At 58.2% G+C, this 113,963-nt stretch carries 107 protein-coding genes, 1 tRNA gene and 5 pseudogenes (2 of these 113 only partly in view); 42 read left to right on the top strand and 71 right to left on the bottom strand.

The features are described 5' to 3' along the window. The 30 genes and pseudogenes from RGU44_RS24905 to RGU44_RS03995 form a co-directional block, all read right to left on the bottom strand. Positions 1–353, bottom strand: the beginning of a protein-coding gene (locus RGU44_RS24905) for a methyl-accepting chemotaxis protein (RefSeq protein ID WP_407074629.1). 412 nt of this gene lie to the left of the window's left edge; only the first 353 of its 765 coding nucleotides appear in the window; it begins with the start codon at positions 351–353; the stop codon falls past the left edge of the window. Between the two features lie 93 nt (positions 354–446). Beyond that, positions 447–1,478, bottom strand: a pseudogene (locus RGU44_RS24900) (cache domain-containing protein); the annotation flags it as partial. 501 nt (positions 1,479–1,979) lie between these two features. Beyond that, positions 1,980–2,055: transfer RNA gene (locus RGU44_RS04125), tRNA-Asn, on the bottom strand. Positions 2,056–2,130: 75 nt separating this feature from the next. Continuing rightward, a complete protein-coding gene (gene sodC, locus RGU44_RS04120; RefSeq protein WP_322179621.1) occupies positions 2,131–2,652 on the bottom strand; it encodes a superoxide dismutase [Cu-Zn] SodC in 522 nt (173 codons plus the stop codon). An 89-nt stretch (positions 2,653–2,741) separates the two neighbouring features. Continuing rightward, on the bottom strand, positions 2,742–3,158 hold the full coding sequence (locus RGU44_RS04115; RefSeq protein ID WP_322215769.1) for an SRPBCC family protein: 417 nt from the start codon (positions 3,156–3,158) through the stop codon (positions 2,742–2,744). Positions 3,159–3,289: 131 nt separating this feature from the next. Next, positions 3,290–4,039 (bottom strand): phosphonate metabolism protein PhnP, encoded by a 750-nt coding sequence (gene phnP / locus RGU44_RS04110; protein ID WP_322179623.1) that lies wholly within the window; start codon positions 4,037–4,039, stop codon positions 3,290–3,292. Continuing rightward, positions 4,030–4,599 carry a phosphonate metabolism protein/1,5-bisphosphokinase (PRPP-forming) PhnN gene (phnN, locus tag RGU44_RS04105; RefSeq protein ID WP_322179624.1) on the bottom strand — a complete coding sequence of 190 codons (570 nt, stop codon included), beginning with the start codon at positions 4,597–4,599 and terminating at the stop codon, positions 4,030–4,032. Before phnN ends, phnP begins: the two co-directional genes overlap by 10 nt. Then, the gene (locus RGU44_RS04100; RefSeq protein ID WP_322215767.1) at positions 4,599–5,759 is read right to left on the bottom strand and encodes an alpha-D-ribose 1-methylphosphonate 5-triphosphate diphosphatase; all 1,161 of its coding nucleotides are present in this window, start codon (positions 5,757–5,759) and stop codon (positions 4,599–4,601) included. The genes phnN and RGU44_RS04100 overlap by 1 nt, the downstream gene beginning before the upstream one ends. After that, positions 5,753–6,469 carry a phosphonate C-P lyase system protein PhnL gene (gene phnL, locus RGU44_RS04095; RefSeq protein WP_322179626.1) on the bottom strand — a complete coding sequence of 239 codons (717 nt, stop codon included), beginning with the start codon at positions 6,467–6,469 and terminating at the stop codon, positions 5,753–5,755. The genes RGU44_RS04100 and phnL overlap by 7 nt, the downstream gene beginning before the upstream one ends. A 55-nt stretch (positions 6,470–6,524) precedes the next feature. Then, on the bottom strand, positions 6,525–7,349 hold the full coding sequence (gene phnK, locus RGU44_RS04090; RefSeq protein ID WP_322179627.1) for a phosphonate C-P lyase system protein PhnK: 825 nt from the start codon (positions 7,347–7,349) through the stop codon (positions 6,525–6,527). Next, positions 7,346–8,221 carry an alpha-D-ribose 1-methylphosphonate 5-phosphate C-P-lyase PhnJ gene (locus RGU44_RS04085; RefSeq protein ID WP_322215764.1) on the bottom strand — a complete coding sequence of 292 codons (876 nt, stop codon included), beginning with the start codon at positions 8,219–8,221 and terminating at the stop codon, positions 7,346–7,348. Before RGU44_RS04085 ends, phnK begins: the two co-directional genes overlap by 4 nt. Then, positions 8,218–9,309: a carbon-phosphorus lyase complex subunit PhnI gene (locus RGU44_RS04080; protein WP_322179629.1), complete on the bottom strand. Its 1,092-nt coding sequence runs from the start codon at positions 9,307–9,309 to the stop codon at positions 8,218–8,220. The genes RGU44_RS04085 and RGU44_RS04080 overlap by 4 nt, the downstream gene beginning before the upstream one ends. Further along, on the bottom strand, positions 9,309–9,923 hold the full coding sequence (gene phnH, locus RGU44_RS04075) for a phosphonate C-P lyase system protein PhnH (protein WP_322215762.1): 615 nt from the start codon (positions 9,921–9,923) through the stop codon (positions 9,309–9,311). Before phnH ends, RGU44_RS04080 begins: the two co-directional genes overlap by 1 nt. Continuing rightward, positions 9,923–10,378, bottom strand: a complete 456-nt coding sequence (gene phnG / locus RGU44_RS04070) for a phosphonate C-P lyase system protein PhnG (protein WP_322215760.1) — start codon at positions 10,376–10,378, stop codon at positions 9,923–9,925. The genes phnH and phnG overlap by 1 nt, the downstream gene beginning before the upstream one ends. A 14-nt stretch (positions 10,379–10,392) precedes the next feature. After that, entirely contained in the window at positions 10,393–11,097 is a 705-nt protein-coding gene (phnF, locus tag RGU44_RS04065) for a phosphonate metabolism transcriptional regulator PhnF (RefSeq protein WP_219060709.1), read from the bottom strand. A gap of 34 nt (positions 11,098–11,131) precedes the next feature. Beyond that, positions 11,132–11,920, bottom strand: a complete 789-nt coding sequence (gene phnE, locus RGU44_RS04060) for a phosphonate ABC transporter, permease protein PhnE (protein ID WP_322179633.1) — start codon at positions 11,918–11,920, stop codon at positions 11,132–11,134. Between the two features lie 73 nt (positions 11,921–11,993). Continuing rightward, positions 11,994–13,004, bottom strand: coding sequence for a phosphonate ABC transporter substrate-binding protein (phnD, locus tag RGU44_RS04055; protein ID WP_322179634.1), 1,011 nt, complete (start codon positions 13,002–13,004; stop codon positions 11,994–11,996). 57 nt (positions 13,005–13,061) lie between these two features. Then, positions 13,062–13,895 carry a phosphonate ABC transporter ATP-binding protein gene (gene phnC, locus RGU44_RS04050; protein WP_322215758.1) on the bottom strand — a complete coding sequence of 278 codons (834 nt, stop codon included), beginning with the start codon at positions 13,893–13,895 and terminating at the stop codon, positions 13,062–13,064. 173 nt (positions 13,896–14,068) lie between these two features. Beyond that, positions 14,069–14,833 (bottom strand): methyl-accepting chemotaxis protein, encoded by a 765-nt coding sequence (locus RGU44_RS24895; protein WP_407074630.1) that lies wholly within the window; start codon positions 14,831–14,833, stop codon positions 14,069–14,071. A 90-nt stretch (positions 14,834–14,923) separates the two neighbouring features. Further along, positions 14,924–15,961: pseudogene (locus RGU44_RS24890) on the bottom strand (cache domain-containing protein); the annotation flags it as partial. A 171-nt stretch (positions 15,962–16,132) separates the two neighbouring features. Next, positions 16,133–17,125, bottom strand: a complete 993-nt coding sequence (locus RGU44_RS04040; protein WP_322179637.1) for an oligopeptide/dipeptide ABC transporter ATP-binding protein — start codon at positions 17,123–17,125, stop codon at positions 16,133–16,135. Continuing rightward, positions 17,122–18,147: an ABC transporter ATP-binding protein gene (locus tag RGU44_RS04035; RefSeq protein ID WP_322179638.1), complete on the bottom strand. Its 1,026-nt coding sequence runs from the start codon at positions 18,145–18,147 to the stop codon at positions 17,122–17,124. The genes RGU44_RS04040 and RGU44_RS04035 overlap by 4 nt, the downstream gene beginning before the upstream one ends. Positions 18,148–18,149: 2 nt before the next feature. Then, positions 18,150–19,049 carry a D,D-dipeptide ABC transporter permease gene (gene ddpC / locus RGU44_RS04030; protein ID WP_322179639.1) on the bottom strand — a complete coding sequence of 300 codons (900 nt, stop codon included), beginning with the start codon at positions 19,047–19,049 and terminating at the stop codon, positions 18,150–18,152. Position 19,050: 1 nt separating this feature from the next. Beyond that, entirely contained in the window at positions 19,051–20,067 is a 1,017-nt protein-coding gene (locus tag RGU44_RS04025) for an ABC transporter permease (protein WP_322179640.1), read from the bottom strand. A gap of 108 nt (positions 20,068–20,175) precedes the next feature. Further along, positions 20,176–21,732, bottom strand: a complete 1,557-nt coding sequence (locus tag RGU44_RS04020) for an ABC transporter substrate-binding protein (protein ID WP_322179641.1) — start codon at positions 21,730–21,732, stop codon at positions 20,176–20,178. 209 nt (positions 21,733–21,941) lie between these two features. Further along, positions 21,942–22,502: a D-alanyl-D-alanine dipeptidase gene (gene ddpX, locus RGU44_RS04015; RefSeq protein WP_322179642.1), complete on the bottom strand. Its 561-nt coding sequence runs from the start codon at positions 22,500–22,502 to the stop codon at positions 21,942–21,944. Between the two features lie 66 nt (positions 22,503–22,568). Next, entirely contained in the window at positions 22,569–23,429 is an 861-nt protein-coding gene (locus RGU44_RS04010; RefSeq protein WP_322215753.1) for a MurR/RpiR family transcriptional regulator, read from the bottom strand. 273 nt (positions 23,430–23,702) lie between these two features. Further along, positions 23,703–25,592, bottom strand: a complete 1,890-nt coding sequence (gene mrdA, locus RGU44_RS04005) for a penicillin-binding protein 2 (protein ID WP_322179644.1) — start codon at positions 25,590–25,592, stop codon at positions 23,703–23,705. Positions 25,593–25,737: 145 nt separating this feature from the next. Further along, the gene (locus tag RGU44_RS04000) at positions 25,738–26,532 is read right to left on the bottom strand and encodes an ABC transporter permease (protein WP_322179645.1); all 795 of its coding nucleotides are present in this window, start codon (positions 26,530–26,532) and stop codon (positions 25,738–25,740) included. Continuing rightward, complete coding sequence (locus RGU44_RS03995; RefSeq protein WP_322215750.1) at positions 26,532–27,209, bottom strand: ABC transporter ATP-binding protein; 678 nt, start codon at positions 27,207–27,209, stop codon at positions 26,532–26,534. The genes RGU44_RS04000 and RGU44_RS03995 overlap by 1 nt, the downstream gene beginning before the upstream one ends. 209 nt (positions 27,210–27,418) lie before the next feature. Between RGU44_RS03995 and RGU44_RS03990 the strand changes: the two genes are divergently transcribed. Further along, positions 27,419–28,396 carry a class I SAM-dependent methyltransferase gene (locus RGU44_RS03990; RefSeq protein ID WP_322215748.1) on the top strand — a complete coding sequence of 326 codons (978 nt, stop codon included), beginning with the start codon at positions 27,419–27,421 and terminating at the stop codon, positions 28,394–28,396. 112 nt (positions 28,397–28,508) lie between these two features. Continuing rightward, positions 28,509–29,438: an AEC family transporter gene (locus RGU44_RS03985; protein WP_322215746.1), complete on the top strand. Its 930-nt coding sequence runs from the start codon at positions 28,509–28,511 to the stop codon at positions 29,436–29,438. A 20-nt stretch (positions 29,439–29,458) separates the two neighbouring features. On the opposite strand, the gene mnmH is transcribed toward RGU44_RS03985, so the two are convergent. Then, positions 29,459–30,565, bottom strand: coding sequence for a tRNA 2-selenouridine(34) synthase MnmH (gene mnmH, locus RGU44_RS03980; RefSeq protein WP_322215744.1), 1,107 nt, complete (start codon positions 30,563–30,565; stop codon positions 29,459–29,461). Continuing rightward, entirely contained in the window at positions 30,565–31,599 is a 1,035-nt protein-coding gene (gene selD, locus RGU44_RS03975) for a selenide, water dikinase SelD (protein WP_322179650.1), read from the bottom strand. The genes mnmH and selD overlap by 1 nt, the downstream gene beginning before the upstream one ends. Before the next feature lie 532 nt (positions 31,600–32,131). On the opposite strand from selD, the pseudogene RGU44_RS24885 reads away from it, so the two are divergent. Next, positions 32,132–32,413: pseudogene (locus RGU44_RS24885) on the top strand (PAS domain-containing protein); the annotation flags it as partial. Positions 32,414–32,587: 174 nt separating this feature from the next. Then, on the top strand, positions 32,588–33,697 hold the full coding sequence (locus tag RGU44_RS03970) for a methyl-accepting chemotaxis protein (RefSeq protein WP_407074631.1): 1,110 nt from the start codon (positions 32,588–32,590) through the stop codon (positions 33,695–33,697). A gap of 143 nt (positions 33,698–33,840) precedes the next feature. On the opposite strand, the gene RGU44_RS03965 is transcribed toward RGU44_RS03970, so the two are convergent. After that, positions 33,841–34,860 carry a branched-chain amino acid aminotransferase gene (locus RGU44_RS03965; protein ID WP_322182730.1) on the bottom strand — a complete coding sequence of 340 codons (1,020 nt, stop codon included), beginning with the start codon at positions 34,858–34,860 and terminating at the stop codon, positions 33,841–33,843. A gap of 381 nt (positions 34,861–35,241) precedes the next feature. On the opposite strand from RGU44_RS03965, the gene atpD reads away from it, so the two are divergent. From atpD to RGU44_RS03905, 12 genes are all read left to right on the top strand, one after another. Then, positions 35,242–36,681 carry a F0F1 ATP synthase subunit beta gene (atpD, locus tag RGU44_RS03960; protein WP_322215742.1) on the top strand — a complete coding sequence of 480 codons (1,440 nt, stop codon included), beginning with the start codon at positions 35,242–35,244 and terminating at the stop codon, positions 36,679–36,681. Then, a complete protein-coding gene (locus tag RGU44_RS03955; RefSeq protein WP_322179653.1) occupies positions 36,671–37,060 on the top strand; it encodes a F0F1 ATP synthase subunit epsilon in 390 nt (129 codons plus the stop codon). Before atpD ends, RGU44_RS03955 begins: the two co-directional genes overlap by 11 nt. Next, positions 37,053–37,388: an AtpZ/AtpI family protein gene (locus RGU44_RS03950; protein ID WP_322179654.1), complete on the top strand. Its 336-nt coding sequence runs from the start codon at positions 37,053–37,055 to the stop codon at positions 37,386–37,388. The genes RGU44_RS03955 and RGU44_RS03950 overlap by 8 nt, the downstream gene beginning before the upstream one ends. Further along, positions 37,381–37,680, top strand: coding sequence for an ATP synthase subunit I (locus tag RGU44_RS03945; RefSeq protein ID WP_322179655.1), 300 nt, complete (start codon positions 37,381–37,383; stop codon positions 37,678–37,680). The genes RGU44_RS03950 and RGU44_RS03945 overlap by 8 nt, the downstream gene beginning before the upstream one ends. Further along, complete coding sequence (locus RGU44_RS03940; protein ID WP_322215739.1) at positions 37,670–38,371, top strand: F0F1 ATP synthase subunit A; 702 nt, start codon at positions 37,670–37,672, stop codon at positions 38,369–38,371. The genes RGU44_RS03945 and RGU44_RS03940 overlap by 11 nt, the downstream gene beginning before the upstream one ends. An 18-nt stretch (positions 38,372–38,389) precedes the next feature. Then, a complete protein-coding gene (locus RGU44_RS03935) occupies positions 38,390–38,671 on the top strand; it encodes a F0F1 ATP synthase subunit C (protein ID WP_219060682.1) in 282 nt (93 codons plus the stop codon). 3 nt (positions 38,672–38,674) lie between these two features. Further along, positions 38,675–39,493, top strand: a complete 819-nt coding sequence (locus tag RGU44_RS03930) for a F0F1 ATP synthase subunit B (RefSeq protein WP_322215737.1) — start codon at positions 38,675–38,677, stop codon at positions 39,491–39,493. Beyond that, positions 39,490–41,037, top strand: a complete 1,548-nt coding sequence (locus tag RGU44_RS03925) for an alternate F1F0 ATPase, F1 subunit alpha (protein ID WP_322215734.1) — start codon at positions 39,490–39,492, stop codon at positions 41,035–41,037. The genes RGU44_RS03930 and RGU44_RS03925 overlap by 4 nt, the downstream gene beginning before the upstream one ends. Continuing rightward, on the top strand, positions 41,034–41,912 hold the full coding sequence (locus RGU44_RS03920) for a F0F1 ATP synthase subunit gamma (RefSeq protein WP_322179659.1): 879 nt from the start codon (positions 41,034–41,036) through the stop codon (positions 41,910–41,912). Before RGU44_RS03925 ends, RGU44_RS03920 begins: the two co-directional genes overlap by 4 nt. A gap of 135 nt (positions 41,913–42,047) precedes the next feature. Beyond that, positions 42,048–42,488, top strand: a complete 441-nt coding sequence (locus RGU44_RS03915) for a CBS domain-containing protein (protein ID WP_322215731.1) — start codon at positions 42,048–42,050, stop codon at positions 42,486–42,488. Between the two features lie 24 nt (positions 42,489–42,512). Then, positions 42,513–43,355 (top strand): NAD-dependent protein deacetylase, encoded by an 843-nt coding sequence (locus RGU44_RS03910; RefSeq protein WP_322215728.1) that lies wholly within the window; start codon positions 42,513–42,515, stop codon positions 43,353–43,355. 81 nt (positions 43,356–43,436) lie between these two features. Then, positions 43,437–43,970: an N-acetyltransferase family protein gene (locus RGU44_RS03905; protein ID WP_322179662.1), complete on the top strand. Its 534-nt coding sequence runs from the start codon at positions 43,437–43,439 to the stop codon at positions 43,968–43,970. 160 nt (positions 43,971–44,130) lie between these two features. Here RGU44_RS03905 and norR read toward each other — a convergent pair whose 3' ends face one another. Then, positions 44,131–45,681 carry a nitric oxide reductase transcriptional regulator NorR gene (gene norR / locus RGU44_RS03900; RefSeq protein WP_322215726.1) on the bottom strand — a complete coding sequence of 517 codons (1,551 nt, stop codon included), beginning with the start codon at positions 45,679–45,681 and terminating at the stop codon, positions 44,131–44,133. A 293-nt stretch (positions 45,682–45,974) separates the two neighbouring features. Here norR and RGU44_RS03895 point away from each other — a divergent pair. Continuing rightward, a protein-coding gene (locus RGU44_RS03895) for an IS3 family transposase (RefSeq protein WP_322215723.1) occupies positions 45,975–47,137 on the top strand; the annotation gives its coding sequence in 2 pieces (ribosomal slippage) (positions 45,975–46,230 and positions 46,230–47,137; 1,164 coding nt in all). On the opposite strand, the gene RGU44_RS03890 is transcribed toward RGU44_RS03895, so the two are convergent. Next, complete coding sequence (locus RGU44_RS03890; RefSeq protein WP_322215720.1) at positions 47,130–50,279, bottom strand: hypothetical protein; 3,150 nt, start codon at positions 50,277–50,279, stop codon at positions 47,130–47,132. The genes RGU44_RS03895 and RGU44_RS03890 overlap by 8 nt on opposite strands. 240 nt (positions 50,280–50,519) lie before the next feature. Between RGU44_RS03890 and RGU44_RS03885 the strand changes: the two genes are divergently transcribed. Continuing rightward, the gene (locus tag RGU44_RS03885) at positions 50,520–51,470 is read left to right on the top strand and encodes a LysR family transcriptional regulator (protein ID WP_322179666.1); all 951 of its coding nucleotides are present in this window, start codon (positions 50,520–50,522) and stop codon (positions 51,468–51,470) included. Positions 51,471–51,487: 17 nt separating this feature from the next. Here the strand turns inward: RGU44_RS03885 and RGU44_RS03880 are convergent, their stop codons facing one another. After that, entirely contained in the window at positions 51,488–53,206 is a 1,719-nt protein-coding gene (locus RGU44_RS03880) for a VRR-NUC domain-containing protein (protein WP_322215717.1), read from the bottom strand. Positions 53,207–53,326: 120 nt separating this feature from the next. Between RGU44_RS03880 and RGU44_RS03875 the strand changes: the two genes are divergently transcribed. Continuing rightward, entirely contained in the window at positions 53,327–53,842 is a 516-nt protein-coding gene (locus RGU44_RS03875; protein ID WP_322215714.1) for a nucleoside 2-deoxyribosyltransferase, read from the top strand. A gap of 47 nt (positions 53,843–53,889) precedes the next feature. Here the strand turns inward: RGU44_RS03875 and RGU44_RS03870 are convergent, their stop codons facing one another. Beyond that, the gene (locus RGU44_RS03870; RefSeq protein WP_322179669.1) at positions 53,890–54,132 is read right to left on the bottom strand and encodes a hypothetical protein; all 243 of its coding nucleotides are present in this window, start codon (positions 54,130–54,132) and stop codon (positions 53,890–53,892) included. A 210-nt stretch (positions 54,133–54,342) separates the two neighbouring features. Here RGU44_RS03870 and RGU44_RS03865 point away from each other — a divergent pair, with 210 nt between their 5' ends. After that, positions 54,343–55,422, top strand: coding sequence for an AbrB family transcriptional regulator (locus RGU44_RS03865; protein WP_322215712.1), 1,080 nt, complete (start codon positions 54,343–54,345; stop codon positions 55,420–55,422). Positions 55,423–55,479: 57 nt separating this feature from the next. On the opposite strand, the gene RGU44_RS03860 is transcribed toward RGU44_RS03865, so the two are convergent. Both RGU44_RS03860 and RGU44_RS03855 read right to left on the bottom strand, forming a co-directional pair. After that, positions 55,480–56,724, bottom strand: a complete 1,245-nt coding sequence (locus RGU44_RS03860; RefSeq protein ID WP_322215710.1) for an AGE family epimerase/isomerase — start codon at positions 56,722–56,724, stop codon at positions 55,480–55,482. Between the two features lie 114 nt (positions 56,725–56,838). After that, positions 56,839–57,147, bottom strand: a pseudogene (locus tag RGU44_RS03855) (methyl-accepting chemotaxis protein); the annotation flags it as partial. Positions 57,148–57,249: 102 nt separating this feature from the next. On the opposite strand from RGU44_RS03855, the gene RGU44_RS03850 reads away from it, so the two are divergent. Continuing rightward, positions 57,250–57,732 (top strand): GFA family protein, encoded by a 483-nt coding sequence (locus tag RGU44_RS03850; RefSeq protein ID WP_322179671.1) that lies wholly within the window; start codon positions 57,250–57,252, stop codon positions 57,730–57,732. A gap of 79 nt (positions 57,733–57,811) precedes the next feature. On the opposite strand, the gene RGU44_RS03845 is transcribed toward RGU44_RS03850, so the two are convergent. Next, positions 57,812–58,897: an MBL fold metallo-hydrolase gene (locus RGU44_RS03845; protein WP_322215707.1), complete on the bottom strand. Its 1,086-nt coding sequence runs from the start codon at positions 58,895–58,897 to the stop codon at positions 57,812–57,814. Between the two features lie 179 nt (positions 58,898–59,076). On the opposite strand from RGU44_RS03845, the gene RGU44_RS03840 reads away from it, so the two are divergent. The 3 genes from RGU44_RS03840 to RGU44_RS03830 are packed head-to-tail and all read left to right on the top strand — an operon-like array spanning position 59,077 to position 61,653. Further along, entirely contained in the window at positions 59,077–59,691 is a 615-nt protein-coding gene (locus tag RGU44_RS03840) for a TetR/AcrR family transcriptional regulator (RefSeq protein ID WP_322179673.1), read from the top strand. A gap of 46 nt (positions 59,692–59,737) precedes the next feature. Continuing rightward, complete coding sequence (locus RGU44_RS03835) at positions 59,738–60,172, top strand: hypothetical protein (protein ID WP_322179674.1); 435 nt, start codon at positions 59,738–59,740, stop codon at positions 60,170–60,172. Then, positions 60,169–61,653: an ATPase domain-containing protein gene (locus tag RGU44_RS03830; protein ID WP_322179675.1), complete on the top strand. Its 1,485-nt coding sequence runs from the start codon at positions 60,169–60,171 to the stop codon at positions 61,651–61,653. The genes RGU44_RS03835 and RGU44_RS03830 overlap by 4 nt, the downstream gene beginning before the upstream one ends. Positions 61,654–61,757: 104 nt before the next feature. Here RGU44_RS03830 and fahA read toward each other — a convergent pair whose 3' ends face one another. Further along, positions 61,758–63,059 carry a fumarylacetoacetase gene (gene fahA / locus RGU44_RS03825; protein WP_322215705.1) on the bottom strand — a complete coding sequence of 434 codons (1,302 nt, stop codon included), beginning with the start codon at positions 63,057–63,059 and terminating at the stop codon, positions 61,758–61,760. Further along, positions 63,056–64,363 (bottom strand): homogentisate 1,2-dioxygenase, encoded by a 1,308-nt coding sequence (hmgA, locus tag RGU44_RS03820; RefSeq protein WP_322179677.1) that lies wholly within the window; start codon positions 64,361–64,363, stop codon positions 63,056–63,058. The genes fahA and hmgA overlap by 4 nt, the downstream gene beginning before the upstream one ends. 151 nt (positions 64,364–64,514) lie before the next feature. On the opposite strand from hmgA, the gene RGU44_RS03815 reads away from it, so the two are divergent. Further along, positions 64,515–65,336, top strand: a complete 822-nt coding sequence (locus tag RGU44_RS03815) for an IclR family transcriptional regulator (RefSeq protein WP_322179678.1) — start codon at positions 64,515–64,517, stop codon at positions 65,334–65,336. A 7-nt stretch (positions 65,337–65,343) separates the two neighbouring features. Here RGU44_RS03815 and hppD read toward each other — a convergent pair whose 3' ends face one another. The 3 genes from hppD to glcC all read right to left on the bottom strand — a co-directional run bounded on the left by hppD (position 65,344) and on the right by glcC (position 68,109). After that, on the bottom strand, positions 65,344–66,420 hold the full coding sequence (hppD, locus tag RGU44_RS03810; RefSeq protein ID WP_322215702.1) for a 4-hydroxyphenylpyruvate dioxygenase: 1,077 nt from the start codon (positions 66,418–66,420) through the stop codon (positions 65,344–65,346). 145 nt (positions 66,421–66,565) lie between these two features. Beyond that, entirely contained in the window at positions 66,566–67,198 is a 633-nt protein-coding gene (gene maiA / locus RGU44_RS03805; RefSeq protein ID WP_322215700.1) for a maleylacetoacetate isomerase, read from the bottom strand. Positions 67,199–67,341: 143 nt separating this feature from the next. Further along, entirely contained in the window at positions 67,342–68,109 is a 768-nt protein-coding gene (gene glcC / locus RGU44_RS03800) for a transcriptional regulator GlcC (protein WP_322179681.1), read from the bottom strand. 233 nt (positions 68,110–68,342) lie between these two features. Between glcC and glcD the strand changes: the two genes are divergently transcribed. From glcD to RGU44_RS03775, 5 genes are read left to right on the top strand one after another with little or no spacing between them, the layout of a single operon-like run. Beyond that, a complete protein-coding gene (gene glcD, locus RGU44_RS03795; protein WP_322179682.1) occupies positions 68,343–69,842 on the top strand; it encodes a glycolate oxidase subunit GlcD in 1,500 nt (499 codons plus the stop codon). Then, a complete protein-coding gene (gene glcE / locus RGU44_RS03790; RefSeq protein WP_322215697.1) occupies positions 69,842–70,912 on the top strand; it encodes a glycolate oxidase subunit GlcE in 1,071 nt (356 codons plus the stop codon). The genes glcD and glcE overlap by 1 nt, the downstream gene beginning before the upstream one ends. 3 nt (positions 70,913–70,915) lie before the next feature. Then, a complete protein-coding gene (glcF, locus tag RGU44_RS03785; protein WP_322179684.1) occupies positions 70,916–72,133 on the top strand; it encodes a glycolate oxidase subunit GlcF in 1,218 nt (405 codons plus the stop codon). Positions 72,134–72,187: 54 nt separating this feature from the next. Further along, positions 72,188–72,595, top strand: coding sequence for a heme-binding protein (locus RGU44_RS03780; RefSeq protein WP_322179685.1), 408 nt, complete (start codon positions 72,188–72,190; stop codon positions 72,593–72,595). A 54-nt stretch (positions 72,596–72,649) separates the two neighbouring features. Continuing rightward, on the top strand, positions 72,650–74,830 hold the full coding sequence (locus RGU44_RS03775) for a malate synthase G (protein ID WP_322215694.1): 2,181 nt from the start codon (positions 72,650–72,652) through the stop codon (positions 74,828–74,830). A gap of 78 nt (positions 74,831–74,908) precedes the next feature. Here the strand turns inward: RGU44_RS03775 and RGU44_RS03770 are convergent, their stop codons facing one another. Next, positions 74,909–75,925: a LacI family DNA-binding transcriptional regulator gene (locus tag RGU44_RS03770; RefSeq protein WP_322179687.1), complete on the bottom strand. Its 1,017-nt coding sequence runs from the start codon at positions 75,923–75,925 to the stop codon at positions 74,909–74,911. A gap of 257 nt (positions 75,926–76,182) precedes the next feature. Between RGU44_RS03770 and RGU44_RS03765 the strand changes: the two genes are divergently transcribed. The 3 genes from RGU44_RS03765 to csrA all read left to right on the top strand — a co-directional run bounded on the left by RGU44_RS03765 (position 76,183) and on the right by csrA (position 78,772). After that, the gene (locus RGU44_RS03765; protein ID WP_322182734.1) at positions 76,183–76,677 is read left to right on the top strand and encodes a gluconokinase; all 495 of its coding nucleotides are present in this window, start codon (positions 76,183–76,185) and stop codon (positions 76,675–76,677) included. 103 nt (positions 76,678–76,780) lie between these two features. Continuing rightward, a complete protein-coding gene (locus RGU44_RS03760; RefSeq protein ID WP_322179688.1) occupies positions 76,781–78,133 on the top strand; it encodes a GntP family permease in 1,353 nt (450 codons plus the stop codon). Between the two features lie 450 nt (positions 78,134–78,583). Beyond that, positions 78,584–78,772, top strand: coding sequence for a carbon storage regulator CsrA (gene csrA, locus RGU44_RS03755; RefSeq protein ID WP_219060851.1), 189 nt, complete (start codon positions 78,584–78,586; stop codon positions 78,770–78,772). A gap of 114 nt (positions 78,773–78,886) precedes the next feature. Here the strand turns inward: csrA and RGU44_RS03750 are convergent, their stop codons facing one another. Then, on the bottom strand, positions 78,887–79,810 hold the full coding sequence (locus RGU44_RS03750; protein WP_322215690.1) for a LysR family transcriptional regulator: 924 nt from the start codon (positions 79,808–79,810) through the stop codon (positions 78,887–78,889). 256 nt (positions 79,811–80,066) lie between these two features. Here RGU44_RS03750 and RGU44_RS24880 point away from each other — a divergent pair. Both RGU44_RS24880 and RGU44_RS03740 read left to right on the top strand, forming a co-directional pair. Continuing rightward, positions 80,067–80,251 (top strand): annotated as a pseudogene (locus RGU44_RS24880) (glutathione binding-like protein); the annotation flags it as partial. 84 nt (positions 80,252–80,335) lie between these two features. Then, positions 80,336–81,241, top strand: coding sequence for a pyridoxamine 5'-phosphate oxidase family protein (locus RGU44_RS03740; protein ID WP_322179691.1), 906 nt, complete (start codon positions 80,336–80,338; stop codon positions 81,239–81,241). Between the two features lie 91 nt (positions 81,242–81,332). Here the strand turns inward: RGU44_RS03740 and RGU44_RS03735 are convergent, their stop codons facing one another. From RGU44_RS03735 to RGU44_RS03675, 13 genes are all read right to left on the bottom strand, one after another. Next, positions 81,333–81,575: a YdcH family protein gene (locus tag RGU44_RS03735; protein ID WP_322179692.1), complete on the bottom strand. Its 243-nt coding sequence runs from the start codon at positions 81,573–81,575 to the stop codon at positions 81,333–81,335. Between the two features lie 202 nt (positions 81,576–81,777). Then, the gene (locus RGU44_RS03730) at positions 81,778–82,713 is read right to left on the bottom strand and encodes a ketopantoate reductase family protein (protein WP_322179693.1); all 936 of its coding nucleotides are present in this window, start codon (positions 82,711–82,713) and stop codon (positions 81,778–81,780) included. Between the two features lie 188 nt (positions 82,714–82,901). Further along, positions 82,902–84,332: a pyridine nucleotide-disulfide oxidoreductase gene (locus RGU44_RS03725; RefSeq protein WP_322215687.1), complete on the bottom strand. Its 1,431-nt coding sequence runs from the start codon at positions 84,330–84,332 to the stop codon at positions 82,902–82,904. An 836-nt stretch (positions 84,333–85,168) separates the two neighbouring features. Next, on the bottom strand, positions 85,169–85,438 hold the full coding sequence (locus tag RGU44_RS03720; protein WP_322179696.1) for a DUF1652 domain-containing protein: 270 nt from the start codon (positions 85,436–85,438) through the stop codon (positions 85,169–85,171). A gap of 343 nt (positions 85,439–85,781) precedes the next feature. Beyond that, complete coding sequence (locus tag RGU44_RS03715) at positions 85,782–86,264, bottom strand: GNAT family N-acetyltransferase (RefSeq protein ID WP_322215684.1); 483 nt, start codon at positions 86,262–86,264, stop codon at positions 85,782–85,784. A 143-nt stretch (positions 86,265–86,407) separates the two neighbouring features. Further along, entirely contained in the window at positions 86,408–87,691 is a 1,284-nt protein-coding gene (gene dctM, locus RGU44_RS03710) for a C4-dicarboxylate TRAP transporter large permease protein DctM (RefSeq protein WP_219060643.1), read from the bottom strand. Then, positions 87,691–88,323: a TRAP transporter small permease gene (locus RGU44_RS03705; protein ID WP_322179698.1), complete on the bottom strand. Its 633-nt coding sequence runs from the start codon at positions 88,321–88,323 to the stop codon at positions 87,691–87,693. The genes dctM and RGU44_RS03705 overlap by 1 nt, the downstream gene beginning before the upstream one ends. A gap of 90 nt (positions 88,324–88,413) precedes the next feature. After that, on the bottom strand, positions 88,414–89,406 hold the full coding sequence (locus tag RGU44_RS03700; protein ID WP_322179699.1) for a TRAP transporter substrate-binding protein: 993 nt from the start codon (positions 89,404–89,406) through the stop codon (positions 88,414–88,416). 255 nt (positions 89,407–89,661) lie between these two features. Then, positions 89,662–90,480, bottom strand: coding sequence for a CoA ester lyase (locus tag RGU44_RS03695; protein ID WP_322179700.1), 819 nt, complete (start codon positions 90,478–90,480; stop codon positions 89,662–89,664). 59 nt (positions 90,481–90,539) lie between these two features. Beyond that, complete coding sequence (locus RGU44_RS03690) at positions 90,540–91,745, bottom strand: CaiB/BaiF CoA-transferase family protein (RefSeq protein WP_322179701.1); 1,206 nt, start codon at positions 91,743–91,745, stop codon at positions 90,540–90,542. Next, the gene (locus RGU44_RS03685) at positions 91,742–93,085 is read right to left on the bottom strand and encodes an MmgE/PrpD family protein (protein WP_407074666.1); all 1,344 of its coding nucleotides are present in this window, start codon (positions 93,083–93,085) and stop codon (positions 91,742–91,744) included. Before RGU44_RS03685 ends, RGU44_RS03690 begins: the two co-directional genes overlap by 4 nt. Before the next feature lie 10 nt (positions 93,086–93,095). After that, positions 93,096–94,259 (bottom strand): acyl-CoA dehydrogenase family protein, encoded by a 1,164-nt coding sequence (locus RGU44_RS03680; RefSeq protein ID WP_322179702.1) that lies wholly within the window; start codon positions 94,257–94,259, stop codon positions 93,096–93,098. Between the two features lie 60 nt (positions 94,260–94,319). Beyond that, positions 94,320–95,159 (bottom strand): FAS1-like dehydratase domain-containing protein, encoded by an 840-nt coding sequence (locus tag RGU44_RS03675; RefSeq protein ID WP_322179703.1) that lies wholly within the window; start codon positions 95,157–95,159, stop codon positions 94,320–94,322. A 125-nt stretch (positions 95,160–95,284) separates the two neighbouring features. Here RGU44_RS03675 and RGU44_RS03670 point away from each other — a divergent pair, with 125 nt between their 5' ends. Then, positions 95,285–96,211: a LysR family transcriptional regulator gene (locus RGU44_RS03670; protein ID WP_322179704.1), complete on the top strand. Its 927-nt coding sequence runs from the start codon at positions 95,285–95,287 to the stop codon at positions 96,209–96,211. On the opposite strand, the gene RGU44_RS03665 is transcribed toward RGU44_RS03670, so the two are convergent. Both RGU44_RS03665 and RGU44_RS03660 read right to left on the bottom strand, forming a co-directional pair. Next, positions 96,208–97,671, bottom strand: coding sequence for a HAMP domain-containing sensor histidine kinase (locus tag RGU44_RS03665; protein ID WP_322215680.1), 1,464 nt, complete (start codon positions 97,669–97,671; stop codon positions 96,208–96,210). The genes RGU44_RS03670 and RGU44_RS03665 overlap by 4 nt on opposite strands. Beyond that, positions 97,668–98,390 (bottom strand): response regulator transcription factor, encoded by a 723-nt coding sequence (locus RGU44_RS03660; RefSeq protein ID WP_322179706.1) that lies wholly within the window; start codon positions 98,388–98,390, stop codon positions 97,668–97,670. The genes RGU44_RS03665 and RGU44_RS03660 overlap by 4 nt, the downstream gene beginning before the upstream one ends. A gap of 170 nt (positions 98,391–98,560) precedes the next feature. Between RGU44_RS03660 and msrB the strand changes: the two genes are divergently transcribed. The 3 genes from msrB (at position 98,561) to msrA (ending at position 101,683) form a co-directional block, all read left to right on the top strand. Next, positions 98,561–99,076 (top strand): peptide-methionine (R)-S-oxide reductase MsrB, encoded by a 516-nt coding sequence (gene msrB / locus RGU44_RS03655; RefSeq protein WP_322179708.1) that lies wholly within the window; start codon positions 98,561–98,563, stop codon positions 99,074–99,076. A gap of 41 nt (positions 99,077–99,117) precedes the next feature. Beyond that, complete coding sequence (locus RGU44_RS03650; RefSeq protein WP_322215678.1) at positions 99,118–100,890, top strand: cytochrome c biogenesis protein DipZ; 1,773 nt, start codon at positions 99,118–99,120, stop codon at positions 100,888–100,890. 61 nt (positions 100,891–100,951) lie between these two features. Next, positions 100,952–101,683 carry a peptide-methionine (S)-S-oxide reductase MsrA gene (gene msrA, locus RGU44_RS03645; RefSeq protein ID WP_322215674.1) on the top strand — a complete coding sequence of 244 codons (732 nt, stop codon included), beginning with the start codon at positions 100,952–100,954 and terminating at the stop codon, positions 101,681–101,683. Positions 101,684–101,721: 38 nt separating this feature from the next. On the opposite strand, the gene RGU44_RS03640 is transcribed toward msrA, so the two are convergent. Both RGU44_RS03640 and RGU44_RS03635 read right to left on the bottom strand, forming a co-directional pair. Further along, positions 101,722–102,111, bottom strand: a complete 390-nt coding sequence (locus RGU44_RS03640; RefSeq protein WP_322179714.1) for a cupin domain-containing protein — start codon at positions 102,109–102,111, stop codon at positions 101,722–101,724. Between the two features lie 97 nt (positions 102,112–102,208). Further along, complete coding sequence (locus tag RGU44_RS03635) at positions 102,209–103,042, bottom strand: AraC family transcriptional regulator (protein WP_322179716.1); 834 nt, start codon at positions 103,040–103,042, stop codon at positions 102,209–102,211. A gap of 151 nt (positions 103,043–103,193) precedes the next feature. On the opposite strand from RGU44_RS03635, the gene RGU44_RS03630 reads away from it, so the two are divergent. Further along, positions 103,194–104,144, top strand: a complete 951-nt coding sequence (locus tag RGU44_RS03630) for an alpha/beta hydrolase (protein WP_407074667.1) — start codon at positions 103,194–103,196, stop codon at positions 104,142–104,144. 9 nt (positions 104,145–104,153) lie between these two features. Here RGU44_RS03630 and RGU44_RS03625 read toward each other — a convergent pair whose 3' ends face one another. Together RGU44_RS03625 and RGU44_RS03620 are read right to left on the bottom strand one after the other, a co-directional pair. Continuing rightward, the gene (locus tag RGU44_RS03625) at positions 104,154–105,104 is read right to left on the bottom strand and encodes a DUF979 domain-containing protein (protein WP_322179718.1); all 951 of its coding nucleotides are present in this window, start codon (positions 105,102–105,104) and stop codon (positions 104,154–104,156) included. Then, positions 105,101–105,817: a DUF969 domain-containing protein gene (locus RGU44_RS03620; RefSeq protein WP_322179720.1), complete on the bottom strand. Its 717-nt coding sequence runs from the start codon at positions 105,815–105,817 to the stop codon at positions 105,101–105,103. The genes RGU44_RS03625 and RGU44_RS03620 overlap by 4 nt, the downstream gene beginning before the upstream one ends. 246 nt (positions 105,818–106,063) lie before the next feature. Here RGU44_RS03620 and RGU44_RS03615 point away from each other — a divergent pair, with 246 nt between their 5' ends. Beyond that, positions 106,064–107,029 carry a LysR family transcriptional regulator gene (locus tag RGU44_RS03615; RefSeq protein WP_322179722.1) on the top strand — a complete coding sequence of 322 codons (966 nt, stop codon included), beginning with the start codon at positions 106,064–106,066 and terminating at the stop codon, positions 107,027–107,029. An 11-nt stretch (positions 107,030–107,040) separates the two neighbouring features. On the opposite strand, the gene RGU44_RS03610 is transcribed toward RGU44_RS03615, so the two are convergent. Next, positions 107,041–108,192, bottom strand: a complete 1,152-nt coding sequence (locus tag RGU44_RS03610) for an MFS transporter (RefSeq protein ID WP_322215671.1) — start codon at positions 108,190–108,192, stop codon at positions 107,041–107,043. 232 nt (positions 108,193–108,424) lie between these two features. On the opposite strand from RGU44_RS03610, the gene rarD reads away from it, so the two are divergent. Further along, on the top strand, positions 108,425–109,309 hold the full coding sequence (gene rarD, locus RGU44_RS03605; RefSeq protein ID WP_322179726.1) for an EamA family transporter RarD: 885 nt from the start codon (positions 108,425–108,427) through the stop codon (positions 109,307–109,309). Positions 109,310–109,355: 46 nt separating this feature from the next. Here rarD and RGU44_RS03600 read toward each other — a convergent pair whose 3' ends face one another. From RGU44_RS03600 to zapE, 4 genes are all read right to left on the bottom strand, one after another. Beyond that, positions 109,356–110,636 carry an OprD family porin gene (locus RGU44_RS03600; RefSeq protein WP_416194614.1) on the bottom strand — a complete coding sequence of 427 codons (1,281 nt, stop codon included), beginning with the start codon at positions 110,634–110,636 and terminating at the stop codon, positions 109,356–109,358. A gap of 135 nt (positions 110,637–110,771) precedes the next feature. Further along, on the bottom strand, positions 110,772–111,980 hold the full coding sequence (locus RGU44_RS03595; RefSeq protein WP_322179731.1) for a benzoate/H(+) symporter BenE family transporter: 1,209 nt from the start codon (positions 111,978–111,980) through the stop codon (positions 110,772–110,774). Positions 111,981–112,038: 58 nt separating this feature from the next. Beyond that, positions 112,039–113,376, bottom strand: a complete 1,338-nt coding sequence (locus RGU44_RS03590) for an aromatic acid/H+ symport family MFS transporter (RefSeq protein WP_322179734.1) — start codon at positions 113,374–113,376, stop codon at positions 112,039–112,041. Between the two features lie 157 nt (positions 113,377–113,533). Further along, on the bottom strand, positions 113,534–113,963 hold the final stretch of the coding sequence (gene zapE, locus RGU44_RS03585; protein ID WP_322215668.1) for a cell division protein ZapE. The gene runs 695 nt beyond the window's last position; the window shows 430 of its 1,125 coding nt (coding positions 696–1,125); its start codon lies off the right edge, out of view — the gene reads right to left on this strand; its stop codon occupies positions 113,534–113,536.

The following is a 113,963-nucleotide window of genomic DNA, read 5'->3' as shown; positions in this document are numbered from 1 at the left end:
CCACGTCCGGCTTCCCCTGCCCGCGCTGCTTCAATGGCCGCATTGAGCGCCAGCAGGTTGGTTTGTTGAGAAATGCTGGTGATCACTTCGAGAATCTGCCCGATGTTCACGGTTTTGCTGTTGAGCGACTCGATATTACTGCTGGAGGCGCTGAGCATCTCGGACAACTGATTCATCGACTGAATGCTTTTATCGACCACCTGCTGACCTTCCCCGGCCAATTGCCGCGCATCGCTGGCCTGACGGGAAGCTTGCGCCGCATTGCGCGCGATCTCCTGCGCCGCCGCGCCCAATTCGTTGATCGCAGCTGCGACGCTGTGGGTACGATTGGCTTGTTCGTCCGAGTTGAGCATTGATGAGTTGGAGGCGCAGACCACCCGCGTTGCCACCTCGTTGAGGTGTTCAGTGGCCGAGGACACTTCGCGGATAGAGCCGTGAATTCGCTCAACGAAACGGTTAAATGCGGTACCCAGAATGCCAAACTCATCCTGAGTCTGGATGGTCAGGCGCTTGGTCAGGTCACCCTCACCATCGGCGATGTCCTGTAGGGTGCGGGTCATGACATACAGGGGCTGCATCAGAAAACGGATCAGCATGCCAAGCAACGCAATGATGATGACGACCGCGATGATGGTCGCGACAATCGCAGAGGCCCGGAACTCGCTCAACATTGCGTAGGCTTTATCCTTATCCACGGACAGGCCGATGTACCAGCTAACCGAGGACAGGCCTTTGATAGGACTGAAGGTGACGATACGGGTTTTACCGTCGACCTGGACTTCACTGATATTGCCGCTGATCGGTGGCGTGTCTTTCGGGTAAATGTCTTTGAGGGTTTTCATCACAAAGGCTTTGTCTGGATGAACCAGAACTTTGCCGTCGGAGCTGACCAGAAAGGCATAACCCATGCCGTCGAAGTCCAGCGCGTTAATACTGTCGGCAATGGTTTTCAGACTCAAATCACCACCCACTACTCCAAGGTTTTGACCGGCCTTTTGCACGGCATCAACAATGGAAATCACCAACTCGCCAGTTGCCAGATCAATATAGGGTTCAGTCAGTGCCGAAACGTTGCTGCCTTGCGCACCTTTATACCAAGGCCGTATGCGTGGGTCGTAGCCGTCCGGCATCTTGCTGTCTGGCCGTATAGTAAAACTGCCATCCGAACCGCCGAGGTAAACGCTCATAAAGCTGGAAGTGAGGGCTTTCTGGTTGAGCACATTGCCCACGTTCGTTGCGTCGGGATTAAGCGCAACAGATTGCGAGAGGTTTTCAATGAGCAGGGTCCGCCCGTTCAGCCAGGTCTGAATGTTGCCTGCAGTGGCGCTACCCATTTCTTGCAGGTAGTTCTTCAGATCGGTGCGAATCGCATTGCGCTGCAAGTAATCGTTGTACAGGGTAAAGAGTGCGAAGGTTGTAATCACGATCAGCGAAGCGGCCAGCAGAATTTTATGGCTGAAGCGCAAATTGTTATTCATGGCGTCTAGTGTCCGCTCGGGTCTTCATGACCAAGGGCTCCCTTTCTCCGAAAGAGCGCGAAATGGCCATTATTTTTTGGAGGGCAAACCGGTTATTCCTCCGTTCCCTTGAGGAGCATCCGCGTTCTTCAGTCTTTTCTGGGCTATCGCTTCTGTATCGACAGCAACGAACTAAAGATTAACCAGAAATGTAAAAAATAATGCACAGCCATCGCGCGTGCTGACACTTGGCTTTTTTCAGACGAAAACGCACACAAACAACGTGCAGAAACAGGTTGCAAAGGGTGCTGGAGGGATAGCTGGAGGGGATGAAAAAGATTTGGTAAGGTACTGGGAGGACCAGCTTTGCCCACGTAGCGCTTTTGGGCAATGAGCTGAAAATCTAGCGAACCGCATGATGATCGCGGCACCGGAGCAGCGACAATGCAAGCTGCGTGCCTTGATTAATCAGAAGCGTGCAAGCCAGCGCTCAACGGCCTGAAACTTGCACCTTAAAGGAAGTGGCTCCACGACCTGGACTCGAACCAGGGACCCAATGATTAACAGTCATTTGCTCTACCAACTGAGCTATCGCGGAATGTGGTCTATGTTACTGATTGAAAAGGGCAAGTCAAGCCTTCGGTAAAAATTTCCTTGCCCTGTCTGGCCAAAATCAGATGACCCCACAGGCCATGCGACCACCGCCACCACCCAGCGGTTTTGGCGTGTCGGCATGGTTGTCGCCCCCGGCATGGACCATCAACGCATGGCCATCAATGTCGGAAATCTTTTTGATCCGCGGCGCGAGCACCGGATAGGTCGCGGTGCCATCGGTATTTACGTAGATCGCAGGCAAATCACCCAAGTGACCTTTACCGTATGGCCCAAGGTGTTTGTTGGTGCCCTGCGGATCGAAATGACCTCCGGCCGCCTCTGCCGCAGACTTTTTACCGTCTTTCAATGCGGCCTCACAGCTGCTGTTCTGATGCACATGAAAACCATGTACCCCAACAGGCAAGGATTTCAGGTTGGGCGTGAACAGTACCCCATATTCTGTTTCGCTAAGCGTAACCGAGCCAATGGCCTGAGGCAGACCGTCAGCGCTCACCAGATTCATCGAAACTTCTTTCGACGCGGCTTGGGCAACGCCGCACGACATTGCCCCCATCAATACCAACCAGCCATACAACTTCATGGTGCCTCCAGGGTTTATCGAAAAGAGCCTGGAGTATAAGAAGGAACACTTGTCAGCGGCCCATCTTACACATGACGACACGATGAACTTCAGCCTGGAAAGTTAGCCTTGAGTGCCTCAAGACCACCGTTATAGACACCGCTGAACAGCCCGACGGCTTCTGCATCGGTCACGCCGGCCGGGGTGAAGCTGCCCGACCATTCGACCTGAGTCACCTGTTTGCCCGCCACTTCCCGGACCTGCACCTTCGCCAGATAATCTGTAACCGGAAATGGCCCCTGATCAATGGAGTAAGTGTAGGTGCGCGCCTTGTTATCGAAAGTCTGGAGTCGTTCGACAATCACCGCGCCGTCGTCAGTCTCCAGGTGACGCACGCGCCCACCCTCACTCGCTTCGCTTTTGGCAATGAACGGCAACCAGTCGGGCAATGAGTTGAACCCCCCTATCAGCTGCCAGACTTGATCGGCAGTTGCTGGAATTTCGATCGTTGCAGACGCTTTAGCCACGGTATTTCTCCAAGCAGGATTCGATGGATTGGGAAAGGCTCAATTGAACAGGCGGCTAATATCATCAATTTCAGCCGCACGCTGAATCACAACGCTCAGCAACACAGCGCCGGGTGAAATCCACTGCCTTGTCACAGCACCATACCATCATGCGCAACGATCACCCGTGCCGGCAGTTGATGCGCCTCATCCAGCAACCAGGCATCCAGCGTGTGGCCAATATGGGTCAACACCGCTTGATGCGGCTGCAGGTCGGCGATGCAAGCCAGCGCCAGGTTGAGATCGTTGTGGTTGCGGGGTGTCTGGGCTTGGGGGGGCATGGAGCAGTCCAGCACCAATACATCGAGGGGCTGGCATTGCAGAAAATCGCGAGTCGACTCTGGCAGGCCGACGGTGTCGGTGAGGTAAGCGATGCGTCGCCCCTCACCTTCAAGCAGGTAGCCCAGCGTGGGCTTTGAATGCATCAACGGCACCGCGGTCACGCTCAGGGCACCGAACTGCCGCGTTTCAAAGGCAGCAAAGGGCCGACTGAAGTCGAGAATACCCGGGTGTTTGTACAGGTCGGAAAAGCCTTCTGGATCGACCGGCCCATGTACCGGAATGACCCATCCCTGGCCCCAACGCAAATGCAGCAGGCCTTGTGCGTGGTCCGCGTGGTAATGGGTTTGCAGGATGCCGTCAAAGCTGCGCGGCGGGAAACGCTCGGTAATGTCGGTCAGGCCCGTGTCGATCAGCCAGCGTTGGCCGGCGCATTCAATCAGAGCGCTACACGGTAGACGGCGCAAACGCTGGTCCGAGCGTGCAGCGGCGCACGCCGGGCAGTCGCAACCGTAGACCGGTACCTGACGCGCATCGCCGGTGCCCAGCAAAGTCAGGTGCATGCGGGCTCTTTACCTATCAGTTGCAGCAGCCGCTCAAGGGTCTGTTCGATGGGGCCGGAGTTATCCAGCAGCCACAACGCCTTATCCTCAGCTGCCATCAAGGCCGCAGCGAAATCGGCATTGCGCGCCAATCGTGCTTCGATCTCCGGCAGTGATTCACGACCACGGGCCTGCAAACGCTGACGTAACACGGCCTGATCCACCGTTAACAGCAGCGCGAGCAACCTCGGATAGCGTTGATGCACTTGAGGCAGATAAGCACGCGAGCCGTTGACCAAAACATCCAGCCCGGCCTCCAGCCATTCGTCGATTTCCTTTGGGATCCCGTAGTGCAAGCCATTGGCTTGCCAGCTCAAGGCGAACGCTCCCTCGTCTTGCATCGCCATGAACTGCTCGATGCTGACCGCTTGCGCCGCCTCACCGACCGCTTCAGCCGAACGGGTGATGACCCGCCGCACGATCCGGCAGCCCTGATCGGCTAACGGCTCACGTGCAGCGTCGAGCAGGCTGTCCTTGCCCGAACCTGAAGGTCCGATGAGATAGATCAACCTGCCCGCCATCAAAACACCCTCTTCGCTTGTCGCCAAACCTGTTGAATCACCGGTAATCCGTCCTGACGTCTAGCGTGAATCAGGTCGGCACGCAGCCCGACCCGGATCTCACCCCGGTCATTGAGCCCGGCGGCCTGGGCCGGGGCGCGACTGACCATGCCGACGGCTTGAGGCAGATCACAATCGCTATGCCGCTGGTCTTCGTTCCGGGCAGCCAACATAAATGCCGCCTGCAACAGACTGGCCGGATAATAATCGCTGGAGAGGATATCCAGTAGTCCTTCTTTAGCAAGGTCGGCCGCCGCCACATTGCCCGAGTGCGAACCGCCACGCACGATGTTCGGTGCGCCCATCAACACCCCCATGCCCAGACGATGGGAGCCCCGTGCTGCTTCCAGGGTGGTCGGGAACTCAGCGATGGTCATCCCGTAGCTGGCCGATTCTTCGACGTGCGCCAGGGTCGCATCATCGTGGCTGGCCACCGACAGACCGCGTGCCAGGCAATCCTCGACAATGGCGCGCCGGTAACGGCTACTGAACTCACGGGAGTTAGCCATCTGGGTGACGATGAACGCGTCCATCTCGACCGTCGTCAGGTGGTACTTACCCATGTAGTACTCGCGGTACTTGGACTCCAGAGCGAACTGACGCTGACCTGGCGAATGGTCCATAACCGACACCAGTTGCACCAGCGGATTCTCCACCAGGTCGCGAAACACGCTCAGGGTATCCGGGTGACACAGTTCACAACGCAGGTGCAAACGGTGTTCGGCGCGGGTCAGACCGGCGGCATTGGCCGTAGCGATAGCGTCGAGCATCGCGGGCAATTTCTGCATGCGATTGCCCTTGGGGTTTACGTCACCGATGGACAGCGCGTCGAACACCGTTGTGATGCCCGCAGCCACGATCTGCGCGTCATGGCTGAGTACAGCCGAGGTCGATGGCCAGTCAACACCGGGGCGCGGCGTCATGTGTTTTTCCAGGTTATCGGTGTGCAGCTCGATCAAACCCGGCAGCAGGTAATCACCTTGCAGGTCGTGTGCTTGAGGCAGCCTGCTTCGGCCCTCGTCCACCTCGACGATCAGGCCGTTGCGCAGCACCACCGTGCCGTTGAAAACCTGATCGGCGGTGACCAGTTGCGCGTTGCTAAGGATCTGTTCAGTCAGCATGGCAGTGATTCCTTTGCCGTCGGGGCATTCGGGGTCATGTCGAGATGGCGGTCGGCGACCGCTTCACGGGCAGCACGGTCGTGAAAAATACCGATCAAGGCAGCCCCTCCCGCTTTGGCTTCGTTCATCAGTTCGAGTACAACCTGACGATTGGTGTCATCCAGTGACGCCGTGGGTTCGTCCAGCAGCATCACGGGCCAGGCAACCATGAAGCCCCGAGCTATGTTCACCCGCTGCTGCTCGCCGCCAGAGAAGGTGCCGGGCGCCAGCTGCCACAGGCGCTGCGGAATATTCAGTCGTGCCAGCAGGTTTTCTGCGCGGGCCTTGGCCAACGTCTTCGACCAGCCTCGCGCCAGTGCCGGCTCCATGACCACGTCCAGACTGGCGACACGCGGGATCACCCGCAGAAACTGGCTGACATAGCCAAGGGTTTGCTGGCGTACGGCCAACACATCACGCGGTTGGGCCCCGACCAGTTCCAGCCAGCCACCTTCATGTTGCACCCGAATGCTGCCACCCGCCGGTAGATAGTTGCCGTACAGCGTGCGCAGCAAGGTGCTTTTACCCGCACCGGACTGCCCATGCAGCACCAGGCATTCGCCTGCATTGACGGTAAAGCTCAGGCCGTCCAGTACGTTGAGCACCACACCGTTCTGCTGATGTAGCGTAAAGGTTTTCGAGAGGTCGCGGACCTCGATCAGCCTGTTCATCAAGCACACCCCAAAAAGACGACGGCGGCCGGGGATCGCCCGGCGAATGGACGGATCACGGTTGCAGCACCGAAGACACCAGCAGCTGCGAATACGGATGCTGCGGGTCATCAAGGATCTGATCGGTCAGCCCGGCTTCCACTACGTTGGAGCGCCGCATGACCATCAGCCGGTCGGCCAACAACCGCGCCACGGCAAGGTCATGGGTGACAATCACCACCGCCAGGTCCAGCTCCCGTACCAGACCACGCAACAGGTCAAGCAAGCGCGCCTGGACCGAGACGTCGAGCCCCCCTGTCGGCTCGTCCATGAACACCAGGCGCGGACCGGAAACCAGGTTGCGGGCGATCTGCAAGCGTTGTTGCATGCCGCCAGAAAACGTACGCGGCAGGTCGTCAATGCGCAGCGGGTCAATTTCCACCTGGGTCAGCCAGTCGATTCCGGCGGCCCGCAATTGCCCATAGTGACGTACGCCTTGAGCCATCAGTCGCTCACCGATGTTGGCGCCAGCCGACACGCCCATGCGCAGGCCATCGCGCGGACTCTGTTCCACAAACCCCCATTCGGTGCGCAGCAAAGTGCGGCGTTCGGCTTCGCTGGCGCTGTAGAGGTCGAGCCAGTCGCCCTCTTTACGTCGATACGCGACGGCACCGCTGTCGGGCGGGCAACGGCCGCTGAGCAAGGACAACAAGGTCGATTTGCCCGAGCCGGACTCGCCGACGATGCCCAACACTTCGCCGGGGTACAGGTCGAAGCTCACGTCCTGACAGCCTTTCTCCGGCCCGTATAAACGCGACAGACCCCGTACTTCGAGCAGCGGCTGCGCACGGTCGGCTTGCCGGTCCCGCAACCGCTGGGAGTGATGCACTGGGTTGTTCATTGACCGGCCTCCTGTTCGCTGCTGCGCTGGGCGCAATAGTCGGTGTCCGAGCAGACGAAGCTCTGGGTGCCGGCGTCGTCGAGGATCAGTTCATCCAGATAAGAGTCGCGGCTGCCGCAGATCGCGCAGCACTCTTCCCACGTCTGGATTGCAAACGGGTGATCTTCAAAATCCAGACTCACCACCCGGGTGTAAGGCGGCACGGCGTACAGGCGCTTTTCACGACCGGCGCCGAACAGCATCAACGCTGGGCTCATGTCGAGCTTCGGGTTGTCGAATTTGGGAATCGGCGACGGGTCCATCACATAGCGATCATCGACCATCACCGGGTAGGCGTAGCTGGTGGCGATGTGGCCGAAGGTGGCGATGTCCTCGTAGAGTTTCACGTGCATCACCCCATAGTCGTTCAGCGCGTGCATGGTCCGGGTCTCGGTTTCCGACGGTTCGATAAAGCGCAGCGGATCCGGGATTGGCACCTGATAGACCATGATCTGATCCGCGTGCAGCGGGGTTTCCGGGATCCGGTGACGGGTCTGGATCACTGTTGCTTCCGGCGTGCGCTCGGTGGTCGCAATGCCAGCGGTGCGGGCAAAAAATCGCCGAATCGAGACCGCATTCGTGGTGTCGTCCGCGCCCTGATCGATGACCTTGAGCACGTCATCAGCCCCAAGAATGGCTGCGGTCATTTGCATGCCACCCGTGCCCCAGCCATACGGCAGCGGCATTTCGCGGCCGCCGAAGGGCACCTGATAACCGGGAATCGCCACGGCCTTGAGCAGGCCGCGCCGAATCATGCGTTTGGTTTGCTCATCGAGATAAGCGAAGTTGTAGGCCTCGTCGCGCACAGGACGGTCATGCGTCACGCTGTTCATTGCTGACTCTCCTGCACAGTGGCCTGCACGGCTGCGGGCTTGCGCAGCTTGCGGATCAGTTCCAGCTCGGACTGGAAGTCGACGTAGTGCGGCAGCTTGAGGTGCGATACGAAACCGGCCGCCTCGACGTTGTCGCAATGGCTGAGGACAAACTCCTCCTGCTGCGCCGGCGACTGGATTTCTTCGTTGAACTCCTCAGCCCGCAGTGAGCGGTCCACCAAAGCCATGCCCATGGCTTTACGCTCGGCATGCCCAAACGCCAGACCGTAGCCTCGGGTGAACTGAGCGAGTTCCGCGCCAGAGCCAACGAACTGATTAACCATTTCGCACTCGGTCACTTCGAGGGTGCCGATGGCGATAGGAAAGCCGAGCTCTTCCGGTTCGATCCAGACCTCCACTTCACCGATGCGGATTTCCCCGGCGAACGGGTGATTGCGTCCATAACCGCGCTGGGTGGAATAGCCCAGCGCCAGCAGAAATCCTTCATCGCCACGGGCCAGGGCCTGCAAGCGCTGGGCACGGCTGGAAGGGAACTCCAGAGGATCACGTGTGATGTCGGCAACGGCTTCGCCACTGTCACTCTCAGTTTTGATCAAGCCTTCCTTGGCCAACAAACCGAGGACGCGCGGGCAAGGTTCGAGTGTCGCGCCCTCCTCTACGTGCGGTCCCGGATGTTCGCCTTCAGCCAGCAATGTGAAGTCCAGCAAGCGATGGGTGTAGTCGAAGGTCGGGCCCAACAGCTGCCCACCCGGCACATCCTTGAAGGTTGCGGATAAGCGTCGGCTCAGTTGCATGACCGAGGTATCAATCGGCAGGCTGGCGCTGAAACGTGGGAGCGTGGTGCGATAGGCGCGCAGCAGGAAGATCGCCTCGATCAAATCCCCGGCGGCTTGCTTGATCGCCAGGGCGGCCAACTGCTCGTCGTACAGCGATCCCTCGCTCATCACTCGGGCCACGGCCAATGGCAGTTGCTGACGAATCTGCTCGACTGCCAACTCCGCAATCGTGGTGTCACCGCGGCGCTTTTTCGCCAACAAACGGTGGGCATTGTCGATGGCCTGCTCGCCACCTTTTACGGCTACGTACATCAGGCAAACTCCTCAGCCAGGGTTGTTGGATTCACGTGGCTGATGCGGGTATTGCGCGGCAGACCGATGACGCTGTGCCCGGCGAGAAAAAACGCATCCAGCCCTCGGGGGAAATTGTTGTGTGCGTCGCGCTCGCTCCAGAACCCGTCAGACAGTGGCAAGGCGACCCGGTTTTCGTGTTGGATGCCCGGGCCGCGCCACGCCAGAGGACGCCCGCCATCGAGCTGATCCAACTGGATCAACAAGGTGCAGGACTGATCGGGGTAACGGTCATTGCCCGGATCGAAGCCCTGTAAATCACCAAGTTCGCTGTCATCAAGCAACGCAAAACGTGCCTGTTCACGACGGCTGACCATCGCGCAGCCACAGTGAAAGGTCAGGTTGGCGCGAATCATCGGTGTATCGAATGCCGGCGCCAGCCACAGCGGCGTGTCGACATCGAGCAGCGCCAGACACAGCGCGTAGCTCGCTGGCGCCAGCCCTTCCAGCGGCGGAGCCTGTTCCAGCGGTTGGGCCACACCCGGCCCAGCCAGGGCCTTGAGCGCCGCACGGAAGCTGCGCTGAGCGTCCAGCACCGGGTCGGCGAATGCCGGTTGCAAAAGGGTTGTACTCATCAGTCTTCTCCTCGGACCAAGGTAAAGAACTCGACCTTGGTCGCTGCGGTTTCAGCGTCTTTTTCGGCGCGGCGTGCGGCGTGGGCACGGGCCAGGGGTTCGATCAACTCACTCAACCAGCGCGCCTGTTGCGGGCCTTGCAGATGCGCGTCGGCCAACGCGGCCAGTTCGGCATGAGCCTTGTCGCGCCCGGCCAGATAGCTGTAACCGGTGCGCCCATCCGCCAGGCGCACTACACAGCGGGTCACGCTCATCTCACCGACGTTGAACGGCGCACCGGTGCCGCCCATGCGCCCACGGACCAGGGTCATGCCGATTTCCGGAGCGCGAATCAGTTGATATTCGGTGTCACGCAGGGCCGCTTCATGGCCACTCAATTCGCCACGGTGGGCACGGGCGAGTACGCCGATCCACTGTTGTCGGGCTGCGTGCGGGGCTACAGGAGCGGAACTCATCGTCGGCATCTCCATCATGTGATGACCTGATATTGGAAACGGTCCGAGCGGCTGGTGGACTGCGCAAGCTCCACCGGCTGGCCGGACGAATCACGGGAAAGGGTAAAAACACTGAGCGCGGGCAAATGACGGGGCATGAGCAACAGACCCGCCTCCTCACGACTCGGCAGGCGCGCGCCAATCAGGCTGAATGTGCGGGTCAACGGCAGGTCGCGCTCAGCGAAAAACTGGCGCAGCGAGCCCCCGGTATAAGGCGCCAGCAGCTCGGTTCGGCTGGCGCAGTAACGGTGGCGGATCAAGCTCACGGGCTGACCGTCGACCATGCGCAATGTTTGCAGCTCAATCAGCGGTGCCTGATCGGCCAGTCCCAGGTGCCTCGCCTCATCGCGGTTGGCCAGGCAACTACGCCGCTGCAGCAGCCGGGCTTCAACCCCATGCCCGAGCGCCGATAACGACTGGCTATACGCGCTTTCTGCAACCAGCGGATAGATCAGCGGACGCTCCAGCACCTGGGTGCCACGGCCCTGGCGACGCAACACGCTGCCATCGAGCACCAACTCATCAATGGCGCGGCGCACGGTATGCCGGTTGACGGAAAATCGCGCGGCCAGGCGGATCTCCGCTGGCAGGTAATCCCCGGCCCGATAATCGCCGAGCTCCCGGCGCAAAGTGTCCGCCAGTTCGCGGTAAACGGGTTCAATTTGTCTAGACAACTGCATGGTTTAAAAAAAGCGCCGTTTGGCACCCTCTCCGTTAAATGAACTGTTTACGCAGGCGTTGCGACAGGATGTCGATCACGCTCACCACGACGATAATCACCAGCAATACGGCGCAGGTCTGGACGAACTGGAAAGACCGGATGTTCTCCCAAAGGATCACGCCAATCCCCCCGGCACCGACCATTCCGACCACCGTGGCCGAGCGTACGTTGGACTCGAAGCGATACAGGGCGTAGGAAATCCATAGCGGCATGACTTGCGGGATGACCCCGTAGATGACTTCTTGCAGAGCACTGGCGCCGGTAGCGCGCACGCCTTCGACGGGGCCTGGATCAATGGCCTCGACCGCTTCAGCAAACAGCTTGGCGAGGACCCCCGTGGTGCTGATCCACAACGCCAGAACGCCAGCGAACGGGCCCAGACCGACCGCGACCACAAACAGCATCGCGAACACCATTTCGTTGATCGAACGGAACGAGTCCATGACTCGGCGCAATGGCTGATGAATCCACCACGGGGTGATGTTCTCGGCGCACAGAATCCCCAACGGCACCGAGCAGACAATCGCCAGCACCGTGCCCCACAGTGCGATCTGCACCGTGACAATCATTTCTTTGAGGTACGAGCGCCATTCGCGGAAATCTGGCGGGAAGAAGTCACCTGCGAAGGTCGCCATGTTCCCTGCATCGCGGTACAGCGCCAGCGGGTTCATCTCAGCGCCATGCCAGGCCCAGGCCAGCATGGCGAGGAACAGGCCCCAGCCCACATATTGCGGCCAGGTACGTTTGCCGACGGCTTCAGCATGTGCAGCATTGGAAGTCATAAACGGCTCTCAAATAGGGCAGCCATAAAAGGCTGCGATGACGCGACGCGCGGGGGCGTCGCGTCGGCAGGCGTCAACCGGCGCTGGCGCTGGAGGTGCTCTTCTTTTCCAGCTTGGTGATTCGTTCTTGCAGCTTGGCCAGACCCGCATCGAGCTCTTTCAGTCGCTCGGCTTTTTCTTTGGCGTCGAGGGTGGTGCTGGCATTGACTTCGGTGCGCTGCTTGAACAGATCAAGCTGGCGGATCGGCAGTAATTGATCGTCGGAGGACGGCAGGAACTTGCCCAACTGCATCTCTTTGAGTACAGCCTTCTCGTGATCGGTATCGCCGTAGGTGGCGAAGAACTCGCGAATTTTTCCCTTGTCGACATCCGACAGACCTTTGTTCCAGACCATCGGATCGGCAGGGATCAATGGCGACTTCCAGATGACCTTGAGCATGGCGGCCTGGTCCGGTTGGGTAACGACCAGACGGTCCCAGCTTTCAGTGTTAAAAGTGGCAACGTCGAGTTGACCTTTGGCCACGCTCAAGGCGTTCACTTCATGGCTGGAGTTGAGCGTACGTTTGAAGGCGGTGGCGGCATTCACATTGTTCTTGGCGAAGACGTAGTAGCCCGGCACCAGGTAACCGGAGGTGGAGTTTGGATCACCGTTGCCGAAGGTCAGGTCCTTGGCGTTTTTGAGCATGTCTTCGACCGAGTTGATCGGACTGTCCTTGCGCACGATCAACAGGCTCCAGTAACCGGCGGCCCCATTGGCGGCGGCAGTCTGGGCAAAGATTTCACCGTTGGAACGGTCCACGGCTTCCATCGCGCCCTTGTTGCCCAACCAGGCGATATCGACCTTATTGAAGCGCATACCCTGAATCAATCCGGCATAGTCGGAGGCGAAGGTCGCGTTGACTTTAAGACCGGTTTTTTTCGACATATCGTCGAGGAACGGCTGCCAGACGCTTCGCAGATTGGTCGAAGACTCGGTGGACATAAGGCCGAAGTTGATGACTTTTTCTTCAGCCTGAGCGGTGCTCAGGAAACAGGTGGCCAGTAAGGCGGCAGACGCGAAAACACGACCCATACGATTCAACATGGAAGGATTCCTGAAGGTGGCGTTGGTTGTTTGTTTTTTAGAGCAACTGCAACGAAATCAGGCCTGCGCAAGCGCCAGTTTTAACGGTCTTTCGGCGCTACGCGTTTTGTCGGAGAACAGAAGACTGCTGTCCAGATCCGCACCGTACAGGTCGTTGAGAAGTTGAGTGCTGAGTGCTTCAGCGGCGCCATCAAAATGAATGCGCCCGGCTTTAAGGGCCACGGCGCGTTGGCAATAACGCACGGCGTAATCCACTTGATGCAGGGTGACGACAACGGTCTTGCCGTCACGGCGATTGATATCGGCGAGGATTTCCATGACCTTGCGTGCGGACTCAGGGTCCAGTGACGCAATAGGTTCATCGGCCAGAATAACGTCGGCCCGCTGGGTCAACGCACGAGCAATCGCCACGCGCTGTTGTTGACCGCCTGAAAGGGTCGAGGCGCGCTGAGTGGCGAGATCGGCCAGACCCACGCGGTCCAGGGACTCCATCGCCCACTGTTTTTCCTGAGTATTGAACAGGCCCAGATTGCCGCGCCAGCCGGGCATGCGCCCCAGACAACCGAGTAACACGTTGTCCAGCACGCTGAGGCGATTGACCAGATTGAACTGTTGGAAGATGTAGCCGATATCCGCCCGCAGCTGGCGGACGTTGCCATTGAGGCGGCCTGAGGCCTGCACTTCGCGGCCCAGCACCTGCACCCGGCCGCCGTTGGTGCGATCACAACGCGCGAGCCCCGCCATATGGCGCAACAGCGTGGATTTTCCCGAACCTGAAGCGCCGATCAGCGCAACCATTTCACCGGGTTGTATAGACAACGCAAGATCAATCAAAGCAGCCTTGCGAGCAAAAGTCTTGTTCAGACGGTCGACATGGATAGCTGCGTTCATGGGCTTCTCTGTCTGGTTGAACAGCCTTTGCACGGCTGCGTTTGTGTGCAACTGACAGTAAAGAGAAGGTGTTTCAGGCCCATGAACCGGGGATGACAGTAAGGTAACGATTGGTTGACGGTTTGTAGACGCCTCGGCCCTCTCTGCGAAGGCCGGGGACGTCTAACGCAGACTCAGATGCGGAACGTCCCCACCAGATGCTGCAACGTAGCGGCTTGGTGCTCCAGGTCGGCACAGGCTTCAAGGGTCGATTTCAGGTTGCCTACACCATCCTGATTCAAGGTGTTGATTTGAGTGATATCAACATTGATCGACTCGACGACGGCCGTTTGCTCCTCGGTCGCGGTAGCAACCGACTGGTTCATACCGTCGATTTCGCCTATGCGGCCAGTCACGCTACTCAGTCGATCTCCGGCCTGATTGGCGATGGTGACGCTGGTTTCGCTCTGGCGCTGGCTTTCGGTCATGGTCACTACCGCTTCCCGTGCGCCAACCTGCAACTCTTCGATCATTTTCTGCACTTGCTGAGCCGAATCCTGGGTGCGATGCGCAAGGTTGCGCACTTCATCGGCCACCACGGCGAAGCCTCGGCCTGCCTCGCCCGCCCTTGCCGCTTCAATGGCGGCATTGAGCGCGAGCAAATTGGTCTGCTGCGAAATGCTGGTGATCACCTCAAGAATCTGGCCAATGTTGACGGTCTTGCTGTTGAGGCTCTCAATGTTGACGCAAGACGAGCTGATTTTTTCCGACAATAGATTCATCGCCTGGATAGTCTGCTGCACGACCTTCTGACCATCGCTGGCAAGGTGGCTGGCAGCGCTGGAATGCTGCGAGGCCAAGGATGCGTTTTGCGCGATTTCCTGGGCCGCCGCACCCAGTTCGTTGATAGCCGCAGCAACACTGCTGGTCCGGTTGGCTTGCTCGTCGGAGTTGAGCATGGACGAGTTTGAAGCACACACGACCCGCGCAGCCACCTCGCTGAGATGAGCGGCGGTGTTGGCCACTTCTCGAATCGACGCATGGATACGTTCAACGAAACGGTTGAATGACTGCGCCAACGCGCCGAACTCATCCTGAGAATGGATGGACAGACGCTTGGTCAAATCACCCTCACCGTCGGCGATGTCCTGCATCGCTCGGCTCATCAGGTGCAACGGCTGCATGAGCACACGAATCAGCAGGCCCAACAGCACGATGATAAAGACCACGACCACCACCATGGCGGTCAGCGCCGAAGTGCGGAACTCACTGAGCATCGAATAGGCCGCGTCTTGATCAAGTACCAGCGCCACGTACCAATTCGCCGAAGCAAGGCCGTCGACATGGGTGAAGGAGATGAATTCCGACTTGCCGGGCAAGTCGACTTCAGTAACCCCGGGAGCAATTTTTGGCGTACCGGTCGGGTAGGCATCGCTCAGGTTTTTCAGGACCAGCTTGCTGTCCGGGTGAACCAGAATTTTGCCGTCACCGCTGACGATGAATGCATAGCCGTGACCACCAAAATTCAGAGCGTTGATGGTATTGCTGATGCTGTCCAGCGCGATATCGGCGCCCGCCACCCCGACAAACTGATTGTCATGTTTGACGGGAGTGGCCAGGGTGACCACCAGTTTGCCCGAAGACGCAGCAATATACGGTTCCGTCACGATGGTCGTCCGGGCGCTTTCAGCCGCCTTGTACCAGCCGCGAAGGCGTGGGTCGTAATCCGCAGCGCGGTTGCCCGCCGGGACGGAAAACATCACGCCATCATTACCGCCAAAATAGCTCAGCTGAAAATTATCGACGTAAGCTGGCAGCCCGACCACCCGTTGCAGCGTACTCGGGGATGTGCCGTCAACGGCAATTTGCTGGGCCATCGATTGCAGCAACTGAGTGCGGCTTTCCAGCCAGGTCTGGATGTTATGCGTAGTGAGACTGGCTAACTGTTGCAGTTCAAGAAAAACATTGGCACGCACGGTTTGACGTTGCCGATAGTCATTCACGGCAATAAAACTCGTAAATGCGACAACAATAATTAACGTGGCGGCGAGCAGAATCTTCCTACTGAAACCCAGACTTTTGATCATGCGAGCAAATCCACTACAAGGAATGACAACCGCATATTCGCAACGCAAGTGCGAACAGGGGAATGGCGATGCAGCGTTGTACGGACTTACGCCTTGAAAAGGAAGCCGTTGCTTGAAGAAGACCCGTTTTTTCGACCCGCCGCGTACCCAACCTCCCTCCTGATCACAACATCACAACATCACAGACTCCAAGTGACAGCGCACCAGGCGGTCCCTTGCCTCACCCTTCGTCGCCACCAACGCCTGCGGTTTGTCACAGCCAGCAGTGGCACGCGGGCAGCGGTCGCGGAAGAAACAGCCGGTGGGCAGGTTGCGGTTGCCGGGCAGTTCAGTGGGGGCGGCGACCTGGGCATTATCAATCGGCGCGCCAAGACGTGGCACCGCGTCCAGCAACAATTGCGTGTAAGGGTGCCTCGGGTGATCAAGCACTTCGGCGGCGCTGCCCAGTTCGACTATCTGCCCCAGGTACATCACGGCCACACGGTCGGCCATGTGCCGGACGACGGAAACGTTGTGCGAGATCAGGATGTAGGTCAGGTCGCGACTGCGTTGCAGTTCACTCAGCAAGTTGAGGATCTGCGCTTGCACCGAAATGTCCAGTGCCGAGGTCGGCTCGTCGAGGACGATGATGTCCGGGTTGGACGACAGTGCTCGGGCGATGGCAATGCGTTGCCGCTGCCCACCGGAAAATTGGTGGGCAAAGCGGTCCATGTACTCGGTGCGAATGCCCACTTGAGCTGCAACTTTGGCTGCGATATCGCGCATCTCTCGACGCGGGACGGCGCGCTGGACGAACAGCGGCTCGGTGATGATTTTCCAGATCGGCAGACGCGGATCGAGAGACGACTGCGGGTCCTGGAACACGATCTGCACATTACTGCTGCGCTCGCGGGCGTCGTTATAGATCCAGTCCAGCGTCCCGCTGGTGGGTTTGATCAGCCCCATCAACAGTTGCGCCAACGTACTTTTGCCACAACCGGACTCACCGACCACGCCGAGAGTTTCACCAGCACGAACGTCCAGATCAATACCGTTCAAGGCATGAGCCATGCCCTTGGGACGCCCCAGCCAATCGCTGCCCACCGGGAAATGCACCCGCACATCGCTCAGGCCGAGAATCGCCGCATTGTCGCTGGGCAGTCGTTTACGTGCAGTGCTGATCATGATGTTTGCTCCTGTACAGTCAGCCAGCAAGCGCTCTTGCGCAGACCTTCGGCGTCAATGGCTTGCAAGGGCGGGCGTTTGCTGCAGACCGGCATCGCGTACTGACAGCGGTCGCGGAACGTACAACCTGCGGGCAACGCGGCAAGATTCGGAACCTGGCCAGGAATAGTCATCAGGTCTTCACCCGGCTGCACTTGCTCCGGCAGGCCGCTGAGCAAACCGCGAGTATAGGGATGGCGCGGATCGACCATGACCTCGCCAGTCGCCCCCTGCTCCACCACGGCGCCGGTGTACATCACGTAGACCCGATCGCAGAACTGCGACACCAGCGCCATATCATGGGTGATCAACAGGATTGCAGTGCCACGCTCTCGGGCTTTTTCCCGCAACAGCAGCAGCACCTGACGCTGCACAGTGACGTCCAGCGCAGTGGTCGGTTCGTCGGCAATCAGCAGCTGTGGATCGCAGGAAAAAGCCAACGCGATCATCACCCGCTGACGCATGCCGCCCGACAGCTCGAAGGGGTAGCTTTCCAACACCTGCTCAGGGTCGGCAATGTGCATGTCACGCAATAGAGCAATGGCCTTGGCCCGTGCATCGGCCTTGCTCAAGTGCTGGTGATGAATGATCACATCAAGCATCTGTCGACCGATACGGCGGGTCGGGTTAAGCGCAGTCATCGGCTCCTGGAAAATCATCGCGACGTCACGGCCACGGACTTTAAGCAGGTCTTTTTCTTTGGCCGCGAGCATGTCGCGACCCAGAATGTGCAGGCTGCCGCCACTGACGTGGTAACTGCGTTCGGGCAACAGGCGCAGACTGAGCATGGCGGTGACGGATTTACCTGAACCGGACTCGCCGATCACTCCGACGATTTCGCCAGGATTGACGTGCAGCGAAACGCCGTTGAGGGCCTTGACCGTACTGCGGTAAGCGGGAAACTCCACGCTCAGATTGTCGATGGTCAGGACCGGAGTATTCGCGTTCGGCACGTGTGCGCTCACTTCTGGAGAGGTCTGCATGGTCATTTCCCCTGTTGACGCGGATCGAGCAAGTCCCGTACGCCGTCGCCCAGCAGATTGAATCCGGTCGCCGTGACCAAAATCGCCAGGCCGGGGAACGTCGAATACCACCATTGGTCGAGGATGTAGTTACGCCCCGTGGCAACCATTGCCCCCCACTCCGCCGTCGGTTGTTGCGCGCCGAGTCCGATGAAACCCAGGGCCGAAGCCATGAGGATCGCGCTGCCAATATCCAGGCTCAGTTGCACCAACAACGGCGGCATCGCATTGCGCGCCACGTGCCAGAGCACGATGTGCCAGCGCCCGGCACCGAAGGTCTGCGCGGCCTTGACGTAACCCATCTGACGGATGCTCAACGCTTGCCCTCGGGCCAGTCGCACATAGAACGGAATCCGCACCAGAGTGATCGCCAACATGGCGTTGAACAGGCTCGGGCCCAACGCGGCGGCCAGGGCCATGATCAACACCAGCGACGGCACCGAAAGCATGATGTCCATCAGGCGCATGGTCAGGCTGTCAAAACGCCCACCAATGACCCCGGACATGCAGCCCAGCAACCCGCCGATCAGACACGAGGAAAAGGCCACGAACAGGCCGACACCGACCGATTGCTGACTGCCGTATAACACTCGACTGAACAGGTCACGGCCGACTTCATCGGTGCCGAACCAGTGCGCGGCGGAAGGCGGTGCCAGGCGATGCACCAGGTCCAGTGCGTTGGGGTCATGGGGCGCCAGCCACGGCGCGAACGCCATGCACAGCAGGACGACCAGGGAGATCGCCAGGCCCGCCATGGTCAGCGGGCTGCGACGAATCTGGTAGGCCAGGTAGGCGAACCTTTCCCTCCAGCGCGGGGGGTGGGCAAGCGGCGCGACGGTCAGCGGGTTAACGGGAATAGACATGTCAGTTGACCTCGCCAATGCGGGGGTCGATCACGCGGTAGAGCAGATCGATGGCCATGTTGAGCAGTACATAAATGAAGGACACCCAAATCGCGAAGCCCATCACTGCCGGAAAATCCAGGGACTGAATCGACTTGACCACATAAGCGCCCATGCCTGGCCAGGCGAAGACCGTTTCGGTGAGCACCGCACCATAGAGCAGGTCGCCCAGCGTCAGACCCAATACCGTCACCGACGGGATCAACGCATTCGGCAGCGCATGGCGCAGAATTACCGCCCAACGCGACAAGCCGTAGGCGCGCGCAGTGCGGATGTAGTCCTCACCAAGCTGGTCGAGCATCGCCGAGCGTATCTGCCGCGCCACCACCCCCAGGTTGACAAACCCCAGGGTTACAGCTGGCAGGATCAAATGCTGCAGAGCATTGGAGAACAGCGCTCCATCGCCTGCCAGCAGTGAATCGATCAAGTAGAAACCGGTAAAGGTCGGTGGCGGCTCAAGCCCTTCATCGAGACGACCGCTGCCGGGCAGCCAGCCCAAATGTCCGTAAAACAGCACGATCAAGCCCAGTCCAAGCCAGAACGCGGGCGTTGAAATACCGGTGACGGCCAGGGTCCGTGCAATCTGATCAATGGCCCGGTTGTGGTATACCGCAGACAACACGCCCAATGGCACTCCGATCAGTATCGACAGGGTCAGGGCCGCCAACGCCAGCTCCAGAGTCGCCGGAAAATACGCCTGCAAATCTTCGAGCACCGGTCGACTGGTGCGGATCGAAGTGCCGAGGTCGCCCTGCAACAGGTCAAGCATGTAGCGGCCATATTGCTGATACAGCGGCAGGTCCAGCCCCAATTGATGACGGATGTTGGCGACGATGGCATCGCTGGCACGGTCGCCAGCAATCAGTCGGGCCGGATCGCCGGGGATCAGATGGGAAATCGCAAAGGTGATCAACGAAACGCCCACAACGACCAGCAACAGGCCGAACAGGCGTTTGCGCAACATATTCAGGAAGGCCATCAGGCTCCTCGGTAACGCTTCGGATCGGCAGCGATAAACGTCTGCCGTGGGCACAACGCTGCAACGACCCACCTTTTACAGGTGGGTCGCTGGAGCGATAACGACGACTTACTTGGTGATGGTGTCGATGTTGAATACTTGCTCAAGCATCGGGTTGAACACGTAACCTTTGACTGCGTCACGCATCGGCAGCGTGTAGCTCTTCTGGTACAGGTAGGCGTAGACACTGTCGTTAAGGACAATTTTCTGCGCTTGCTGATACAACTCGGTGCGCTTGGCGGTGTCGTTGTTCGACGCGGCCTCTCGGATCAGTTTATCGACGACCGGGTTGTCATAGAACGAGCGATTGCCCGCCAGGCCTTGCAGCTTGGAGTCGAACCAAAAGTTCATGAACATGTAGGGATCAGCGAAGTCCGGGCTCCAGGAGCCGATGGCAATATCGAAATCACCCGTGCCCAGGCGCTCACGCAGGGTCGCGTTGGCCAGCTTCTCCAACTTGAGATTGACCCCCAGCGGTGCCAGGCCAGCCTGCAAGGTCAAACCGATAGGCTCCCAGTTAGGGTCCTTGTCCGAATACATGAAGTTTAGGCTGCTGATTTTCTCCGGGACTTTCGCCAGGTCGGCCTTGGCCTTGGCTACGTCCTGCTTCATCGGCGGCAACGCCGGATCGTACGCCCACATGCCCTGTGGGATCGGCCCGTTCATGGGTTTGGCTTTGCCCTTGAGAATGCCGTTAATGATGCCGTCATAATCCAGCGCATCGACGATAGCCCGGCGTGCATCCGGGTTGCTCATCGGTGCTTTTTTGTTGTTAAGGTACAGGTACGTGACCCGCAGCGACGGATAGTCGCGAACCACTACGCCGGCTTTTTTGCCCAGCGCATCAAGCTGGTCTTCGGGCATGTCTTCAATGATGTCGAGGTCACCACGCTCCAGTTGCAATCGGCGTACCGACGCCTCACCAATGATTTTGATCACGACTTTTTTCAGCGTTGGCTTGGGGCCAGAAAAGTAGGTGTTCTGCTCCATGGTCAAGGACTGGCCTTTCTGCCATGAGGTCAGGCGGAAGGCACCAGAACCCGCGGTATGGGTCGACAGGTATGCGTTGACGTCGTCGGTCTTCTTGGCGACATCCGGGTTGATGATCGCCCCGCCGTTATGCGCAAGGGTATAGAGGAACGGCGCATACGGTGCTTTCAGGGTAAAGCGCACGGTCATCGGGTCGACCACCGCCACCACCATGTCGTCGGGGAACGCACCGGACGGGCCTTGCTTGAGTTTCATCAACCGGTCGAAAGAAAACTTTACCGCGTTGGCGTCCACTTCGGCGCCATCATCAAACAGGTTTCCGGTTTTGATCTTGAATTCCCAGATCAAGCTGTCGGCTGATGTGGTCCAGCTGGCGGCCAGATCACCTTGCACCTCGGTGCTGCCCTTGCCGTTCTCGACCTTGTAGGCCACCAGTTTCTGGTACGCCGGATAGGTCACGGTCCAGTCGTTGTTATCAATGGTCACGGCCGGGTCGAGGGTCTGCGGGTCGGCGGGTTTGCCGATCATCAGCGTGTCTTGCGGCACGGCGGCGCTGGCCGACTGCCAGGCACCGAGACCCAGAGCCGAACACAGCAAGGCCATGGCCAATTTGCGCGGGGTGAAGATTAGATTCATGCCGGTTCCTTGATCATTCGATATGTGGAAGTTCGTCAGGTTTTTTATTAAAGCTATACCGGGCAGTTAAAGCTCGACCACTCGCAATGAGTGTTCGAAAACGGCCAATCCTTGCCTGTTCTGGAAAAGGATTGCACCGAATTTACGCCGGGATTCATTGTCGTCCCGGTCATGTCAGGCTGTGTCACAGTCAAGCAGGTGTCATCTATTCAGTGGTTGGCCGGACGGATCGAACCGTCGTCAATCAACGGATAGCTCTCGGCGTCGGGCAATTCGTAATGCCACCATTCGCTGGCAATCGGCTGGAACCCGGCGCTCAGCATGATCCCCAGCAGCAACAAACGGTTGCGCTGCACGGCGGTAGGCAGGTCGGCGAAAAACTGGTGAGACTGCTCACGCATGTCATCGAAACCGGTGCCCATGTCCAGCGGCTGGCCGTCGGCGTCGATCAACGTTAAATCGACCGCCACGCCACGGCTATGGTGCGAACCGAGTGTTGGATCACGCACGTATTCCGGGTTAGGCAGCGCCTGCCACAACAACAGTTGGGCATACGGCGGGCGGTAGGCATCGAGGATGCGCAGGCTCAACCCTGCCTGGCGCGCCAGACGGCTGGCCATGCGCAGGCAGCGTTCGGCGTCGCGGTGCAACAAGCAGCGTGGATCTTGATAAATCGGCGTGCCAGCCAGGTTATCGGCGCCAGCGTAGATCAGATCGATTTCGACCTGCAGCGCGTGGGCATCGACTTCGACAAGTAGGCTGCTGTTCACGTAAACACTCCAATCAAAAGTAAGACGCTGGTCATCATGTTGCCGGTTTGATAGCCCTGAGCAGCGCTATTCAAACTGGCCAAAAAGCTCTTGCAGGTGCCGATTTTTTGCCAGACGCTCGTCCAGACGGTCACCGTATTTTTCCGCCACGGCCGACACCATCAGGTTGAAAAGGCATGTCAGCGGTGCCAGGGAATCCCAAAACTGACCCACGTCGGTCTTCAGTTGCAACAGGTCCATGGGGTAATCCCTGGCCCACGGACAGTGGAAATCGGTGACCAATGCCAAGGGCAGATTGTTGCTGCTGGCAATCTCGCAGAATGTGCGGGCCACGCTGGAATAGGTACGGAAATCGGAAATGATCGCGTAGGGATTCTCGAAACTTGAGTTCAGGGACTCCGCATAAGTCCCGGACAGGCCATCGACGTAGTAGACCTTTGGCCGGATGTATTCGAGGTGGCTATGAAACGCGTTGAGAATGCCGCGAGTGGTCTGAATACCGACAATGAATACCGCATCGGCGGCGTACAGACGCTCGACGATGTGGGCAAACTGTTCGCTCCGGGCCAGGCCGTACACGTGCTGAATAGCGTCCAGTTCTCGGCTCAACGAGCGATCCAGCGCATCGCCGTGAGTGGCTTCTTCACGGAAGGCGCCAAGCCGGTCGGTGATCAGCCAGGTATTACCCGAGTCACCGCGCAAGCTTTGTTTGACGTCGTCCAGATTACGGTAGCCCAGCGAACGCAAGAAGCGTCCGACCGAAATGCCCGTGGTTCCGGTTTGCTGCGCGATGCTGTCCGCTGTTTCGAAGGGCAACTTCTGAGGGTTGGCCAACAGGTAACCGGCGATACGCTTCCCTGTAGGCGTCAGGCCAGTGAAGCGCTGTTCCAGCGTCACCAGAAAACTGCTTTTTTCAGTGGAGTTCATGCCGGATTCAACGCCTTGGCGCAGCCATAAATGTTAGAAGACGGTCATTAATCTTCAATATGTTATCAACATAACATTCAAATTCAGACGGATACAACGACTTTTTTGCAGAAATTTTCAGGAAGATTTTTATTGATTCACAGTGGTGCACGATGAAGCTTGAACGCCCGGTTTACGGGCATAAACCGGGATCTGACCAGCCTGCTTCGCGGGCAAATGCGCGTCCTGTTGGAGCGCATTTGTTCGCGCATAACGTGAGCTTGATGCGGCGTATCAGACGTGCGGCTCACCCGGCGCTTTGACCGGCGTCGCATATTGCGGCTTCAAGTGGCCTTCTTTGTCGAGCAACCAGGCGTCCATCACCTGGCGCACGACAGGACCCGCCACGCGACCGCCCGCTTCACCGTTCTCGATCATGACCGAGACCGCGATTTTCGGATGTGCCGCCGGGGCGAAACCAACGAACAAGGCGTTGTCGCGGTTGCGCTCCAGGGTTTTCAAACGGTTGTAGCGCTCACCCTGCTTGATCGCAACCACCTGGGCCGTGCCGCTTTTACCGGCAATCCGGTATTGCGCGCCGAGGGCAGAAGCCCGAGCAATGCCACGCGGGTCATGCATCACCATCTGCATACCGTGATTGACCTGATCCCACTCACTGGAGTCATGCAACACGATGTTAGGCATCGGGTGTTCATCGACCGGTGACACACCATCGATAGTTTTCGCCAGATGAGGCCGATTCCACACGCCTTTGTTGGCAATCAACGCGGTGGCCTGGGCCAGTTGCAGCGGTGTCACCTGCATATACCCCTGCCCGATACCCAAGATGACGGTTTCACCCGGGAACCAGACCTGACGTCGCGTGGCCCGCTTCCACTCACGGGAAGGCATCAGCCCCGCCGACTCCTCAAACATGTCCAGCGACACTTTTTGTCCCAGGCCAAACATGGTCATGTAGTCATGCATGCGATCAATGCCGAGCTTGTGCGCCAGCGTATAGAAATAGGTGTCGTTGGAACGCATGATGGCGGCATCCATGTCCACCCAACCATCACCGCTGTGGTTCCAGTTTCGGTATTTGTGATCGTAATCCGGCAGTTGGAAGTAGCCAGGGTCGAACACCCGGGTCTGCGCGGTAACAACACTGCTGTCCAGCCCTGCAATCGCGACCTCAGGTTTGATCGTCGAACCGGGCGCATACAACCCGCGCAGCACCCTGTTGAACAAGGGCCGGTCGACAGAGTCACGCAGCGCTGCGTATTCCTTGAAGCTAATCCCGGTGACGAACAGGTTGGGATCGAAACTGGGTTTGCTGACCATGGCCAGTACTTCGCCGGTTTCCGGGTCCAGCGCCACCACCGAACCACGCCGATCTCCCAGGGCATCTTCCGCCGCCTCCTGAAGACCGATATCCAGGCTCAGGACAATACTTTTACCGGGGATAGGGTCCGTGTGCTTGAGCACGCGCAACACCCGCCCTTGCGCATTGGTTTCGACCTCTTCATAACCGACCCGGCCATGCAGTTCAGACTCGTAGAAGCGCTCGATACCGGTCTTGCCGATCGATTGAGTGCCGCGATAATCCACTGACAGTTGCTTGGACTCTTTTTCGTTGATCCTGCCCACATAACCAATGGAATGGGCGAAATGCGCGCCCAACGGATAATGTCGAACAAACTGCGGCTCGACGTCGATCCCCGGCAGGCGAAACTGATTGACGGCGACCAGGGCAATTTGTTCTTCGGTCAACTCATACAGCAACGTCACAGGGTCGAAGCGATGACGGGCTTGCTTCAGATCCTTGTCGAACAAAATCCGGTCTTCTTCAGGCAACTGAAGAATACTGATCAGGGAGTCCAGCACCTGGCTCCAGTCCCCGGACCGCTCGCGGGTCATGATCAGGTTGAAACTGGGCCGATTGTCCGCCAGCACCACACCATTACGGTCGTAAATCATGCCTCTTTCCGGCGGGATCGGAAGGACATGCACACGATTGTTCTCTGAAATCGTCGAATGATAAGCAAACTCGGTTACCTGCAGAAAATACATTCTGCCCACCAGAATGCAGCTCAACACGGCCACGAGCAGACCACACGCAAGCAAACGCTTATTGACCAGTTGCGTTTCTTTCTCGTGGTCCTTCAAGGGAATTGGTTCAGGCATTGCTACAGCTTCTCGTTAAAAAAGGGGAAAACGTGACAAATTGTGACGCACAATACCAAGAAGTAGCCCCGGATATTGCACCTCTGATCAACGGCGGCGATGCCTCGCCGACAAATCAGAGTGCGCAAGGGAATGTCATTGCCAACTATTTGCGCACCATCAGCCTCGACGCCAAAAACCGGTGATCCGCTGAAAACAGCCGCCGGTAGGTGAGCAGTACTGCACACACCGTTCCCAGCGCCGATGCCGCCGCGATCAGGAACATTATGATGATTTGATAACGCACCGCCTGAATTGGCGACTGCCCCGCCAGCACCTGCCCCGTCATCATCCCGGGCAGGCTGACCAGCCCGACCACAGTCATTTGATTAAGCGTAGGGATCATCCCGGCACGCACCGCCTGGCGGGCCGGGCCTTGTGCGGCCTCCCAGCGGGTAGCGCCGAGGGCAAGACTCATTTCCACGACGTTGCGCCCGGTCGTCAATTCCTGAGTCATCCGCTCAATACCCAACGACACCCCGGTCAGGGTGTTGCCGAGAATCATCCCGAGAATGGGGATTGCATACTGCGGCTCATACCAGGGATGAATCCGAATAACGGCGAACAGCCCCACGGCAGTGACCAGCCATGAACTCAGCCAGATCGACGCAATGCTGTCGATACGCTGCCCCGCATACGTCCGCTTGCCTCGTCCTGAGGCCGACAGCCCCGCAATCAAGGTCATCCCGGCCATCAACGGCAGCACGACATACCATTGGGCGAAGTTGAACACCCAACCCAAGACATAACCAATGGCGAGTAGCTGCACAACGGTGCGGATCGCCGCCCACACCAGTTTGCGTTCCAGATCAAGCTTCAGGACAAGGGACAGTACGCCGTTAATCAGGATCAACGAGGAAGCAATTCCAATATCCAGTAGCGATAAGTTCTGATAGTCCATCAGGTCGTGTGCTCGCTCAATGTGCCTGCCTGCATCGTCAGCCTTCGCTCACTCATGCGCTGAGCCTGCTCTTGATCGTGGGAGATCCAGATGTAGGCGCGATCATCTTGCGCGGCGCCACTGAACCAGGCCGCCACCAGTGACTCGATTTCTCGAGATGATTCGGGATCCAGTGACGCGGTGGGTTCATCAAGCAGAAGCACATCAGGCTGCAATTGCAGAACCCTGATCAACGCTGCAATTTGCGCTTCACCCCCCGACAGTTCGCTGGCCTGCTGGTCGAGAAAGCGCTCCCCCCTACCCGCCTGCTCGGCCAACCGCAAGGCGGCGGCGCGGTCGAAGGTAAGGTCGTGATAGACCTTCAAGCTGAAGGGGTAACGCAGATTGTCTTCAACTGTGCCCTCAAGCATTGCGGGGCGCTGAGCGATGTAACTGACATGGCGGCGATACGCCGGAATCCCGGAACCCGACACCGGTTTATCGCGCCAAAAAACGCGGCCCTCCTCCAGCGGATCAAGCAGCGCCAGGGCACGAAGAAATACACTTTTCCCCGACCCCGACGGTCCCGTGAGGGCGATGCGATCTCCACCTGCCAAGGTGAAATCCGTAGGATTAAGCAGACACTTCTGGGTTTTGGCGTCGTTTCGGACCAGCCCTGACGCTTTGATCAAGATCACTCGACAGCTGTCCTGGTATAGAAAGCAGCAGTTTCATACGGAACCGTTACCACGTCGTTTGTTTCGCTTTTCATCCTTTCCCCCGATTATTTCGCGTGGTGCCGCTCAGTAAACTCGAGCGGCTTTTGCCTAGGCTAACAAAATAAACGCCACCAACCCCCCGGCGATTACGCTTAAACTGCGCGCTTTCGAATGACTGATAGCCCGCAATGAATTCCGAAGCCCTCTCTATCTTGCAACAGCATTTAATCTCCGCTTTAAGTGCAGTACCTGACGAAGCTCGCCGCCTGTTTCACGGCAGAGGGCTACGCTGGCCGGGGCTTGAAGAAGTGACCGTTGACTGGTTGCAGGGCGTGCTATTGGTGTCGCTGTACAAGCAACCGGATGAAGCCGAGTTGGCTGCCATGAAGCACATGCTTCTGGCCCTGAGTCAGTCTCCCGCCTGGCTGCACAGCCAGGCGCATACCCTGTTATTGCAACACCGCTACCTTCAAGACAGTACAACCGAATGGTTGCTGGGGGAGACCGTTGATAATGGGGTTGTCACCGAGAACGGTCTGCATTTCAAACTGGACTTTGGCAGAAACCAGAACACCGGGCTGTTCCTGGATATGCGCTATGGTCGCCGCTGGGTTCAAGCTCAGGCACACGGCAAACGGGTGCTGAATCTGTTCGCGTATACCTGTGGCTTTTCTGTCGCCGCCATTGCCGGGGGCGCCGAGCACGTAGTGAATCTCGACATGGCCAAGGCCGCCTTGAGCCGAGGGCGAGATAATCACCGCCTTAACCAGCATGATTTGAGCCGCGTGAGTTTTTTAGGGCATGACCTTTTCAAATCCTGGGCGAGAGTAAAAAGAGACGGCCCCTACGACCTGATCATCGTCGACCCGCCTTCGTTTCAGAAAGGCAGCTTTGTGCTGACCAAGGACTACCAGAAAATCCTCCGCCGCCTGCCTGATTTGCTCAACCCGCAAGGTCTTGTACTGGCGTGTATCAATGACCCCGCCATCGGCCCGGACTTTTTAATCGACAGCGCCGCTGTCGAGGCGCCTGACTTGATTTTTCAGCAGCGCCTGGAAAACCCGCCCGAGTTTGCCGACATCCACCCTGAAGGCGGGTTGAAGGCGTTGATCTTCTCGTTGAATAGCGACTTTGTGGCCGGGCAAGGGTCCGCTCTGCTGCCCTGAAACCGTTGATACAGAGAGATTGCAGATCCCGAGCGCATCAATAAAGATTGGACGCTAACGATTTCCGACTTTAACCTTGCCGGCTTGTTAGCGGTTCAAGGGGTCGGGGTCGATGTCTTCTGTATTGAATGTATTGCTGCCGATCTTCGCCCTGATCCTCATCGGTTTTGTATGCCGACGCACCCATCGTCTGGGCCCGAACGCGGCCTCGGAAATCAACCGCATGGTGGTGTGGCTGTGTCTGCCCGCGCTGTTATTCACGGCGACTGCCACCGCAACCTGGGAGAAAATCTGGCACCCAGGCTTTGTGCTCGCGTTTACAGGCAGCACGCTTGCGATGTTCGTGCTGACCCTGTTACTTCGCTGGAAAAAGAGTGGCCACTTCGCCGATGCCAGTATTGATGCACTCAGCGCGTCCTATGCCAATACCGGCTATATCGGCATACCGCTGTGCATCATGGTGCTGGGGCCAGAGGGTCTTGAACCGGCTCTGATTGCGTCCTTGCTGGTGGTCTGTGTGTTGTTCGGGCTGGCGCTGGTGTGCATCGAGATCGGTTTACAGAGCGAGCGTCGGGTGCATCGCATCATGCTCAAGGTGCTACTCGCGCTGGCGAAAAACCCCTTGGTGGTCTCGCCGATTCTGGGCGCCTGCTGGGCCTATACCGGCGTGCCGCTGCCCGGGGCACTTGAAAAATTCTTGAGCCTGCTCGGCGCAGCAACCACACCGTGTGCACTGATCTCACTCGGGCTGTTCCTCGCCCAGAAACAGCAAGGCCCACGGCAAGGCGCAACGATGCTGGTACTGATAAAGCTGATCGCGCATCCACTGCTGACCTGGTTTCTGGTGTTCCGCGTATTCCACCTGCCGCCGTTGTGGGCCAATTCGGCGCTATTACTCAGCGCGCTTCCCACAGGTACCGGGCCGTTCATGCTGGCCGAATACTACCGGCGCGAGGCATCCGTGGTTTCAAGCACGATTCTGATCTCGACCCTTGGCTCGCTGGTGACCCTGTCGATCTGTCTGTACGTCATCAACGGATGACGCACAGCCGAACCCGGTACTCAGTCGAGTCGGCGGCCACGCTCTCTCAGGTACTCAAGCACCGCCGCATGATCGCCGGAAAACTCGATACGCGGCCCTTTGCTGTCTCTCTGATAGGCATACATGGGGTCGTAATACTCACTCAGCATCCCGATGATCCAGTCCCGGTGCAGATCGACCGCACCGGACTTTTCCTGCTCGATCAGTGCACTGTCCATGATCAAGGCCAGGCGCTGGTAGCGCTCTCCGCCCAGACGTTTGACGATGCCTGACAAGCTCTGGCGCAGGTGCGCAGCAAAGACGCCAAAGCCCTGCTCGATGCCATGAACACCTATGAACTCGGCGCACAAATCGATCACATAATCTTTAAGAATTCGCTCGACCCGATCCTCGAAGCGCTCCTCAAGCCAGACCAGCGGGTACTTCTGCATGCCCTGGAACAATGTCAGCGGGATCGCGCGGCTACCGACAACACGCCCCTCGTCCTCGAGAACGAACTGACTGATACCTCCAGCACGCTTTTTGAGAATGTCGATCGCCAAGGCATTCTCGAAACTGATCTGCACCGGTTGCGGCGTCGCATGCTTGCCGAAACTGGAGCCGCGGTGATTCGCGAGCCCCTCTAAATCCAGGGCATTGGCCAACTGCGTCAATACTTCGGTCTTGCCGGAGCCTGTCAGCCCGGCCACCAGCACAAAATCGCACTCGGCCACCGCGCTATCAGTAACGTCGATCAGGTACGTTCGCAGAGCCTTGTAACCACCGATAACCCGTGGATACTCGATCCCGGCCTCGCTCTTGAGCCATTGCTGGGTCAGTTGCGAGCGTAATCCTCCCCGAAAGCAATACAGGTAGCCCTGAGGTTGGGAATGGGCAAAGTCCACCCAGGCCTCGATGCGCGCTTGTTTGGTCTGGCCGGACACCAGTTGATGGCCCAGTTCAATGGCCGCCTGCTGCCCTTGCTGCTTATAGCAGGTGCCCACTTTCTCCCGTTCCAGATCGTTCATCAGTGGCCGATTGCACGCCAGGGGAAAAGCACCTTTGTCGAATTCGACCGGCGCACGAACGTCCATCAAGGGGCGGTCGTTGAGAAAAATGTCGCGGTAGTCGGTGCTGTTTTGACGCATCAGAACACCTCAACCGCGTGACGCTGTCGGCCCACGAATTCGCCAATTACAGACAACTCCAGCCCCAGTTCAGAGGCCAGCGCAAGGAAGTTCGCTTGCTCACCCTCTTCGACGGCAACCAGAAGACCGCCACTGGTTTGCGGATCGCACAACAGCAACTTCTGCATTTGCGTCAACGCGGTGATGCGCTCGCCGTAACTGTCGAAATTACGGTGGGTCCCACCCGGGACGCAGCCCTGCTCAAGATAGAAGTCGACACTGGCCAATCGAGGTACGGCTGCAAAGTCGAGGCGCGCTGTCAGTTGGCTACCGTCCGCCATCTCCACCAGGTGGCCAAGCAAGCCAAAACCGGTGACATCGGTCATCGCCTTGACCCCCTCCAGCTTGCCGAAACGGCTGCCGGGCTTGTTCAATGCGCACATCATGTCGCGCGCCACCCCTTGATCCTCTGCGCGCAATACACCCTTTTTCTCGGCCGTTGTGAGAATACCGATGCCCAAAGGCTTGGTCAGATAGAGCTTGCAACCTTCGGTCGCGGTGTCATTGCGCTTCATGAATCGCTTCTCGACCAATCCCGTCACTGCCAGACCAAAAATAGGCTCCGGCGTATCAATCGAATGCCCACCCGCCAGCGGGATGCCGGCAGCATCACAGGCTGCACGCCCGCCGCGAATCACTTCACGGGCAACTTCCGGCGCCAGCACATTGACCGGCCAACCCAGAATTGCAATCGCCATCAACGGATCACCGCCCATGGCGTAGATATCGCTGATGGCATTGGTGGCGGCAATCCGTCCGAAATCGTATGGATCATCGACGATAGGCATGAAGAAATCGGTGGTCGACACCACACCGCGCTCCTCATCGATGGCGTACACCGCCGCGTCGTCGCGCGATGCATTGCCAACCCAGAGTTTTGGATCAAGGTTCTGCGCACCACTGCCAGCCAGAATCACCTCCAGCACCTGTGGAGAGATTTTGCAGCCGCAACCTGCACCGTGACTGTACTGGGTAAGGCGAATCGGCGAGCTCATCTGTGCACCTCTGAATATCAAGTGCACCGATTCTAACAGAGCGGCCAAGCGTGATAGGCGCTTTGGTTCGAAAGCCTGCTCAACGCACCGCGCCTCAGTGAGAGCAAAAAGTATGACAATTTGACAAATAACCGCTCTGGCACAAAAAAGCAGGCTAGAATCCGCGTATACCTTTTTATCAAGGCAGATTGTGCCTTCCCCCAACGAGCCCTGCCGCCTTGATGGAGGACTCCAAGCGCTCGCTCGAAGCGCGGGAGCAGATTAGCGGCCTGACTTCGCCCTGTGTAGGGAGCGGCAATTGCCGCCCTTGGCATATAAAGCTATCCCTGAATAGCAGCCACACCACTTCACTGCACGCGCATGTTTTATAGTTGATAAGCGTAGAGGCTAACTGCTATCACCCACACCTGAAATCAATAGGCCTCCGCACTATCATTACGCCCTTGATTTAGCATGAGCCATCGTTAGGGAGTAACCCATAACTCGTATGGCTTTACATCATTAAACATTAACTCTTCTGGACATATTTACCTTGCGAACTGCCCGTACTACCACTGCTGTCGAGCAAATATTTCCGGCTCAACAACGCCTGATTTCAGCGACTGATACCAGCGGAAAAATCACCTATTGCAACAGCGAGTTCGCCCAGATAAGCGGTTACTCTCAACAAGAGCTGATCGGCAGCCCTCACAACCTGGTGCGTCACCCCGACATGCCACCTGCTGTTTTTGCGCTGATGTGGCGTTATTTGAAAGCGGGAAAAAGCTGGATGGGTGTTGTAAAAAATCGCTGTAAGAACGGAGATTTTTATTGGGTCAGCGCGTACGTAACCCCCATTCTTGAAGAGGGCAAGTTAGTCGGCTACGAGTCCGTCAGGGTCAAGCCGACCCGACAGCAGATAGACCGAGCACATCGGCTGTACGAGCGTTTGCGTGCCGGTAAAAATGCCGTGTCCACAAAACATCACCTGGCTGCTTTTGCCGGGCAAATGCTTTTCCCCGCAATAGCGGCTGTTCTCGCTATTGGCGCTACTAACTACCTGCCCAATCCGGTCGCCCAGGCCGCGACCGCCGGGTTATTTTTAATCGTAGGTGTGTGGTCATATAAACGGATCGGGCGCCAACTAAAGCACATCATTGAAAGTGCACCTGACGCGTTTACAGACCCGGTGAGTGCGCTCACCTATAGCGACGCCTATGGCCCGTCGGCGCAGCTGGCGATGATACTGATCAGTGAAGACGCCCGGCTCAAGACTGCCCTCACGCGCCTGAGCGATCTCGCTTCCCAGGTGTCTGAGGCGGCGGCACACTCCTCACTGCTTTCCAGCCAGACTGAACAGGCTTTGCTTGAGCAAAGAGCCGAAACTGACATGACGGCCGCTGCCATGACTCAAATGGCCGCGTCGATCAACGAGGTGTCCGGTCATGTGCAACACACTGCACATGAAGCACAAACAGCACATGAACTGGCTCAACGGGCTGGCGAAGTGGCCGGGACGTCTAGAGAAGCCATTCAACTGCTGGCAAGCACTGTAACCAACATCAGCAACGCCGTGGATAACCTGGCCAACGAAACTCAGCAGATCATGAGTGCTGCAGGGATGATTCAATCCATTGCCGACCAAACCAACCTGCTTGCCCTCAACGCCGCCATTGAAGCAGCCAGAGCCGGTGAACAAGGTCGGGGCTTTGCAGTAGTGGCCGATGAGGTCCGCGCACTGGCCGGCAAAACTCGCGAATCAACCCAGCAAATTCAACACGTCATTGAAACCCTGAAAAAGGGTGCCGATGAGGCTGTCAGCATTGCCCGGATGGGCATCAACGAGGCCGATCACGGTGTCCTGCAAGTCATTGAGGCACAACAGGCACTTCAGGGAATCCGGGAAGCCGTTGAGCGCATCAGCAGCATGAGTCACCAGATGGCAGCGGCTTCAGAAGAGCAGGCCCATGTCGCTGAAGATATAGCCCGGCAAATCAATAATGTTGCAGGGACCGTTGAGACAACAGCAAACAATGCACATGCAGCGGTGATGCGTGGCAACGAACTGGAAAGTACATCTCGTGGTTTGCGCGCGCTGGTTGAACGGTTTAACCGGTGACCCGTTGCAGGAACACTGTGTTTGGGAGAGTTCCATAACATGACGTCACCCTGTGCAGACCTCACTGTCCGGCGATAGATACCGGTGCTCATCCACCTTCATGCGGGTGGATGAGCCCATACAGTGTATGCAGGGGGCTGTTATCAGACTTTCACGATCCAGCCTTCAGGCGCTTCGATATCGCCTGTTTGCACGCCCGTGAGTTCGTTATAGAGCCGCTGAGTCACGGGCCCTACTTCTTCTTCACTGTAGAACACGTGCAACTTACCTTGGTACTCAATGCCGCCAATCGGTGTAATCACCGCAGCCGTACCGCAGGCGCCGGCTTCCTTGAACTCATCAAGGCGGTCGATAAACACATCGCCCTCGATGACTTTCAGGCCCAGGCGAGTTTGCGCCAGCTCGATCAACGACAAGCGAGTAATACCAGGGAGTACCGAAGGTGACTTCGGTGTCACGAACTCATCATTGCGCGTAATAGCGAAGAAGTTGGCAGACCCCACTTCTTCAATTTTCGAATGGGTTAGGGGGTCCAAGTAAATGCAGTCGGCGAAGTTATGCTTCTTGGCTTCTGAATTGGGCATCAGGCTCGCGGCGTAGTTACCGCCCACTTTGGCGGCCCCGGTACCATTGGGTGCAGCCCGGTCATAGCTGGAAATCACGAAGTTGTTCGGTTTCAAGCCGCCTTTGAAGTAGGCGCCCACCGGCATGCAGAAGATCGAGAAAATGAACTCCGGCGCCGTACGCACGCCAATGTTATCGCCAACCCCGATGATGAAGGGGCGCAGGTATAGCGCTCCGCCTGTGCCATAGGGGGGGATGAAGCGCTCGTTGGCGCGCACGACTTGCTTGCAGGCTTCAATGAAGACATCAGAAGGAACAGGAGGCATCAGCAACCTGGCACAGCTGCGCTGCATGCGTAGCGCGTTCTGGTCGGGGCGGAACAGATTGATCGACCCGTCCTTGCAGCGATACGCCTTGAGCCCTTCGAAGCACTGCTGACCGTAGTGAAGGGCTGTCGAGCCTTCGCTGATGTGCAACACGTTGTCTTCTGTCAGGGTGCCTTCCTGCCAGGCACCGTTGCGCCAGTAAGACAAATAGCGCAGATCTGTCTTGATGTAATCGAATCCCAGCTTGTCCCACTTTATGCTTTCGTAACCCATGACACCCTCGATCATTTAACAACGCCTGAACACCCCAGGCTTCTGACATCGTGCTGATGCGAACAACAATACTTTATTCACGCATTTATCGCAGCCTGAACGAAAATACTCTTGTTTTTTTACCGCCTGTCGGGAGGCCGAATTCAAGCCTGACCGAACGCCAGCCGGTCGAACGTTGAGCGACGTCCACCGGGTGCCCGGTGGATATTTTTCGCCCGATCCTTGATCAGGGTCTATGCACCCTGGATTTATTGGGGCCAATATAGACCCTTACTGGGTTATCTGGGGAATTGCGCACGCGGCAAGAAATGCCCAGCGCAGCCTTTCAGAATGAGATTTCCCGGTGCCCTACTCGGCTGACAACGGAAATAAGGGGCTCGCATGACAAGCAATGCCTGCTTATCGAATACAGGCGTGGTTGCTTCGGTGCGTGGCAGCGTCGTTGATATACGCTTCGAAGCCCATCTGCCTCCGATCCATTCCCTGCTGCACACTGGGGCCGAAGGCAAAATCATCATCGAAGTGATGGAGCAACTGGATGCTCATCGTGTACGCGGCATCGCCCTGACGCCGACACAAGGTCTCGCTCGCGGCATGCGGGTCGAGGACAGCGGCGGGCCCTTGCTTGCCCCCGTAGGCAAGGAAATTCTGTCACGCATGTTCGACGTCTTTGGCAATGCCATCGACCGGCTGCCCGCGCCTCAGGTTGGCTGGCGCAGCGTCCATCGCGCGCCACCTTCACTGGCCAATCGCTCGACCAAAACCGAAGTATTCGCAACGGGGATCAAGGTCATTGATGTGTTGATGCCGCTGGAGCGTGGTGGCAAGGCCGGGCTGTTCGGTGGGGCTGGCGTCGGCAAGACTGTGCTGTTGACCGAGATGATTCACAACATGGTGGGTCAGACCGAAGGCGTCAGTATCTTTTGCGGCATCGGAGAGCGCTGCCGAGAAGGCGAGGAACTCTACCGCGACATGAAGGCGGCAGGCGTTCTGGAGAACATGGTGATGATCTTCGGACAGATGAACGAACCTCCGGGCGCGCGTTTTCGGGTCGGCCACGCGGCCTTGACCATGGCCGAGTATTTCCGCGACGACGAGCACCGTGACGTGTTGCTGCTGGTCGATAACATTTTTCGTTTTATCCAGGCGGGCATGGAGATTTCCGGGCTGATGGGCCAGATGCCCTCGCGCCTGGGGTATCAGCCGACCATGGGCACCGAACTGTCGCAACTGGAAGAGCGCATCGCCAACACCGATACCGGCGCCATCACCTCGATTCAGGCGGTCTATGTGCCGGCTGATGACTTTACCGATCCCGCCGCCGTGCATACCTTTTCCCACCTCTCCGCCTCCATCGTGCTGTCTCGCAAGCGGGCCAGTGAGGGTTTGTACCCGGCCATCGATCCGCTGCTGTCGAACTCGAAAATGGCCACGCCCGGGGTCATCGGCGAGCGGCACTATGCGCTGGCTCAAGAGATCCGCCGCACACTGGCGCAATACGCCGACCTGAGAGACATTATTGCCATGCTCGGTCTGGAACAGCTGTCGACCGAGGATCGCAAGGTGGTTGCCCGTGCCCGGCGGCTGGAACGCTTCCTCACTCAGCCGTTTTTTACCACCGAGCAATTTACCGGTCTTGCAGGCAAGTGGGTCAGCCTCGAGGACGCCCTGGACGGCTGCGAGCGCATTCTGCGCGATGAGTTCAAGGACGTCCCGGAAAGCGCCCTGTACATGATAGGGAGCATTGACGAAGCGCTGGGCAAAGCCAGCCCCGAGCCTGCAACGGAGGCTAAAAATGCCGTCAACCCACATGAAACTTAAAATTCTGCTGCCCTTCAAGGTCTTCGCCGAGAAGGTCGACGTACTGCGTATTGTCGCCGAATCCCACAACGGCTCTTTCGGCCTGTTGCCTCAGCGGCTGGACTGTGTGGCAGCTCTTGCACCGGGCATTCTCATTTATGAAACTGCGACCGAGGGCGAAGTATGTGTGGCGGTCGATGAGGGGGTATTGGTCAAAACCGGGCGCGACGTCCTCATTTCCGTGCGTAACGCCATTGGCGGCACGGACCTGGGTGAACTGCACAAGGCCGTCGAGCAGGAGTTCCTCAATCTGGATGAGCAGGAGCGCAGTGTACGTTCGGTCCTGGCGAAGCTGGAGGGCGGTTTCATTACCCGTTTCGCGGCCATGCATCATGAGTGACCGCGAAGAAAAGAAGCCCGCCAAGGGCAAGGCGTTCAGCGAGCAGATCGGTGTTAAAGCAGCGCGCAAGCTCAAGGCGCAGCGCCAGGTTAATCAAACGGTCTGGTCCGGTCTTGGCATGATGGGCCTGATCGGCTGGTCGGTGACCCTCCCGACGCTGCTCGGCGCCGCGTTGGGTTTTTGGCTAGATAAGCACTATCCAGGCAGCCACTCGTGGACACTTGCGCTGCTGGCTCTGGGGCTAGGCCTCGGTTGCTTCAATGCATGGCATTGGGTTGCCAAAGAAGGTCGGGAAATTCGCGATCAGGAGTCTGATAAGGATGAGTGACATGTTGAGTCTGGTCCCGGCATTTGCGGTGGGCGTTGTGCTCGGTGCGTTCTTTTTCGGTGGCCTTTGGTGGACGGTTCGTCAGGCAGCGTCATCGCGTTGGGCAGCGCTCTGGTTTTTCGCCAGCCTGCTCCTGCGAACCGGCGTCGTGCTGGTCGGTTTCTATTTTGCCTGCGACGGTGACTGGCAGCGCTGGCTGGTCGCGTTGCTCGGGTTTACCGTGGCCCGCTTTTTTGTTACGCGACTGACTCGGCCAACCCTGCCTTTCGCGGAGGACAGCCATGCACCTTAGCCCGGACGACGTCATTTTCTGGCAATACGGCTTTTTCAAGATCAACGCCACTATCGCCTTTACATGGGCGCTGATGCTATTCCTCGCGCTGGGTTCAAAACTGGTGACCCGCCGGCTGTCCCGTGGATTGGAGCGCAGCGGCTGGCAGAATTTGCTGGAAATCATCGTCACCGGCATTACCACGCAGTTAGGTGAGGTTGGCCTCCTCCAGCCACGTAAATACCTTGGATTTGTCGGGACGCTGTTTCTGTTTGTGGCGAGTGCCACTTTATTTACGATCGTGCCTGGGTATGAGCCACCCACCGGATCGCTGTCGACGACAACTGCGTTGGCAATCTGCGTGTTTATCGCAGTGCCCCTGTTTGGCATCGCCGATTGCGGTCTGGGCGAGTACTTGCGCGCCTATACGAAGCCAACATTCATCATGCTGCCCTTCAACATCGTCAGCGAACTCTCGCGCACGTTGGCACTGGCTGCCCGTCTGTTTGGCAACATGATGAGCGGCGCGATGATTCTCGCCATCCTGCTAACCATCACCCCCTTCCTCTTTCCCATCGCCCTCAGTGCGCTTGGGTTATTGACCGGCATGGTTCAGGCCTACATTTTCAGCATTCTGGCAGCGGTTTACATCGCGGCAGCGACACGATCACGCCCGCCCGCGCCAGACTCCATCTCCGACTCGACAACTTGAACTCAGGAAGGAATTACCATGGATAGCATGACGATTATTGCAGTGGTTTCCATCATCACTGCAGGGCTGACCATCGCCATCGGCAGTATTGGCCCCGCACTTGGTGAAGGACGTGCAGTGGCGACGGCGTTAACGTCGTTGGCGCAACAACCCGATGCTGCCGCGACCATTACCCGAACGCTGTTTGTTGGCCTGGCCATGGTCGAGTCAGTGGCGATTTACTGCTTCGTGGTGTCGATGATTCTTCTGTTCGCCAATCCGTTCTGGAATCACGCCATCGCCCAGGTCGCCGGAAAATAGATCATGCTCATCGATTGGTTCACTGTCGGCGCTCAAGCGCTCAACTTTCTCATCCTGATGTGGTTGTTGAAGCGCTTCCTTTATCACCCGATCCTTGCGGCTATCGATGCGCGAGAGCAGCGTATTGCGGCGCAATTGGCGGATGCCGAGGCGAAAGAAGCCGAGGCCAACAAGGAGCGCGATGAGTTTCTGCAAAAAAACGCGATGTTCGACAAGGAACGGGCTGCGCTGTTGCAACAGGCAACAACCGCGGCGAATGTAGAGCGCCAGCGCCTTCTCGATGACGCACACCAGGCCGCCACGGCCTTGAGTGCCAAACATCTGGAAACCCTGCAGAGCGAAGCTCGCCGCCTGCATGACGAACTGGGGCGGCGCACTCAGAAAGAAGTTTTTGCCATTGCTCGCAAGACCCTGAAAGACTTGGCCGGGACGACCCTGGAAGAGCGCATGGTCGACACCTTCGTCAACCGTCTGAGTACGTTGAACGCTGAGGAAAAGCAAGGCTTGGTGGCAGCGCTAAAGGCATCGGCAGAACCGGTCATCGTGCGCAGTGCCTTTGAGTTGCCAGAGGCGCAACGCACTGCCGCGCAAGCAGCCATCAACACGCTCCTGGCAGTGAGCGCTGACGTTCACTTCGAGACCGCCCCGGACTTGGTGAGCGGTATCGAACTCAGCGCAGCCGGGCAAAAGGTAGCCTGGAGTATCGCGGAGTATCTGGCGTCCATGGAAAAGGGCATCAGCGAACTGCTGGACACGACGGAGCAGGTCTACGCCCGGCCGGAGGTGACGGCCCCCCTCCTGAAAGAAGGGCAAGTCACATGAGCATCGAGCGCCTTCAGGATGTCTTTGCGACTGCCTTTACTGTCATGGGTGAAGCGCGGGAAAGCTTTGTCCATCAGTTGAAGACAACAGAAGTCGGTCGGGTCACCAGCATTGCGTCTGGCATCGCCAAGGTCTCCGGATTGCCCGGTGTCGGTTTCGAGGAACTGGTGAAGTTCCCAGGCGATATCCATGGCATCGCCTTCAATATCGACGAGAACGAAATCGGCGTCGTGCTGCTCGGTGACTACTCGCAACTGCACACTGGCGATGAGGTCGAGCGCTGTGGCCATGTGGTGGACGTACCGGTCGGCGATGGCCTGATCGGTCGTATCATCGACCCTACGGGTCAGCCGCTGGACGGTCTGGGCCCCCTATTGTCCAGCGCCCGGCTACCGATTGAGCGGCCAGCCGCGCACATCATGGATCGGGCACCGGTTACCGCCCCCCTGCAAACCGGCATCAAGGTGATTGACGCACTGATCCCGGTCGGACGCGGTCAGCGCGAGCTGATCCTGGGTGATCGGCAAACCGGCAAAACCGCGATTGCCCTGGAGACCATCCTCAATCAGCACGATCAGAATGTTCTGTGCGTGTACTGCTCCATCGGCCAACGTGCCTCCGGCGTCGCCAAAGTGATCGCTACCCTGCGTGAACAAGGTGCACTGGCGTATACCGTGGTAGTGGTCACCGAAGGCAACGATCCGCCAGGCCTCGCCTACGTTGCGCCGTATGCTGCGACCAGCATTGCCGAGTACTTCATGGAGCAGGGACGCGACGTTCTGCTGGTCTACGACGACCTGACCCACCACGCTCGCGCCTACCGTGAACTCTCTCTGCTGCTGCGCAGGCCACCCGGTCGCGAGGCGTTCCCTGGCGATATTTTTTACATTCACTCGCGCTTACTGGAGCGTGCGACTCATTTGCGCCCCGAGCTCGGCGGTGGTTCCCTGACGGCTTTACCCATCATCGAAACCGAAGCACAGGACATTTCCGCCTACATCCCGACGAATCTGATCTCCATAACCGACGGGCAGATCTACCTCTCTCCAGCGCTCTTCGAACTCGGCGTGCTGCCGGCAGTCGATGTCGGCAAATCGGTTTCCCGCGTGGGCGGCAAGGCGCAACGGGGCGTCTATCGAGCCGTGGCCGGCGACCTCAAACTGGCCTATGCCCAGTTCGAGGAGCTTGAAACTTTTTCCCGTTTCGGCGCCCGGCTCGATGAAGACTCTCGCCAACTGATCGCGCATGGACTGCGGATCCGGGCCTGTCTCAAACAACAGGAATTCGCACCGTTGTCGGTACCCGAGCAAATTGCGGTTCTGCTGGCGTTGACCGCGGGATGCTTCGATAAAGTGCCGCTTGAACAGATGGTCCAGGCCGAGCAGGCAGTGTGTGAGGCTACAGGGGCCATCCCGGTCGAGGTCAGATCACGTTTCAATGGAGATGAGAAACTGAGTGACGCCGACCGGGCTGCGATTATTCAGATCGCGCGCAATGCCTTGGCGCACTTGCAAGCCCCGGCAGACTCCGGGAGTGCGCCGTGAGCGACACCCCCGCCAACCTGCGTCGTAAAATCACCGGTGCCGCAGACCTCGAATCCGTTGTGCGCACAATGAAAGCAATGGCGGCATCGAACATCGGTCAGTATGAAAACGCGGTCAGCTCACTGAATGATTACTATCGCACTGTACAGTTGGGCCTGATGGCCTGTTTCCAGCGCCAGGCGACCGCCGACCAAGGGGGCGTACAGAAAAAGAAGGAAGGGATTGGGGTTATCGTCTTCGGTTCCGACCAGGGATTGGTCGGCCAATTCAACGATGTTCTGGTCGAGTTCGTCATCGATGCGCTAGGCAAACTGCCAGGAGATAAAAGAGTCTGGGCGGTCGGCGAACGTATTCAGTCACGCCTGACAGACAGCGATTTACACTTGGGCCAAAGCTTCGTTCTGCCCAGTTCCATCACTGCGATTACACCTCTGGTCGGGCAGATTTTGCTCGAAATGCAAACCCGCCGCGAACAGGGCGAGATCTCTCAGGTGTACCTGTTCCACAACCGCCCACAGTCAGGTGCGATTTATGCACCCGTAAGCCAGCGACTATTGCCGCTGGACGAAACGTGGCGGCGTAATCTGGCAGCCAATCACTGGCCGTCAAAAAATCGACCCGAAGTGATGAATGGCACAGACCAAACCCTCCCGGCGCTAATCCGCGAGTATCTTTTTGTCTCACTGTTTCGAGCCTGCGCCGAATCGCTGGCCAGCGAAAATGCCAGCCGTCTTGCGGCCATGCAGCGCGCCGAGAAAAACATCGGCGAGCTGTTGGAGGATCTCAACCGGGACTTCCATCGTCTGCGCCAAAGCGCTATTGACGAAGAGTTATTTGATGTCATTTCAGGCTTTGAAGCGCTGAGCAAGTCTTGAGAGCAGCCCGGATGACGTTTTCCCGTCGTGTGCATGCCGTTTTAGTCCTTGCCCTGCAAGCTTCTCTCTACGATTCTGTATGACCCTGTCAGGCCGGTTCGCGGCCACCCCAAAAACAACACTGGAGAGGCTCGCATGAAGACCGTTGCGCAACTGCTGAAGTTGAAAGCCAAGCAAAACCAGCAAGTTCACACCATCGCCCCTGACCAAAAGGTTCTGGAAGCGCTCAAGGTGATGGCCGATAAAAATGTCGGTGCTCTACCCGTGATGGAGAACGGCCAGGTGGTAGGCGTTATCAGCGAGCGCGACTATGCGCGCAAGGTCGTCCTCCAGGGACGGTCCTCGGAGGGCACGTCCGTCAGCGAGATCATGAGTACGCCTGTATTGACCGTGGATTCGCATCAAAGCATCGACACCTGCATGGGCATCATGACCGATAGACACCTGCGCCACTTGCCGGTTGTCGAAGAGGGAAAACTGCTGGGTTTGCTGTCCATTGGCGACCTGGTTAAAGAAGCCATTGCCGAGCAGGCTGACCTGATACAGCAACTGGAGCAGTACATTCGCGGTGATTAAGCTGACCTTATCGGAGATTTCAACATGATCGATAGGCAGGTCAGCGACCGTCTCGAGATGCTCTACCAACTGATGGTCAACAAGCAGTTTTTGGTCCTGACGGGCGCGGGCATCAGCACCCCGTCCGGTATTCCGGACTACCGTGACAGCGAGGGTGTCCGTCGAGGCAAAGCCCCCATGATGTACCAAGAGTTTCTCAGTACGCCGGCAGCGCGGCGGCGCTATTGGGCCCGTGCGATGCTGGGCTGGCCACGCATCCGGCAAGCTCGGCCAAACGCTGCCCATGAAGCGCTGGCAACGTTGCAAACGAAGCAGCTTATCGCCGGACTCATCACCCAAAACGTCGACACGCTGCATGATCAGGCGGGCAGTCACGAAGTGATTGAGCTGCATGGCAGCCTGCACCGGGTGGTGTGCCTGGATTGCGACCAGCGTGCTGATCGTCAGACGATCCAGCTCGTCATGGAAGCGGAAAACCCCTACCTGTCGGGGGTCGATGCCACCCAGGCACCCGACGGCGATACGCTGCTGGACCGGGCCTTCGAAGCGCGCTTCCAGATCCCCCGCTGCCCTTCCTGCAGCGGTGAGCGGTTAAAACCGGACGTGGTTTTTTTTGGCGAAAACGTCGCCCAGGCCACCGCAGCCAAGGCCACACAGCATGTCGAGCAGGCACAAGGATTGCTGGTGGTGGGCTCTTCGTTGATGGCCTACTCGGCCTTTCGCTTGTGCCGCGCGATGGCTGAACAGCACAAGCCGCTGATCGCTATCAACTTCGGCAAAACCCGCGCTGACGATTTTCTGGACCTGAAAATCGAAGCGTCCTGCGAACAGCTATTGCCCCTACTGGTTGAGCGCTTGAGGGATTGAGGCATCGCTGGCGGTCGAGGATTCGCCAGCGTGTATCGACAGTCAGGCTTAGCCCATCATTGAATAAGACGAGAAGTGAACATGAACCCCATTCCGATCGTGCGTGATGCCTGCGAAGACGACATGTCAGCGGTGCAGAGCATCTACGCGCAGCACGTCATCGGCGGTATCGCCAGCTTTGAACTGGAAGCCCCCAGCGTGGCTCAAATGATCGACCGGCGCGCCGATGTTCTAGCAAAAGGGTTGCCATATCTGGTCGCAGAACTGGCTGGAGAGGTGGTCGGTTATGGCTACGCAACACTTTACCGACCGCGTCCTGCCTACCGCTTTACAGTCGAGGATTCGGTCTATGTCCGCGACGGATTGGGAGGCCACGGCATTGGCCTGACATTGCTCGGCGAACTCATTGATCGCTGTATTCGAGGCGATTGGCGGCAGATGATCGCGATCATCGGCGATAGCCAAAACCATGCATCAATTCGTTTGCATGAGCGGCTCGGCTTCCATCGGGTAGGCGTCTTTGAGTCGGTCGGCTTCAAGCATGGTCGTTGGGTTGATACAGTGCTGATGCAGCGTTCGCTGGGCGACGGCTCACTGAGTCTGCCGCCGGTTTAAAACGATTGCCTTGGGCAAATAAGGGATGAGTATCGACCGCTTCAATCTGAGCTAAAGTTCCAGCAGCATCCCCGCCTGGTCAACTGCCCAAGGAAGCCTCAACGCGATTGATCTGCTTAGTACCTCCCCTGCTGGCGGCGTTGGTGCCTGACGGCATACCTCAACGAATCCCGAGTCGCCTGGCCAAGCGACTCAAGTTGGCACGATCCAGACCGAGTTCACGGGCGACATCGACCCATTTTCCCTCATGCCGGATCAACGCGTCACTGATCAGTACTTTCTGATAAGCATCGACCGAGGCTTTCAAACCCTCGCCATCCTTGACCTTGGGCGCGTCACCAATCGTGACCGGTTCAACCATCGGAACTTTCTCGTCCAGGCCCAGCGCATAGGCATCAATGGTGAGGATACGCGGACGCTCGACGTGACTGGATAAGGCCTTTAGCGTAGCGCGGCTGATCAAATGCTCCAGCTCGCGGACGTTGCCCGGCCAGGAATAGCTCACCAACAGTTTTTGAGCATCCTGGTTCATGCGCAAGCTGCGCAGCCCCATGCGCGCACGGTTTTCTTCAAGAAAAAACCCCGCCAGCAGGAGCACATCCCGCCCTCGTTCACGCAATGGCGGCACCCGTAACGGGTAGACACTCAGCCGATGATAGAGGTCTGCACGAAAACGACCGGCGCGCACCTCTTCGGCGAGATCACGGTTGGTGGCGGCAATGATTCGCACGTCGACATGATGCTCCTGATCGGAACCGACGCGCTGCAACTGGCCACTCTGCAACACCCTGAGCAACTTTGCTTGAACCGGAAGCGGCAACTCGCCAACCTCGTCGAGGAATATCGTGCCACCGTCGGCCAGTTCGAACTTACCGCCGCGCCCACTGACAGCGCCAGAAAAAGCGCCTTTGACATGCCCGAACAACTCACTCTCGACCAGCAGCTCAGGCAACGCCGCGCAATTGAGGCTGATCAGGGGTTTTTGCGCCCGTGGCGAATGCAGGTGAATGGCTTCCGCCACCAGCTCTTTACCCACGCCGGTTTCCCCGGTGATCAATACCGACAACGCGCTGTTGCCCACCAGTTGAATCTCTTGCAGCATGCCTTTGTGAACAGGGCTCTGACCAATCAGCTCACGCGGCCGACGTCCGCCTGCCGCACGCTTGTAGACCTCAGCCAACTGGCGCTGATCCTCAAAGCTGCGCGCCAGCTGATTGATCCGCTCACTGGCCATCACTGTCGCCGCAGCTAGGCTGGCGAAAGCTTCGAGATTGTCCAGATCGACCTTGCCAAAGCTCGACGGGTCCAGCGCATCCAGGGTAATCAGGCCCCAGGGTTTGTCCTGGAGGTACAGCGGACAGCCAAGGCAATCGTGGACTTCCAGATGCCCCTGATGACCCTCGACCAAACCGTCGTAAGGGTCAGGCAAGCCGCAATCCGTGGAAAACCGGGTCGGGCCACGGCTTTCAAGTAGAAGCTTGAGCCGAGGATGCTCCTCAACCTTGAATCGTCGGCCCAACGTGTCCGGACTCAACCCTTCTACCGACAACGGAATCAGCACATCGCCCTCAAGCTTGAGGAGCGCCACCGCATCGCACGGCAGTATCTGACGCAGGGCGCGCAGCAGGCGTCGATAGCGCTCATCATCCGGCAATTCGCGGGAAAGATCGGCGACCAGCGGCACCAGTGCCAACAGTAAAGGGTTAGTCATTACGACTCCATTGTGGTCATTACGACTCATCGTCACGCTATCAAAATGACTCGAATAAATTTTAAACTACTGTTTTAAAACGACTTTAAATTTTAATACCAGCATGACTCTGCGCCAGCCGCACAACCTACCACGTTAGGTTACCTGGATGAACCGCCTGACGGTGCTCACTCAGTCGACATACTCCACATACCGCGCCATCAGATTAGGGCGGCGGAAGGTGTCGATCTGTAGTGGTCTAATGAAACCGGACACCCATTTAGGCGAGAATGCTCGCCAGATCGAGGTGTCAGATGACCAAACAACGCCGCTCCTTTACTGCTGAATTCAAACGCGAGGCTGCTGACCTCGTGCTCAAGCAAAACTACAGCTACATCGAAGCCAGCCGCTCACTCGGCATTGGTGAGTCAGCGCTGCGCCGCTGGGTTGACCAGGTTCAGAAAGAGCACCAAGGCGTCACTCCGCAGAGCAAGGCGCTGACCCCAGAGCAGCAGAAAATTCAGGAACTGGAAGCCCGGATCGCTCGGCTTGAGCGAGAAAAATCCATACTAAAAAAGGCTACCGCGCTCTTGATGTCGGAAGATCACGAGCGTTTGCGCTGATTGATCAGTTGAGTGCCCATGAGCCGGTTGATTGGCTGTGTAAGGTGTTTGAAGTCACCCGCTCGTGCTACTACGCCCAGCGCCTGCGGCGCCGCACTCCCGATGTTGAACGGCTTCGGTTGCGTAGCCGGGTCAGTGAGCTGTTCTCGCAAAGTCGCAGCGCTGCGGGCAGTCGCAGCATCCTGTCACTGATGCGTGAAGATGGTGAGCAACTCGGTCGATTCAAAGTGCGCAGTTTGATGCGCGAGCTTGATTTAGTCAGTAAACAACCCGGCTCACATGCCTATAAACGAGCGACAGTAGAAAGACTCGATATCCCGAATACCTTGAACCGTGAGTTTGATGTGCCAGCTCCTAATCAGGTCTGGTGCGGTGACATCACCTATATTTGGGCACAAGGAAAGTGGCACTACTTGGCTGTCGTTCTGGATCTCTGCACGCGCCGGATAGTGGGCTGGGCACTGTCGGAAAAGCCGGACGCCGAACTCGTGATCCGGGCCCTGGATATGGCCTACGAGCAGCGTGGCAGGCCTTCGGATCTGCTGTTCCACACCGACCAAGGGTCGCAATATGCAAGCCGCTTATTTCGCCAGCGGTTGTGGCGATACCGCATACGTCAGAGCATGAGTCGCCGGGGAAATTGCTGGGACAATGCGCCGATGGAGCGGGTGTTCCGGAGTTTGAAAACTGAATGGATACCGACCTTAGGCTATAGAACTGCGCAGGAAGCACAGCGCGATATCAGCCATTTTTTGATGTATCGGTACAACTGGATTCGGCCGCATCAGTTCAACGGTGGGCTGGCGCCAGCTCAGGCCGAGGAAAAACTTAACGTCGTGTCCGGGATTAGTTGACCACTACATGCTCTGGGTCTTGCAGGTGTGAAATTCGGCCACTGTCAGGCCCGAATGGACCCGCGCGGAGCCAGTCTTCGATGGGTGAAGCACTCAGCCAGTAAACGATGCCTACGCCAACGCTGATCGCTATCAACGTGATCCAGCCCATTGGGCCTAAGCCAAGGAAGGTGGCGCCACCGACCATCAAGGTGCTGGCAATGCCGGTCAAGCCACCCGCAGCCATCAGCAGATGACCCCACATGGCATCGTCTCCCCATTGATAGGCATGCCAGGCGTCGTAGAGGTTGAGGCCGACAAAAATCGATCCGGCTACGATCTGACCAAGCAAACGGGTGGTGACTGTATCGACTAGGCGCTTGGCTAGCTTTGCGCCCAATACTCGAGTGCTCAAAGTTTGAGGGACGACAAAAAGGGTTTTGCGAGCTGCGGCTAGAACAGATTCGCTACCTACTAGCTTTACGGTTAAAGCTTCCATCGCAATTGTTAAATCAGCTCCAGCGCCTAATAGACCTAATCCAACCCTGACCCCACCCTTCTCTCTATAGGCCAGTTCTCGACTGTTCCACTCACTCCTCAAATTCCACAACTCCAACATCCCCACCGCCGCCGCAAACGGCGTCGAGTTCAGCGCCCGATACATCCACTCGCTCTGCAATGCGTTCCGGCTCTTCACCGCATCCTGTATGGCCGTTCCCTTGGTGGTGACCTGCTCGGTCATATTCAGTTGCCACGCCGCATTGACCCGTTGGTTCACGCCGCTGATCAGTCGCGACATCCGATGATCGCGGGGCATGGCGATGACGACGGTATTGGCTCGTAGATCGCCTCCGGTGCGGTAATGGTCCTGGCCAACCTTCGACGACCCGGAGGGGCCTCGATAGTCGAGGTGAGGCCGTCGCAGGCGTTCTGACATCTCCGGCAAGTCGGTCAGGCCGAATACGTAGTAGTTCTTGTTTCTCGCCTCTTGGTGGCGCATGAAGTGTGCATCGCCAAAGGCCCCCGGCAGCATGCTGCGCAGTTGCGCCAAGGCCCGATGACGTTGGCGCATGTTCAGCGCCGGGGCTGGGCGTTCGGCGCCAGGGACCGGAATGTGTTGGGTTGCGTTTAGCGCCTGTTCCGCCACATCCACCGAGCCTTGCAGGTTTTCGTGGAAGCTGATCAAGGTCGCCGCGACGACTTTCAGGGTGCCGGTCAGGGTGTTGTTGAGGCTGCCACTTTCCAGCAAACCTGCCAGTAAATGGGCGTCGAGCGTATTGAGTTGCTTGGCATCGACGGCGTCGCTGCTGACGGCCCCAAGCAGCGCGTTCGGCCGAAACAGGCCATTGCCGTCATTGATGTCGGCGACCGCGGGCTGAACATAGGGCGCCTCCATATCTTGCTGTGCGAGGTCGGGCCACAGCATCCGATGCAACGCATGCCCTTCTTCATTGGCCATTCGGCTGATCAGTTGTTGCCCGACACTGGCCTTGGCTTTGTAGAGGCTGATGCCGGTCACCGCGTCAGTGACATCGCCGTTGACCGCAAAGGGGTCCATTTGCGCGGGCGTCATGGCGAGGCTGGCGAACAGCCGACTGACGAAGTGCATGGCGGCGACGTAGTCGAAGCCGTCGAGGCTCAGGTGATCGGCCAGGGTTTGTTCGGTTTCTGCTTGTTGCAGGGTGTCGCTCAACAGCGCCTGACTCATGTCGAGCTGGCGCCAGAGTTGCACTCGTTCGCCGGTGGCGGTGAAGCGGTTGATGTCGATCCGACCCTGATCCTTGAGCTTCTCCATACCCTGATGCAGCGGATTTTTCTGCCCACCCACGGTCTGCGGCACGATCAATTGTTGCACCAGAAGCGCGCTGGCGTGATGGGTGTAATGGCTGGCGCGCTGGGCGCACAGGTTCAACAGATGTTGCTGGTCGTGAATCCGCGTCTGCACGTGGCGCAGGCGATAGTGCGGGTCGTGCAGCAGCACGCCGTACAGTTCGCGTTTTCGTGCACTTAACAGCACATCAGCCACCGCTGGCTGCGCTTGCCAGAACTCATCGGCGATCTGGGTTTCGGGATCGCACACCTGTTCCAGCCAATGGGCCCAGGCGCCGGTTTCCACGGAGGTTGGCTGATAGGCCACTTCACCCTTCTCACAGCGAACCACATGCTGGCGCGCTGCGCTCAAGGCAATGGCCGGGAACTGCCCGCTCAGGTCGCACAGGTAGCGGCCCGGTTGGTCGAGCAGCCATTCGTAACCGGGTTGGCGGGCGCGTTGCGGGGCGACCAGGCTAACCGGGAAGGCGTGCGAGCTGAGGTTGAGCCTGGCGACATGCGCCGCGCCCGCCGCAGACTGGTTGGCCGCGTCATAGGCGTCGAATGCGCTGAACGCTTCGAGCATTGCCACGCCGTCCGGTTTATCGAGGAACACACGCTTGAATTTGTCTCGCGAACTGCGCAAGTCCGGGCTTTGGCAGCGTTGTGCGCGCAACGCCGGGTCTTGCTCAAGACGTCGCAAGCGCGGCCCGCTGAGCTGCACCTCGCTGAAACAGAGCTGCGGCGACACCTGCTGATCGTTCCAGCTGGACGGCAACCAGATGTCCTCCAGCGCCTGCCCGGTGGCCAGTCGAGGGCCCTCCTCGATCTCGTCGCCCATGCGATAACGGTTGAGGTCGATGTCGTGATACGTGGTCTGCTCGTCTGCGACCCGCACCTCCAGCTCGCGCCACAGCCGATCGCCCAAAAAGACATAAATGAACCCTGCGCGGCACAACACCGGCGTGCCGTGATCGTGGGCGCTGTTGGCGCCGGGCAGCGCAACGAAGGGCACCACCGGCACGATCTGATTCCACTGCGCGTCGAACTGGCGCAGGGTGATCGCGACCTCGGGCAAGAGCAGGCGAATGGGACTGCCTTCGACCGAGTCGATCTCCAGCCACAGGCGGTGGGTGTAGTGATTTTTCCAGTTCCAGACGTGCAGGGCGCTGTCCACAAAGTAGGGCTTTTTCAGCGTTTCAGGCTTGTCTTCGGCAGTCAGGGTGTCCAGGCGTTTTCCGGCGTGGTCATAAAACGCCAGGCGCTGACTGGCCGGATGTTGGTTGCCGGTGACCTGTACGATCAATTTATTGATTTCGCAGCATGGGCCGTCACTCAATGTGCTTTTGGCCATATAAGGACTCCTCCATTCAGGTTTCGAGGAAACGAAGCCTGAATGAAAGTGTGCAGGGAGTCTGTCGGACTCAGCAGAGAAGATCAGTGGGACTTTTCCCTGTTCGGAGGACTCATCTACAACCAATGGACTCGAGCGCGAGCCCAAGCCGCTCAAGCCCGCTGTAGACGGGGGGCGATGCAGTTTCCTAAACTGTCGCCTGCGATCGCGCGATGGGTGTAGATCTGGGGGCAGCAACTGATGAACCGCAATGAATTGCGCAAGGCTGACATCAACTTGATGGTGGTCTTCGAAACCCTGATGCAAGAGCGCAATGTGACACGGGCCGCGCAAAAACTTTTTCTCGGGCAGCCGACGATCAGCGCTGCACTTAACCGCCTGCGAGTATTGTTCAACGACCCATTGTTTATCCGGATCGGCCATCGCATGGAACCGACCGCACGGGCCGAGGAAATCATCCTGCACCTGTCGCCTGCGCTGGACGCCATGTCAGTGGCGCTGAGCCTGAGCCACGACTTCGATCCCGCAGTCAGCACCATGACTTTTCGCATAGGCCTGTCCGACGATGTCGAGTTTGGCCTGCTGCCGCCCTTGTTGCGCGCCTTGCGCCAGGAAGCGCCGCAGATCGTGTGCGTGATCAAGCATGTGGACTCCTGGCGCATCCCGGACATGCTGGCCTCGGGAGAGATCACCATCGGCGTCAGCCAGACCCGTGAGCTGCCGGCCAACGCCAAGCGCAAGCTGCTCAGGCAAACCAAGCCAAGGGTGCTGCGCGCCGATGCATCATCGACCCCGCTGACCCTGGATGAGTACTGCTCACGCCCGCACGTCGTGGTCTCCCACATCGCCAATGTCAGCGGCTTTGCTGACGAATGGCTCAAGGCGATCGGCCGCAAGCGCCACGTGGTGCTGGCGATTCCGCAGTACAGCACCTTGCCCGCCCTGATGGCCGGTACCGACTTGCTGGCAAACTTGCCCGACTACACGGCAACCGCCATGTCGGCCGCCTCCAGCCTGCTGTTCGATGAGCCCCTGCCCTTCATGACGCCGACCCTCGACCTGTCGATGGTCTGGCTGAGCATCAATGACACCGATCCGGCCGAACGCTGGCTGCGCTCACGCTTGGAATCGTTCATGAGCAACATGCAGCAAGAAACGCCCGTCACCGCTGGCGCAGTCTTTGGCGTTTAGCCAAAGCTCCCGGTGACTCAGTCGGTCGGCACCGGACTGACCACTGGTGCCCACTGCACATAACACACCACCACGGGCATCCCGTGCTCGGCACAGAAATCCAGCCAGCGCAGTTGGTTGTCCTGCAGGCGGTCGCCCGGCCCTTTGACTTCGATCATGCGATAGCGCTGCTCGTCCGGGTAAAACTGGATCAGGTCCGGCATACCCGTGCGATTGGCTTTGATGTCCAACAGCAGACGCCGAAACCAATGCCGCAGGTGATCAGCGGGCAAACAATGCAGTGCGTGTTCCAGCAGCTCTTCTGACAGGCTGCCCCAAAAAACGAAGGGCGATTGCAGACCGTATTTGGTTTTGAAGTGCCGGTGAATGGTGGTCTTGTAGGCGTCCGAATCCAGCTGTTCCAGACACTCGCTGAACAACCCGGCCCGGCGCTGATAGAAATCCGGGCTGTAGAGATCGCTGGGAGCACTCTGGAACGGGTGAAAAAACGCGCCCGGCAGCGGCGCAAAAATCGCCGGCCAACACAGCAAGCCAAACAAGGAATTGATCAGTGCGTTCTCGACGTAATGCACCGGCCCTGCCTGATCGCCCAAATGCACTTGGATCAAGCGCTCAACAGAGGTATCAGCCGAGGGCGTCACCACCACGTCGAGTCGACTCAAGGCTCGCGTGCGCCGCTGACGCTCGACCGACACACCCAGCTTGCGCTGCAAACGCGGGAGTATCCGCAATAGATGCTGCGCTTCGGCATCACTTTCAGGCGCCGCTTGAGCCTGTTCGAGCAAGGCCATGGCTTGCTCATAGTCGGCACTGAGTTCCAGCACTCGAAGCCGCCGTGAACGCGCCCCAGGGTAGTCACATCGCTGATACACACTCAATGCCAGCGGCCAATCCTGAACGCGCTCCGCCTGTTGGCCGATCCGAAACAACAGTTTGGCCCGGCGCATCCGCAGCCAGGCATTATCGGTGCCGATGGCGATGATCTGCCGGGCCAGGTCCTGCAGGTCATGGCCCTCTTCAAGCCCTTGACGGCAAGCATGCAAGTGCAGGCAAGTATCGATGTCCGACCGCTCGGTGAGGCCTCGGGAATCCAGCGAAAACTCGACCTTTTCATAGCGATAGATACCCAGGTCAGCCAGCACAAATTCAGACCACTCCTGACTCAGGTTGCCAAAATACAGCAACCGCAATCGATCACAGATGGGCATGACGGTGAGGCCGAAGATCACGTCCTCACACCCGGCAAACCACTGCTCCAGCGTTTGCCGCTGTTCGTAGTGCGGCTGCAGTCTCATCAACAGGTCGGTCTTTTTCTCCGTGCTTTTTATCGCATGCGCCTGGAAACAGGCAGTCAACTCTGACTTGCGCAGCAGCCCGAATAACACCTCCAGACTGATGGCCGGGTACTGGTCGACCCAGCCATTCTCGAGCAACGGCATGACCGCGTCCCGCACCGCGCCAAGCTCCGGATAGCTCAGCTTGCTTGCTCGAAACAATGTGCCCTTGCGCATGACCATCCGCACCAGCAAACCCTGAGCCGTTTTCGGCAAACCGGCAAAATCGACGATAAATTGCCGTTCCTGCTCATCGAGCAGGTCGTCGTAACGCTGAGCGATCCACTCCAGCACCTGATGGAAGTTTTCCAGGTAATAAAACGGGTTTTCGAGGGGCGAGGTGTTCACGGTTTGAGGTTCACGCAACGTTTTTTGGAAGTCGTCAGGATACTGGTTATCCATACAGATTCCAGCATTGCATTCACATCAACTGCATTCGACTGATCAGTGGCGTGCAATGGTGACGCGCGACCAGCGCAGCTGACGATAGAATTGCCCTACGTACGATCTCAAGGTACCGACATGAACCAGAACACAACGCCACTCATCTATCTGGCCGGCTTCGATGTCTTCAGGCCGGACGCCATTGAGCATGGCCGTTACCTCAAGGCGCTGTGTGCCGCCCACGGCATGCAAGGGCTGTATCCGTTCGACAATGAGGTCACCCCCGACCTGACCCCAGAGGCAACCGCGCGCCTGATCTGCTCGATGAATATCGAGATGATCCAGCGCTGCACGGCGGTACTTGCCAACCTGAATGTATTTCGCGGCCTCGAGCCGGACTCGGGTACCGCCTTCGAAGTCGGCATGGCAGTGGGACTGGGCAAACCGGTGTGGGCTTACTTCGATCCGGTCGATTCACTGCGCGCGCTGGTGGCCCATGATGCTCAGGGGATAGATGCCCAAGGCTTTGTGGTGGAAGACTTCGGCCTGCCGCGCAACTTGATGCTGGCGTGTACATGGGCCGGCGCCAGTGAGACGGCGGAAGAGGCTGCGGCAGGTCTGGCGCGGTATCTGGTGGGCCATAAACAACCGTGACCTATAGACAATCCGTGTCGGGGATAACCCGGATTGCCTGATAGCCCTCAACTCAAGGTAGACGACCCCACATCCCCGCTGATGGTCGAGTCGAGTTTTTCCGCATCAATGAACTCTTCCAGACCCAGCTCTTCGAGGTCGAGGTCACCTTCCGGGTCGCTGTCGTCATCGGCGTCGGAATCATTCAACGGCGATTGATCGCCGCCGAAATGAGGTTCCGTTTCGGTAAAAAATACAGGTGCCGTTGTTTGCACTGACATGTGTTCCGCTGCGTGTGGGTCAACATTCATCGAGTCCGCCTCCCTCCCTGCATCCTGAATTAATAGCGTGGTCTGCCCATGCCAGAGTAATAGGTGAGATCGCGAAGACCCCTATTGATCAACTAAAGTTATCGATTCATGACTATTAGAAAATAGACGTGATCGATTGCACTGTCGATACTACTCCTCGTTGCGTTGGCAAATAGTCCATGAGGAAAGCCAACGCCTTGGAGAACTTCTGTGTCACGCGCTTCCGCTCTATCGCTGCATACGCTCCCCCCACTCGGGCAATGGCTCGGCTTGGCTCTGCTGGCAGGCGCCTTTGGTCAATTGCTCAAGTTTTGTGAAATCCCCGCTGCATTGTTTCTTGGGCCGATGCTGACGGCGATTCTGTTTGGCGTATCCGGTGCGTCGATCCGCCTGCACAGGCAAGCCTTTCGCCTGAGTCAGGGGTGTGTCGGAATGCTGGTGGCGCACGCCATGACGATTTCAGTACTGACCACTGTCGCTCAGTCCTGGCATGTGATGCTGTTCGCCACCGCATTGACTGTCCTGCTAAGCGCGCTGGTCGGAATTGGGCTGGTGCGCTTTGCTGGCATAGAAGGCAGTACCGCAGCATGGGGTACCGCGCCAGGTGCTGCCTCGGCGATGGTTACCATGTCCGAGGACTATGGCGCGGATTCGCGGGTGGTCGCGACCATGCAATACGTGCGCGTGGTGTGCGTGGTGATGGTCGGCGCACTGGTCAGCGGCCTGCTCGGCGTGGACAGCGGCGTGCACGAGATGCAGAGCAGCGCCGTGGCACTACAGGGTTCAAATGCACTCAACATCATCCTGAGCGTTGCGGCGATCGCGGTCGGTGTGGTGCTGAGCACGCGGATCCCCGCAGGCGCGTTGCTGCTGCCCCTACTGATCGGTGGCGCCCTGCAACTGAGCGGGCTGTTACAAATCACCCTGCCGCCCTGGCTGCTGGCACTTGCCTATGGCGCCATTGGTTGCTACATCGGCCTGCGCTTCGACCGTGCGACGATTCGCTATGTATGGCAACGCCTGCCAGCGATGATCTGCGGCTCGCTATTGGTTATCTCCTTGTGCTCGCTGTCCGCCTGGTTGATCGCCGAACTGATGGACAAGGACTTTCTGTCGGTGTATCTCGCCACCAGCCCAGGCGGCCTGGACGCCATGTCGATCATTGCCGTCGATACTCACTCGGATGTCGGCTTCGTGCTCGCCATGCAGACTTTGCGCCTGTTCGGCGTGATCGCCACGGGGAGTTTTTTCGCCCGGCAGATCATCAGATTGACGGCGAAAATCGCCTGAGGTGTCAACCCTGACTTTGATCTCTCGCGTAAACCTGAATCAGACTGAACAGGGGCCTCAACCCAGCCGTGCAAGGGCTGTTGCCAAACTTGGCGCCAAGGCCAATACCGGCAGCAAGGTTGCCTGATAGGCATGGTAAAGGTCCGGTTTACCTGGCCAGATATCCGCACTGGGTTGGTTGTACGGGTTCAGTTCATGGCGCCAGCTGCCATGTTCGCGGTCGATGAAGAAGGTCTCGTTGAACTCCCAAAACCGTCGATACCAGTCTTCGTACTGTTTTTCCCCCGTACGCCGCAGCAGTGCCGCAGCCGATGCGCAGGCTTCCGCGTGCGTCCAGTGCAGGCGATGACGCACCACTGGGCGATTTTCCCAGTCCAGGGTGTAGACGATGCCGGGCGCGCCATCGACGTCCCAACCATGGCGACAGGCACCGGCAAACAGACGCTTGGCATCCTCCAGCAGCCAGGGCGGCGTAGGCAGCTTCGCGCGCTGACGTGCGGCCTCAAGGTGCAGCAACAAACGCGACCACTCAAACGCATGCCCCGGCGTGGTGCCGAAGGGCCGAAAACCATCCGCGGGGTTGTCCTGGTTGTAATCGGGAAGCGGCTGCCATTGCAGGCTGAAATGCTCAACCACCTGAAAGTCATTGGCGGCGGCATGGGTATGAATCACCCGCTCGACGATACTCAATGCGCGGTCCAGCCACTTGCTGTCGCCGGTGACATCGGCCAACGCCAGAAACGCCTCAGTGCCGTGCATGTTGCTGTTGGCGCCGCGATAGGCTTCTTCATCGCTCCAGTCTCGAGCGAAGGACTCGCGTATCGCACCTTCTTCCGCGCTCCAGAAACGAGTCTCCAGCACCCGTATCGCCTCGGCCAGCAACTCGTCCGCACCGGGACGCCCCGCCACCACCGCCGAGCTGGCCGCCAGCGCGACGAACGCGTGCAGGTAAGCCGCTTTACCGGTTTTGGCTCCCTCGCACAAAGGTGTCGCAAACCAGCCACCCTGCTCGGCATCGCGCAACGGACCGTTCAGCGCCGCAATCCCGTGATCGACCAGCGCGGCAAAGCCGGGAATACCGCGAATATGGGCAAGGGCAAAGCTGTGGGTCATCCGTGCCGTGTTCATGGTTTCGGCCCGAGCATTGTCAGGCAGACATCCCCGGTCACTCAGATTGCCGAAGCCTTGCGGCACCTGCGCCGCCTTGGCAAAAGCCAGCAACCTATTGCCTTCCATCGACAGCCAGGCCGTATGCCCCGGTGCCTGCAACCAACTGCTGAATCCGCGTTTTCCCTCATCCATTTGTTGTTTTACCTCTGTCGATGAGCAGGATCTAAAGGCCAGATCATGCTTGCCGACGTTGGCCTGAGCAAGGGCCGGTATGTCACGCAACGTCACATACCATCAGCCGGCGTCTCAGACCCGGAACCGCGTCACCACCTCACTCAACTCTGCGGCTAAACGCGAAAGCTCATGGCTGGACGTGCTGATCTGATGGGCGCCCGTAGCCGATTGCAGAGACAGGTCGCGGATGTTGACGATGTTGCGATCAACTTCGCGGACAACCTGCGCCTGCTCTTCAGCAGCACTGGCGATGACCATGTTGCGCTGGGAAATCTGATTGATCGACTCGGTGATGTCGGCCAGCGACTCGCCGGCGCGGGCAGCTTCGATGGCGGCGTTCAAGGCCTGCAAGTTGGTCTGCTCGGCAATCGAGCGGATCACCCGACGAACGCCATCACGCAAAAGCCTTAATCTGCTTGTCTAGACGTTAGGTGTGCAGAAAAAGTGGCACCCCGTCAACGTTGGCTCAAGGAGGCTTTTGCCATGCATCTGGAAGGTTCCTGTCATTGCGGCGCGGTCGAGTTCAGCCTCAACAGCGCTCATCCGTATCCCTATCAGCGCTGTTACTGCTCAATCTGCCGCAAGACTCAGGGCGGCGGCGGTTACTCGATCAACCTTGGCGGTGACGCCAGCAGCCTTAAGGTCAACGGGCGCGAACATATCGCCATCTATCACGCACGAATGAGGCTTGATCATCAGACGCATATCAGCAATGCCGAGCGGCATTTCTGCAAGCTCTGCGGCAGCGGGTTATGGTTGTTCAGCCCGGACTGGCCAACGCTGATTCACCCGTTTGCCTCGGCCATCGATACCCCGCTACCCGTGCCGCCGGAACACACGCACATATTGCTCGACTCAAAAGCCTCCTGGGTCGAGGTCAATGTGCGGCCCGGCGACAAGGAGTTCGACGGCTACCCGGAAGAGTCCCTTAAGCAATGGCACGAGCGGCTCGGCTTGAGCCGCTGACGCCAGTAACGGTATTCGATAATCGAATTTCAGTGTGGAGATGACCTCCACCCTATAGCGTCCTCAGGTGCATGAGGACTCAAACCTGTCGGCGGTGGCCTTGGGGTTCGGCAGCGTCCGGGCTGTAAGTTTCGATCACCCCCTCCACGCCCAACCACCACGCATGCCCGCGACTGGAGTATTGCAGGTAAAACGGCTGGCCCATTTGCGGCGTGCTGATGGTGATGTTCTTTTCCCAGGCCAGGGCCAGGATCCGGTCGAAGGGTTCGTGCCAGGCATGCATCGCCAGATCGAACGTACCGTTGTGGATCGGTAATAACCAGCGGCCACGCAAGTCGATATGGGCCTGCAAGGTTTGCTCGGGTTGCATGTGCACGTCCGGCCAGTCGACGTTATAGGCACCTGTTTCCATCAAGGTCAGGTCGAACGGCCCGTACTGCTCGCCAATGTGTTTGAAGCCATCGAAGTAACCCGTATCACCACTAAAAAAAATCCGCTGATCGTCGTCGATCATCACCCATGATGCCCACAACGAACGATTGCCATCACGCAGGGTACGGCCTGAAAAATGCTGCGACGGCGTTGCGACAAAACGCATGCCGTCGATTTCAGTGGAGTGCCACCAGTCCAGTTGCTGCACTTTTTGCGCAGGGACGCCCCACTTGATAAGGGTGTCACCTACGCCGACAGGTGCCAGGAAATGCTCGGTCTTGTGCGCCAATGCTTTGATCGTCATGTGATCGAGGTGGTCGTAATGGTTGTGCGAAAGGATCACCGCCTTGAGCGGCGGCAACTCTTCAAGGCTGATAGGCGGCTGATGAAAACGTTGCGGCCCAGCCCATTGCACCGGTGAAGCACGCTCGGCGAACACCGGGTCGGTCAGCCAGAATTGATTGCGCAATTTGAGTAGCACCGTGGAATGCCCAAGGCGGAAGACGCTGTTATTGGGTGCTGCCAGCAATTGCTGACGCGACAGGGTCTGCACCGGAATCTCCCCCACCGGCCGGGTATGCGCCGGTTTGTTAAAGAGGGCGTTCCAAAAAATGCGCAACGTCTTCAGAAAGCCCATCCGGTTCATTGGCGAGTGGTTACGATAACGTCCCTCGTGCAGCCGAGAGGCCCGTGATCGGGCAACGTCATCTGAATCTCGTGGTGGCTTGGTCATGACAAACTGACTCCAAGGGGCGGATGGAGGTTCCTGCATCCGCACGCATGAGGATGGCAGCGAGAATAAAGATCGGGAGCAACTACACTACACAGTGTAGTTTCAAGCTTGCAACATGTCAGATGACAAGTAAACTGCCGAGTGTAAAAATTTTTACTCCGCCAGTCTGAAGCGAACCTATGAAAGCCCCTCTACGCCTGACCGACCGTAAACGTGAAGCCATTGTTCAGGCAGCTATTGCCGAGTTTCGCGCCAACGGGTTCGAGGTCACCAGCATGGACAAAATTGCCGCATTGGCTGAGGTGTCCAAGCGCACGGTGTACAACCACTTCCCGAGCAAAGAGGAACTCTTCTCCGAAATTCTCCAGCAGTTATGGATCAGCAGCGCCGATCGTCTGGACATGACCTATCACCCTGAGCGCCCGCTGCGCGATCAGCTCCAAGAGCTGCTGGTGTCGAAAATGCAGATGCTGGCTGACAGCAACTTTCTCGATCTGGCGCGAGTGGCCATTGCCGCGACGATCCACTCCCCCGAACGCGCGCAAAACATGGTCTCCCGCCTCAATGAGCGCGAAGAAAGCTTTACCGCCTGGATCTGCGCTGCCCAGGCAGACGGTCGTTTCAAGGCCGTCGACCCGCGTTTCGCCGCCACCCAGATTCATGCATTGCTCAAGGCCTTCGCTTTCTGGCCGCAGATCACTCTGGGTGCTCCGGCTTTGGCCCCTGCCGCCCAGATGTCAGTGGTCGAATCGGCACTGGACCTGTTTCTGGGCGGGTACGAAATACCGGCCTGATGGTGGGCTGACGACTTTCTATGGAAAGTGTAATATTGCATGAGCCATGTCCACGGAAAGCGAAGAGAGCCGTCAGATCGTAGCTTCTCTGGCGCACCGAGTCGGTAATAAAACCGACCCCGCACATATCGTTGAAGCGATTGTTGCGACATTGCAAGACATGGACGCAGCCCTGACCCCCATCATCGGACAGCAAGGGGTTGTCGCGCTCTATCGCCGCAGTCTCTACCTGTGTGCTTCCACTCATCCCCGCCTGGCTGGCACGCATCAACACGTGCGGACCGCCATAGATCTGACTGCACTCAAATCCATGCTTGTTAAGCAAAACAGCACCGAAGCCTGTCTTTTCGGCGAAGAGCTATTGAAGACCTTCTACGAGCTACTGACCACATTGGTCGGGCCCTCGCTCACCGAACATTTACTTCGTTCCGTGTGGGAAAATTCTTTGAGCGGTGCGCCCGCGCAGGATACCTCGCCATGACCACCAAAGTGACAATCAACCGCTTGGCAACCGGAGTGCCTGGACTTGACGAGGTGCTCGGCGGAGGATTGCCGGAGTTTTCGTTCAACTTGATCGCAGGTCCTCCCGGCTGCGGCAAGACCACGCTGGCCCATCAGATAATGTTCAACCTGGCAACGCCTGAGCGCCCGGCCCTTTTCTTCACGGTGCTCGGCGAGCCTCCGCTGAAGATGTTGCGTTACCAACAACAATTCGATTTTTTCGACAGCGAAGCGATCAATCATTCGATCCGCTACGTCAACCTGGCCGATGACACGCTGGCAGGTAATCTGGATGAAGTACTGCGGCGTATCGTTGCCGAGGTCGAAGCTCACGGTCCGGCACTGGTGTTCGTAGATTCCTTCCGGTCAGTGGTGCTGGCAAGCCGGACACAGGACAACCCGAACAACAACCTGCCTCAGTTCATTCAACAACTGGGCATGTTGATGACCACCTGGCAGGCGACCACCTTCCTGATTGGTGAATACTTCACCGAGACCGACACCAACCCGATTTTCACCGTGGCCGATGGCTTGATCTGGCTGCGGCAGAGCGTGCAGCGCAACTCCATGGTGCGCAAGATGGAAATCATGAAGATGCGCGGCCAGCCAACATTGCCCGGGCTGCACACGTTCCGTATTGATACCTCGGGCATCAGAGTCTTCGCACCGGCAGCCTTCCACGTCAAAAAGCAGAATGTTCTGTCAAAAAATGTCGTGCCACCGCGCTTGAAAATGGGCATTCCTCAACTGGACGAAATGCTTGGTGGCGGTCTTCCCCAGGGGTATTCCTTGCTGGTCGCCGGTCCATCCGGCTCCGGAAAAAGCATTCTGGCGGCGTCCTTCCTCGCTGAAGGTGCCCGCACAGGCGAGACCGGCGTGATCGCAATGTTCGAGCAGCGCCCCAACCATTCACAGAACGCCACGCTGGCACGCCTGATCAAGAGCGATAAGGTCGGTCTGGTAGACAGTCACGCGCCAGACATGTCCATCGACGAAATCGTCCAGTTACTATTGGGCGAGATCAAGCGCCTGAAGGCCACCCGGGTGGTCATTGATTCGCTGTCGGGCTTCGAGCTGGCGCTGGCACCGACCTTCCGTGAGGACTTCCGCGAATCACTGTCACGCATGGTCACTGCGCTGACCAGTGTCGGTGTCAGCGTATTGATGACCTCCGAACTTGAAGACCGTTACACCGACCTGCGCTTCAGTCCGTACGGCACGGCCTTCCTGACCGACGCCATCATCGTCCAGCGCTACATTGAAGTCCAAAGCCGCTTGCTGCGCATCATGGCGGTGGTCAAGGTCCGAGCCAGCGCCCACTCGGATGAGCTGCGCCTGTACCGAATTGACGATAAGGGTCTGCAGATTGAAGACATGCTTCTTGACCAGGAAGGCTTGCTCGGAGGCCGGCCGACCCGAAGGCGCTCGGATGTGGCACGCCGTGGAGAAGATGAGGCTTGAGTCAGCCGTGTGGTCGAGGCCACGGGCAAGCGTGAGGTGCGATGGTCAGTGCGCCTCGCGTACTCTTCTTGCCCGGCCAAAAAGCCTTAAAAGCACGGGCCGTATCAAGCCCCTAGCAACGTGCCCCGACATTCGCCAAAACCAATGGAGGCGTAACCCTGACGGTGGCATCGCGCGCGGAAGATGACTTCATCACCATCCTCAAGAAAGCGTCGGCTTTCACCATTGGGCAATGTCAGGGCCTGTTTACCGCCTTCGCTGACTTCCAGCAGGCTGCCAAACTGCCCTGACAGCGGACCGGACAAGGTGCCCGTACCGAACAAATCTCCCGGCTGAAGTTTGCAACCATTGACCGTGTGGTGCGCGACCATTTGTGCAACGGTCCAGTACATGTTTTGGGTATTGCTCAGCGCCAGGCGATGCGGCGCTATGCCCTGCGCGCTCATCTGTTCGGTGAGCAGCAACACTTCAAGCTCGATATCCAGCGCCCCGCCCTGCTGATCGGCGGCATCGAACAAATAGGCCAGCGGCTGCGGATCACCTTCTGGCCGGGCCGGTTGCGCGGTACGGAATGGCGCCAGCGCCTCAGCCGTCACGACCCAGGCAGAAATGCTGGTGGCAAAACTCTTCGATAGAAACGGACCCAGTGGCTGATATTCCCACGCTTGCAGGTCCCGCGCCGACCAGTCATTGAGCAGGCAGAAGCCGGCGATATGCTCGGCAGCTTCGCCAATCGCAATCGCCTCGCCAATCGCATTGCCCGGGCCGATCCACACGCCCAGCTCCAGCTCATAATCCATACGTTTGCTGGGGCCGAACTCAGGAGCGGTCGCACCCGGGGCCAACGTCTGGCCATTGGGACGTTTGATCGGTGTATCGGAGATGCAGATGGTCGAGGCGCGGCCGTGATAACCGATGGGCACGTACTTGTAGTTAGGCAGCAACGGATTGTCCGGGCGGAATAGCTTGCCCACGTTCAGCGCATGATGAATGCCGACGTAAAAGTCGGTGTAGTCACCGATACGCGCGGGCACGTGCATCTGACACTCGGACATCGGGTGCAGCACGGTATCGGCCAATGGCCGCAAACGCGACAGCTGCGGACTGTTTTCGTCCAGCAAATGCAGTAGTTCGCTGCGCAGGGCTTGGCGGGCTGGTGCGCCCAGAGCAAAAAAATCATTGAGCTGATCACCGCTTGCGGCTTCAGCAGCATCACGCGCCGCGCCGTTGAAAAAGCCGACATCCAGCGCAGCACGCAGGTCGAAAATCATCTCGCCGATGGCAACACCTCCGCGTTTGCTCAGGCCTGAATGGCTGAAGATGCCGAGCGGCAGGTTTTGCAGAGGGAAATCTGGGTGGCCGTTGGCGGACGTCACCCAACTGAGGGGGTTCGATGAAGTAGTCATTGCGGGGTTCCCGAATCGAAGTGTTTGGCCATGCCTGACCAGCAGGCATCGTAATCAGTTTGTAATTGCGGGCAATCGAGGGCATGGCGGCTGGGGCGCAGCACTTTGCCCGTCTCGAACATGAACGCCATGGTGTTGTCGATCTTGTGCGGTTTGAGGTTGTCGGCGATAGCCTTTTCCGCCGTGGTGTTGTCCGGGCCGTGAGCGCTCATGCAGTTATGCAGGGACGCGCCGCCAGGGGCAAAGCCTTCAGCCTTGGCATCGTAGGTACCGTCGATCAGGCCCATGAATTCGTTCATCAGGTTGCGGTGAAACCAGGGCGGCCGAAAGGTCTTTTCAGCCACCATCCAGCGCGGCGGGAAAATCACAAAATCGACATTGGCCTGACCAGGCACCGTGCCAGGCGAGGTCAGCACGGTAAAAATGGAAGGGTCCGGGTGATCGAAACTCACGGAGCCAATGGTGTTGAAACGGCGCAGATCATATTTATACGGCACGTTGTTGCCATGCCAGGCGACCACGTCGAACGGTGAATGATCGAGCTGTGTGGCCCACAGTTCACCGAGGAATTTCTGCACCAGTACGACCGGCCCATCCCGGTCTTCGAACTGTGCGACCGGCGCCAGAAAGTCTCGGGCATTGGCCAGACCATTGCTGCCAATCGGCCCCAGTTCCGGCAGGCGCAAGGCGCAACCATGGTTTTCGCAGACATAACCGCGTGCCGTGGCGTCAAGCAGCTGAATGCTGAATTTGAGCCCGCGCGGTAATACCGCTATTTCCTGTGGCTCGATGTCCAGCAGACCCAGTTCAGTCACGATCCGCAAACGACCCGACTGCGGCACGATCAGCCACTCACCGTCGGCATTGAAAAAAGCCCGGTCCATGGACGCGTTGGCGCAGTAGACGTAAACACTGACGCCTTCGGCCTGATCCGCCGCCGCAGTGCTGGCCAGACCGATCAATCCGTCGATGAAGTCGGTAGGTTGGGTTGGGAGGTCGAAGGCATTCCAGCGCAGGCGATTGGGGGTGATTGGCCCGGATTCCAAACCCAGTATCTGCCGTGACAGTCGCTCATAGCGAGGATGGGTGGCGGACGGTTTGATCCGGTACAACCAGGTACGTCGGGCTTCCGAACGCGGCACGGTAAAGGCCGTGCCCGATAGCAGCTCGGTGTACAGGCCGTGCGTATGTTTTTGCGGGGAATTCTGTCCGACCGGCAATGCGCCAGGCAGTGCTTCGCTGCTGAACTCATTGCCGAAGCCACTTTGATAGGCCAAGGCTTCAGGAGAGTGGGCTGTGTGCATCTCTACCTCTTGTTATGTGGGTGTGAGGTGGCGTTGATAGCGCTTGCGATGGGGATTTAACTAAACGTAATTAGATTACGCATAACGTAATTTGAGTTTGTGGTGAGGTCAAGCTATAAAGCAGCCTTCTCAGACCGGCGCGCACCCCTTCATGACAGCGGAAATCGAAAGCCCAGCAAGTGGACGGCAGCAAAAAGTTCAAGCGGCCGAGGTCGGGCTCGGCGTGCTCAAGGCGCTGGCCGAGCTCGCGCCTTCTACCTCACTGTCAAAGCTCGCCGAACACGTGGGCATGCCTGCGAGCAAGGTCCATCGTTATCTGCAAGCGCTGGTGGCCGGTGGTTTCGCCGAACAGGACGTCACCACCAATCACTATGGCCTGGGACGCGAAGCATTGCAGGTCGGACTGGCCGCGCTGGGGCAGCTGGACGTATTGAAAATCGCCGCGCCGCATCTGGTCGCGCTGCGTGATGAACTCAACGAAACCTGCTTTCTCGCGGTATGGGGCAATAAGGGCCCCACCGTGGTGTATGTCGAGCAGTCCATCGGCGCAGTGACGCTGGTGACACAGATTGGCTCTGTGTTGCCACTGCTCGGGTCGTCGACCGGGCTGGTGTTTAATACCTTTCTTGCCGCCAACGAAACCGCCGAACTACGCGAATCAGAGTCAACACGCCTGAGTGCGCGACAACTGAAAGAAGTCGACCTGCACATCAAACAGATTCGCAGCACCGGCGTGCATCAGATTCACGGGCTGTTGATGGCCGGCGTGAATGCCGTGTCGTCACCCATCTTCGCTGTGGGCAATAAACTGGCAGGCGTGCTGACCGTGGTCGGATCGGCGTCGGTGTTTACGGCGAAGGTACAGGATTCGGCGGCCAGACAACTGCTGACAACAGCTCAGGCCATCAGCGACCGGATGGGGGGCAGCCAGCCGGTCGCGGGCAAGCCCGCGCCTACAGGGGAACGCGATTAACTGTGCCTTACTCGGCCTTCAACACCCCGCGTCGCACCTGATCGCGCTCGATGGATTCGAACAGCGCCTTGAAGTTGCCTTCGCCGAACCCGTCATCGCCCTTGCGCTGGATGAACTCGAAGAACACAGGACCCATCAGGGTTTCCGAGAATATCTGCAGCAACAGCCGACGCTCGCCACCGTCCGATGAGCCATCCAGCAGGATGCCCCGGGTTTGCAGTTCATTCAGCGGCTCGCCGTGGTTCGGCAGGCGTCCTTCGAGCATCTCGTAATACGTCTCCGGCGGCGCGGTCATGAAGCGCATGCCGAGGGCTTTCAAGGCATCCCAGGTCTTGATCAGGTCATCAGTAAAGAACGCGACGTGTTGAATACCTTCGCCGTTGAACTTCATCAAAAACTCTTCGATCTGGCCCGCGCCCTTGGAAGATTCCTCGTTCAGCGGAATGCGGATCATGCCGTCCGGAGCGGTCATGGCTTTGGAGGTCAGGCCGGTGTATTCGCCCTTGATGTCGAAATAGCGAATTTCCCGAAAGTTGAATAGCTTCTCGTAGAAGTTCGCCCAATATGCCATGCGCCCGCGATAGACGTTGTGGGTCAGGTGGTCGATGAACTTCAGGCCCGCACCCACCGGATGACGCTCCACGCCTTCGATGAAATTGAAGTCGATGTCATAGATAGACGTGCCTTCACCAAAACGGTCGATCAGGTACAGCGGCGCACCGCCAATGCCCTTGATTGCCGGCAGACGCAACTCCATCGGGCCAGTGGCGATTTCAACCGGTTGCGCGCCCAGTTCCAGCGCACGGTTGTAGGCTTTTTGTGCATCCTTGACCCGAAACGCCATGCCACACACTGACGGGCCGTGTTCAGCCGCGAAGTAGGAGGCAACGCTGTGGGGCTCGCTGTTGAGGATGATATTGATCTCGCCCTGACGATAGAGCGACACGTTCTTTGAACGGTGATTGGCAACTTTGGTGAAGCCCATGATCTGGAACACAGGTTCAAGGACGTTCGGGGTCGGCGAGGCGAACTCGATGAATTCAAAGCCCATCAGGCCCATCGGGTTTTCGTAGAGATCAGCCATGGTTTGGCTCCTTGCAAATAGAGAGTGGGAAGCACGCAGCGCACATCACTCTCCAGCGGGAGGAGCACAGGAAATCCCTCGCACACTGCGGGCGAGGAAGTCTCCGAAGATCAGTTGTAAGCCCAGTATTTTCATGTTGAATGGATCACTCTGGCTTGTCGGGTTGCGCATCGGGATGCGCGCATTGGAAAGCCGGATGTTGCAGCGCGAGGTGTTCGACCCGGCAAATCTTTGGATACGGGGTCAGATCGACATTGAAACGACGAGCCGCATAGATTTGCGGCAACAGGTAAGCGTCAGCCAGTCCTGGCTCGCCGAAACAGAACCCCTGCTCACCGATCAGCGCCTCGACTGCGCTGAAGCCTTCAGTAATCCAGTGGCCGATCCAGGCGGCAACGTCAGCTTCTTCACACTTCAGACCCCGCAACAGGTTCAGCACCGACACGTTGTGCAGCGGATGAATGTCGCAACCGATCAGCGCCGCGACAGCACGCTGCTGCGCCCGCTCGATCAGGTCCACGGGTAATAGAGGCAGCTGTGGATAGCGCTCTTCCAGGTACTCGATGATTGCCGACGACTGGATGATCACTTCGCCCGTCTCCACCCGCAGTACAGGCACCCTGCCCTGTGGGTCGATGGCCTTGTATTCAGGCTTGAGCTGCTCGCCACCGTCGCGAATCAGGTTCACAGGGATCGCATTGAACGCCAGCCCCTTGAAGGCCAGCACGATGCGCACCCGGTAACTTGAGGTTGAGCGGTAGTACGTAAATAGATCCACGGGGGGCTGCCTGTTTCATTGCACGTTCTCCGTTAATGGTAGTCGTCGGAGACGCGTCTGATTGTTATGTTCGGCTTCGCACAAATCGTAATCACATTACGCAATACGTAAATTGCGACAGATACCCGTTGATGTCAAGTCGCTCATGCCCACCCCTCAAGCCGCAGCGTGGAGCGCACCAAACGCTGCTCTTCATTTTCGATTTCCTTGAGGTTCTCGCAAATGCTCTGGATATGGGCGATGGCGGCCTTGCGTGCCTGTTCAGGCAGGCGACCGGTGACGGCGTTGTACAGCCGCGCGTGTTGCCGGTCGATCTGGCGTTTTTGCGGCTCGCGGTGATACAGGTTGTTGACCGAGGCAAACACAGTGTTGAGCAGCAGATCGGTCAACGAACGCAAGGTCTGCACCAGCACCGGATTGTGCGATGCCTCGCAGATCGCCAGGTGGAAGGCGTGGTCCAGACGTGCATGACCTGAGGCGTCAAGCGGTTGGTCGTGGGCGGCGATCAACGCTTCATAGCTGCGAGTGATCAGCACAAAGTCGGCATCAGTACCGCGCAAGGCTGCCAACCGCGCGGACTCTCCTTCCAGCAGGCTGCGCACTTCGAACAGGTCATAAAGGGTGCGCGGCTGCGAGCCGAACAGATGCATCAAGGGCGACGTGGCGGTGTGGCTCGACAATTGAGCGACGAACGAGCCCTTGCCTTGTTCGGTCTCGATGATGCCTCTGGCCCGCAACAATTTCAGGCCCTCACGCAAGGCAGTGCGGGATACGCCAAGTTTTTCCGTGAGGCGCCGTTCGGACGGCAAAATCTGCCCGGTTTTCAACACACCATCAACGATCAAACGTTCGATGCGCTCACACACAACATCGGCGACCTGCGGCGCGCGCGTCGAAGCAGCGTTAGCCATGCAACCTCCACTGGTATGACCAGCTATATATACTCAACCAAAAATATTCAACAATAATTTCAACCTATTGAAAAATAAGTACTTTTAAAAAAATTAGCAATCACCTAGAAAAAATAACTGGTTCGACCAGACTTATAAGTCATGGACAGTAAAGCCTCTGCGGCCAATCATGCAAGACAGTCGAGGCCGTAGATCGGTCTTCAATAACAACAACTCAGGGTTGTCAGCCCACCATGAACATTCTGTACGACGAACGTGTCGACGGTGTATTGCCTCTCGTTGATAAAGGCCAACTGTTCCTGGCCCTGCGCGAGCACTTGCCCGACCTGGACATTCTCCATCGAGAAGAAGAACTCAAGCCTTATGAGTGCGATGGTCTTTCCGCCTATCGCACCACGCCAATGCTGGTGGTATTGCCCCAGCGCATCGAACAGGTAGAAACCCTGCTCAAGCTGTGCCATGAGCGCAAGGTTCCCGTGGTCGCCCGTGGCGCTGGCACAGGCTTATCGGGTGGCGCCCTGCCGCTGGAAAAAGGCGTGCTGCTGGTCATGGCCCGTTTTAATCAGATTCTGCAGATTGACCCCGCCGCGCGTCTGGCCCGTGTACAACCCGGCGTGCGCAATCTGGCAATATCCCAGGCCGCAGCGCCCTATGACCTTTATTACGCCCCGGACCCGTCCTCGCAGATCGCCTGCTCCATCGGTGGCAATGTCGCCGAGAACGCCGGTGGCGTGCATTGCCTGAAGTACGGACTGACCGTGCACAACCTGCTCAAGGTGGACATTCTCACGGTCGAAGGCGAGCGCATGACCCTCGGCTCCGACGCCTTGGATTCGCCAGGCTTCGACCTGCTGGCGCTGTTCACCGGCTCAGAAGGCATGCTCGGCATCATCACTGAAGTCACGGTCAAACTACTGCCCAAGCCGCAGGTCGCCAAAGTGTTGCTGGCCGCCTTCGACTCGGTGGAAAAAGCCGGGCGCGCAGTGGGCGACATCATCGCCGAGGGCATCATCCCTGGCGGACTTGAGATGATGGACAACCTGGCGATTCGCGCCGCTGAAGACTTTATTCACGCGGGCTACCCGGTGGATGCCGAAGCCATCCTCCTGTGCGAACTGGACGGCGTCGAAGCCGATGTCCACGACGATTGCGACCGGGTTCGTGCCGTACTGGAAAGAGCTGGCGCAACCGAAGTGCGCCTGGCTCGCGATGAAGCCGAACGTGTCAGGTTCTGGGCCGGGCGCAAGAACGCGTTCCCGGCGGTCGGGCGCCTGTCGCCGGATTATTACTGCATGGACGGCACCATCCCACGCCGAGCATTGCCAGGGGTGCTCAAGGGCATCACGGCGCTGGCCGAGGAATATGGGCTTCGTGTAGCCAACGTCTTCCATGCCGGTGACGGCAATATGCACCCGCTGATTCTGTTCGACGCCAACCAGCCCGGCGAACTGGACCGCGCTGAAGCCTTGGGTGGGAAAATCCTCGAGCTGTGCGTCAAGGTCGGTGGCAGCATCACCGGCGAACACGGGGTCGGCCGCGAGAAAATCAATCAGATGTGCGCCCAGTTCAACAGCGACGAACTGACCTTGTTTCATGCGGTGAAAGCGGCGTTTGACCCAAGCGGCCTGCTCAACCCCGGCAAGAACATTCCGACCCTGCATCGCTGCGCCGAGTTTGGTGCCATGCATGTGCATTTGGGGCAGTTGCCCTTCCCTGAACTGGAGCGTTTCTGATGCTTGCCCAACAGAATGTCGACGCCAGCGCCGCGTTGCTGGAACAGGTTAATCAAGCGCTGCAAAATGCCACCCCCCTGCGTATTCAGGGGGGCAACAGCAAGGCGTTTCTGGGACGCGAGGTCGCTGGCGAAATCATCGACACCCGCGCACATCGCGGCATCGTCACCTATGACCCGACTGAGCTGGTGATCACCGCCCGCACCGGTACGCCGTTGAGCGAGCTGTGTGCGGCACTGGAAGCCGCCGGGCAAATGCTGGCGTGCGAACCGCCGTCGTTCGGCGACGCCGACGAGGCCACGGTCGGCGGCATGGTCGCCGCCGGATTGTCCGGGCCTCGTCGGCCCTGGTCAGGCTCGGTGCGTGATTTTGTTCTCGGCACACGGGTCATCACCGGCCTCGGTAAACACCTGCGCTTCGGCGGCGAAGTGATGAAAAACGTGGCCGGTTACGACCTGTCCCGGTTGTTGGTTGGCAGCTATGGCTGTCTCGGTCTGCTCACCGAAGTGTCGCTCAAAGTTCTGCCAAAACCGCGCCAATGCATCAGCATTGCCCTGGAAATGAACGCGGAGCAGGCCCTGCTAAAACTGGCCGAATGGGGCCAGCAGCCGTTGCCGATCAGCGCCGCCAGCCATGATGGCCGCGTGCTGCGTCTGCGCCTGGAAGGCGGTGAAGGTTCAGTATCTGCCGCCCATGATCGCCTCGGAGGTGAGCTGCTCGACCCGACTTACTGGCGCGAACTGAATGAACAGCGCCTGGGGTTTTTCGACGAAGGTCAGCCACTGTGGCGCCTATCGCTACCCAACAACACCGGCACCCTCGCCTTGCCCGGCGAGCAGTTGATCGATTGGGGCGGCGCCCAGCGCTGGTTGAAGTCCGATGCGGAGGCTGAAGCCATTCGCGCTATTGTCAGCGAAGTCGGCGGCCACGCGACCTGCTACAGCCATGGCGTCAGCGACAGCCCGTTCCAGCCGCTGGGCAGCCCATTGCTGCGCTATCACCGCCAACTAAAGGCACAACTCGACCCGAAGGGGATTTTCAACCCGGGCCGAATGTACGCAGAGATCTAAGCCATGCAGACCACGTTGAGTGAACATGCCAAACGCCTGCCGCGTGCCGAAGAGGCCGAAAGCATCCTGCGCACCTGTGTGCATTGCGGATTCTGCAACGCCACCTGCCCAACCTATCAGCTGCTGGGTGATGAGCTGGACGGCCCACGCGGGCGTATTTACCTGATCAAGCAAGTACTTGAAGGCCACCACGTTACCGAAAAAACCCAGCTGCACCTGGACCGCTGCCTGTCCTGCCGCAACTGCGAGACCACCTGCCCGTCTGGCGTCGATTACCACAACCTGCTGGACATCGGCCGGGCCGTGGTGGATGACGCCGTTCCTCGTCCACTGGGCCAGCGCCTGCTCCGTCAGGGTTTGCGTGCAGTGGTGCCGAACCCGTCGCTGTTCAAGACGCTGGTCCAACTCGGCCAGGCCTTTCGCCCCCTGCTGCCTGAATCACTCGCGATCAAGTTGCCTCGCGTGGTACACCCGGCCAAGGCGCGACCGATCCAACAGCATGCGCGGCGTGTATTGATGCTCGAAGGGTGCGTACAGCCTGGGCTGTCACCCAATACTAACGCCGCCACGGCACGCGTACTGGATCGTTTGGGGATCAGCATTACAGCGATCAGCCAGGCCGGTTGTTGCGGCGCGGTGGATTACCACTTGAATGCACAGGAAGCCGGCCTGAACCGTGCCCGTCGCAATATCGACGCCTGGTGGCCGAGTATCGAAAGCGGTGCCGAAGCCATCGTCCAGACCGCCAGCGGGTGTGGCGCGTTCGTCAAAGACTACGGGCACCTGCTCAAAGACGATCCGGCCTATGCTGCCAAAGCGCAACGGGTCAGTGCCTTGACCCGCGACCTGGTGGAAGTGCTACGCGATGAGCCCTTGGAAAAGCTCGGGGTCGAGAGTGACCTGCGTCTGGCGTTCCATTGCCCTTGCACCTTGCAGCACGCACAAAAGCTCGGTGGCGCAGTCGAAAGCGTGCTCACCCGGCTAGGCTTCAACCTCACCGCAGTACCCGACGGCCATCTATGCTGCGGCTCGGCAGGTACCTATTCACTGACCCAACCCGAGCTGTCGCGGCAACTGCGCGATAACAAGATGAATGCACTGGAGAGCGGCAAGCCACAGGTGATCGTCACCGCCAACATCGGCTGCCAGACCCATTTGGACAGCGCTGGCCGGACCCCGGTCAGGCACTGGATCGAACTGGTCGAAGAAGCGCTGCACTAATCGACTGCATAATTTTTTATTACAGCCCCTATTGCTGCCCTATTGGAGAGCCACATGAAAACCAAAGCCATTTTGAGCCAGACCGAAGTCAGCCAGATCCTCGCCGCCGCTCGCGCTGAAGCACAGAAAAACAACTGGGCAGTGTCCATCGCGGTGGTCGATGACGGCGGCCATCCATTGGCCCTGGAGCGTCTGGACGGCTGCGCACCGATTGGCGCCTACATCGCCACCGAAAAAGCCCGCACCTCTGCGCTGGGCCGTCGCGAATCCAAAGGCTATGAAGACATGGTCAATGGCGGGCGCAGCGCCTTCCTGTCTGCCCCCCTGCTGACCTCCCTCGAAGGTGGCGTGCCGGTGATTGTCGATGGTCAGGTGATTGGCGCCGTGGGCGTGTCCGGGGTCAAGGCAGATCAAGATGCACAGATTGCAAAAGCCGGCGCTGATAGCCTGAACGGCAAGTAAGCCGAATAGACCGCCTTTGCGAATACCTTCGCTCCCACGATTGGAGACCCCAAGATGACTGATTTCGTTAACTGCCAGCGCCTGAAAGTGGCCGCCAACCTGCAACGTTTTGTCGATGAGGACGTGCTGCCGGGCACGGGTCTGGACCGTGATGCGTTCTGGACCGGCTTCGATGCCCTGGTGCATGAACTCGCACCGCTGAACCGTGCCCTGCTTGCCGAACGCGATCGGTTGCAGACTGAACTGGACACTTGGCACCGCGCTCATCCCGGCCCGGTGAGCGACATGCCGGCTTATCGCGCGTTCCTCCAGTCAATCGGCTACCTGCAACCGCAGCCAGCCACCGTGCAAGCCAGCACCGCCAACGTCGACATCGAGATCAGCAGCCAGGCTGGCCCGCAATTGGTGGTGCCTGCCGTAAATGCCCGCTACGCCCTGAACGCCGCGAACGCCCGCTGGGGCTCGCTGTATGACGCGCTGTATGGCACCGATGCCATCGCTGAAACTGAAGGTGCGGAAAAAGGCAGCGGTTACAACCCTGTGCGCGGCGCAAAAGTCGTGGCCTTCGCCCGCGCCTTTCTTGACGAAGCCGCTCCGCTGGCCAACGGCTCGCATACCGATGCGCAAAGCTACCGCGTAGACGGTGACCAATTGCTGATCACCCTGACCGACGGCAGCCAGACCCGACTCAAGCAGCCGGAAAAATACGTCGGCTACCAGGGCCAGGCACTGCAACCGACCGCCATCCTCCTGAAGAACAATGGCCTGCACGTCGAAATCCAGATCGACGCCAACAGCACCATCGGCCGCACCGACGCTGCGGGGGTGAAAGACCTGCTGATGGAAGCGGCCGTGTCGACCATCATCGACTGCGAGGATTCGGTAGCCGCCGTGGACGCCGATGACAAGGTGTCGGTCTACCGCAACTGGTTGGGCCTGATGAAAGGCGACCTGACCGAGGACCTCGAGAAAGGCGGCAAAACCATCACCCGTCGCCTCAACGCCGACCGTGAATACACCGCTGCCGACGGCAGCACGCTAACGCTGCACGGTCGCTCGTTGTTGTTCATACGCAATGTCGGCCACTTGATGACCAACCCGGCGATTTTCGACGGCGAAGGTCACCAGATACCGGAAGGTATTCTCGATGGCGTGATCACCAGCCTGATCGCCGTGCATGACCTGGCTCGTCGCGGCAACTCGCGCACCGGCAGCGTGTACATCGTCAAACCGAAAATGCACGGTCCGGCCGAGGTCGCGTTTGCCGAGCAATTGTTCAGCCGTATCGAAGACCTGCTCAAGCTGCCGCGCAACACCCTGAAAATGGGGATCATGGATGAAGAGCGGCGTACCAGCGTCAACCTCAAAGCCTGTATTGGTGCGGCGTCGGCGCGGGTTGCCTTCATCAATACGGGCTTCCTCGACCGCACGGGCGACGAGATGCACAGCTCGATGGAAGCTGGCGCAATGCTGCGCAAAGGCGAAATGAAAAACACGCCGTGGATCAAAGCCTACGAACGCAGCAACGTGCTGGTGGGCCTGGCGTGCGGCCTGCGTGGTCGAGCGCAGATCGGCAAGGGCATGTGGGCGATGCCAGACTTGATGGCCGACATGCTCGAGCAGAAAATCGGCCATCCCAAGGCTGGTGCAAACACGGCATGGGTGCCCTCACCGACCGCGGCCACTTTGCACGCACTGCATTATCACAAGGTCGATGTGCGGGCGATTCAGGAGGAACTGGAACAGGTCGATCTGGCCAGTGTCAGCGAGCAAATCCTCAACGACCTGCTGACGATTCCTGTCTCGGCGGACGCCAAGTGGACTGCCGGGCAGATTCGCGAGGAAGTTGAAAACAACGCCCAAGGTCTGCTGGGCTATGTGGTGCGCTGGGTCGAACAAGGCGTGGGCTGCTCCAAGGTGCCGGACATTCATAACGTCGGCCTGATGGAAGATCGGGCAACGCTGCGGATTTCCAGCCAACACATCGCCAACTGGTTACGCCATGGCGTGATCGATAAAGCGCAAACGCTGGAAACCCTGCAGCGTATGGCTGCGGTCGTCGATCAGCAAAATGCCGGGGACCCGCTGTATCGGCCGATGGCCGCCGACTTCGACGCCTCCATCGCCTTCCAGGCGGCTTGCGCACTGGTATTCAAGGGCTGTGCGCAACCGAGCGGCTATACCGAGCCGTTGCTGCATGAATTCCGGTTGGCGTTTAAAAAACAGCAGGGCTAGGGCAAATCCATGGGGGAGCGAATGAGTTCGCTCCCCCATGATTGAAGACAGCCGATATTTTTCAGTGGGGCTTTGGGGTCACGTACTTTCCCGCATCACCAATTCAAACCCCAGGTCCACCTGCGGCACCTGCGCAACCCCTTCCATCAACCCGAGCAACAACTGCGCGGCCCGTTGACCGACGGCTTCGCGTGGCGTGCGGATCGATGTCAGGCGCGGGACCATGTGCGCAGAACCAGGCAGGTCGTTGAAGCCGATCAGCGCCACGCGTTCGGGGATGGCGATACCCCGCCTCAGGGCTTCCAGGGTCGCTCCTTGGGCCAAGTCATCGTTGCAGAAGAAAACCGCATCAACGTCCGGATGGGTCTCCATCAATTGCGCAAACAACTCACCGCCCAGACCAATGGACGAAGGCAGCGGCGACATCACTTCGAGCGCCGGATCATGCAGTCCGGCTTCACGCAGGACACGCCGAAAACCTTCGCCACGCTGCAACACCCGGGGATCAAGTTGCGCCGCAATGTAGGCCAGGCGCCGCCGACCGCGCCCCAGCAAATGCCTGGCCGCTTCGGCACCGGCTTGTTCCTGAGAAAACCCCACGCAATAGGCACCCCGCGCCGGGTCCAGCTCCATCATGTGCACGCAGGGTACGCCGCTGGCGGCGAGTAACTGGCGCACGGCGGGTGTGTGGTCGAAACCGGTCAACAACAACCCCCGTGGCCGATTAGCCAGGTAGGTGCGCAGCAGGTTTTCTTCCTCGACGGGCGAGTAGTGGTAGTTGCCGATTACTACTTCCAGGCCACGCGTGCGCAATACGCCTTGAATTGCTTCCAGGGTTTCAATGAACAACTGGTTGGTCAGCGACGGCACCAGCACCACCACCGTCTGGCTTTGTGATGAGGCCAGTGCGCGAGCGGCCGGGTTAGCGACATACCCCAAGTTCTGCGCGGCAGCCCGGACTTTTTCTACCAACTCCGGCGCGACAGTGGCGATACCGCGTAGCGCCCTTGAGGCGGTAATCGGTGAGACGGCGGCAAGCCGCGCAACTTCATTAAGGGTCGGACGACCCGTGGAGCGGGAACCAATGCGTGTCATGTGCTGCCAATAACTCAGAGGGGTTGCCAAAGATGGCGAATGCGCTCTAAGGTAGCGCTGTCTCACGGAGCCTCGCAACGCTTTATTCGTACTTAACGGTCACGAGTAACGTATGCACGGTCCGATGATTGACCGATTTGCCCATAACAATGACAAGAACTGGAAACAGCCTGGCCGGCCTTTTGTTCAAGCCGTCAAAGACAGCGCTGTCTCCCGCTGAGGTAATTATGAATACTGCTATTTCCGCCCTCGTCGTGATGGGTGTCGCCGGATGCGGCAAAAGCGTCATCGGCGCCGCCATCGCGCTACGCAGCGACGGCCGCCTCATCGAAGGTGACGCCTTCCACTCTGCCGCCAACATCGAAAAGATGAGCGCTGGCATCCCCCTCAATGATGAAGACCGTGCCGGTTGGCTCGTCCGCCTGGGCGAAGAAATGGCCACCGCGTTGCGCAACGGTGAGCGTCCGATTGTCACCTGTTCTGCGCTCAAACTCAGCTATCGCGAAAAGCTTCGCGAGGCGGTGCCGGGGCTGGGTTTTATATTTCTCGAGCTGAGCAAGGAACTGGCAATCCAGCGCTGTGAGCACCGCCCAGGGCATTTCATGCCCGCGAGCCTGGTGGACAGCCAGTTCGCGACGCTCGAACCCCCTTATGGCGAACCCTTGACGCTGGTGGTCGATGCGACCCTCCACGTCGATACGCTGGGAGAACAAGCCGCCGCCTGGTGGAAAGCTTCGTGGCCACAAAAATAAAGCTGTGAACGCAAAAGATAGCGCTGTCTTGCACCCTGCAAACGGAATTGAACGCCACACTCATCAGTAGCTCCAAAAAACAAAGACAACTGGAGACGCACCTATGTTCGGCATGACCCAAGAGACGTACCTGCTCGTCGATGCACTGGTGACCATCATCGGCCTTGTGCTGCTGATCACCCGCTTTAAAGTTCACCCTTTCGTCGCGCTGACCATCGCCTCCGGCTTTTTGGGCCTGACCTCCGGCATGCCTGTGGACAAGGTCATGAAGTCATTCCAGGACGGCTTCGGCGGCGTTCTCGGCTTCGTCGGCATCCTCTTGGCGCTGGGCACCATGCTCGGCAAATTGATGGCTGACTCAGGCGGCGCCGACCAGATCGCCCGCACCCTGGTCCGACTGTTCGGCAAGGATCGTGTGCACTGGGCGATGATGTTCTCAGCATTCCTAGTGGGCATCCCGCTGTTCTTCGAGATCGGCTTCGTCCTGTTGATCCCGCTGGTGTTCATCGTGGCTCGACGCACAGGCTTATCGATTGTCAAAATCGGCATCCCCCTGCTGGCCGGGCTGTCAGCGGTGCACGGGCTGGTCCCGCCGCATCCGGGTCCGCTGCTGGCAATTGGCGTATTTAATGCCGACATCGGTAAAACCATTTTCTACGGTCTGATCGTCGCGCTGCCCACAGCGATGATCGCCGGACCGATCTACGGCAAGTGGATTTCACGCTACATTCCTGGCACACCGTCAAAAGAGTTGATGGACCAGATCGCCCAGGAGTCGACAACCGAAAACCTGCCGGGCTTCGGCATCACGCTGGTCACGATCCTGCTGCCAGTGTTTCTGATGCTGCTCAAAACCCTGGCCGACATCGTACTGCCGGACACCAGCATTATTCGGGTCTGGATGGACCTGATCGGTCACCCGATCACCGCCCTCCTCGCCGCCTTGTTGCTGGCGTTCTACACGTTTGGTGCCGCTCGCGGTTTCTCCCGGCAGCAGATTATGAAGCTGCTTGATCAGAGCCTGGCGCCTGTCGCGGCCATCGTCATGATCGTCGGCGCGGGCGGTGGTTTTAAACAAATGCTAGTCGCCAGCGGCGTGGGTGATGTGATTGGCCACATGGCGGTCCGTGCGGAAATTTCGCCGATTCTGCTGGCCTGGCTGGTTGCTGCGGTAATCCGCATTGCGACGGGCTCCGCAACAGTCGCAACCATCACCGGCGCGGGTATCGTCGCGCCAGTAGTGGCCATGATCCCAGGGGTAAACCGCGAACTGCTGGTGCTCGCAACGGGTGCGGGCTCGCTGATCCTGTCGCACGTCAACGATGCGGGCTTCTGGCTGGTGAAGCAGTACTTCAACATGACCGTCGCCGAAACCTTCAAAACCTGGACCGCGATGGAAACCATTCTGTCGGTGGTCGGGCTGATCTTCATTCTATTGTTGTCACTGTTGGTTTGACGGCCCCTCTGTCGCGAACGGATTCGCGATAGATCCGCGCTGAAACGGGCACCCCCTCTCAGCTGCGGGCTGAATGAGCCACGTGATTGACAATGGCCTGGCTTGAATTCTTGACCGCCTCTAAAACGGCCTTGGGCAACAATAGCGCCGCTCTATAAAGACCTTTAAACACCTCTGGCTTTTTTGCGCTCTTTGCTACTCTTTTCACCACAATAGTCAGCAAACGTTGGCGTTTGAGGGATAATGCTTAGACGCGCAAGCACCAAGCAGGTGCACTATTCGTCCACTTGCGGGGTGACTCGATGACAGATGTGCGTTTCAAGGGAATTAAATTTGCACTTATGACGTCTTAGGGATGGACGCATTCGGATGTACTCGGCAACAATCACACCCAAGGCACACGCCAGCCTCTTGGCAGAGGCGCTTCAAGAGGCCATCAAGGAAAAGATCATGTTGATACTCACCCGAAAAGTAGGCGAAAGCATAAACATTGGTGACGACATCACCGTTACGATTCTTGGCGTTCAGGGCCTTCAGGTCCGGCTAGGTATCAATGCTCCAAAAAATGTTTCTGTGCATCGTGAAGAAATTTACAAACGTATCCAAGCCGAGATCGCACCCCACCAAGACCCCCAATGAATTCGAAATTGCATCCCCACTACTGAGCACTCTGCCCTCTTTGGGCAGAACAGCTACCCGGCGTCTAGATGACGCCGTTTTTTTTGTCTTCCCCGCGCTGCTAGCGATCAGCTGTCAAGATGAGCGTTCCGGGGTTGCAAAACGAATCAGCCGCTCACCGAGCTTCACCTTCGCCCAGGCGATGAACGTTCGCGAACGAATCGACACCCGCCGCGATGGCAGGTAAACAAGCGAAACCGGCAATGGTTCGGGCTGGTAATCAATCAGCACTCTTTCCAGTTGCCCGGCATCTATCAGGTCCTGGACCTGATAGGACAGAAAAAACCCGATTCCCAACCCACTGAGGCAGGCAGAGATAGCCGTGTCACCGTTATTCGTGGTCATGCGGATATTGGCTATTTTCACCGACAGCGGCTTGCCGTTCTCTTGCAGCATCAATTGGCTCCCCCCGAGCACTCCCGCAAGGCAAATGAAGGGCGCGCCGTTGAGGTCATCCGGCGTCTTGATGGTCCGAAGCTCAGCCAATAGTGCAGGGCTGGCACACAGATAACGGCGCACCTGCCCCACGCGAGACACCACCAGATCCGGGGCGGTGACGTGGCCGATTCGCACCGCGACGTCGATCCCTTCTTCCAGCAAGTCAGTCACCCGGTCGATCAGGCTCAAGTTCACTGTCACCTTGGGATAGCGAGCCATGAACCCGTTGAGCACCGGGGCTACGTGATGACGACCGAACAGCACCGGGGCCGTGATCGACAAAGGACCGCTGGGCTCACTCTCCTTGTCGCGGAACACATCCTCAATGTCGCCGATTTCACGAATCACCGTACGACAGACATCGGCGTACAGTTTGCCCTCCTCCGTGATCCGCACATGTCGGGTGGTGCGTTCGAACAAGCGCACACCCAAGTGCTGCTCCGTAGAGGCCAATACCCGGACCACGGTCGGCAGTGAGACATCGAGCTTTTCCGATGCGGCCGTAAGGCTGCCATGCTCGATTATCGCCAATACCACCCGCATCGCTTGAACCGTGTCCATCACTTGCCTCGCCGTTTTACTCCAAATTACGGAGTAAAGATCTTCTCTTTACAGCATTTATTCAAGCGCCTGCGAGCACTAGCATCATCACCGATACCACAACGGCCCCATTCCATGCAGCCCTTTAAAGGTGATTGCCATGAAGCTCTATTCCCGCCCCCTCTCCGGTCATGCCCATCGTGTTCGTCTGTTTCTGTCGTTGCTGGGTATTGAGCATTCTCTGATCGAAGTCGACCTTGCCGACCATGACTAGATCGTCGCAGGCCCCCACCCAACGCTGGCTGATGTCGCGCTGTACAGCTCTACTTCGCTCAAGCCCCTGAAGGCAATGTCGACCTCGCAGGCTATCCTCGGATAAACCGTTGGCTGGTTCGGATCGAAGCATTACCAGGCTTTGTTCCCTTTCAGAAAACACCCGCAGGCCTGGCCGCAATTGCCTAATCCCAGGTCCTAAAGGATTGGCTAAAGGACCGGTGCATGGGCACTTTCAGCAGGGTCCATGCGCGATGAGGGAGGTGATCTGTCATGAGTAACGAACAACCTCAACGACCTCACTCACCCTGGCACGCAGGTGAACGCGCCTTGCAGCACAGCGTCGGGGTAGCCGAGAAAATGGGTGAACTAGGCAGCAGGATCATCCGTGATCAGATCATCGAGCAGCACCGTGCGTTCTACCCGCAGTTACCTTTCGTCGTGCTCGGTACGGTCGATCCCGAAGGGGATGTGTGGGCAACCCTTCGCGACGATGAGCCAGGCTTTATGCATGCGGTCGATCCATACCGTCTGCACCTGCAATTACCACGCAATACCAGTGACCCGGCGGACAGAGGCATGGATGACGGCCTGGCCATCGGTTTGTTGGGGATTGATTTACTGACCCGTCGACGCAACCGGCTTAATGGCACCCTCAAACGCAGCGACGATCACAGCTTCGACATTTCCGTCGAGCAGAGTTACGGGAATTGCCCGCGCTATATTCAACAGCGGCAACTCAGCGTCCGAAGTGACTCACGTCCGGCAACGGTTCAATGGATGGAGCAGCTGGATACCGACGCGCGCGATCTGATCAACAGCGCATATTCTTTTTTTGTCGCGTCTTACGTCGACGATACCCCGAGCGGGCGACAGGTCGATGTGTCCCACCGCGGAGGGACATCAGGTTTCGTGCGACTGGATGAGGACGGCACGCTGACGATTCCGGACTTCGCCGGCAATCTATTCTTCAATACCTTAGGTAACTTTGTCCTCAATCCGAAAGCAGGTCTGGTGTTTGTCGATTTCCCCACAGGCGACCTGCTGCAAATGACAGGCGATGTGGAGCTTATTCTTCACTCAGGCACCCTCAGCACCTTGGAAGGTGCCGAGCGGTTATGGCGTTTCAGCCCGCAACGTATCGTCAGGCGCTCGAATGCACTGGCATTACGTTGTTGATCAACCAAGCCTGACGGCAGCTCCCCTACTCACTGACGGCCGGGAGCTGGGGTACCCGTGCCGCCGTGCCCGGAACGACGCGCCCACAGTCTTAGTCCGAAGACGTCAGACGCTTGACTATCTTGTCCTTCACATGCAGGCGTTTTTCCTTGAGCTTCCTGAGCTGTTCATCGGTAACGTTTCCGGCTGACCCGGATTCAGCGTCAACCACTTCAGCGTCTATCGAGTTGTAGGATTCGAGCAGTTGGCTGAGCCTGTCGTCGGCGTCTCTGCGCCTGGTGATCTCTTCCTTGGTGATATTCAAATCCTTGAGCAAATTATGTTTGACCGGCATGTTGTCACCTCTGTTAAACCTGCAGTGATCGTAAGGTTATGAGGCTGGCTCCTGGAAAAGGTTCGTTATTTCTGCCGGTCCAACCCGCACAGTGGGTGAATCGGGTAACCCGATCACCACGCATGGACGCCAGCAGATCGGTTCGTGATGGAAGCCTGGGCATGCCGGGGCTCGATATTGTCTGGGGGACATGGACTGGAGATCAATGTTCGCGCAAACGCCGTGCTTCATAGGCTTTAAGGTGAGTGTAGGCGAATTCAAGAACCGACAAATCTGCTGTCGACAGCCCTGCCGCGTCACGGCGTGCGACCAGATCACCGAACATATGCTCGACTTCGATGGCGGCACCACGTTCGATGTCTCGCAGCATGGAAGAGGTCATCTTCGACCCGGGAGTCGTCAACATATTCACAAAGCGCTCATGCGCCTGCGGGCGCAGCGGGTAACCGGCCTTGGCGGCGATCTCGGCGCACTCATCCAGCAATCTCAATACCAGTGACTCACCACCTGCGGCGAGCACATCACCGACCGTAGAGCGCATGGAGCAGGTAACGCCAGCACCGGTGGCGATAAAACACCATTTTTCCCACATCTCCTGAAGGATGCTTGAGCTGAGGTTAGCCTCAAAACCCGCGCCGACCAACTCATCCGTCACGCGCTGAATACGTGCGCTCACTTGCCCATCCAGTTCGCCAAATGTTAATTGGTTGGTGTCATTCAGATGCACGATGGTGCCCGACGCATCGCGGTCCACAGAGATCAGGCACTGCCCGCCCAATATATTCGTATGACTGAAACGTGCGGCCAGGCGATCTAGATGCGCCATGCCATTGAGCAGCGGCAGAATCATCGTTTCAGCCCCCACCGCTGCTGCAAAAGACTCCATCGCCGCGTCGAGATCGTAGGCCTTGCAACTAAGGAGAATCAGGTCATAGGGAGTATCCAGTGCCTGGCTCAGCACATAGGGCGGATCAGGATAATCGACGTTGCCCAACGGGCTTCGCACGATCAGCCCGTCACGTTCAAGCTCTTCGGCGCGACGAGGCCTGACCAGAAACGTCACGTCCCGCGTCGCCTCCAGCAGTCGTCCACCAAAATAACCGCCGATCGCACCGGCTCCAACGATCAAAATGCGCATGGCTGTCCAACCTCTGCCGAGCCGTTGAGAGGGTCTGCATAAAAGGTAAGAATAGATGATAAAAAACGCTATTCAACAACAGATATCCCCCTCATCAGTTGTCCCCAGGCACTAAATCGCAGGCAAAAAAAACCCGAGTAGCCAAAGACCACTCGGGACGAGAGAGTTAGCTCAACGCTGAATACATCTTATATTTTGAAGGGTGTGAGGTCTGGCCAGAAAAGTGGCAAGCCACTGTCTAAACGCTCGCTCAAGCTACGGCTGGGGACTCCCCGTTCAGCCAATGCTGCGGCTCTCAATCGTGCTGATATAGCGTCGATGACAGCGCGGCTGGCGTCGTTATGAAACTGCCAGACGCCGTAGATTCTCCCATCGAAGGACGGCTCGCTGCCCAGGCGCGGGTCAATCCCAAGCCCCGAGCCCAGACCGAACAGATACAAACCGTGTAAGCGCCGCCCCGCCAGATCCAAAGGACAGCCTGAAGGGTCGGAATCAAGACCGCCCTTCACCTCGCGCAGGGTGATCGGCGTGCCATCGGCGTATTTGAGTTCAGGTATCCGAGGTTGATAACCCGTGCATTGCACCACCACATTCGATTCAGCCAACGCTTGGCTCGCACGTTCATACTGCCGGGCGGGGCCATTTCGAGTTTGCAGGAGATGGACCCGGACCCCGTCCGCACCTATTCGGCCGCGCTCAAGAATGTCCCGGCCCACGTCTAAAGCGCGATAACGCAAGCCGCCTGACCGGTTGACCCGACCCGATACCGGGCAAATATCATTGACTGGATCAAACTCGTAGCCGTTCGCCAATGCCTGATCGGCACTTTCATAGAACAGGCGGATTTGCGAGCGATGCACCAATGTCATCTCTTCCAGACCGACGCTTTGCAGTGCGCTGGCGAGGTTTTCCAGCACGGAAAAAGCACTATGAGAACCACCGACCACTGTGAATCGCCCCCCTGCGGCGAGGGTCGGCGCAAAATGTTCGCGCAACTCTGAGGCACTCATACGCAGCACTGTATCGGCACTTTGAATACTGGTCGACGGAGGCAGCGATAACCCCTGATCTGCCAGTGCGTTTAGCAGATGCTGCGGATCTTGACGGCCACCAAGGTTGAGTACCAGCGTACGGCACAGAATCGCCTGAGCACGCCCCTCGTGTTCGACCCAGACCTGAAACGCATCATCGTCGCTAACCACTTCCGTGATCGTGGTGCTGCTCCACACCTGAACGTCATAACGTTGAACGATAAAATCCAGCACCAGTTTCGACGCTTCTGCCAGCAGTTCCCCTACGTCTGATAGCCGTGGTGCGACAAAAGCCTGATCGCGGATGCGCCAATACGCCGCGCTGTGCTCCAACGGTTCAAACACTTCGCGCAATGCCGGATCACGCAGGCAATCGAGAAATACATCGCCCACAGAGTTGGCCGTAATCTGGTATTCACCCAATCTACCAGTCCCCGGATGAGGACTGGCGTCGACGATAATCAATCCGTCGCGCGTTAAATCAGGCAAGGCTCCGCTTTTCAAGGCATTGAATATCAGCCCCATGCCAGCAGGGCCAGCCCCTCCTACCAAACAACCGCAGACTACTTCCAGTTGATCTCCATACATGATAATTGACTCCGTGTTTAAATTCAGGTCGTCTTTCTGTGGTCAGAGTGACGTGTCAAGTCCGTCCTAAAAAAGCAGGGATAACCGTTAGCGTCGTGTTTGAATAGAAGAGGATGAAAAGTGGGGAATAACTAACGAGGGGAAAACAAGAAGGCGTTAGCGCAAGCCTCATTGGTGGGCTTGGTACGATGCTTCTTCCTCTGCGTTGCGCGGGAACATGCAACGTCATTCGGTAACTGCTCCTCGATAACTTATTTATCTTTATCGCAGGCAACGCTACCGCTGGGGCCAAATCTGGATACCCTATTAATAGGCATTGTGTGGAGCGTTCCAAAAAAACATCCACACAGCGGTTCAACGATTCGCCCTGGAACAGCCTTGGCTTAAGTACTTAACTTAGGCGCCAAAACCTCGACCAATAATTTCAAAATTTCAGGAAAGTGTCAAATTACAGACTCATTACAAAAAACGTTACACTTACTCATTAACTGCATGATAGATATGGGTATTTTTTTTTGACGTTAAAAAGCCATCATTCACATGCAAAAAGTTTATTTTAAATAATCGATTTGGCGCGAGGATTTCTGGGCATGAGTGGCAGCCAGACAAGGAGCGGGCATAAAAATGGAGGAGGGAGAAAACCCAAAAAAGGTCTAACGAAAGGCGATTGACAACAACGTGGATTGACCGCCTGCAAGGCCCAGTCTAGACGGCAAGTTGACATAAATAGCCGGATGAAAATGACTGAGCCCCTGTAGCCGGGGAGTGCCACCCGCACGTTTAGCGAGCGTGACACATCACTAGAACCCGTAGTCCCCTGGGCCCAAGGGCGAGCCTCACCCGGCGTAGCGGGCCTGTGTATGCAGCTGACCATGGTTAGCCAGGTCATAACGCAGCTCAGCCACCAATTCGCATATATCCCGACTGTTATTAAGCCGGTCCAAAGAAATGCCCGTGACGATCAAATCGACCCGGTCGGATTGAGGGTCGGAAATTTGAACGGTCAATGAGAAATCAGGCGCCACCGTGCACTTGCAGCGCAACGGCAAAAAGGCACGTTCGATAATACCTCGTAGTTCCAACGTGGAAAGCCTGTACGCAATCATGTGCAGTCTCCTCGCAGCAGGCCGGGTCAAGATCCAGACACTGGCTACATCTATTTATTAGGGTACAAGGATTTCGTCCATGGTCGTCAAATAAACGGCGTCTATTACTTGAACGTCCTTAACTCTATACCCGCCCCCTGTGCGGGGCAATGCCATGTTAACGAGGGTGTACACAATCAATTGGAACGGCCTGATTTATAAAATGCATAGAAGAAACGTTTCATCTTTTACGGATGATAACAATACCGGCGGAACACACCCGTTTGACCACATTTACCTCATAAAAAATAAAAAAACCCGTTACGTCTCAGACCACCTTCCGTCGGCTGACTTCACGCAAGCGTCATGACTCGCTTCTTGCAAGTCGCAGATGGATCAGCGCAACCCTGGCGCCGTGTTTGTCTTGACGCTCGTCCACGGCATACGGCTGAAAGCCGAGCTTGGGGTAGAACAACAGACCCGGGACGTTGCGGTTGAAACACGATGCAGTCACCTCCCGGGCCTCGTGCTTATCGAAAGCGATATCAATCATGTAGCTGATCAGATAACGCCCCACACCTCGCGAGCGAGCATGGGGGGAAATGATGACATTACCCAGCGAACAACGGCCCCGAAACTCCCAACGAGAGAAGTTTGCGAAACCGACTACTGTGCCATCCATTTCAATCACGGTGGAGTCGGAGCAGTGGGTGATAGCCTCTTTTAGCTGATGCGGAGTCAGCGGATAAGAGGCCTTGGGAAACATATAAAACAGCTCGTCGGCGCTCTGTGGAAATTCACAGATAACCGGGATGTCTTTTTCTTCCAGGGGGCGATGAAGAAACATAGCTGGATAACCTCTCGAAGCATCAGGAGCACACGCATAGTAAGGACACTATATGCGAAGGATAGAGCAACTACATCCTTGCTAAAAAAACCCCTGAGAACCTAAGTTCACAGGGGTCAAGGCACTGCGCTCTCAGTAACGGGTCAAGGCATCCCCAGCCAATTGGGCAGGGCCATCGAGATGAAGGGGACGTAGGTCACCAGGATCAGGAACGCCAGAAGGATCATCAGCCACGGCATGGCGGCCCGGATTGTCTGGCCGAGGGTCAGCCCGGTTACCGCCGAGGTGACGAACAGGTTCAGTCCCACCGGTGGGTGCACCAGACCGATCTCCATGTTCACCACCATGACGATGCCCAGATGGATCGGGTCGATGCCCAGCTTCATGGCAATCGGGAAGAAAATCGGTGCCAGGATCAACACGATGGCCGACGGCTCCATGAAGCTGCCGGCCACCAGCAATACGATATTGACCATGATCAGAAAACCAATGGGCGTCAGGCCTTCGGAAATCACCCATGTCGTGATTTGCTGCGGAATCTGTTCGGTGGTCAGGACGTGGGCGAAGAGCATGGCGTTAGCGATGATGAACATCAGCATGATCGACAGCCGTCCGGACTCCATCAACACTTTCGGGCAGTCACGGAACCGCATGTCCTTGTAGACGAACAACGCAACGAAGGCCGAATAGACTGCTGCCACCGCCGCTGCTTCCGTCGGGGTGAACATGCCGCTATAGATACCGCCGAGGATGATCACAAGCAGCAGCAAGCCCCAGAATGCACGCCGTGCGGTGTGCAACCACTGACGAAAGCTGACCCGTGGCTGTGCCGGTAACTTCTTGACCCTGGCGACGATGTAGATCACCACCATCAAGATCACACCGAGCAAAATCCCGGGGACAATGCCGGCGATGAACAACTTGCCCACCGAGGTTTCAGTCGCGGCGGCGTACACCACCATGACGATGGACGGCGGGATCAGGATGCCTAGCGTCCCCGCGTTACAGATGATGCCTGCGCCGAACTCTTTTGGATAACCAGAGCGCACCATGCCTGCCACCGCGATGGAGCCAACGGCAGCCACCGTCGCCGGAGAGGAGCCAGACAATGCCGCGAACAACATGCAGGCCAGCACAGCGGCAATCGCCAATCCTCCACGAATGTGCCCGACGCAAGCGTTGGCAAAGTCGATCAGGCGTTGCGCAACGCCGCCGGTGGTCATGAACGCGCCCGATAACAGGAAGAATGGGATCGCCAGAAAGGTGTAGCTGTCAGACGTTTCAAACAGCTTGATCGCCAGCGAACTCAACGAGTCCTGACTGAACAAGAGGATGGAAACCGCCCCGGACAGACCCAGCGAAATCGCGATCGGCACGCCCAGGAACATAAAAACGAACAGCAGCAGGAACAGACAAAGAACCGTCATCAGTGGTGCTCCTCGCTCGAACTGGCGAGTTTGCTCGCTTCGGCCGCCTCATCTGCCAGCCCGAGACCGAGTTGACGATGGGTGAAGATGCGCCAGAAAATTTCCACGTACCGGATGAATACCAGGCCGAAACCAAGGGGCACGATCGCGGCGATGTACGAGACCTTAATGCCGAACTGATCGAGGTCCTCAGCACCGATATTGGCGATGAACACGGCCGACACCCATTTGTAGCTGGCCACCACGAACAATCCGGCGTAAGCCAGGCAACACACGCACGCGAGCATTCCCAGCAGGCGTTGCATGCGCCGTGGCGTCAGCCTGACCAATGCGTCCACACCCAGGTGCCCGGCGGTACGCACTCCGTAGGACATGCCAAAGAAAATCAACCAGCCGAACAGCGCCTTGGTCAGCGCCACACTCCAAGTCATTTCCTGGGCAATCCCCATTAAGTGGTCACCGATACTCGAGAAAAAAGCGCTGCTCACCACCCACTTGTCGCTCAGGGTGTAAAAGAACGTATAGATGTTGTTGAACATCACGTAGACGAATGTAACCAGGGTCATGGCGGCCAGCAGGAAGGCAATAACGGCTTCCTCCAGATGCTCCCAAAGTCGCGTCAGCGATTGCATAGAAGTTCTCCGAACGTAGAGAGAGCAGCCGCTCAGATCAGAACGGCCGCGCAGACATTGCTGTCTGTACCGATCAGTTGTCGGTAAACATCAAGGTGCTTTGTTGGAGTCGTCAGCAGCTTTGATCAGATCGGGACCAATTTCAGCCGAGAACTTTTCCCATACTGGACGCATCGCTTTTCGCCATTCCGCGCGTTGCTCAGAGGTCAGTTCGATGACTTCGCTGGTTTTGGCGTCGATGATTTTTTGCTTGGCGCTCTGGTTCAGCGCTTCAGCTTGCCTGTTCACTTCAATCGAGACCTCGTCGAGGATTTTTTGCAACTCGGTGCGGATATCTACTGGCAGGCCGTTCCAGAACCTGGAGTTGGTGATGACCATGTAGTCGATCAAGCCATGGTTGGATTCAGTGAAGTACTTCTGCACTTCATTGACCTTTTGGCTTTCATAATTCGACCACGTGTTCTCGGTGCCATTGACCGTACCGGTCTGCAACGCTTGATAGACTTCGGCGAAGCTCAACTTACGCGGGTTGGCGTGTACGGCCTTGAATTGCTCTTCGAGCACGCTGGACGCCTGGACCCGGAACTTCAGGCCGCGTGCATCTTTAGGCACGCGCAAAGGCTGGTTGGAGGAGAGTTGTTTCAGGCCGTTGTGCCAATAGGCCAGCCCGTGAATGCCTTTGTCGTCCATGGAGGTCAACAACGCTTTGCCCTGCGGACCTTGCTGAAAACGGTCGACCGCTGCCAGGTCATTGAACAGGAATGGCAGGTCGAAGATTTGCACCTGTTTGGTGTACTGCTCAAACTTGGCCAGGGACGGAGCCAATAACTGCACATCACCCAAGAGCAATGCTTCCATTTCCTTGCCGTCGCCGAACAGGGACGAGTTTGCATAGACCTCGACTTTCACCTTGCCCGCCAGACGTTCCTCGGCGAGTTTCTTGAACAGCAAAGCGCCCTGCCCTTTGGGCGTATTTTCAGCCACGACGTGAGCGAACTTGATAATTATGGGGTCGGCTGCCTGCGTCAGGCTGGCGATGGACACTGCGGCGGCGCATAGGAGCGCGCGGGTCACCTTCAACATCGATTTCACCTTTTTATTGTTGTGATTATTTTTGAGGGAGCTTTTAAAGCGCTGGTACAAAGATGCACAAGGCCGCGCGTTTAGAGAATTTGCATTTTTATAATCCAGCGTTTGGTTTAGCTGAACGCTGGCACTTTGTACCCATGGTCGACTCTGAAGCCCCTGTGGCGTGGGGATAAACCCTCGAAGACTATTGACCCAAAGCAGTTATCGTACAACGAGGTTACGACTAAAGTCGTATACAGCTCTTACCCTCTAGATAAGCGTCAGGGCCAATAATCGTTGAGCGCGCAGCAAGACCGGCGCGTCGACCATTTGCCCGTCGACTTGAAATACGCCTGCGCCATCAGCACCCGCGTCCAGCACGCGTTGCGCCCAAGCCAGGTCTTCAGCACACGGGGCCAAAGCCTGGTGAATCACCGAAATCTGTTTCGGGTGAATGCACAAGGCGCCCGCAAAACCCATCTCATAAGCATGACGAACGGACTGGTGCAGCCCCTCTGGGTCGTCGATGGCCGGGTGCACGCCATCAAGGGGAGGCAACAACCCCGCGCCACGCGAATGCAGCAACAACAAGACGCGCGCCTGATCGAGTACACATTGTGCAGCCCGAGTGCCGTTGCTCAAATTCAGGTCCAGCGCCAGGTCCAGGCTGCCAAACGACAAGCGCTGAACGCCTTTGGCACAAGCAATCTCGGCCAGCGCCAACAGGCCACGAGCGCTCTCGATGATCGGCCAGATCAGCTTGCCGGTGGCCGCCACTGCAGCTACCTGGGCAGAACTCTCGACCTTGGGCAGCAACACCCCGATAACCCCTGAATGGCGTTGGCAGAACGCCAGATCAGCGAGGTGTTCGGCGTGCTCCGGGGCATTGACCCGAACCCAGACCGAGGCCTGCGGAGTGCTTTGCAGAAAAGCCGCCAGGTTATCCCGAGCCTGGCGCTTGAGCGATTCTTCCACTGCATCTTCGAAATCGACAATCACCGCATCGGCACCCGCAGCCAGCGCCTTGGCGAATCGCTCGGGTCGGCTACCGGGCACAAACAGTGCAGAGCGGACAATGGAACCGGACATGGCTATTTCCTCTTTCTTGGGGAGGCCCAATTAATCTGTGGGAGCACGGTGTGGAGGTCTCAGACCACCCCTGCCGCTTGCAGCCGCGCCTGATCTTCAGCCGAAAAGCCCAGCTCACCCAAAATACTACCGGTGTGTTCGCCCAGCCCCGGCACCGGGTCCATGCGCGGGGTAAAGGCAGCGTTGCGCCCTGGCGGCAGCAATGCCGGCAGCTTGCCGGCCGGGCTGTCCACTTCGCGCCAGCTGTCGCGGGCCTTGAGTTGCGGGTGTTCCCACACACCCTGCATATCGTTGACCCGGGCGTTGGCGATCTGCGCCACTTCCAGCCGGGTCACGACCTCTTCCACCGTCAGTTGGGCGAAACCATCGACAATGATCTGGCGTAGCGCCTCACGATTTTCCGATCGTTTGAAGTTCGCCGAAAAACGCTCATCGGTGGTCAGCGCAGTGTCGAGCAACACCTTCTCGCAGAACAGCGCCCACTCGCGTTCGTTCTGCAAACCCAGCATCACCGTGTCGCCGCCCTTGGTCGGGAACGGACCATACGGGTAAATTGTCGAGTGCGAAGCTCCAGCACGCGGTGGCGGCTGGGCGCCTTCGAAGGCGTAGTACATCGGGTAGCCCATCCACTCCACCAGACTTTCCAGCATGCTCACGTCAATGCGACTACCCACACCGGTTTTGTCGCGCAGCAACAGCGCCGACAGAATCCCGCTGTAGGCATACATGCCCGCCGAGATGTCGGCGATGGAACAACCGGCTTTGGCCATCTGGTCTTCGCCCGGCCCGCCGGTCACCGACAGGAAGCCACCCTCGCTCTGAATCAGCAGGTCGTAGGCCTTTTTCTTTTCATAAGGCCCGCCTTCACCGTAGCCGGAAATGTCGCAGACGATCAGCCTAGGGAAGCGCTCGTGCAGCGCTTCGAACGACAACCCCATGCGCGCCGCAGCACCCGGTGCCAGGTTCTGCACCAAAACATCGGCCTTGCCAAGCAGGGCCTGAAGAATGTCCTCCGCCTCGTCCTGTTTGAGGTCCAGGGTCAGGCTTTCCTTGGAGCGGTTGGTCCAGACAAAGTGCGATGCCAGGCCACGCACGCGCTCGTCGTAGCCCCGAGCAAAATCGCCGCTGCCGGGACGTTCGACTTTCACCACTCGCGCCCCCAGATCAGCCAGTTGCCGGGTGCAGAAAGGCGCTGCAATCGCGTGTTCGAGGCTGACCACGGTAATCCCGTCCAGCGGACGAGGATTGGCTGGTTGAGTCGTCATAGGGTTACCTCCGCCGCATTGCGCAGCTGCCAGACCTTTTCAATCAGCGCTCGGCCCTGCTCCGGCGTGCGTGCGCCAGAGAACGCCAACAGACGCTGAAATTTTTCTTCCAGTTCAGGACGCGACAGGGTGTTGCCCGGATCGCCCTTGGGCTCGTCGATAGCTGCGGATAGGGTGCGGCCGTCCGTCGTGGTGACCACCACACGGCCCAACCAGCGCGCCGGATAGGCACCGTCGACTTCACTGTCCAGCGCCATGCTGACTTTCTCGCGGAACGCTGCCACGGCAGGATCAGTCAGGGCAAACGCTTGGAACTCGGTCAATTGGGCCTTGCCGTGCACTGCAATTAAACCGAGTACTGCGCCCATCGAAAACTTGGCCTGATGCACCGTCTGCGGAACCACAACCCGCCCAAGCACATCGATAGCGGCCTGATGCACACGGGTGGTGACATGCTCGATCTGATCATGAGTCAGCCCCTCGCTCTGCATCAAAAGGAGCAACGCATCGGCAGCCGGATGAGTATGGCGGCACGAGGCGTGGAACTTGAACGAGGTCTCGGCCAGCGCCCAACGGCTGCCCAACCGGTCGGACAGCTTGCTCGGATCAGCATCGCTGGACATGCCTGCGGCCATGCCTTGATCGCCTTCGAGGATATTGCGTGCACCGGTCAGGCCATCGAGGGTCATGTACGCTGCGAGTAAACCATCGGCAGCGGCTTTGGCGGTGTGCAGCTGTTTCGAGTCGGCGGCGTCTCGCAAAAACTCCCACAACCCGGCAGCCTGAGTGCCCGCGTTGCCAAACAGGTTGATGAATTGCTCTTTATCGAAGCCCAGCAACTTGCCGACCGCAACGGCTGCCGCGAGGGTACCGACCGTGGCCGTGGTATGGAAAATCTTGTAGTGAGAACGACCCATGAACTCGCCGATGCGAATCCCGGCCTCATAACCGGCCACTGAGGCCAGCAACAATTCGCGACCGGACTTGCCCAGGTCCTGAGCCGCCGCCAGCACGGCGGGGAACACCACCGTGGCCGGATGCAGCACCGAGCTGTTGTGCAGGTCGTCCTGCTCGACCAGGTGCGAGGACGCTGCGTTGACCAGCGCGGCGAAATACGCCGAGGTACCACGGCCGCTCACCAGTATTTTCGCCGGGCCATCGGCTGGCCCCATGTGCTGCGCATAACGCTCGAACAGCGGAATTGGGTGCGAACCCTGGCTGGCCAGCGCCGAGCCCAGCCAGTCGAGAAACAAGTCTTCGGTGCGGTCGAGCACGGCGTCTGGCACCTGCTCGTAGTTCAGGTCGGCCAGGAAGCCGGCCAATGCTTGGGTATGGCTCATGATCGGCTCCTCAGAAACTGCGTGGCAGTTCGAGCAAATGCTCGGCGACGTAGGACAAAATCAGGTTGGTCGAGATCGGCGCGACCTGATATAGACGGGTTTCACGGAACTTGCGCTCGACGTCGTATTCGCAGGCAAAGCCAAAACCCCCATGGGTTTGCAGGCAGGCGTTAGCCGCTTCCCAGGATGCTTTGGCCGCCAGATATTTGGCCATGTTGGCGCTGGCTCCGGCATTCTTGCCGCTGTCGTATTCCTCGCAGGCACGCCAGCGCATCAGGTCGGCAGCTTCGATCTCGATGTGCGCTTCGGCAATCGGGAACTGCACCCCCTGGTTCTGGCCGATGGGTCGCCCGAACACCACCCGATCACGGGCATAGGCGCTGGCTTTTTCGATGAACCAGCGGCCGTCGCCGATGCATTCGGCGGCAATCAGCGTACGCTCGGCATTCAAGCCATCAAGGATGTAGCGAAAGCCTTTACCTTCCTCGCCGATCAGGCTGTCGAGGGGCAGTTCCAGGTTGTCGAAGAACAGTTCGTTCGTTTCATGGTTGACCATGTTGGCGATGGGCTGAACGGTCAGGCCGTTGCCAATGGCCTCGCGCAGGTCGACGAGAAAGATCGACATGCCTTCGGATTTCTTCTTCACTTCAGTCAGCGGTGTGGTGCGCGCCAGCAGGATCATCAGGTCCGAATGCTGGACCCGCGAGATCCAGACTTTCTGACCGTTGATCACGTACTTGTCACCCTGCTTCACCGCAGTGGTCTTGATCTTGGTGGTGTCGGTACCCGTGGTGGGCTCGGTGACGGCCATGGATTGCAGGCGTAATTCACCGCTGGCCAGCTTCGGCAGGTAATAGCTCTTCTGTGCCTCACTGCCGTGACGCAACAGGGTGAACATGTTGTACATCTGGCCGTGAACGGTGCCAGAGTTACCGCCGCAGCGGTTCACTTCTTCAAGGATCACTGACGCTTCGGCCAGGCCCAGACCCGAGCCGCCGTATTCGGTCGGGATCAGCGCCGCCAGCCAGCCGGCATCGGTCAGCGCCTTGACGAACGCTTCAGGGAAGCCCTTCTCTTCATCGACCTTGCGCCAGTAAGCCGCATCGAATTCGGCACACAGGGCGCGCACGCCTTCGCGGATAGCATTCAGTTCTTCGTTATCGTTGGGGTTCATCGATTGGCTCTCATGGGTCCGCACGGACACGGGCTTATCTAACGGGACTGTCCACTGGATTTAGTCGAAATCGACTTCAGCGCTTTGGGCGATACCGGCGTCATTGCCGGCCCATAACTGCGCCTTGCCAGGTTCAAGCAAGCGGCCGCCCACGCTGAACGGTTGCGGGGCAATCAACGGGCGCACGCCGCGATAGGCGAAACGGCGCAGACGCGCCTCGGGGTTGGCCCGGCAGAACGCACGCAAGCTCAAGGTGGCGATCATCGGACCGTGCACCACCAGGCCGGAATAGCCTTCGGTGCCGGTGACGTAGGGGTAGTCGTAATGAATACGGTGGCCGTTGAAGGTCACGGCGGAATAGCGGAACAGCAACGTCGAGGTCGGCACGACAGTCTCACTCCAGTCGCCCCCGGGGACGGCTTCGCCGCTGCTTTGCTTCGGCGGGTTGGGCTCGCGGTAAACGATGTCCTGTTCTTCGCGAATCGCCAATCGCCCGTCCTGGGAATAATCGTGGCGCACGGTGACGAACAACAACGCGCCAGTACGGCCGTGCTTTTCTTCGATGTGGGTGATGGTCGACAGCCTATGGGCGTCGGCGCCGACCCGCAGCGGTTCGAAGAACTCGATACGACCGCCCGCCCACATGCGATTGCGGTTATCGGCCGGTGGCAGAAAGCCGCCGCGTGCTGGATGACCGTCAGTGCCCAGCAGGGACTCTGCCAGCGGATCCTGAAAGAAGCACCACGCCCACAGTGGAGGTAGAGCATCGCCATCGGCGGGAATATCTTCACCGAAGGTGGCAGCAATACGTTTGATCAAATTGCGACTCAGGTGATCCTGGGCTTCTTCGGTGCGACCGATCCACGCAGTGAAATCGGTGCTGCTAGCTGAAACGCTCATGCGGGTTACCCCTGGGCAGTTGTTGTTATGCCGGGATAATGCAAGGCGCTGGGCATTCTGAGAATTTGCATTTTCGTAAGCCAGCGTTCATAAATGCTGAACGCTAATAAAAATGGGAGACGATGATGCACTTCGATCTGGCTGACCTGCGCCTGTTCATCCACATTGGCGAATCGCCGAGCCTGACCCAGGGTGCGCGGCGGGCGTTTCTGTCACCGGCGGCGGCCAGCGCCCGGATCAAGGCGCTGGAAAGCCAATTCGATACTCGCCTGCTGTACCGTGACAGCCGTGGTGTAGAGCTGACACCCGCCGGTCACCGCCTGCTCAAGCATGCGCGACTGGTGATGCGTCAGGTGGATTACCTGAAATCCGAGTTCACCCGCTACGGCACCGATTCCGCCGGGCACATCCGCATCTTCGCCAACACCACAGCAGTGACCGAGTTTCTGCCGGAAGTGCTGGCAGGTTTTCTGGCGAAAAGACCGGGGGTAACCGTCGACCTGCAGGAGCGCCTGTCACGGGACATCGTGCGCGGCGTGCTTGATGGCACCACCGACATGGGCATCATTGCCGGTCCGGTGGAAGCCGCTGGCTTACAGGTGATGCACTTCAGCACCGACCGTCTGGTGCTGGCCGTCCCCGTAGGGCATGCGCTGGCCAGCCCGAAACCGGTCACCCTTAAACAGACCCTGGCCTTCCAGCATATAGGCCTGCACGAAGGCAGCACGCTCCTGAGTTTCCTGCGTGATCATGTCGAGCGACTGGGGCAAAACCTGTCGCTGCGGATTCAGGTGTCCAGCTTCGAGGCCATCTGCCGCATGGTCGAAGCTGGCGTGGGCATTGGCATTATTCCCGAGTCCGCCGCTGCCCGGCACAGCCGCACCATGCAACTGGCGATTGTCGAACTCGACGAACCCTGGGCGATTCGCGAACGCAGTATTCTGGTCCGCGAACTGGACGCCTTGCCAGGCACGGTGCGCGCGCTGATCGCAACCTTGATGCCGGATGCGCCCGAAGTGACAACCGACGACGCGGTACCGGCGCTCGGCTAAGCCCCCGCCGCCGTGAGTTCGAAACAAAAAATCGCGCCTTTTCCGGGCGCCGACAGCAGACGAATCTGAGCGTCGTGCAATTGCAAAATGCGCCGCACGATCAGCAGGCCGAGCCCTCCCGAGCGCCGGTCGCCCGCCTGACTGAAAGGCCGGCGGAACAGGTTTTCCAGCAGTCGCGCAGGAATACCCGGCCCGGTATCGCTGACCGTGACAATTACTTTGCCCGCCTCATGCTTGAGCGCCACCTCAATGGTCCCGCCCGACGGGGTATGCCGGATCGCGTTGTCGATCAGGTTAGTCAGTACCCGCTCGATCATGCCCAGGTCGGCCGACACCATGGACGACGAGCGCGGTAATACCGCCACCAGCCGCGACTGTCTGGCTTCGGCCATCAATTCGAATTTCTGAAAGACGTCCTGAATCAAGTCGGAGAGCGAAAAATCTTCGACCACCAGTTGCACAGCGCCATGCTCCAGCCGGGCCAGCTCGAACAACGCCTGCGCCAGTTGACGTACGTTATCGCTCTGACTCAGGGCCGCAGCGAGATAGCGCTGCCGCTCGGCCTCGCTCAGCGTTGCGCCCTTGAACGAGAGGGTTTCCAGATAGCCATGCAACGACGCCAGCGGCGTGCGCAAGTCATGGGAAATATTCGCCACCAGTTCGCGTCGGTCTTGATCCAGCTGCGTCAGGGTGCGCCATTGCTCGGCAATCCGAGCAGCCATCTGGCTAAAACTGGCCTCAAGCACGGCTATTTCATCGCGTCGACTGGCGCCATCTTCTGCGGTTACCGGCAACGCGACCGGTTCCGCCTGGGTATCGAAGTGGCGCATAGTGTCGGTCAGTCGGCGCAGTGGCCGGGTAATCATCCGAAATGCCATCAGCCCCGCCACAAGCCCCAGCAGTGCAACCAGCGCCATCGACCATAACGTCGTGCGCAACACCGAACTGGCAGCCACCTGAGCAGAAATGAGGTCATGCGCCTCGCCCATCAATACCACGTAGAGGTAGCCCAAATCCTGGCTCCCATCGTGCAGCGCGGCGACGCTGAAAACCTTTTGGCCGTCGACACTGCGCGGATCATCGCCGAGGATTGGCAGTGGCTGCCCGTCTAGCAAGCGGTGCAGAGGATTGAGGTCGACGCGGTCGCGCTTCAGGTGCCCGGCTGGCGCATCGTCACCCGTGATACGGCCCGCGCTGTCCAGCAAATAGACTTCGACGCTGGGATTGACGTTCATTAGCTTGCTGAACAGCCTGCGGATGTCCTCAACCTTGAGAGTCCCGGGACCAATCATGTTGTTGTCGCGGGCGATACTGTCAGCCAAGCCACGCGACAAGCCTTGCACCACTTCCTTTTCATGCAGGTCGTTGGCCCGGATCTGCAACCACGCCGACGCCCCACAACAGGCCAACAGCAAGATCGCGAACGCCACGGACAGGCGTTGTAATAGCGTCAGGTTCATTCAGGAGGCCTCACGCGGTCCGGCGAAAAGCGATAACCCAGGCCCCAAACGGTCAGGATGCGGCTGGGTTCCGCCGGATCAACCTCGACTTTTGCGCGCAGACGATTGATGTGGGTGTTGACGGTATGTTCATAGCCATCGTGCTTGTAGCCCCACACCTGATTGAGTAAGTCCATGCGTGAAAATACCTTTCCAGGATTTTTCACAAAGAAATACAACAGGTCGAATTCACGCGGCGTGAGTTCGAGGTATTTACCATCGACCTCGGCCTGACGCGTCACGGGATCGAGCGACAGCCCGTTGAGCTCAATCTTGCCAGCGACGGTTCTCATGTTTTTTTCCAGGGCGTCCACCCTGCGCAACAGCGCCTTGACCCTTGCCGCCAGTTCCAGCATCGAAAAGGGTTTGGCCAGATAATCGTCAGCGCCCAGTTCGAGCCCAAGCACCCGATGCATCTCGCTGGAGCGGGCACTGGTGATAATGATTGGCGTATAGCGAGCCATGGCACGGGCTTGCCGGCAGATTTCCAGACCGTCCACGCCCGGCAGCATCAAATCCAGGATCAGGGCATCCCAGCCGCCCTGCTCAAGCTGCGCCAGCCCGGCATTGCCATCGGCGCAATGCGTCACTGCGTAGCCCTCGTCCTGCAAATGCAGGCGCAACAAGCCTGCGAGCTGCAGATCATCTTCGACAATCAATACACGTTTGGGCGTATCCATTATCAGCCTTCTGGAATGGGTGACGCCGACGCGCGGGGGACGCGACGGGAAAGCCATTGTGCAAGATTCCATCGAATCCATTTATCACAATTAATTTAACTTTGCGTGAGGACTTGGTGACTGCCCGCGAAAAACAATGACACAACGCCCACTCCTTCCAAGTGAACCCTATGCAATCCAGACGATGGTTTCTTTTTTGCGGCACGGCTGGCGTCGCCTTGGCGGCGACAGGACTCCTCGACTGGCGCGCCCTGGCCGCGACGTCGGGCGGAATGGCCAATACCGGTGAAGTCTTCGAGGTGTCGCACACCGAGGCCGAGTGGCGCGCGCTACTGACGGCGAATCAATTCAAGGTACTGCGCCACAGTGCAACCGAACGGCCGGGCAGCAGCCCGCTCAACAACGAACACCGGACCGGCCGTTTTGCCTGTGCAGGGTGCCAGCTTGAGTTGTTTTCTTCCCGCACCAAATTCGACAGTCACACCGGCTGGCCAAGCTTTTATGCCCCGCTCGAACATGCCGTCGCAGAAACACGCGACATGGCGCTTGGCATGGTCCGCACCGAAGTGCATTGCCGTCGTTGCGGCGGCCATCTTGGCCATGTGTTCGATGACGGCCCCGAACCGACCGGGCTGCGCTACTGCATGAACGGCGTGGCCATGACATTCAAGCCAGGTTCGGCATGAGCCATGACTCAGCCCACAGCGACTAAACAGGATTCAGCCCAATGCTATTAATCATCTTGTCGTATCTAGGGGGCGTGCTGACCATTCTCAGCCCCTGCATTCTGCCGGTGCTGCCCTTCGTCTTCGCCCGCTCAGGCGAGCCGTTCCGGCGCAGTGGCCTACCACTATTGTGCGGCATGGCGTTGACGTTCGCGGCGGTCGCGACCCTGGCAGCTGTCGGCGGTGGATGGGTGGTGCAGGCCAACCAATATGGTCGCTGGCTGGCAGTCGCGCTGATGGCATTCTTCAGCTTGACCCTGTTGATGCCCCATTTGACCGAGCGTTTGACACGCCCGCTGGTCTCGGCAGGAGACCGTCTTTCCCAATCGGCACAAACAGCGGGCGGCCCACCCAGCATCAAGTCATCGTTTTTGCTCGGGGTTGCCACCGGTCTGTTATGGGCACCTTGTGCCGGTCCCATCCTCGGCCTAGTACTCACCGGCGCGGCGCTGCATGGCGCCAGCGTTGGCACAACCCTGTTGCTGCTGGCCTATGCTGCCGGGGCTGCGACCTCCCTCGCCTTTGCCTTGCTGATTGGCGGCAAACTGTTTACAGCCATGAAACGCTCATTGGGTGCAGGCGAATGGCTGCGTCGAGGCCTGGGTATCGCCATGCTAATCGGCGTCGTCGCTATCGCTACGGGGCTGGACACAGGGCTGCTGAGCAACGTATCCAGCGTGGCGACAGCCGGACTCGAGCAAAAGCTGCTCAATACCCTGTCGCCGGTTGCACCGAGTGACAGCAGTCCGAGCGGCGCCACGATGAACGTGAGTCTTAAGGACGTCGCCGACTCAGCCCTGAAACTGCCAGTAGAAGGCTCGTTGCCCGACCTCTCCGGCGCAGTTACATGGCTGAACTCTGCCCCGCTCACCGCCGCAGAGCTGAAGGGCAAAGTCGTGGTCATCGACTTCTGGACGTATTCCTGCATCAACTGCCTGCGCAGCCTGCCTTACGTTAACGCATGGGCAAAGAAATACCATGATCAGGGTTTGGTGGTGATCGGCGTGCACGCGCCCGAGTTTGCCTTTGAACGAGACGTCGACAACGTGCGCAAGGCGGTGCGTGATCTGGGCATACATTACCCGGTTGCCCTCGACAACGACTACGCGATCTGGCGTGATTTCAACAATCAGTATTGGCCCGCGCATTACTTTATCGACGCTCAAGGAAACATTCGTTACCACCATTTTGGCGAGGGTGATTACGCGCAGTCAGAGCACGTTATCCAACAATTACTGGCAGAAGCAGGTCATAAAAATGTTGCCAGTGACATGGTCACCGCGGCCGATGCTCAAGGCGTCCAGATGGCCGCAGATGATGCGGAGGTAAGCTCTCCTGAAACCTACCTGGGTTACGCGCGGGCGCAGAACTTCACATCCGGGGGCGATGAGGTAGCCGACAAGGCGCAGACCTATGCCGCTCCGGCGCAACTGAATCTGAACCAATGGGGCCTGGCGGGTAAATGGACCGCCGAGCCCGAGCAGGTCAGGCTCGAACATGCCCCCGGCCGTATCATCTATCGTTTTCATGCGCGGGACCTGCATCTGGTTCTCGGGCCTGGGCCCGACGGCAAACCTGTGCGCTTTCGGGTCAGCATCGACGGCGCAGCACCCGGTGAGGATCACGGCACTGACAGTGCGCCCAATGGTGACGGCACGGTGACCGAACAGCGCCTTTATAAACTGATACGCCAGACCGGCCCCATTATCGATCACACCTTTGCCATTGAGTTCATGGACCCCGGCGTGCAGGCCTACGCATTTACATTCGGTTGATCACGTGGTTCTGCCTTCGCAGCGTGCGATTTTCTCAATGATGAACGTGAGGATGAAAGAAATGAGTACTTCTACAGTGGGCGAAAAGAAATCGGCTTCGTGGTTGCCGTTGAAACTGGCTGGCATCAGCTTGATCACGGCGCTACTAGGCCTGTCGCAATCAGCGTGTTCAGCCGAAAAAGCCGTTGCCATCGCCCCACCCGCTCTGGATGAACCTGTCGGCACCGCCCACCACGAAGTAGCCGTAATCGCTGGCGGATGTTTTTGGGGGGTTCAAGGCGTATTCCAGCACGTACGCGGCGTCGAGAACGCAGTGTCCGGCTACGCGGGCGGCGCCGCCAACACGGCAGAATATGGACAGGTCAGTTCCGGCAATACCGGGCATGCGGAGTCGGTACAGATCACCTACGACCCGACAACAATCACTTATGGACGCTTGCTGCAGGTATTTTTCTCGGTGGCCCACAACCCAACCGAATTGAACAGACAAGACCCTGATAGCGGCACCCAATACCGGTCAGCGATTTTCCCGCAGAACCCGCTGCAGGAAAAAATCGCCAAGGCCTACATCATCCAGCTTGATGCATCCAAAGCGTTCAACGCACCGATCGTCACCCGAATTGAAACCAACAAAAGCTTCTACCCGGCCGAGGAATACCATCAGAACTACCTGACCCTGCACCCGAGCAGTCCCTACATCGCCATCAATGACCTGCCGAAAGTAGAGAATCTCAAGCAGATGGAGCCGACCCTCTACAGGGCCGATCCAGTACTCGTTGGCATAGCAAAGTAAACGTGTAGCTCGTGAAACCGAGGGCTGGCGACCTGACCCTAGATCCACACATCATTCTGCGCCGTCCTGTCGCCACCCTCGGCCCCGGTATTGAGCACGCCTGTTGGCTCGATCAACATCAGTTTCACTTCATGTTCGGCGTAGGGTTTGTGCTCGACACCCTTGCGTACGACATATAGCTCGCCTGCCGACAGCCGCACCACTCCATCGCGGAAATCGATACGCAACTGGCCTTCAAGGACGATGAACGTCTCATCGGTATCGACATGAGAATGCCAGACAAAATCACCCTGGATTTTCACCACCTTGAATTGGTAATCGTTCATCTGCGCAACGACTTTGGGTGTCCAGTGTTCACTGAACAGACTGAGTTTTTCAGCAAGATTGATGGCTTTATACGGGGTCTGGCTAGAGGATTCCGTGTGCATGGCGACGCTTCCCATGGTCAATGAACCCTAAGCTTAAGAGCGCCAGGTTGGCCTCGTCTTGTATGATCGTGCAGCGTTGAGCGTAGTGCGCTGCCCGCTATCGAGCGCCGAGCATCTTCAACCAGCGCCCCGGCGAAATGCCGTAGGTTCTGACAAAATGCCGAGTCATATGGCTTTGATCAGAGAACCCGGCTAGCGCTGCTGCATCAGTCAGCGAATAGCCCTGAGTCATCATGCGCCGAACCTGATCGAGACGGCGCAGGGTCAGGTAACGGTAGGGACTGGTGCCGAACAGTGCACGAAAATCTCGTGACAGGCGCCAGCGATCCCGGCCGCTAACAGCCTCCAATTCACTGAGGGTGACGGTGTGCTGCCATGAAGCCAGAAGAAATTCACGCGCCTTTTGCGCGGCCGGGTAATCCACGATTTGCCTGACCGCGTGCACGCCCGACGCGACCTGCAGCGCCGTGGCCAGGTCGAACAAGGCATCGTCCATTTCCAGCGGATCAATCGCGCAGTCCATGTCCTGAAGCAAAACCTGAGTCGCCGCAAAAAGACCCGGATCGCCGCTGATCCCGCCCTTGATAAACGGCAACGGTTTGCCTCCCAGCACCTGCTGCAAGTGTGCCGGTTCAACATAAAACATGCGGTAGTGGAAACCGTCCTCGGTACCGGCGTGCCCGTCATGGGGTTCATCGGGATGCAACACCATCGTCCGGCCAGGCAAGCTGTGCTGCAACTTTTTGCCATAATTGAAGCTTTGCACACCGGACAAGGTCCGGCCTATAGCGTAGGTATCGTGCCGATGCATCTCATAACCATGGCCGTGAAAAAATGCTTCAATCCGCTCCAGCTTTGGCGATTGTGTGGCGCGCAGCACCCAGTCTTTTCCAGGCGCGGTGGATGAATCGCCGATTGTGTGTTTACCCATGGTGAAGACTCGGATAGAAGGCACGAATGGCACTACTGATAACACGTTTCTCGATTTACGTTGAAAAGAGCTGTACGCCAACCCAAAACAGGTTAAGCCTGCGCACTAAGGCCAACCTGTCGACTGACGACCCACAACGCAAAGAGCTGCCATGCCGACGTTATATTTTTCGCGCATCAAAGCCCACTGGTTGAGGCTGCTATGCATGACGTTGGTGATCCTCGGCATGCCGTTAAGTTGCTCGGTGCTAAAGCACGAAGAGCGCTCTCTGCTGTTCCAGATCGAGCCCGGCACCGCCAGTTGGTATCACGGTTTGCCAGCCGACGTTGAAGAACTGGAACTCAAGGCGCCCGGTTTTGGCGACTCGCAAAACATTCATGCCTGGTGGTGGCCAGCGGCTAAAGCCGGCGCGCCCGCCGTGCTGTATCTGCACGGAACACGGTGGAACCTGACGGGCCAGTTTTTCCGCATCGAACAACTGCATGCCATGGGTTTTTCTGTGCTGGCTATCGATTACCGCGGCTTCGGTCAGAGCCTGGGGCCACTGCCGTCAGAGGTCTCGGTGTACGAAGATGCACGTATCGCCTGGGCGCGCCTGAAAGTCTTGCAACCCGACGCCACAAAACGGCTTTTATACGGCCATTCACTGGGCGGTGCCGTGGCGATTGATCTGGCCGCTGAACTCGGTCGCGATGCTGAAAGCGACGGCGGTAAAAAGCAGGCGCGGGGGCTGATCATCGAATCCACTTTCACCACCCTCGCTGACGTGGCGACGGCTGTCGCCAACACGTCGTTGCCGGTGCGCTGGTTGTTGTCGCAAAAGTTCGATTCCATCGACAAAATCGCTGAGATCCACATGCCGGTACTGATCGTGCACGGCATGGATGACCCTTATGTGCCATCACGCTTCAGTGAAGCGCTGTATCAGGCCGCGCAGGAACCCAAACGCTTGTTACTGGTCCCTGGCGGCACGCACAACAACAGCATGAGCCTGGGCCGTGATGCCTACAGCCAGGCGATTCAAACGCTATTGAAGTCCGGTAACGCCGCGACCCCGCTAGAGAAACCCATTGCATTCAAACAGAGCACCGCTGCCGGGTGATTTAAAACATCACATCAATACATACAACAGCACGATATTGACCACCAGCATCGCCAGCGCTGTGGGGATCTGCGCCTTGATGACCGCGTACTTGTCCGGTAACTCCAGCAACGCCGCAGGGACGATGTTGTAGTTGGCGGCCATGGGCGTCATCAGTGTTCCGCAGTAACCGGAGAACATGCCAATGGCCGCCATCACCGCAGGGTTGGCGCCGTACATGCCGACCAGAATGGGCACACCAATACCACCCGTCATCACTGGAAAGGCGGCGAAACCGTTGCCCATGACCACAGTGAACAGGGCCATGCCCAGCACGTAGACCATCACCGCTACCAAGCGAAAGTCGAGGTTGATGTAGGCCGTGGCCAAGTGCGCCACCGCCTTGCCAACGCCAGCGTCATTGAATAACAACCCAAGCATGGCAAGCATTTGTGGCAGTACCAGAGCCCAACCCAGCGCTTCTGTCAGACGGCGTGACTCACGCATTGCCTGCACCGGAGTGTCGCGGGTCAGCCAGCACGCCAACACCAGCGCGATCAAGCAACCGATGCCCAGCGAGACAAAAGTGCTGTTGGCCGGATCAAGCAAAGCCACGTCGCCGAATTTGACGTTTTTCAGAAACACCGCGCCGATCACAGTCACCAGCGGAATCGCCAGCGCCGGGATGAACAATTTGTTGCCCAAACGCCCGGCGCTTGCCCGACGAGCCTTGTCGGGCAGGTCATGATGTTTGCCCATACCAACCCCGCCGCACCCGGCGATGGCAGCCATCGCTAGCACGCCGACGCCAACCAGCGCGGGCGGCAGTTGCTCGCCCACTAAAAACGCGATGCTGAACAGGCCCCAAAATAAACCCGTGCTCCAACGCTTCGGATTACTTTTATCGGTGAGCGTCATGACCGTGGTGATCGCCAGAATCACCCCGGCCAGCCAGTACAGGTATTGAATGGAAATGATCATTGTGCGACCTCCTTCATCACCAGATTGGCGTGCAGCTCACGACCTAACCGGCGATCAAAGCGATGCAGCCGTATGGCATGAATCACGAACGCGCAAAATGCCGTTGGCATCCCCCAAAACGCGATGTGCATCGGATCGACATCGATCCCTGACCCCAGCAAAAAGGTGTGCATCAAGGCAATAGCGCCAAAGGCGACGAATATGTCTTCGCCGAAAAACAGCCCGACGTTGTCCGTTGCCGCGCATAGTGCCAACAATCGAAAGCGCACTGCCTCCGGCAACTTACCGAAACGCGCCTCGGCAGCGCCTTCAGCCATGGGCGCCAATAGCGGGCGGACCATCTGCGGATGCCCACCCAGGCTGGTCAGACCTACCGCAGCGGTGGTTTCACGGACAAACAGGTAAGCGATCAGCAGACGTCCGACCGTGGCACTCTGGAAGCGCGCAATCCAGTTTTGCGCGTGCAGACGCAGGCCATGGCGCTCAAGCAAGCCGATGACCGCCAGCGGCAACAGGATGATCAGCGGCAAGGTACGGGTTTTAATAAACCCGTTACCGATAGTCGCGAGAATAGTGTCCAGCGGCATGCTCGCGGCAAAGCCGGTAGCCACGGCCGCAAGAGCGACCACCAGCATCGGATTGAAGCGCAGCACAAAGCCAATGACGATGACCAGCACCCCTAGGAGCGGCCAGAGATTGATAGCGGTTTGCATAATAAGGATCTCGTTCCGTTGTGTTGTTATTCATGGAGTCCTATTTCATTCTTCAGCAATCTTTCGGTACGCCGAGAACGGCGTCCAACGAGAAAAAACCGCTATGCCTCATAAGAATTTCTGTAGAGGTTGTGGCATACAACCTGCAATTTCCAAAAGCATGCGCGCTATGGCTACAGGGCACCGTTCACCTTATTTGTGCGGCATGCGAAACCGCGACACCTTAAACAGCAAGGAATCAACTCAGTGAATCTCAAATTTCTGGAAACCTTCGTCTGGGTCGCCCGCCTGAAAAGCTTCAGGCTCACGGCAGAGAAACTGTTCAGCACCCAGGCGTCTATTTCCAGCCGCATCGCCGCGCTGGAGGATGAAATGGGTGTGCGCCTGTTCGTTCGTGACTCCAAGGGGGTTTCGCTGACCACCGAAGGTTTGCGCGTGCTGGAGTACGCAGAACACATCATGGACACGATGCAGAGCATGAAAGACGCGATCAAGGACCCGCGACAGGTACGCGGCCGGATTCGTATCGGGGCGATGGATACGGTGATACACACCTGGCTCAGCCCTTTGGTAACACGCCTGATGAAGTGTTACCCGGCGCTGGAGATCGAACTGACCGCCGACACTGCCAGTAACCTGTGCGTGCAACTGGAAAAGGGTTATCAGGACATTATTTTCCAGACCGACGTGCTGCGTTTCGACTCGGTGCGCAACACGGTACTGGCCCGCTACCCGATGCATTGGGTGGTGCCGACCGGCTCGGCCTATGACCGGCCTTACGCCTCGCTCGAAGAGCTGTCGCTGGAGCGTATCGTGACCTTTTCGCGGAACTCTCGCCCGCACCAGGACATCCTGAACATGCTGCACACGGCCAACATCGTGACGCAGCGCATCAATTGCGTGAACTCGGCCTCCGCCATCACCCGCCTGGTGCGCGACGGCTTCGGCATCGGTGCATTGCCGGCAGCGCTGGTACGCGGAGAACTGACGCAGGGCGTCCTGACCCTGATCCATGACGTACCCTTGCCGCCGGCCATGGACATCGTCGCCAGTTGGCGTACCGGCGCAGGCATGGAGCTGGTTGAAGACATCGTCAGCCTGACCCAGGAAGTCGTTGGCGAATTCGCAGCGCAGATGCCCTCGGAAGCTCCGCACTATGTATTGATCTGTGATCTGCTGGCGTCTTCGTTGCCAACGGCACCAAGGCCCTGAACCTTAGGGGTTCATACTTTCAAGATACGTCCACTCAGCGAAACACCCAACAGCAACACGGCGACAATCAGAAAGGCCAGACTCAGGCTGCTGGCGTGGGCGATGAAGCCAATGAGCGCTGGACCGGCAAGGATCCCGGCATACCCCAAGGTGGTGATCGCCGGGACGGCCACGTTTTCTGGCATGACCTTTTGTCGGCCGACGGCACTGTAGAGCACTGGAATAATGTTGGAACAACCGGCACCGACCAGCGCGTAACCGAGCAGCGCTGCTTCCCAAGTGGGAATCAGTGTGGACAGTGCCAACCCCAGCGCTGCGCACAGGCCACCCAGAATAATGACGCGATTGGCCCCGACTCGACGAACGATGGCATCACCAAAAAAACGGCCGAGGGTCATGGTCAGCGCGAACACCGCATAGCCCAGCCCGGCATAAGACGGATCGACATTGCGCAAGGAACTGAGGAACACCGCACTCCAATCGAGCATCGCGCCTTCGGTGAGAAATACGGTAAAGCACAACAAACCGATAAACAGCACCACGCCGTGGGGCACGGCAAACGCCGGGCCATCGCTTTCACTGCCATAGGTAAGGAAATGCGGAGAGGCCCTGAACAAGGCGATGACCATAAAGGCAACCACCACCCACATCGCGATCAACGGCGAAGCGCCCGCACTGAGCAAGCCGCTGACCCCACCAGCACCGATGATCCCTCCCAGACTGAACAAGCCATGAAAGCCCGACATCATGGTCTTGCCGCTGGCCCGCTCGACGATGATCGCCTGAATGTTCACCGTGCAGTCCAGCGCGCCCATGCTGGCGCCAAACACGAACAGCGTCGCCACCAGCAACGACAGGCTGGAGACCGACGCCAGCAAGGGCAGACACAGACAGATCAATACGCTGGAGACGATCAAGACACTGCGACAACCGAACCGCGCCGCTAGCGCCCCTGCCAGCGGCATGGCGATGATCGAGCCGACACCCAAACACAGGAGCAACAACCCAAGAGTCCCGTCATTCAGCCCGACACGCGCCTTGGCATAGGGCACCAACGGCGCCCACGCTGCGATGCCGAACCCGGCGATAAAAAAACCGATACGCGTGGAAAACTGTTCCATTCGGCCCGGGATAACCGGTGCCGCGGTGCTGATGGCCGTCATGGGGCGTCCTTCGATAACCCCGGGCAGGTTCAACCGGGCAATCGCAGCAGCCTAACAAAGCTCGCGGCCTAACCAAATGTTTCGTTCCGGATTCACAGGAACACTGAACGGAGTCCATCCTGTCCTGCCATGAAGGATCAGCTAGACTGTGCGCCGCTTCTCTCAAGGTTGAAACCAGAGAGCCCTTCACAAACAAGCTCCCTATAAAAGCTTGAAGCTGCGCGAGGATATTGTGTCAAAAGGCGTTGTACTGTCGGTTATGGCCTCTGTCCTGTTCGGGGTCATGTATTTCTATACTTCGCTGCTGACACCTCTGAGCGGTGAAGAGATCTTCGGTTGGCGCATGCTGCTCACCGTGCCCTGCGTAACGCTGTTCATGATGATCAGTGGTGATTGGCCGCTGGTTTGCCAAATCGGTCGACGCCTGCGACAAAAACCGGCTCTGCTGATTGGCATGCTGCTGTCTTCGACGCTGCTTGGGGCGCAGCTCCTGCTCTTCATGTGGGCACCGCTGCACGGCCGTAGCCTGGAAGTGTCACTGGGGTATTTTCTCTTGCCGCTGACGATGATCGTCACCGGCCGAATTGCCTACGGCGAGCACCTGTCACGCTTGCAAAAAATAGCCGCCTTTTGTGCTCTGGTCGGGGTCGCTAATGAGTTATATCGAGTCGGCAGTTTCTCTTGGGAAACCCTGTTGGTGGCCCTCGGTTATCCGGTATATTTCGTGCTACGGCGCCGGTTGGGCAACGATAACCTCGGCGGTCTGTGGTTCGACATGGCCCTGCTGCTGCCCATCGCGACCTGGTTCATCCTCAACGGTGACCCCAGCGTCGTCGCTGAACACCCACGGCTGTACCTGTTGATTCCGCTGTTGGGCATGATCAGCGCCTCGGCATTGGTCAGCTATATCCTCGCGAGTCGCCTGCTGGCCTTCAGCCTGTTCGGCCTGCTCAGTTATGTCGAACCCGTGCTTCTGGTCGGCGTTGCCTTGCTGCTGGGAGAAAGCATCGGCCGCGATGAATGGCTGACGTACCTGCCGATCTGGGTGGCCGTGCTGGTATTGGTGTTTGAAGGCAGCAAACACTTGCTGGCCCATCGCCGCAGAAACGCCGCGTGAGGTGTCACTGCCGAAGCCCATCAGCACTCCGACAGCGACGTCCGGATCAGAACAGCTTGATGGTATAGCTCAGGATCAACCGATTTTCGTCGATGTCAGTGCGGTAGTTTGAGCGCGCTGTCGCGTTGCGAATGCGCACGCCCACATCCCTGAAGGGACCGCTCTGGATCACGTAGCCAATGTCCAGATCACGCTCCCAATCCTTGCCTTCGAAGCCCCGCCCGGTATTGACGTTATCGCCCTTGAGGTAGCGCGCGCCAACCACCAGACCCGGCAGGCCAATGGCGGCGAAGTTGTATTCGTCGCGCAGTTGCCAGGAGCGCTCTTTGGGAGCCGCGAACTCATAGGTCGGTACTTCGTTACCCAGCGGCGAGATGTTGTCGCCGATCCGCAGGAAGCCGTCTTTGCCGTTGATCGCCTGATAGCCAACGTAAAAAGTATTCCCCCCGTGGGCGGCGGACATCAGTGAGTAAAACGCGCGGTTGTCGAGGCTGCCTGCTTTGCTCTGGCCGTCATCCTGAGCGTCGTAAAAGCCCAGATTCGCCCCCAGTTTCCAGCTACCGAACGGCTCGATGTGTTTGAGGTTGTAGAAGCGTTGCTGGTAGATATCCTTGAGCTGCGCCTGCCAGATGCCGACCGTGGTGCGCTTGTCGTTGAAGGTGTAATCAGCACCCGCGTAGTTGAAACGATTGGAGGTGATATTTGCGATACGCCGTGGGTTGATCGGGTCATTGATCAACGCGTACATCGGTTGGTCATTACTGGAGTCGCGCAAGTTGGTAGAGCGCAATTGACCCGCATTGAGGGTCAAACCTTCAATATCAGTGGAGACCACGCTGGCGCCCTGATAGGTCGGCGGCAACAAGCGGATATCGCTGAACGCCAGCACGGGCAGATTGGGTTGCAGTTCACCCACGCGCAGTTCGGTCTTGCCCACTTTCATTTTCAGTGCCCCGGCCAGAGAGCCATACTCGTCGGCGGAACTGCCGTCGGTATGCAAGGGCAGTAAACCGGTCTTGACCCGATCTGGACTGCTGTCGAGTTTGATCCCCAGTAAACCGAGGGCATCCACCCCGAAACCTACGGGCCCTTCGGTATAGCCGGACTTTATGTTGAGAATGAAACCCTGCGCCCATTCCTCAGCCTTGGACTGTTTGTTAGGACCAACGATGCCCGAATAGTCGCGGCTGAAGTAGTAGTTACGCGCCTGCAAGGTTGCCGTCGAATCCTTGAAGAACGCACTTTCGTCTGCACGCGCCACTTCGCAAAAACTACCGGCCACCGCCGCTGACACCATCATTCCGATGACGCTTGCACTGTTTTTCATAGGGTCACTCTTGTTTTTATTAGGTCAAACGATCCCTATACCGTGGCGTGGGTTTTAAAAACCGCGACAGTCAGTCAGAGATCGATGGATTGATGCGAGTAACGGACGCTCCCGATCCGTACCTTTTTTACCTTGCTACCTTGCTTGTACCGAGGCCGCTAGCGCCCCCGTTTTTTTCACTCTCCCAAAGGTCAGCAGCAGGTGCGCCAAGAGCCCGAAGATCAAGCCCCAGAACGCCGCCGAAAGCCCCAGTAATGACATGCCTGATGCCGTGACCAGGAAGGTAATCAGTGCTGCTTCGCGATCTTTGGGTTCGGCCATGGACCCGGCTAATGCGCCAGCGATAGCGGCAAACAACGCCAGCCCGGCCAGTGCCGCGATCAGTTCCTTGGGGAAGGCGCTGAAGATCGACACCAGGGTCGCACCGAAGATGCCCAGCAGCAGGTAGAACACCCCGCCCATCACCCCGGCGACATAGCGTTTGCTCTTGTCTTCATGAGACTCGCGTCCCGTGCAGATGGCCGCGGTGATCGCTGCCAGGTTCAGCCCGTGGCAACCGAATGGCGCCAACAACAACGTGCCCAGCGCCGAGCTGGCAATGATCGGGCTGGCAGGCGTGTGGTAACCGTCGTTGCGCAATACGGCGATGCCCGGCACGAACTGCCCGGTCAACGCCACCATCACCAGTGGCAAGGCGATATTGAGCAACGCATGCCAACTGAACTCAGGACTGATCCACAGCGGTTTCGCCACATCGATCACCAGCGCAGAGCTGTTCAACTCCCCGGCCGACACAGCGATCACGCAGCCCACAACCAGCACCGCCAACACCGCGTAACGTGGTTTCATACGCCTGAACAGTAGATAGGTGACAAACATCGCCAACACCATGAACGGCTTGTCCTTCATCGACACAAACAGCTGGGTGCCGAAACTGAACAGAATCCCCGCCAACATCGCGGCCGAAATCGCCGCAGGCAGTTTGCCAACGATGCGGTCAAACGCGCCGGACACACCCACCAGCAGAATGATCAGGCTGGAGACGATATACGCCCCCACCGCCTCATTCAGACTGATGCCCGGCAACAGCGCCACCAACAACGCCGAGCCGGGCGCCGACCAGGCGATCACCACCGGAACCCTGAAGCGCAAGCTCAAGTAAATGCCCAACACACCGCTGCCGATGGAAATCGCCCAAACCCAGGACGACAGCACATCGGCAGGCAGACCTGCGCTTTTCGCCGCCTGGAAGATGATTACCAATGGCCCTGCATAGGAAATGATCGTCGCGATAAAACCGGCGACGGCAGCGGACAGGGAGAAGTCTTTGATCAGTGTTTTCATGGTTTCCGTTGCTCGATAAAAAGTGATGGCTCGGGCAATACGCAGCTCCAGCACACGATCAGGACCGAACCTGGACCTCAACCGGCGCGACTACCGGCGATACCTTGCGCCGATAGACGAAGCACATCGCCAGCGCTGCCACGGCGCCCGGCACAGCGAAAGCCATGAAGTTGTAGTGCAACGGAAGACCTATACCGAACAGTGCGCCGCCTAGAATCGGGCCGACGATGGCACCGCTGCGCCCCACGCCCGAAGCCCAACCCAATCCGGTGGAGCGGATCGCCAGCGCGTAGAACTGCGCACCCATGGCGTACAGCAAAATCTGCGAACCGATAGTGGTCGCACCGGCAATCGCGATCAGGCTGTAGAGCATCCACCCCGGACTGTTGAACCCCAACAGGCTGATGGACACCGAGGCGATGGCGAAGAACACCACCAACACGCGCTGCAGGTTGAATTTGTCGCCCAGCCAACCGCCGCCGACCGCGCCGAATATCGCGCCGAAGTTCAGTACCAGCAAAAACATCAGGCTTGAGCCCAGGCCATAACCGGCGCTGGTCATCAGCTTCGGCAACCAGGAGTTGAGCGCGTAAACCATCAACAGACAGCAGAAAAAGGCGACCCACAGCATCAGCGTGCTGATGGCCCGTCCTTCGCGAAACAGTTGCAACACCGGGGCGCCGTCAGCCTTTATCGCAGCCATCTGATACTGATCATCGGGCTGGGCCGTGTAACCCGGCTCAATGCGTTGCAGCACGTGGACGACCTGCTGCCTGCGTCCCTCGCGGACCATGAAGCCCACCGATTCCGGCAAAAACCAGAGAATCAACGGCAATAGCAGCAGCGGGATCGCAGCGACGAAAAACACCGACTGCCAACCAAAACGCGGCAACAACACGATGCCCAGACCAGCGGACAACATGCCGCCCACCGAGTAGCCGCTGAACATGATCGCCACCAGCGTGCTACGGATTTTTTTCGGTGCGTATTCGCTCATCAATGCCACGACATTGGGCATGACTCCGCCGATGCCAAGGCCAGCAATAAAGCGGCAGATGCCAAATTCGGTGGGGTTAGTGACAAAGCCGTTAAGGACGGTGAAACCGCTGAACAGCGTGACGCAGATGGCGATGACTTTCTTGCGTCCGATCTTGTCCGAAAGCGGACCAAAGAACAGCGCACCGAACATCATGCCGAACAGCGCATAGCTTCCCAGCGCACCAGCTTGCAAGGGTGTCAGCCCCCACTCGACCATCAACACCGGCAATACCACGCCGTAGATCACCAGATCGTAACCGTCGAAAATAATGATCAAGGCGCACCAGAACAGCACCAACCAATGAAAGCGATTGAACCTGGCCTCGTCGACCAGGGTGTGGACGTCTATTTTTCGCATGGCGGGACTCTTTTATTGTTTTTATCAAGGCCTGCCAAGGTTAGAAATCCAGCGGTCTGCGCAATATCCGTTTAGTGCAGACCTCTATCCGTTTCGTGCTGAACGGTTGAGTCATGCACGATATGGATAGCAATAGGGCGATCAGATGGTGCACCGATCATAAGGGGGCGAACCGCTCCAGCTGCATTTCCTGAAGGCGACTCAGGGTGCGGCGGAAGGCAAAGGCCAGATAACCCTCGGTGTACAACTGCTCAAGCGGCACCTGCGCTTCGACATACAGCGGCACGCGACGGTCATAGCATTCGTCGACCAGCGCGATGAAGCGCCGCACACCGTCGTCATGCACCGACAGCTGCGGCAGCTCCCGGTCACCGGCGGCGACCTGCACCGCCGCGTCTTCGGTCCCTCGGGCAATTTTTCCTTCGCGCTGTTTGGCGCTCAGCGCAGGCACGTCGCTGATCAGAATGACCGAGAATCGATCACACAATTCAATGAAATCCATCGCTGCCAGCGGCTGTTCACAGACGTCGGCGTAACGGCACCACAGCACCTTCTCGCTGTGCTGCACCACATTCACGCTACGAAGG

This window comes from Pseudomonas sp. 5C2 (assembly GCF_034314155.1).
Classification (GTDB): Bacteria; Pseudomonadota; Gammaproteobacteria; order Pseudomonadales; family Pseudomonadaceae; genus Aquipseudomonas.
Note: the sequence above shows the minus strand (reverse complement) of the source record. Positions and strands in the feature narration are given on the sequence as shown.

What these genes read in the sequence shown, in the direction of transcription:
- sodC (WP_322179621.1), bottom strand. Translation starts at nt 2,652, where the DNA reads ATGAAGTTGTATGGCTGGTTGGTATTGATGGGGGCAATGTCGTGCGGC.
- phnP (WP_322179623.1), bottom strand. Translation starts at nt 4,039, where the DNA reads ATGCACCTGACTTTGCTGGGCACCGGCGATGCGCGTCAGGTACCGGTC.
- phnN (WP_322179624.1), bottom strand. Translation starts at nt 4,599, where the DNA reads ATGGCGGGCAGGTTGATCTATCTCATCGGACCTTCAGGTTCGGGCAAG.
- RGU44_RS04100 (WP_322215767.1), bottom strand. Translation starts at nt 5,759, where the DNA reads ATGCTGACTGAACAGATCCTTAGCAACGCGCAACTGGTCACCGCCGAT.
- phnL (WP_322179626.1), bottom strand. Translation starts at nt 6,469, where the DNA reads ATGAACAGGCTGATCGAGGTCCGCGACCTCTCGAAAACCTTTACGCTA.
- phnK (WP_322179627.1), bottom strand. Translation starts at nt 7,349, where the DNA reads ATGAACAACCCAGTGCATCACTCCCAGCGGTTGCGGGACCGGCAAGCC.
- RGU44_RS04085 (WP_322215764.1), bottom strand. Translation starts at nt 8,221, where the DNA reads ATGAACAGCGTGACGCATGACCGTCCTGTGCGCGACGAGGCCTACAAC.
- RGU44_RS04080 (WP_322179629.1), bottom strand. Translation starts at nt 9,309, where the DNA reads ATGTACGTAGCCGTAAAAGGTGGCGAGCAGGCCATCGACAATGCCCAC.
- phnH (WP_322215762.1), bottom strand. Translation starts at nt 9,923, where the DNA reads ATGAGTACAACCCTTTTGCAACCGGCATTCGCCGACCCGGTGCTGGAC.
- phnG (WP_322215760.1), bottom strand. Translation starts at nt 10,378, where the DNA reads ATGAGTTCCGCTCCTGTAGCCCCGCACGCAGCCCGACAACAGTGGATC.
- phnF (WP_219060709.1), bottom strand. Translation starts at nt 11,097, where the DNA reads ATGCAGTTGTCTAGACAAATTGAACCCGTTTACCGCGAACTGGCGGAC.
- phnE (WP_322179633.1), bottom strand. Translation starts at nt 11,920, where the DNA reads ATGACTTCCAATGCTGCACATGCTGAAGCCGTCGGCAAACGTACCTGG.
- phnD (WP_322179634.1), bottom strand. Translation starts at nt 13,004, where the DNA reads ATGTTGAATCGTATGGGTCGTGTTTTCGCGTCTGCCGCCTTACTGGCC.
- phnC (WP_322215758.1), bottom strand. Translation starts at nt 13,895, where the DNA reads ATGAACGCAGCTATCCATGTCGACCGTCTGAACAAGACTTTTGCTCGC.
- RGU44_RS24895 (WP_407074630.1), bottom strand. Translation starts at nt 14,833, where the DNA reads ATGCTCAACTCCGACGAGCAAGCCAACCGGACCAGCAGTGTTGCTGCG.
- RGU44_RS04040 (WP_322179637.1), bottom strand. Translation starts at nt 17,125, where the DNA reads ATGATCAGCACTGCACGTAAACGACTGCCCAGCGACAATGCGGCGATT.
- RGU44_RS04035 (WP_322179638.1), bottom strand. Translation starts at nt 18,147, where the DNA reads ATGCAGACCTCTCCAGAAGTGAGCGCACACGTGCCGAACGCGAATACT.
- ddpC (WP_322179639.1), bottom strand. Translation starts at nt 19,049, where the DNA reads ATGTCTATTCCCGTTAACCCGCTGACCGTCGCGCCGCTTGCCCACCCC.
- RGU44_RS04025 (WP_322179640.1), bottom strand. Translation starts at nt 20,067, where the DNA reads ATGGCCTTCCTGAATATGTTGCGCAAACGCCTGTTCGGCCTGTTGCTG.
- RGU44_RS04020 (WP_322179641.1), bottom strand. Translation starts at nt 21,732, where the DNA reads ATGAATCTAATCTTCACCCCGCGCAAATTGGCCATGGCCTTGCTGTGT.
- RGU44_RS04010 (WP_322215753.1), bottom strand. Translation starts at nt 23,429, where the DNA reads ATGAACTCCACTGAAAAAAGCAGTTTTCTGGTGACGCTGGAACAGCGC.
- mrdA (WP_322179644.1), bottom strand. Translation starts at nt 25,592, where the DNA reads ATGCCTGAACCAATTCCCTTGAAGGACCACGAGAAAGAAACGCAACTG.
- RGU44_RS04000 (WP_322179645.1), bottom strand. Translation starts at nt 26,532, where the DNA reads ATGGACTATCAGAACTTATCGCTACTGGATATTGGAATTGCTTCCTCG.
- RGU44_RS03990 (WP_322215748.1), top strand. Translation starts at nt 27,419, where the DNA reads ATGAATTCCGAAGCCCTCTCTATCTTGCAACAGCATTTAATCTCCGCT.
- RGU44_RS03985 (WP_322215746.1), top strand. Translation starts at nt 28,509, where the DNA reads ATGTCTTCTGTATTGAATGTATTGCTGCCGATCTTCGCCCTGATCCTC.
- mnmH (WP_322215744.1), bottom strand. Translation starts at nt 30,565, where the DNA reads ATGCGTCAAAACAGCACCGACTACCGCGACATTTTTCTCAACGACCGC.
- selD (WP_322179650.1), bottom strand. Translation starts at nt 31,599, where the DNA reads ATGAGCTCGCCGATTCGCCTTACCCAGTACAGTCACGGTGCAGGTTGC.
- RGU44_RS03970 (WP_407074631.1), top strand. Translation starts at nt 32,588, where the DNA reads ATGCTTTTCCCCGCAATAGCGGCTGTTCTCGCTATTGGCGCTACTAAC.
- RGU44_RS03965 (WP_322182730.1), bottom strand. Translation starts at nt 34,860, where the DNA reads ATGGGTTACGAAAGCATAAAGTGGGACAAGCTGGGATTCGATTACATC.
- atpD (WP_322215742.1), top strand. Translation starts at nt 35,242, where the DNA reads ATGACAAGCAATGCCTGCTTATCGAATACAGGCGTGGTTGCTTCGGTG.
- RGU44_RS03955 (WP_322179653.1), top strand. Translation starts at nt 36,671, where the DNA reads ATGAAACTTAAAATTCTGCTGCCCTTCAAGGTCTTCGCCGAGAAGGTC.
- RGU44_RS03950 (WP_322179654.1), top strand. Translation starts at nt 37,053, where the DNA reads ATGAGTGACCGCGAAGAAAAGAAGCCCGCCAAGGGCAAGGCGTTCAGC.
- RGU44_RS03945 (WP_322179655.1), top strand. Translation starts at nt 37,381, where the DNA reads ATGAGTGACATGTTGAGTCTGGTCCCGGCATTTGCGGTGGGCGTTGTG.
- RGU44_RS03940 (WP_322215739.1), top strand. Translation starts at nt 37,670, where the DNA reads ATGCACCTTAGCCCGGACGACGTCATTTTCTGGCAATACGGCTTTTTC.
- RGU44_RS03935 (WP_219060682.1), top strand. Translation starts at nt 38,390, where the DNA reads ATGGATAGCATGACGATTATTGCAGTGGTTTCCATCATCACTGCAGGG.
- RGU44_RS03930 (WP_322215737.1), top strand. Translation starts at nt 38,675, where the DNA reads ATGCTCATCGATTGGTTCACTGTCGGCGCTCAAGCGCTCAACTTTCTC.
- RGU44_RS03925 (WP_322215734.1), top strand. Translation starts at nt 39,490, where the DNA reads ATGAGCATCGAGCGCCTTCAGGATGTCTTTGCGACTGCCTTTACTGTC.
- RGU44_RS03915 (WP_322215731.1), top strand. Translation starts at nt 42,048, where the DNA reads ATGAAGACCGTTGCGCAACTGCTGAAGTTGAAAGCCAAGCAAAACCAG.
- RGU44_RS03910 (WP_322215728.1), top strand. Translation starts at nt 42,513, where the DNA reads ATGATCGATAGGCAGGTCAGCGACCGTCTCGAGATGCTCTACCAACTG.
- RGU44_RS03905 (WP_322179662.1), top strand. Translation starts at nt 43,437, where the DNA reads ATGAACCCCATTCCGATCGTGCGTGATGCCTGCGAAGACGACATGTCA.
- norR (WP_322215726.1), bottom strand. Translation starts at nt 45,681, where the DNA reads ATGACTAACCCTTTACTGTTGGCACTGGTGCCGCTGGTCGCCGATCTT.
- RGU44_RS03890 (WP_322215720.1), bottom strand. Translation starts at nt 50,279, where the DNA reads ATGGCCAAAAGCACATTGAGTGACGGCCCATGCTGCGAAATCAATAAA.
- RGU44_RS03885 (WP_322179666.1), top strand. Translation starts at nt 50,520, where the DNA reads ATGAACCGCAATGAATTGCGCAAGGCTGACATCAACTTGATGGTGGTC.
- RGU44_RS03880 (WP_322215717.1), bottom strand. Translation starts at nt 53,206, where the DNA reads ATGGATAACCAGTATCCTGACGACTTCCAAAAAACGTTGCGTGAACCT.
- RGU44_RS03875 (WP_322215714.1), top strand. Translation starts at nt 53,327, where the DNA reads ATGAACCAGAACACAACGCCACTCATCTATCTGGCCGGCTTCGATGTC.
- RGU44_RS03870 (WP_322179669.1), bottom strand. Translation starts at nt 54,132, where the DNA reads ATGAATGTTGACCCACACGCAGCGGAACACATGTCAGTGCAAACAACG.
- RGU44_RS03860 (WP_322215710.1), bottom strand. Translation starts at nt 56,724, where the DNA reads ATGGATGAGGGAAAACGCGGATTCAGCAGTTGGTTGCAGGCACCGGGG.
- RGU44_RS03850 (WP_322179671.1), top strand. Translation starts at nt 57,250, where the DNA reads ATGCATCTGGAAGGTTCCTGTCATTGCGGCGCGGTCGAGTTCAGCCTC.
- RGU44_RS03845 (WP_322215707.1), bottom strand. Translation starts at nt 58,897, where the DNA reads ATGACCAAGCCACCACGAGATTCAGATGACGTTGCCCGATCACGGGCC.
- RGU44_RS03840 (WP_322179673.1), top strand. Translation starts at nt 59,077, where the DNA reads ATGAAAGCCCCTCTACGCCTGACCGACCGTAAACGTGAAGCCATTGTT.
- RGU44_RS03835 (WP_322179674.1), top strand. Translation starts at nt 59,738, where the DNA reads ATGTCCACGGAAAGCGAAGAGAGCCGTCAGATCGTAGCTTCTCTGGCG.
- RGU44_RS03830 (WP_322179675.1), top strand. Translation starts at nt 60,169, where the DNA reads ATGACCACCAAAGTGACAATCAACCGCTTGGCAACCGGAGTGCCTGGA.
- fahA (WP_322215705.1), bottom strand. Translation starts at nt 63,059, where the DNA reads ATGACTACTTCATCGAACCCCCTCAGTTGGGTGACGTCCGCCAACGGC.
- hmgA (WP_322179677.1), bottom strand. Translation starts at nt 64,363, where the DNA reads ATGCACACAGCCCACTCTCCTGAAGCCTTGGCCTATCAAAGTGGCTTC.
- RGU44_RS03815 (WP_322179678.1), top strand. Translation starts at nt 64,515, where the DNA reads ATGACAGCGGAAATCGAAAGCCCAGCAAGTGGACGGCAGCAAAAAGTT.
- hppD (WP_322215702.1), bottom strand. Translation starts at nt 66,420, where the DNA reads ATGGCTGATCTCTACGAAAACCCGATGGGCCTGATGGGCTTTGAATTC.
- glcC (WP_322179681.1), bottom strand. Translation starts at nt 68,109, where the DNA reads ATGGCTAACGCTGCTTCGACGCGCGCGCCGCAGGTCGCCGATGTTGTG.
- glcD (WP_322179682.1), top strand. Translation starts at nt 68,343, where the DNA reads ATGAACATTCTGTACGACGAACGTGTCGACGGTGTATTGCCTCTCGTT.
- glcE (WP_322215697.1), top strand. Translation starts at nt 69,842, where the DNA reads ATGCTTGCCCAACAGAATGTCGACGCCAGCGCCGCGTTGCTGGAACAG.
- glcF (WP_322179684.1), top strand. Translation starts at nt 70,916, where the DNA reads ATGCAGACCACGTTGAGTGAACATGCCAAACGCCTGCCGCGTGCCGAA.
- RGU44_RS03780 (WP_322179685.1), top strand. Translation starts at nt 72,188, where the DNA reads ATGAAAACCAAAGCCATTTTGAGCCAGACCGAAGTCAGCCAGATCCTC.
- RGU44_RS03775 (WP_322215694.1), top strand. Translation starts at nt 72,650, where the DNA reads ATGACTGATTTCGTTAACTGCCAGCGCCTGAAAGTGGCCGCCAACCTG.
- RGU44_RS03770 (WP_322179687.1), bottom strand. Translation starts at nt 75,925, where the DNA reads ATGACACGCATTGGTTCCCGCTCCACGGGTCGTCCGACCCTTAATGAA.
- RGU44_RS03765 (WP_322182734.1), top strand. Translation starts at nt 76,183, where the DNA reads ATGGGTGTCGCCGGATGCGGCAAAAGCGTCATCGGCGCCGCCATCGCG.
- RGU44_RS03760 (WP_322179688.1), top strand. Translation starts at nt 76,781, where the DNA reads ATGTTCGGCATGACCCAAGAGACGTACCTGCTCGTCGATGCACTGGTG.
- csrA (WP_219060851.1), top strand. Translation starts at nt 78,584, where the DNA reads ATGTTGATACTCACCCGAAAAGTAGGCGAAAGCATAAACATTGGTGAC.
- RGU44_RS03750 (WP_322215690.1), bottom strand. Translation starts at nt 79,810, where the DNA reads ATGGACACGGTTCAAGCGATGCGGGTGGTATTGGCGATAATCGAGCAT.
- RGU44_RS03740 (WP_322179691.1), top strand. Translation starts at nt 80,336, where the DNA reads ATGAGTAACGAACAACCTCAACGACCTCACTCACCCTGGCACGCAGGT.
- RGU44_RS03735 (WP_322179692.1), bottom strand. Translation starts at nt 81,575, where the DNA reads ATGCCGGTCAAACATAATTTGCTCAAGGATTTGAATATCACCAAGGAA.
- RGU44_RS03730 (WP_322179693.1), bottom strand. Translation starts at nt 82,713, where the DNA reads ATGCGCATTTTGATCGTTGGAGCCGGTGCGATCGGCGGTTATTTTGGT.
- RGU44_RS03725 (WP_322215687.1), bottom strand. Translation starts at nt 84,332, where the DNA reads ATGTATGGAGATCAACTGGAAGTAGTCTGCGGTTGTTTGGTAGGAGGG.
- RGU44_RS03720 (WP_322179696.1), bottom strand. Translation starts at nt 85,438, where the DNA reads ATGATTGCGTACAGGCTTTCCACGTTGGAACTACGAGGTATTATCGAA.
- RGU44_RS03715 (WP_322215684.1), bottom strand. Translation starts at nt 86,264, where the DNA reads ATGTTTCTTCATCGCCCCCTGGAAGAAAAAGACATCCCGGTTATCTGT.
- dctM (WP_219060643.1), bottom strand. Translation starts at nt 87,691, where the DNA reads ATGACGGTTCTTTGTCTGTTCCTGCTGCTGTTCGTTTTTATGTTCCTG.
- RGU44_RS03705 (WP_322179698.1), bottom strand. Translation starts at nt 88,323, where the DNA reads ATGCAATCGCTGACGCGACTTTGGGAGCATCTGGAGGAAGCCGTTATT.
- RGU44_RS03700 (WP_322179699.1), bottom strand. Translation starts at nt 89,406, where the DNA reads ATGTTGAAGGTGACCCGCGCGCTCCTATGCGCCGCCGCAGTGTCCATC.
- RGU44_RS03695 (WP_322179700.1), bottom strand. Translation starts at nt 90,480, where the DNA reads ATGTCCGGTTCCATTGTCCGCTCTGCACTGTTTGTGCCCGGTAGCCGA.
- RGU44_RS03690 (WP_322179701.1), bottom strand. Translation starts at nt 91,745, where the DNA reads ATGACGACTCAACCAGCCAATCCTCGTCCGCTGGACGGGATTACCGTG.
- RGU44_RS03685 (WP_407074666.1), bottom strand. Translation starts at nt 93,085, where the DNA reads ATGAGCCATACCCAAGCATTGGCCGGCTTCCTGGCCGACCTGAACTAC.
- RGU44_RS03680 (WP_322179702.1), bottom strand. Translation starts at nt 94,259, where the DNA reads ATGAACCCCAACGATAACGAAGAACTGAATGCTATCCGCGAAGGCGTG.
- RGU44_RS03675 (WP_322179703.1), bottom strand. Translation starts at nt 95,159, where the DNA reads ATGAGCGTTTCAGCTAGCAGCACCGATTTCACTGCGTGGATCGGTCGC.
- RGU44_RS03670 (WP_322179704.1), top strand. Translation starts at nt 95,285, where the DNA reads ATGCACTTCGATCTGGCTGACCTGCGCCTGTTCATCCACATTGGCGAA.
- RGU44_RS03665 (WP_322215680.1), bottom strand. Translation starts at nt 97,671, where the DNA reads ATGAACCTGACGCTATTACAACGCCTGTCCGTGGCGTTCGCGATCTTG.
- RGU44_RS03660 (WP_322179706.1), bottom strand. Translation starts at nt 98,390, where the DNA reads ATGGATACGCCCAAACGTGTATTGATTGTCGAAGATGATCTGCAGCTC.
- msrB (WP_322179708.1), top strand. Translation starts at nt 98,561, where the DNA reads ATGCAATCCAGACGATGGTTTCTTTTTTGCGGCACGGCTGGCGTCGCC.
- RGU44_RS03650 (WP_322215678.1), top strand. Translation starts at nt 99,118, where the DNA reads ATGCTATTAATCATCTTGTCGTATCTAGGGGGCGTGCTGACCATTCTC.
- msrA (WP_322215674.1), top strand. Translation starts at nt 100,952, where the DNA reads ATGAGTACTTCTACAGTGGGCGAAAAGAAATCGGCTTCGTGGTTGCCG.
- RGU44_RS03640 (WP_322179714.1), bottom strand. Translation starts at nt 102,111, where the DNA reads ATGCACACGGAATCCTCTAGCCAGACCCCGTATAAAGCCATCAATCTT.
- RGU44_RS03635 (WP_322179716.1), bottom strand. Translation starts at nt 103,042, where the DNA reads ATGGGTAAACACACAATCGGCGATTCATCCACCGCGCCTGGAAAAGAC.
- RGU44_RS03630 (WP_407074667.1), top strand. Translation starts at nt 103,194, where the DNA reads ATGCCGACGTTATATTTTTCGCGCATCAAAGCCCACTGGTTGAGGCTG.
- RGU44_RS03625 (WP_322179718.1), bottom strand. Translation starts at nt 105,104, where the DNA reads ATGATCATTTCCATTCAATACCTGTACTGGCTGGCCGGGGTGATTCTG.
- RGU44_RS03620 (WP_322179720.1), bottom strand. Translation starts at nt 105,817, where the DNA reads ATGCAAACCGCTATCAATCTCTGGCCGCTCCTAGGGGTGCTGGTCATC.
- RGU44_RS03610 (WP_322215671.1), bottom strand. Translation starts at nt 108,192, where the DNA reads ATGACGGCCATCAGCACCGCGGCACCGGTTATCCCGGGCCGAATGGAA.
- RGU44_RS03600 (WP_416194614.1), bottom strand. Translation starts at nt 110,636, where the DNA reads ATGAAAAACAGTGCAAGCGTCATCGGAATGATGGTGTCAGCGGCGGTG.
- RGU44_RS03595 (WP_322179731.1), bottom strand. Translation starts at nt 111,980, where the DNA reads ATGAAAACACTGATCAAAGACTTCTCCCTGTCCGCTGCCGTCGCCGGT.
- RGU44_RS03590 (WP_322179734.1), bottom strand. Translation starts at nt 113,376, where the DNA reads ATGCGAAAAATAGACGTCCACACCCTGGTCGACGAGGCCAGGTTCAAT.